The organism is Thermonema sp., assembly GCF_026003375.1.
Classification (GTDB): domain Bacteria; phylum Bacteroidota; class Bacteroidia; order Cytophagales; family Thermonemataceae; genus Thermonema; species Thermonema rossianum.
The window spans coordinates 517,696-633,038 of the sequence record NZ_BPHD01000001.1 but is presented as its reverse complement, the minus strand read 5'-3'; the positions used below and the strand labels follow the sequence as shown (position 1 = coordinate 633,038).

Sequence of the window (115,343 nt, the reverse complement as noted above, 5' to 3'; positions counted from 1 at the left end):
CGTGTGTAAAGAATACTGAAACCGGCAGCTGTGTTGGTACTGTTGCTGATGGAAGTAACCACGCCGTTGCTCAAGTTCTTGTTGTACATTTTCAAACGATAGCGTCCGTCGGGGGTGAGCATGTATTCCACCGTCCATTCGCCTACAATGTTGGCAGTAGCACTTTGATTTTGGGTGTCTATCAAGCCATCGCGGGTGATACGCAAGCGCCCGTCCAGGAAGGTATAACTCAAGCGCACATGAAAGACATTATTGCTTTGCTTGTCCCAGCCTGACAGGTCCACATCTATTTGCAGGTTTTCGTCCACTTGCGACATCCAATGGCTCAGTTGGTTGGAAAGCAGCTCACTCACGGTATTGCCCCCGGCTCCACTGATGCCACTAAAGGAGTTCTCGCCGGAAAACTTTTTAAACAAAATCAAACTGAACACTTGGCGGTTACGCTCTTGCTCGTCGCCTTCTATGCGCCCTTTGAAACTGTAAAGCGCCGAGCGAAGGGCGGGATTGGTGATGCTGCGCTCTACTTCGCTAAAATCGATGTCGAAGCGTATATCGGGGGCAAGCATCGGACCGGTAAGGTGCAACAGCACCTGCACGGGGTAACGTCTTGTGTATTCCGGCGAGTTCAGCTCTGTATTGCTGCTGTTGAGCAGCGGAAGCAGGGAAGTGATGGTTTCGTAATAGGCTTTAATATCCAGCTCGGCACTGTACACATCGCCAATGAAGTAGATGGCACTGCCTTCCCGCACTTTAAACTGTTTGTTTACCAGATTAAGCATGGTGAAGTTATAGCTGCCTTCTTTGATGTAGAAGTCGCCCCACATGGTGAACTCACCGCGGGAGTCAATACTCATTTGTATTCTGCCCTGCCCGTTGCCGCGCATGATGTCGCCCGCCCGCGGGTCAAAGATGATTTCGAAGTAAGCATCGGGCGTTACATCCAGATTAAAGTCCATGCGCAGGTTTTGCAGCTTTACTTCTTTGGTTTCGCTTTGGTTGTTTTTGTCGTTCTCAAAGTCTTTGAAAACAATGTAGTCTTTTTGAGAGACTTTTTCGCTGCCGTAAAGCGGGATATATAGCTTGGTACCGTATTCGGTACGGGCGTTGGCTTGCAAATACAGGTTGTCAGGCGTGCCGCTAATTTGTGCATCGCCACTGACAAGGGCATCGCCATAGTAGAGCTCGCCTTCGCGGGGTGGGGTGTTCAGCACCAAGAACTTTTTAAATTCTCCCCGTATATCCAAATAGAAGTCTTGAAAGTAGTGGTGGTAAATATCACCGGTGAAGACGGCATTGCCTTGGCGGTTGTCCATGATGCGCAAGCGTCGCATGCGGATGGCATCCGGGGTAATATACAACTTGTCGCTGAAGCTGTAAGTAGTGCCCAAGTAGTTGACTTTGAATGTTGCTTGTTTGAAATCAAGGATGCCCGCAAGTAAAGGCTTGTCGAGGCTGCCGCGCAGCGCCAATTTGCCCGAAACCGTACCGCCAATTTCCGACAGATAGTCCTTCAAAAAAGGATTGAGCACTTTTAGCTCTGTTTCCTTCATCTCCGCTATCACCTGTATTTGCCCGGAACTGTGCCGGTAGTGACCGCTCATAAAGAAAACATAATCTACACGATTATAGAGGTCGGCATTGAAAATAATACTGCCGGTTTGGGCATCCCATCCCACAACACTGCTGAGGTAGCCCACATAAATATTTTGAAAAGTGAGGTCTTCCACTTCGGCTTCGCCTTCAATAATGGGCGTGGAGGTGTATAAGTTGCGCAGCGTGAAAGAACCCAAGAGCGTGCCATCCACGGGAATGCTCGCCAAAGCACTGAAAGGACGCAGGTTCACCATGTTGAAATCTACCTGCAACTGATGCGGGAAAGAGGCTTCGGCAATGTTACCGTGGAGCACGATGGATTGCCCTTGGTGCGAAAGCGTAAAGCGGTCAAAAGTTACTTGGCGGCTGCTGTCTGTGCTGAATTGAATATTCCGGAAGGACTCAATATCCCACTGTGCGCCTCCCAGCGTAAGATGGGAGTCATAGAAGTAGAGCGTTTGTTGGCTTTCGCCCAACTCCAAGGCGCCTTGGAGTTTTAGCTCTGACAGAAGTGTATCGTTGTCCACTCGTATATATTGCCGGAATTCAATGGCGTCGTTGTACCAGGAAGCATTCAATAGCAATTGGCGCGTGCGGATGCCGCCTATTTCCTGCCGGGCCGAGAGCAGGTCGAGCTGTGCCAACACATCGGCGCCATAACGGGGCTTATACATTTCTACATCTAAGGCAGATTCGTAAAACCGTTCGGCGCCCCATTGCAGGGTGTCTATGGGGGTTTGAGTTGCTATTCTCAATATAGAAGAGTCGGCCGATTGGATAAACTCGCCACTCAAACGGCTGTTGTGGCTAAGGTAGGCATTGGGGGCAAAGAGCTGCAAAACGGGGTTCAGATTGGTGCATATCACTTCCATTTGAATGTGAAGGCTGTCGTTATGCGCACCACTTGCAGATGCTTTTTGGGCATAGTAGTCTTTTTGCACTTGTTGCTGCTTGCTTACGGCGAGCCATAGCTCATAGGGCACTTCTTGCAAATAACGAATGAGTTGCCCGTTGTCGTAGTGCCCTTCAAGACTTACAGTTACATAATCAGATAAAAGCTGTAGTTTTTCTTCTGCTTGCGATGCACGCCGGTAATAAGTGAGCGTGAGTTGGTGGGTGGTAAGTGTGTGGTTGCCATAAAGAAACTGCACATTTTGAAAATGCAGGCGGGCATCTACACTTTTAAACTCACTGTACTCGCCTTGTATTTGAGTTGAAATCCGCGCCGTTGTGTCTAACCAATGGGTTGCTTGCAGGTCGAGATAGTCTATGCCACCTTGCAATTTGGCAAAGCGTAAACTATCTTTCAGAAAAGCCCCTTTCAACAATAGATGCAGGCGGGCGTTGGGGTCTTCCGAATGAAGTGTTCCATTTAAAAGTGCATTGCTTGAATTGCCCGATAACTGTAATTGCCGGTAGGCATAGCCGTTTACAACAAATTCATCTATGGTGGCAGACAGATTAAAATCATGCCGGTGCAGGTCGGTCCCGTAACCGTCCAGTTCCATGTGTGCCGTGAGTGTGCCCAGCATGCTTTGATCTATGAGGTAGCCTAAACGAAAGTCCGTTAAGTCAAGCCTTATATTGTAATGGGGCAGGGCGGGCGCCTCTTCTTTGTAAAAGACTTCGCCTTCACTGCTTATTTCACCCAAGGCGGTATAAAGTTGTGTGGTGTAGTTGAAATCTTTGGCATAGCCGTCAAGGCGCAGCTCACCGTCTATGAAATCTATCTTTTGCAGCCAAGGATGCAGAGAAGCAGGCAGGTATTGTTTGAGGTCTTCCATTTTAAGAGACAGAGAGGGAATATCGGCTTCTATGACCGCGGCTTCAATATCAGGAAGCCCCTGCGTGCTGATGATGCCCTGCAGGTAGCTGTCGTTACCAAAACGCAGGTAGGCATCTTCCCACACAAACTCCCGTATGGTACCATTGACCTGCCCATTGATTTGCCATTCATCTTGCCATTGGGCAAACACCTCATGAAACGGCGCCAGATCTGCGGGGTGAATGCGGCTTCCTTCGAAATGGATGTCAAGCAGAACCGAGTCCACAAAAGCCCCCATGGCAGACATGCTTTCATAAGAGAAGCGCACCTTGTCGCCCAGGTAGGAGTTGTTTAAATAAAGATGCAGCCTGTCGAAATACATGTGTTGTGCATCCATATGAAAGTCTGTGTCAAGACTTTTGACGTAGAGAGAACTTTGGGGTTCATGGAATTGAAGCTGCCGCGTGCTGAGCGCTATGGTGTCGCCAAAGGCCTTGAAGTCCAATACCGTACCATAAATATTATTCAGGCTGAAGTGTGCGTAGTCGAAGAAGCCCCCGGGCAGGCTGTCTTGCCTTCCGTCATGATAACGAAACTGCATGTTGTTCAGATAGGCTTTTTCGATGATAAAAGGCGCCGGTTGACTGCTGCTGCTTTGGCTTCCGAAACGTTCATTCAGTTCTTCGATAAACAAATTGATATTGAAGCCTTGATGCTGTATATCATAGTGCATGTTGAAGAGTCCGTTTTCCAAACGGGCTTCTTTGATGCGTACTCTGCCTATGAGCAGTTGAGTCAAGCTAAAGGTGACGCGTATTTCCTCTATATCCACCAAATCCACAAAATGCTCATCGTATATGTGAACATTGCGTAAGTGTATGCTCCGGTTGGGCAGGTTGACGAGCAAGCGTTCGATGTCGGCATTGTAATGGCTGTTTTTGAAAACATAGGCCACAGCCTGCCGGGCCAGGAAGCTTTGCACCGCAGGCAGCGCCAACAAGGCGGCAAGAGTCAAAAACAAAAGCAAAACGAAAAAAACAGGGCGGGTTACCCACCTGTGCAGCAGCCTTTTGAAAATCTTCAAAAAAGGCGTACTTTCGTTGCCTAAAATATCTTCTTTTTTATCCTCTTCTTTCCTTTCTAATGCCAAGGCGTATGCAGGTTACGATTTTAGCCATTGAGTCTTCTTGCGACGATACATCGGCAGCCGTGATTCAAGATAGCAAAATTCGTTCAAATATAGTTGCCAATCAAGAGGTTCATAAAGAATATGGGGGCGTGGTGCCCGAGCTGGCTTCGCGTGCCCATCAGCAGCATATTATACCGGTGGTGGACAAAGCGCTGAGAGTAGCCGGCGTGCGTCCCGAAGAGCTGACAGCCATTGCCTGTACGCGTGGACCGGGCTTGCTGGGCTCTTTGTTGGTGGGTGTTTCTTTTGCCAAAGCCATGGCTTTGGCGCTGAACATACCGCTGATAGACGTGCACCACATGAAAGCCCATATTTTGGCACATTTTATTGAACCACCGGTCCCTTCTTTCCCTTTTTTGTGTTTGACGGTAAGCGGTGGGCACACACAGCTGGTGCGTGTAGATGCCCCTTTGCAGATGACCGTTTTGGGCGAAACGCTCGATGATGCGGTGGGTGAGGCCTTCGACAAAACAGCCAAGCTGCTGGGCTTGCCCTATCCGGGTGGTCCTTTGATTGACCGTTATGCCAAAGAAGGCAATCCGTATGCTTTCACCTTTCCAATGCCACAGGTGGAAGGGCTGCATTTCTCTTTTAGCGGACTGAAGACTTCTATTCTCAACTTTCTTCAAAAGCACACGCGTGCAGACAAGCATTTTGTAGAAAAGCACCTGCCTGACATCTGCGCCAGTGTGCAGCATACTTTCGTGCAAGTGTTGCTTCAGAAGTTGGAGCAGGCAGTCGTGCAAACCGGTATTACGGAGGTGGCTATTGCCGGCGGTGTGTCTGCCAACAGCGCTTTGCGGGCTGTTTTGCAACAAAAAGCAGAGCAGGCAGGATGGCGCGTGTTTATTCCGGCCATGCAGTATTGTACCGACAATGCCGCCATGATTGCCATGGCTGCTCATTTCCAATATTTGGAAGGTGACTTTGCTTCTTTGCAAATGCATGCCACGGCGCGCTGGAGCATTTCTTAAAGACAGTACGAACGCCTAAGAAACATCCATATGAACCCGGAGGAGTATTACGAAAAGATAGATCAGCTGTACGAAGAAGTAGGAAAGGTAATCGTAGGGCAGCGTTTGCTGATTAACCGCTTGTTGATTGGTATTTTTACCGGTGGGCACATTTTGCTGGAGGGAAGTCCCGGGCTTGCCAAAACCAAAACGGTCAGTGTGCTGGCAGCCACCTTGCGCTTGCGTTTTCAGCGTATTCAGTTTACGCCCGACCTGCTGCCGGCCGATATCATCGGCACGATGGTGTACAACCAAAAAGAAGCACAATTTTTTGTGCGCAAAGGTCCCATTTTTGCCAATGTGATTCTGGCTGATGAAATCAACCGTGCACCGGCAAAGGTGCAGTCGGCTCTGCTCGAAGCCATGCAAGAGAAGCAAGTGACCATTGGCGAAGAGTCTTTCCCTTTGGAGCGCCCTTTCTTTGTGTTGGCCACACAAAACCCCATAGAGCACGAAGGAACTTATCCCTTGCCCGAAGCGCAGCTTGACCGCTTCATGATGCGTGTGCAGGTAGGCTACTTGTCGAAGGAAGAAGAGTTGGAAGTGATGCGCCGCATGGCCTCTTTCCGCCGCTTGCCTGAGCCGCAAAGTATTTTAACTCCCGACGATATTTTTACCATCCGCGAGTTATTGAATGAAGTGACACTCTCCGAAAGCCTGGAGCGTTATATTATTGAGCTCGTTTTTGCCACGCGCTATCCCAAAGATTACAAGATAGAAGAGGGGCGCTATATAGAATACGGCGCATCGCCACGCGCTACCATTGCACTCAATATGGCGGCACGTGCCTATGCTTTTTTGCAAAAGCGTAATTTTGTGCTGCCCGATGACATTAAGGCGGTGGCACCCGACGTGCTGAATCACCGTTTGATTTTGAACTATGAAGCGGAGGCCGACCGTGTTTCCGCTTATGATGTCATCCGCGCTATCTTAAGCCATGTGCCTATTTCATAACATAAAGAGTAAAGAGGGAAAATATGAGTGTTCTATCGTTGGTTGGGAAGCAGTTTGTAAAGAAGAAAGCACACGAAGAAGTAGCTATCTATGAGTTCGGATTCAGCCTCATTGGACCGCCTTTTCTGACGGTCCATCTGTTTTATGTCGATGGCGTGCTCATAGACACAGCGCAAAGCAACGCAGAGCGTCTGGTATTGCGCACTTTGCGCCCTTACCATATAGAACAAGTATTGCTGACCCATTGGCACGAAGACCACACGGGCAATTTGGTAGCCATTTATAAGCAGCATCGTCCGCAGGCGATATATGCCCATCCGCTCACTGCCCGTATTGTGCGCAAAGGCTTTTCCATTTTGCCTTACGAATATTTGATGCTGGGCAATACCACGCCCTTTAAAAAAGAAATATTGCCCTTGCCTGATAAGATACAATCGCGCCGCTTGACTTTTGTGCCGGTTTATACGCCCGGCCACAGCGAGGACCATACGGCTTACTATGTGCCGGAGCGGGGATGGCTGTTCTCAGGTGACCTGTTTGTGGCGGAACAAATCAAATTTTTTAGACATAGCGAAGACATTGCCCTGCAGATAGAATCTTTACGGAAAGTCGCCCGCCTGGACTTCGATACTTTGTTCTGTGCGCACAACCCCCGCCTCACAGACGGAAAAGAAGCTGTTTTGCACAAGCTGCAATACCTGGAAGATTTCTACGGAAAAGTGGCCGCTTGGTATCATCAGGGGTTGGACGAAAAAGAAATCATGAGACGGTTGCCGCTCGAAGAAAGCATTTTTATCCGCCTCATGACTTTTGGTGATGTAGGGCTGGTTTATATGATTCGTTCGGTGATCCGGAACGAACGACAAAAAAAGAACAGAATTAGCGTGTAGAGAGCTGTGTGGGTATTAGTTCAAAGTCAAGGTTGATAATGTCGCGAAAGTCGTGCCCTGCCTCTTCCATGTCTTCATCTTTTTCATCGTAATACCATTTTACGAAAACTGCTTTGCCGGTATCTTTGTGGATTTTTTCCAGTTTCTTTAAAATATCGAGGATGAACTTGGAAGAACTGGTGTTGAAGTACTCAAGCTTGAGTACCATGTTGAATGTCAGTATTTCAGATTGGGCAGCTTCATCCAGCCAATCCAAAATAGGCTGGTAAAAGTCGGCAGAGTTTTCAGGGATGGAACGTCCGGCTATTTCCAAAACGCCGGTGCGCGCATCGAAATAAACTTTAGGAGTGCGGTTGGTAGGTTCAATATTCAGGTTTTCCATAGGTTGTTTCCATAAATAGGGTTTTGAAACAAGAACAGCAAAATTAGGCAACTTGCTCCAAAACTTTCACTTTTAATGTAAAAAAAACACTTTTCCCGTTTAAAGGTTCAAAGTTGCATTCCAGCTTAGAGCCCGAACGACGCACAATGTCTATAAAGCCTAAGCCTGCCCCTTTGTCGGGCATGAAGCGGGCACGCTGCCACGCCTGCAAATATAGTGCATCCAGGTCATTTTTCGACAAGCTGTTGATTCTTTCTATCTGGTCTTTGATGCGCGCTATTTTCATACGGCTGACGGGGTTGGCCGTCTCAATCAAATAACCGTCATCGGTGCGTGACAGGCTGATTTTATGATGGACTACTTTGCCCCCCTCAAGATGATGCAGACTGTTGCGGTAGGCATGCAAATAAACATTTTGCAAACACTCGACAAAAATAGAAAAGGTGCGTTTCCGTATTTTCTTATTGGGTTCAATTTCTAAAAGCTTGTTTTCAACCGCTTCCAGTATTTGATCGATGGTTTCTTCATTGATTTGTCCCTCAAAATAAAGTAGAGACTGATGGTTCGTAGCTGTCATGGATGCGCCCTTCATAATTCCTGATTCAAAATATTTATGCTGTTTTTTTACGTAACAGCTTGTTTGGTGGTTGGTTGTTTGTAAGCAATTTAAAAAAAAATCTAAAATTCCAAATAAAACTGCTATTTCGGCAGGGAGTAGTGTACATGAGGAAGCCGGCACTCTTTAGGAACGCGTACCTTCAAGCAGCCGTCAAGCAGCCTGCTTTGGCAGGCAAGCCTTTCTTGTGGACGCAGGCGCCCCTGTTCCATAAAACGCAGCTCTTGTGGGCTCGGGGGGGTGAGGTGTTCGCCACCTTCCACTACCTGCATCTTGCAGCCCGTACAGCGTCCTTTGCCGCCGCAAGGGTGCATCCAGTCGATGAAGGCTGCTTGTATGTTTTGCAACAGCGTGCGCTCTTTTTGCGTTTCTATGCTTAAATCATGTAAGTTTTCAATCACCAACTTTGGCATGAAATTGCTATCTTTAAAAAGAACTTTATTTTAGAACCTGAACAAAGTTATGAGTGAGGAGCGTGTAAAACAACTACAGCCCTATTGGGAAGCATGGGCAACGTCTTTCATACAAAACGTTTATAGTCAAAAAGAGTATGTGCGGGGGGAGGACCTGCTGCATCTTACGCCCATAGAAGGGCTCAACAAGCTGCTCATTAAGCAGTTGTTCGACGAATGGCGCCAAGCCATAGAGCAGAGCAAGAGTCCCTATTTTGATTACGAGCATCCGAAAGTAAAAGCTGCGTTGCAAGAATATGCCAACGTTTTGTCTTACCACATAAAGATAGACGCCGAAGCCATGCGGCAGCTGCTGGGGCGCACCTTGAAACTATATGCCATGCTTCTGTTTTCGCCCTATCATTTTTTTGTACATTTCTTTGAACACAACCCCATGCCCATATTGGGCATAGAAGAGCTGAAAAAGCAGCTGAAGTATATTAAACACTATGATTTTTTGCTGCGCACGCTCATTGAACGCATGGAGCAACAACGCATGCAGGCACTGCCGCCTATTGCGCTTTTAGGTTTGTTTAAAGTCGTTTACGAGCAGCTGGGCAGCCAGTTGAGTTTGGACAATGAAGCCATAGAAGCTTTCTTGGCTCTGATTGGCTATGCGGCTGAGCAGCATAGCCGGGAAGGGAAAGAAAAAGCAATGGATTTGCCGGCGGAGGAGGGGGTGTCGCCCCCCGTTTCCACAGAAACCAATGGGCGCCCGCTTGAAGCTGCCACGAAGGTACAGCCGGAAGAAGAAAAGAATGGCACCAAAGAAGTATTACTTCCGGGGACAAACCAGCCTGTGGAACAGGTAGAAGACATAGCGGATGATGATGAGGAGGAATATTATGGGGGCTTGAACGAGCGTTTCAAACAGGCAGTACCGCGTAATATCAGTCTGAAGTTGCCCCAAACAGAAAGCCGCAGCCTGCGCGATGCTATCAGCTTGCACGAGCGTTTTATGTTTGTTGAGCAGCTGTTTGCCGGCAGTCATCATGCCTATCATCAGTTTATTCAAGAGATGGAAAAAGTACACGGTTTGGAGCAGACCATGCAGGTCTTTCAACGCTATTGTAGGGAGCAAAACTGGAAACCATCGGAAGCACTGGATGCCCTCGAAGCGGCAATCAAACGGGTCTTTGGGTGAAAAAGAAATGAGAGGAGTGCTGCTCAAGGGGGAGGTGCCGGGTCAAATTTATATTGATACCGGTTGCCGTTTCTTACGAAGTGCAAGCGTATCATATCATATCATATCAGTTATTTCCTTACTTGTGAAGTAAGAAGCTTTAATTTAATTCTTTTAAAACGACAGAAATAGACCTTTCTTGCACTTGACATAGCAAGATAGAGGCGCTATAGGGATGGGTTCTGACTATTTTTAGCTCATATTTCTGCAAAAAAATGGATACATAGCTGTGAAAAAAAAATAAAAAAGCGCTTGCATGTTTATGTTTTTTTTAATAGCTTCATTTTGTTACACTTGTTCTTTTAACTACTAAAAAAAGAAAACTATGAAAAGACAAAGACTCAGACATCGTTGGTGGCTTGCCATGCTGTTTATGTTTGTATGGCAGCTCGCCGGTGCACAGCAAACACTGAACAGCCGTGCTGTGCAAAAGAGTAGTTCAAGGGCACAAACCTTGAAAGTTGATATGGCAAACCGTTGCTATACGGTTCCTTACATGGAAAAACTGCGTAGCCGTTATTCCGGCATGATGAACGATGAAGAGTTCGAGCGTTGGCTGGCGCCTAAGGTAGAAGCTCTGCGGCGTGCCAAACAAAACGGTACCTACAAAAAAGCTACCTATACTATCCCCGTAGTGGTACACGTCATTCACAAGGGAGAGAGTGTAGGAAGTGGTACCAACATTCCCTTTGCGCAGATAGAATCACAAATTCGCGTACTCAATGAGGATTTTAACCGCCTCAACGCTGATGCGGCAAATACCCCCGCGGATTTTGCGGGCGTAGCCTCCTCTATTGATATAGAATTCAAGCTGGCTACGCGTGACCCAGATGGCAACCCCTTGGTGGCGGAGCCCGGTGTGCATCGTGTAGATGCTACAGCAGAGGGGTGGGGTAGTGGCCCTTTTTCCACAAGCTTTATAGATAATACCATCAAGCCGGCTACTTCGTGGGATCCTACTAAATACCTGAACATATGGGTTTGCGAAATAAGTGGTGGTATTTTAGGCTATGCGCAATTCCCTGAGGGAAGCGGCTTGCCCGGTATGCCTACCGGCACCCAGCCGGCCAATACCGACGGCGTAGTGATTCTTACACAGGCATTTGGAAGCAACTATGATGCTTCGGGCAACCCCATTCCCTCACCTTTCAATTTGGCAACGGGCATAGATAAAGGACGCACGGCTACTCATGAAGTAGGGCACTTCTTTGGCTTGCGCCATATTTGGGGCGATGGGGACTGCTCCCAAGATGATTTTGTATCAGATACGCCTCTGGCAGGAGCAGAAAACTACACACAATTGCCCTGTACTTACCCGGGTCCTAACTCGTGTAATACCGGAAGTGGCGACTTGCCCGATATGTTCCAAAACTATATGGATTATTCCTATGACGCCTGTATGAACCTGTTCACCGCAGGGCAAGTGGACAGAATGGAAACCGTCTTGCAAAACTCACCCCGCCGGTTAGAGCTGACTACCTCCGATGCTGCTGACCCACTGTCTATCTATGCCAATTTCACCGTGGATGTAAGCAGTGGTTGCGCTCCGCTGACCGTAACCTTTACCGATGCTTCGGGGGTTTCTTCCGGGGAACCTCCCATTACTTCTTGGTCCTGGAATTTCGATTTGAACAGTACGGGTGGTACCATTACCCCTTCTGCGACAGCCACGGGGCAAGGACCTCATACCATCACCTTTGACCCCACAAGTCTGGGCGTCGGTGTGTATACCTACACCATAGAATTGACAGTTGACAACGGCAATGGCAACTCTACCATTACCAAAGAGGTGACCGTGGTAGTGCCGCCTGCAGCACAGGCATTGCCGCAAGCCAATGGCTTTGAGGGTGGAACGGTAAGCGGCACGGGCACCATCAACGGATGGACGGTGAGCACCACCGGCTCGGTAGGGTGGGAAACCACCGCGGCAGCTGCCATCGAAGGCACTCAAAGCTTGCGGGTAAGAAACTATGATGAAGACCTTAGCGGGCAAACGGTGGAACTCTCAACCCCGCTTCTTGATTTTACCTCTGTTTCCCTTTCAAAGCTTGAGTTTTATGTAGCCTATGCACCTTATTCCTCTTCTTTTTCTTTCTCCGATGGTTTGCGTGTGGTAGCACGGGATGTATGTACCGGGCAAGAAATAGAACTTTACAATAAGTCAGGCAATGATTTGGCTACTGCTCCGGCTACAACCTCCGCATTTGTACCTACTGCTTCGCAATGGCGCCTTGAGTCAGTAGATTTGTCTGCACTCTCGGGCCTGCAGGTAGAAATTGTATTTCAAAATATCGGAGGATACGGCAACAACATCTATATCGACGATGTGCAAATTAAGGAGCTCATCCTGCAAGCCGACTTCACGGTAGATATAAGCAGTGGTTGCGCTCCGCTGACCGTAACCTTTACCGATGCCTCTGTGGTTGCTACAGGGCAGCCTGCCATTACTTCTTGGTCCTGGAACTTCGATTTGAACAGTACGGGTGGTACCATTACCCCTTCTGCGACAGCCACGGGGCAAGGACCCCATACCATCACCTTTGACCCCACAAGTCTGGGCGTCGGTGTGTATACCTACACCATAGAATTGACAGTTGACAACGGCAATGGCAACTCTACCATTACCAAAGAGGTGACCGTGGTAGTGCCGCCTGCAGCACAGGCATTGCCGCAAGCCAATGGCTTTGAGGGTGGAACGGTAAGCGGCACGGGCACCATCAACGGATGGACGGTGAGCACCACCGCCACGGCAGGTTGGGAAACCACCACGGATGCTGCCATCGAAGGCACTCAAAGCTTGCGGGTAAGAAACTATGATGAAGACCTTAGCGGGCAAACGGTGGAACTGGAGTCCATTCCGCTTGACTTTTCGGGTGTTTCTGCTGCCTCTCTGCGTTTCTATGTGGCGTACAGGGGGTATGGTTCTATTCAAAATGAAGGGCTGCGGATAGTCGTGCGTGACCCATGCACCGGCAGCGAGCAGGAAGTGTATGCCAAGTATGGTTCAGATTTACAGACTTCACCCGGTACCGGTAACTTTACGCCTACCTCTGCTTCGGAGTGGCGTGAAGAGGTGGTTGACTTGTCTTCTTTTGCAGGTCAGAGTGGCTTGGTGCTTGTTTTCCAAAATATTGGGAAATACGGCAATAATCTCTACATCGACGACGTGCGTATAGAAGAGCCGGCAGCCACAGATATGGCAGCTATAGCCGCCCTGCCCAAAGCTTGGGCTTTGAGCTGGAGTGATGTGAGCTTCTTGGCAGAGGTGAAGAACAATGGGGCTACTCCGGTGTCTTCATTTGATATTACAGTGGATGTATTGGATGCAGGAAGCAATTCTGTCTTCTCCACTACCGAAACCGTCAATTTGTCCACTCCACTCAACTTTGGAGAGAGCAGCCGCGTAAGCATAACGACTCCTTGGACGCCTGCTGCCGCCGGCAACTATACGGTCAACATAACAGTAAGTATTACCGGCGATGCCGATGCCTCCAATGATACCTACTCCTACAGCTTATCGGTGGTGGAACCCAACTACCAAGAGGGTAAAGTTTACGCTTACAATGCATACTCCGGATCAGCCGGCTTGCAAGACCACTACGTAACAGTTGATGCTACAACCGGCAGCCAGTCTGATTTGCAACTTTCTGCCGCTCCTGCCAATCTATTTGGTGGCGACTTAGTAGAAAACGTGGTTCTGGGTATTTCCTCTGGCGGAAAGCTCTATATTGTTGATGAGGCAGGAAACGAATATGAAGTGGCAGCACTTACCGGCTCTTCAATCTTTACAGGACTCACTTATGATGGTACTCAGTTGTTTGTTTCTTATGTAGCCTCAGGACTTGATGTGGCTCTGGCAACAGTAGATATGACTACCTTTGAGCTAACTCCGGTTGGAACCATAGGAAGCGGCTTGGGGATAGTAGGTATTGCAGCCAATGCTTCCGGAGACCTTTATGGTATCAGTATCGTAGATGATAAACTATACCAAATCGACAAAACGACAGCTGTACCAACTGAAGTAGGTGCTTTAGGCGTAGATATTAATTATGTACAAGACATTGGTTTTGACCGTGCACAGAATGTATTGTACGGAACGCTATATAGCAGTGCTACAAGCAGCGGAGGGCTCTATACTATAGATCTAAGCAGCGGTGCAGCTACTTTGATAGGTTCCGGATTCGGAGATGAAGAACTGACAATGTGTGCATTTGTTTCTTCGGCTCCAGTGGTGCCTTCTACCTACACAGTCACCTTTACGGTTACTGATGGCAGCAATCCGATTGAGAATGCGTCGATCAGCATCAACAATCAGACTTTGACGACAGATGCATCGGGCATAGCGAGCATTGACTTGCCGGATGGCACCTATAATTACACGGTGTCGGCAGGTCCTGATTATTTGGAGGCTACCGGTAGTGTGACCGTCAATGGAGCAGATGAAAGTGTAACTGTAACCTTGAGTTTGAATCCGCTGGCTAATGAAGACCTGTTAAGAGCCGGTGTTGAGGTGTATCCGAACCCGGTAGAAGGCGTCCTTATCTTAAATGTTTCTCGCGCCTATCGAGTGCGTATCATGGACTTGCAAGGACGTGTGCTTGTTGCATTTGACAGCCTGAATAGCCAGCAAAGAATCGACATGAGTAAATATGATAAAGGGCTGTATATCATAGAGCTTGAAAATGAGCAAGGACGTCATATAGGACGTATCATCAAACACTAATTCCCATTTCCGGGTGAGTGGGCAATTCAAGCCTGCTCACCTGTCTTAGTGATGGTTTATACCAGATATTTAAATTTTAAAAGGACAAAAAAATGAAAAGAGGAGTTTATATTCTATGGATACTTGTCATGCTGTTGTCGGTGACGGCATGCAAGAAGAAGAAGAAAGATTCTGGTCCCAGCGTGCAAGGTAAATGGACAGTTCAGGTAGCCATTCAAAATGGAAGCCTGCCTGCCGATTATGCCGCCGTTGACGGGCAAGCGGCAGAATTTACTGCCAGCAATTACAAAATAGGCACAAAACAAGGGACTTATAACTACACTGTCAACCAGAACAATACCGGCGGGGAAATCAGTTTGTCGCCGGATATATACAGTGGTGGTGAGTCGAAGTACAGCGTTTCGTTTAGCGGCAATAAAATGATTTGGAAAAAAAATGCCGCAGATCCGGATAAATCCTTCACTAATGAGGTAACTCTAACCTTTACCAAACAGTAAGCAAACAGTTTTGCTTTTTAAACAAAAAGACGGACAAAGGAAACCCCTGTCCGTCTTTGCTATTATGAATGAACGTTGGCAGAGTTCATCAAGTGTTTTTAGAGCGATTTTACAACTGCAAGAATGAGGTTGTTCACACGCTGACGGGCAGTGTCAAAGTCTATTTCACCGGCAGTGTATGCTTTCTCTATCTCGAAAAAGTGTTTATATAAGGGCTCTTCTTGATAGGTGGTCGCGATTTCGAAAGCCGTTTGTCCAGCCAGGTATTTATGCCAGCTCTGACGCACCATCTTCCAGTAGTCTTCGTGCTTTTGCCACCACTCTTGCGCAAGGCGGCAGCGCTCATCTGCTACTCTTTTGTATTCGTTCCACCCTTTTTCTTGGGCAATGAGGCGGTCACCGGCTTCGGTGCGCAAAATTTTGTCATTGTCTTGTTCGTGCACCCAGCCGTAGGGGGTGATTTCGTGGCGGTTGCGCCGCAGCATGATGTTGTAATCCTTGCGTTTGGTGAACTCGCGGCGTGGAAGGGGCGAGTAAGCGCTGCTTTCCCAATAGTGGCGCCCGTCGGCGTGCACCCAGCTGGCAATGCCTGCGTAGCGGGGGCTGTCATCTACTTGTGCCACCAGCTGCACCCATTGTCCTTTGAGTGGTTTTATGTTTTGTTTGCGGAATCGCCGTGCCCCCTCATAGGCGATGAGTGAGGAAGGCTCGTAGAGCCAGTCTTGCCGCCAATGCTTGACAATGATGCTGTCGTTGACAATAAGCAGATGCTGAAGTACTATCTTGCCTTTGCTCTCTTCTATGACCTGCACCCATTCCAACCCGCCACTCTGATAGTTGTCGTGGAAGCGGTAGTCTTTGTCGGGCGAGAAGGTCTCGGCAAAGTTGAAACTTACTTCATAACAACCACACATGCTTTTGATAGCTTCGATGTCTTTCTTTGCTTGTGCGTGCACGTGGCTGCCATACAGTATGCCGGCAGCTATCAAGGATGTTTGTAGCCATGATTTTAACATACGCTTTCCGTTTTTTGGTTGGTTTACATCGGCAAATTTATATTTATTTAGACTTAATACAAATAATTTTTAAATTTTATTTGGACTGAATAAAAATAATATTTATGTTTGCAACATCAATCACGACACAAACATCACTCAATTGACTGTATTGCAAGATGAAAGAAAGGTGGTTACTATGGATATTGGGCGTGGCAGTAGTCGCGCATGTTACGCAAGCGCAGCAGCTCGATTCCCTCATGCAAGAATATGAGCTGCAAGAAGTGGTGGTTTCTGCCGGTCGCTTGCAGCGGGAGCTGCACACCGTATCGGTACCCATACATACTATAGATGCAGAAGACATCCGCCGTGCGGGCTATTTGCGCTTGCAAGATGCCCTGCAAGAGCAAACCGGCTTGCAGCTTGTTTATGACCACGGCACGGGGCTGCAAATGCAAGGCTTGGATGCCGACTATACGCTGATTATGATAGACGGCGAGCCTTTGATTGGGCGTACTGCCGGCACCTTTGACCTCTCGCGCTTGAATATCACGGATATCAAACGCATAGAAATCATGCGTGGACCTTCATCGGCGATTTATGGTTCCGAGGCACTGGCGGGTGTCATTAACATTATCACGGAAGAAGATGAAGAGCAGCCTTGGCGATTATCGGGCATGGCTCGTTACGGCAGTCGAAATACAAGCAATTTTCAGCTGAAAGCTACCACTACATCCGGCAAGCTGCACACTTCATGGTCTGCCAACTACTATGGAAGCCAAGGTTACGACTATACGCCGGATACTTATGGGCAAACTGCTTCGCCTTTTGTGAACTACACACTCAGGGGGGGAGTGGCTTATGACCCTTCGCCGGCATGGCGTGTGCACGCGCGGGCACGTCTTTACGAAGATTTTGTAAAAGACGCTTACGAGTCCGCCGGAGAGCGGTTCGATGGCAAAGGATATGTGGCAGATAAAAATGTATATGCAGCCATAGAGTGGATGCCTACCGGGCGTGCCTTCTGGCAATTAAGAAATTATTTTACTACTTACCACACAACCGCCTCTTACTGGCAGAAAGACAGCGGGGAGGAGATAGACCATTCCTTCTTCCGGCAGTTATATTGGCGTCCCGAATTGTTTACCGAACACGACTTAGGGCAAGAGCACACTCTTTCGGGTGGTGTGGGCACCAACCGTGAGCTGGTAAGTGCCACGCGTTATGAGGGAACCCGCCACATGCATAACCTCTACGCCTATGTACAACACGAGTGGAGCCGGGCAGAGCGTTGGCATATGCATACCGGCGCCCGCTTTGACCAACACAGCATTTACGGTGCGCAGCTGTCGCCCAAGTGGGGGATTCGCTACAACCAAGACCGCTGGAGCCTGCGCATGTCTGTAGGGCGGGGCTACAAGGCACCGGACTTCCGGCAATTGTATTTGAACTTTACGAATAATGCCGCGGGCTATACGGTGCTGGGCACCGAAGAGGTGCGCCAAGGAATGGAGCAACTATTGACACAAGGCCTGATTGCTGAAATACTGATACCACCCGCAGAGGTCGCAAGCCTGAAGCCCGAGCGCTCTTGGGCATTGAATATAGGGGGCGAATGGAGACCCCTGCAAAATATGAAAGTGGATGTGAACCTCTTCCGGAACATGCTGCAAGACATGATAGACACGCAGCCTGTGGCAAGAAAAAACAATGGGCAGTTTGTGTACAGCTACCGCAATTTGCACGAGGTAATTACACAAGGCGTGGAACTCAATGTTGAGTATAAACCAAGCCCTTATTGGCGCCTGAGTGCGGGTTATCAATATCTCGATGCCTTTGAGCCTTCGGTAAAGGATCGTATTCGTGCCGGCGAGATATATAAGCGTGATGCCCAAACGCTGGCTTCACGGCGGGTAAAACTTGAAGAGTATGGTGGTTTATTCAATCGTTCGCGACATAGTGCCAACTTCAAAGCGTTCTACACCCATTCCAAGTGGGAGGCTACCATGCGTTTGATTTACCGCGGGCGCTACGGATGGGGCGATGCCAACGGAAATTTGATTTTAGATGACGCATCGGAGTATGTAGATGGCTACTTATTGTGCAATGTAAGCGCCGCCTGCCACCTGCGACACTACACCCTGCAAGCCGGCGTGGACAATCTTACAGATTTTCGCAACGAAACTTTGATTCCGGCTCTACCCCCACGTACCTTGTGGCTTAGCTTTCAATTCAATTTTTCCACCAATAAAAAGTAGTTCACTATGTTGAAACAACGTTTCGATTTGCCCACACTCTTACTGTGGGGCGTGCGGTTTGCCCTCGGTGCCCTGATGATTTGGGGCGGGTTGCATAAGTTTGAGGCTCAGCCTGCTGCGCACGAGGCTTTGCAACGCATCATAGAAGTAAGCCAAAAGCATCCGGAGAAAACTTCTTTGATGCTCTATATCTACGGCATGAAGTCAAGCGGCTTTGCCTGGCAGCTCTTGGGGCTGGCTGAGCTAATAGGAGGCATCCTGCTTTGTTTGCAAGGTACTGCTTTGCTGGGGGCTGCTGTGCTCTTGCCCGTTACCTTGCACATCTTTTTGTTTCACCTGTTCCTGGAGGCAGACGAGCCGGGCGAAGTGGTGATGTCCGGGCTTTATTTCTTGGCAAACTTGCTGCTCATAGGTGTGTATTACAAGCAGTGGAAACACTTGCTATGGATAAAGCCATGGAAATCAAAAGATGAAAAGCAGGAGGTACAAGTTTAGGGTTTTCAATTTCAACAAAAAAATAAACGTAAGCACTATGGTTAAAAACATCACCAAAATTGCATGGATTGTGGCAGTTGTCGCCGTACTAGCTGCCTGCAAAAAAGACGATGACCCGGCACCCGTGAGCAAGCCGGAGGCGAAAACCATCACCAATTTGCATGCCCCCAACGACGTGATAGATTATCAAACAGGGCAGGTGGTAGAGGAGAAGCCCTTTGTGAAGTTCTCTTTTGCCAAAGGGCAAGCCGTTGCCGACGGTGAAGCATGGGACATCGCTTTCAAGGGAACTACCATCATCGTGAATGGTGGCAGCACCACCTTGGACGAAGTGGCAAGAGACGGTCAAGCGGCTGCCGCTGTATTGACCGCCGTCTTTGATGAGGTGGGCACAGTGCCCGCTTCCACAGAATGGAAGCAGGACAGCGACGAAGGCTATGCCATCCCTAAAGGAAGCGGCAATGGCTGGTACAACTACAACCCCCAAACCCATGTGATTAGTCCCATTCCCGGGCGTGTGTTGTTGTTCCGGGATGCCGCAGGTAAAGGATATGCCAAAGTAGAGATTTTGAGCTACTACAAAGACGCACCTGCCAGCCCGGACCCTTACCAAAACGAATCGGCTTACTACACGTTCAGATATGTGTATCAGCCTGAAGGGTTACAGTTTGAATAAGGCTTAATGATGAAGAAGTAAATACAAAAGGGGCAGCTCTTTGGGCTGCTCTTTTTTGTTTTGTTGTTGCTTATACTTTCTGCCGGGTGTTGTTGGTTTCGCTTCCCCGCTTATGTCGTTTATACCACACGAATTCTGAAATATGCGTCTTGTTTGCCATTTTTTTGGAAAGAATATGCAATGTATATTCAACGTTTGATGGTTCCCTTCAAACAAGCAACTTAATAATTATGCGCACACTGTTAATAGGAGTAGTCCGTTTCTATCAAGTGGCTATTTCACCTTGGTTCCCGGCGGCATGCCGCTACACCCCCACCTGCTCACAGTATATGATAGAGGCAATTCAAAAGCACGGCGCATGGCGTGGCATGTGGCTTGGTTTGAAGCGCATCGGGCGCTGCCATCCTTGGGGCGGACACGGCTACGACCCTGTGCCCGAAAAAGAAGAGCTTGAAAAGCCAAAGCCTTAAAAATTTTGAATAGAGCGCCGGCTGTTGTCATCGATATAAAAGAGGATATCGGCGGTGGTGCTGTCGTGCTGACCATTGCCCAGCAAATCCCGGCGCATGGCTACGGTGAGTTTTGCCAATTCGCTGGATAGCTTGTCTGCTTCCGGCGCATCAATATTCCGGTCTGCGAAAACAGAGGCTACATTGCGCAAAAAGTCATTGTAGGCTTTAAGCACCGGCAGCGAAGCCACAATGGCCAGCTTGTGCGTGATAAACTCCAGGTGCTTGAGGTCCTGCGTGGAAAGATCGGCTTTGGTGGAATAGCTTTCCAGTGTATGGATAATGTCTTTATAGACTTCCGACTTCAAGTCGAGATATTTTGCCTGCTGCTCTTTGGACAACTCCAGTTCGGTTTGCTTGTTGAGAAGCAAGGCGGTGATGGCAACCGTCGCCAAGGTGCCTAATACGATGAGTATAAATTCTTTTAAAAAATCACTCTGCAGCTGTTCATAACCATAGCGCAGAAACAAATATCCTGAAACAAAGATGGCGAGGTTCAGCAGGTAGTACCGTACGGAAGAGCCCATAAACAATTTTTTTTTAACAGTAGGACGATGCGGCTACAAAAATAAAAAATGAGAGGCGAGACAGTACACTGCCCGGCGGCTTTGCGTTATGAGGTACATAAGCAAAAATGCGCCGGCTGCCGTTGTTCCGACGCATACGAATGAATTTATTATTGAGCATGGCTTAGAAATCATAGCCAAGTGTGAAGTAGTAGCGTGGCTTTTCCGATACAATGAAGTCTTCTACGCTCCAGGCAGCATCTACCTTCAGATAATAGCCCAACAGATAGGTACGCACACCCCATCCAAAGCCCATGAGGTAGGGATTTTTGTAATTGCGTACAATGACTTCAAATGTCTGCCCGTCGCGGACAACATAGGTGTTGATGTCGTTGTTGCGTTCCCATGGTCCCTTGTCGTTCCATGTGGCGCCGGCGTCGTAGAAGCCTACAAACTGCAGGTTGCGGAAGAACTTGGACTTGACCGTTTCGCGGAATATGTATTTTACCAGCGGCAAGCGCAGCTCGGCATTGAATACGAAGAACTGCCTGCCGGAAGCGGCATTATAATCGAAGCCGCGCAGGTTGGTGGCAAACTCATGAAACAGCAAATCGGAATTACCTATGCCGGGCTCCACACTCAGCGGGTTATCGCCCAAGCTGCCCCCGCCGGTTTGTGCGCCCATCCAGTTATCCATGCCGCCCAGCATGAAACGCTTGGGCGACTTCCCACCAAAACGCCCGTAGGCAAAGCGGGTAGCCAGCACAATCTCACGGTCAAGCGACTGATAATGCCGCAGGTCAACAAACAGCTTGTCGAAGCTCTTGTCTATGTTGCCCCCCATGCCCAGGTTTTGCTCATAGCTAACAATGGCCCGGCTGCCTTGCAGCATGTTCATGCCGGAGGAAACGGTGTTGTCCAGCACGAGCTGCCCCTTCCAGTGCACATACTCATCGCGTACATCCGGATTAGACAACACACCTATGTCGGTGAAGCGGGTATCCATGTAGCCGGCAAATCCTTCAATGCGCAGGGCATTGGTGAAAGGCAGCGCTATACGCCCTACAATTCTGTTGGAAGAATAACGATGAATTAAATCACTGTTCGATATAAAAATGCTTTTGCGGTCGTAGCGGGCGCCTACATCGATGCGCTTGGCTAAGTAATTATATTCGGCAAAGTAGTTGCTGCTTTTCAGGTCGGTGATGCCCAATATACCTGCGTGAAAGTTGTGGTTTTCGAGCATGTCGGCGAGGCGCACTTCAAACAACAATCCAAATCCACGCAAGGGGTCTATGAGGGGGGCCGTTACGGTTTGCTCTGCCGTGAAGCGTGGTTCATAAGGAAACACCCCTTTGATGCTAATGTCTTTTTTGGAAGTTTGCGCCTTTTTTATCAGGCGGCTGATTTGGTTTTGATTGTTTTGCCGGTTATTCTGCTTGAACTCCTTGACAATATCGGGGTCGAACACATAGTTGTCGAATGACCAGTTTTCAGGATCGTAGGGTGGGAGCACTTCTTCTGCCTGCCGGCTGCTGTCGGCTGCTTCCGGTTCTGCCGGCGGCAAAGGACGCTCTTCGGCACGGTACCCCTTGCTGCGCAACAATTGCAGGCGATAAGTGTCGGGACCAACTTGTTTGGGGGTGAGTTCCGCATTGCGGTCCAATACCAGGCGTTCTTTAAGCTTGCGGCTGCCGAAATAGCGGATGGCAAGGTCGCCTTGAGCTACACTGAAAGCCCGCAGGTCGTGCAGGCTGTTGGTCAATACTTCCTGCTTGCCGTTCTGCAGATTGAGGCGATACAGGTTGTTGATGCCGTTTTCGTTGCTCAGATAATAGACCCACTGCAAGTCGTGGCATTCGGGCTGCGTTTCCTGTGCATTGGAAAAGGTGAGTTGGGTGAGCAGTTCTTCCGATATTTTGGGGTTATAGAGATACAGGTTGTAGTCGTCGTGAAGGTCTTTGTAGGTGGCAGGGGGCAGGTTCAGGGTGTCGTTGGGGCGGTTCGATGAAAAAATAATGATGTCGTTGGAATTGCCCACAAATACCGGGTCCTTGTCGTCGTAGAGGTCACTGGGCGTTACTTTTTTCAAAAATTGCTCTTGGGTGTCATAAATATAAACGTCATTGACCCCCGACTCGATGTTGGCCACCCCGCGCCGGTCTGCACTGATGGCAAAGTGGGTGGCATCGGCAGAAATATCGAAACCCACAATTTGATTGAAAAACTCGAACGTTTGTGCATATACCGGCTTCTTTTTTCGGCGCTTGTCCAGATGAAACACTTCCACGCGCGATTTGCCTTTTTTCATGAAGGCAACGCCCAGCTTGTGGTTGTCGGACCAGGCAATGAGCGGTATTTGCTTGTTGAATCGTTGGGTATAGACTTGAAAGCCCCCCCGCATGATGACTTTTTTTCGTTTGCGGCGCAGGTCGCGCACTACTACCTTGTAGCGCCCCCGTTTGTTGAGTGTATAGGCTATGTAGCGCCCGTCGGGGCTGATTTTCACTTGGTGGAAGGTGAATTGGTTATTACGGTTGCCATGAAGCACTTTGTCGTACTTCACGGCTTCGTAGTTCTGTTGCGCTTCCCGGCTGATTTCGGTGTAAAAATCACGCCACTCTTTCACCAGTTGGCGGAAAGGTTTACCCAGCGTATTTTGAAATGCCAGCTCTTCGTCGCGGGTGATGCGTGTCAGGTTCAGGATGCTGGCTACATGGTGGGTACCATATTTCTGTGCCACAAAATTCCAAAACGACTGCCCCACCAAAGTAGCATCTTCACCGATGGTACGATTGGGATGCCGTATTTTGTTACTTCGAATGGCCGTGCGCATGTAATCGTCCATCTCTTGGCTCCAGCCGTAGGCTGCGTAAGCGCTCATGCCACTCAGGTACCATTCGGGCAGGTTGAATATTTGAGCTGCCTGCAGCATTTCGCGGAAGCCGGTGCCGTACATCATCTCGTTGAGCAGCACGTGAGCAATGCCTTTCGATATTTCCAGTTTGAAGTCGTAGAGGCTGCCGGTAAAAGGCACTTCCACTATGGGGCGAATGAAGTTGGTTTGGCCGCCTACTGCCAGCAGTTCGGTGTTGAGCCCTACGTTGCTCTGCATGAGGTCGGTTACCGAGTTGTAGATGAAGAGGCGTATCTTTTGCGAGGGGCTGTAGCCAATGAGGTCGGCAATGCGGTTGAATTCTTCTTCCGCATAGAGGATGGCGAAGTCCGAAAGACGGCTACCGTATTCATAGTAATAAAACTCGAGATTGGGCGAGGTTTTGAAGCGCCATTCGTAGTCTTTGAACTGCACACGGTTTTTGCCAAAAGGGCGCTGTGTCATGCCCTCAATGAACTGTGCCCGGCCAAGCCGTGGTTGGCACAGCAAGAAAAAAGTAAATAAAGTCAATAGTAAATACAGGAGGTTTGTGCGCTTCATTGTTTTTTGAAATATTTAGCTATATCTACTTCTTCGTGCAAAGGTTTTCGATTTTCAATATACTCATAAAATTGTTGAGCAAAAAAGGGCGTAAGCGAAATTCCTTTGCTGCCCATGCCATTGAAGATGCCCAAAGCCGGATACTGCGGATGCAAGCCTACAAAAGGGCGGCGGGGGCGTGTGGCCGGGCGTATGCCTGCTTTTTGCCCTTTTACTTGAAACGGAATACTCAATAAATCTCGTGTTTTTTCAATCAGCTCTTGGCGTGCTTGTTGGGTGGGCACTTCATCGAGGGGCTTCCACTGATAAGTAGCAGCCACTTTGGCACGTGCTTCCCCGCGGAAAGGAATGACCGACACCCCTTGATTGACAATGAACGGCAGGGCTTCGGGCAATTCTATATCCAATATTTCACCCTTTACGCAGTTGAACGGCAGGTCTTTGAAAAAAGGATTGAAGCGCCCGTGTGCCCCTTCGCAAAAGATAAGATAGCGTGCCCGGTATGGTCCGTAGCGCACCCCCTTTTTATCGGGCAGTATTTCCACGCGGTCATAATCAAACACCTCTTCGCGCAGGGCTTCCCTTTGGTGGAGATAGGCGGCATAGCGGTCGAGCAGCAGGTTGGTGTCTATATAGCCGGCATGCAGCGTTTCCAACCCACCATAGGGGGCGGGTGTAAAACGCCGGTAGTGGGCATCGTCGGTGTCGGTACGAAGCCACTCTTTCAACTCACTGCTGCGCGCCATCCAATCGTTTTGTTCCTGCACACTGCGATAAGGGCGGTAAATGACCGTAGGATAGAAGAAGCGTATGCCCAAGGTTTTTTCCATTTCCGGATAAAAGCGGTGCAAAAAAGGAAACAGCTCTTGTGCCAACCATGTTTTTTTGAGCTGTTTGCCGGTGACCGGATTGAACAGCCCCGCTGCCACGCGTGTGGCGGCGCTGTGGTGTGGACTGCTGATGACCAACACACTTTTGCCTTTCCGGAGCAGCGTGTAAGAAAGCACCGTGCCGGCAATGCCCTGACCTACAATCAAAAAATCATATGTATCCTTCATGGCTTCCGTTTTGATTGGTGAAATTACAAATTTATTGTTCGTCTTTTAGTCACTTATTGCTATATTCAAAAACAAAACAAAGAGCATTTGCCATGACTACTACTTCATCTGTTCTAAAAGAAACGTTTATTCACAAGCTTTTGGAGGCAGGGGGAGCCCATGCCGGGCGTGAAGTGGTTTTTCTTTTACCTACCAAACGTGCCGCAAAAGAAATCAAACGCCTGGGAGGCGAAGCCATACAAGCCCATGCCTGGGAAGACTTTATGCTGAAAATAGCCGCCCGGCAGTTGGGCATTCAGACAGGGCATCAATTCAGCACGCCGGAGCCCCAATTGCTCATTTGCCTGTATGAATGCTTGCATAAAGAGCTGAAAGAAAAGGTCACCGAGCTTTGGCATGAAGATGATGCCCAAGAGGTGGACGAAGAGGCAATGGAAGGCGAGGTGCAGCGCATTTTGAATGAGCGCATTGCCTCTTTTCTTGCCCGCCTGTTGCAAGACTTTATTGCTCTTGACGAAGCCCTGGTCGATGTTAGAGACATACTGCGTAATTTGAAAGAGCTTAAAGACCTTGAATATTTATCTATCGCCTGGCAAGACGACGAGCAATTGAGAAAGGCGCCCCCTTCGGTGCGGCGGCAGGTGTTGCTTTATCGCAGCTTGCCGGAAGTGTACGAGCACTTTCAAGAGATGTGTCAAAAGAAACGCATGGCGCACAAAGGGCAGCTGTGGCGCGCATGGGCAAAGCATGCGCCGGAGTGGTTCGAAAAAGCACCCGGCGACTTGTGGATTGTAGCCGGCTTGAATCAGCTGAGCCAAGCAGAAATAGAGGTGCTCAAGAAGCTGCAAAAAGCGCAAAAAGTGCAGCTCTATTGGGAGTCAGACGACTATTATCATGAAGGTTATCAAAAAAACGGCACAGAAGAACAGAAGCTGCCGGGCGGTAAAGATTGGCACCCCGTAGGCAGGCGCCTTAAGCAATTTTGTGAAAAGACGGGCGCCGGACCTGCCGCTTTGATAAAAAGCAACCGTTTGGCGCAGGGAAGCAAGGAATGCTATTTTGTATCTGTGCCCATGGCTTCCATGCAAACCCACGTGGTGCGCGACATCGTGAAGGGCAAGGGCGCATTGGCTGGCAAGCTGAACTTTGAGCCCGGCAGTTCGATAGGCATTGTTTTGGTCGATACTTTTTTACTGCCTGCCTTCATACGCGCCTTGAAAGAAAGCAAAGAAGATGAGTTGGCTGTTTCCATGGGCGTGGCGCTCACCGCTACCCCCGCCTATCAGCTCATGCAGTCTATTTTTCAGTTGCACTTCGACGAGCAATGGCGCGTGCGCGAAAGCAGCTTACAGGAAGAAGAAAGCGACACAGACGCGGAGCAGGTGGCAGAAGAGCCGGAAGAAAGAGTAGATGCGTCTGCTGCGAAAAAAGAGACCAAAGAAAGCCGCGTGCTGTGCTACTATCATGCCCATATCAATGCGGTGCTGACACACCCTTACATATACGTTTTGCTGGGTAGAAGACTCAGAGCGCAAGGCTTGGGCGAGTACGCATTGGCGCAGGCGCTCATTCAATCTTTTTTGAAGGAGATGACCGCCCGCCGCCATGCTTATGTCAGCAAAAAAGAACTGGTGGACTACATAGCAAAGGCAGCGGTGGAAAAAGCAGGTGCATCTGTTGCGGAGGCAGAGCGCGAAGCCCTGATGCAGCTGTTTCAGTCTTTTATTCAAGAGCTGTTCACTTATTGGAAGCAGGGAAAAGACGTATCGACTTCGGCAGTCAGAGCATTGAAAGACCTCACGCAGGAACTAAAGGAAGCCATGGAAGAGAAAGCCGCCGAAAAAGAGAACGCAGCCGGACAAAACGAAGCAGCCCAAAGAGAGAGCGAAGCCAAAAAAGCCATTGCCCGGCTGGACGTGACCTACCTGGAAGAAATGCAAAACCTGTTTGCTGAAATAGAACAGCTGCTTGCCGACGCACAGCGCAATTCAGTCGCTACCACTTTGGGGTTTTTGCGCGGTTTGTTTCAGCAGATGACCCACGACCGTTTCGTTTATCCCGACACTTCTTCCGGAAACAGCCGCATCCATCTGTTGGGCTTGTCGGAATCGCGCCTGCTTGACTTTGACAATCTGATATTTGTAACCGCCAACGAAGGATACCTGCCTGCCGAGGTGGAGTTCCGCTCGCTTTTGCCCTATGCCTTCCATAAAGAGCTGGGCTTGCCTTTGCCCGAAGAGCAAATGATGAAAACCACGCAAGATGTGTATCGTTTGCTGCATCGTGCACGCAAAATAGTGATGATGCAGGTAGAAAACGACGACTACGAACCCAGCCGCTATCTTTATCAAATAGAAGATGAGCTATGCGTCTATAACCGGAACATAAGCCTTCAAAAAATACAGCTGCGTTTGCCACAGGCTAAATCCAAAGCCGAAGAGACGTTTGCAATTAAAAAAGACGGGGAAGTTATCGGTAAAATACGAGAATACCTTGAAAAAAGTGGGCTTTCGCCTTCGGCACTCGATAGCTATCTTTCTTGTCCCTTGCGCTTTTATTTTTCGTATGTGTTGAAATTTAAAAAAGAAGATGAGATAAGCGAAGAGTTGGAAAACAACGAATTCGGAACAGTGTTGCATGCCGTGCTTGAAAAACTGTTCAAAAACTATGAAGGCAAAGAAATTACACAAGAAGAACTGGACAAATGGTTGAGCGATACGGTCTGCGACCAAGCAAGCGGTGTGCCCAAAGGAAAGCCCGTGATAAAACAAATGATAGAGCAGGAGCTCACCAAAAGAGGGCAAACCAACGAAGGTAGCGGTTTGTTGGCAAAGGTGGCACTCGAGACCATAATAGAACGCTTCTTGCACCTGCAAAAAAAAGAAATGGGCAACCAAAAGTGGAGCATCGAAGGGCTTGAGTTGCGCATGGAAGAAGAAAAAAGGATTGTGCTGCCCGTAGAGGTAGAGGGCTTGGGACGCGTGGAAGCGCGCCTGAAGGGAATTATTGACCGCGCCGACAAACGCATGGACCCCCAAACAGGGCAAGAAGTCTATTATGTGATTGACTATAAGTCGGGGAGGGTAAGGCCTAAAGACCTGCAGTTGAGTTTGGATGATTTGGATGCCCTCTTTTCCCATGATCCAAAAAGCAACGGTTTGAAAAGCAGGAATGCAGACTATTCCAAGGTGCGTCAGTTGTTGATTTACACCTTCCTTTATATGGAATACCTGCGTAGCCGGCAGCAACAAAAACCACCCCGGTTGTATGCAGGCATTTACTCATTCCGCAACTTGGCAGATGAACTGATGTTGTTAGAGGAAGAACAAGGGGAAGCGTGGGATATTCGCCAAAAAGAAGAAGAACTGAAAGAAGCCATTCGAAAGGTAATTGCCGAAATGCTGGATAAAGAAAAGGAAATCAGGAAGGTAGAAGATGTGCAACGCTGTACATATTGCGACTACAAAGTGATATGCCAACGGAAGCACGCTTCATAAAACTTACGGTTTTGCGCAATGCTTATATTTTTGCATAAATTACCTTGCCCATAGAGTGGACGGATATGAAAGAAGAAGAAGAAAAGTTGCCTTTTGAAGACGCCCCCGCAAGTGAGGCTTTCGTGGAGGGAAGCAACGAGCCCATGGATTTGCCCGGCGAAGAGGCGAGCCCGGCAGATGATGACCCTTGGCTGGAAAAAGAAGACCTAAGTGCCAATGGACCGGACGGCGAAGAGCAGTCCGCAGACGAACTGCCCGCAACGGGGCTGCCCCCCATGGATGTGGTGGCGCAGTCGCCCTTGCCCGATACGGAAGAATACAAACAAGGCTTCTGGATAGGCTATCTGCGGCTCGACCGCCGCAACTATGAAGGCTGGTTTGCCGAGCAAACACACATCGCGGCATTGGAAAAAGAACAGCAGGCGCTCGAGCAGCGTTTGCAAAGCCTGCAGCAGCTTTTACCCGAAACCAAAGCGGCCTGCTTGCAATTGCAAAATGAAATCAATGCCATCAAGCACCGCCTTGACTATGAACAAAAGCAGTTCGAGCGGCGCAAGCAAGAATATGACCGTGTGTGTGAAGAAGAAAACAGCTATTTGGAAGAACGCGCCGGCTTGCGTCATAAATACTCTTTGCTTGCCGGCATACTTTTCTTTGTGGCAGGCTTTGTATTTATTGCCGGTGACCTTATCATTTCGCACGAAATTGTAGCCTATGCGCTCAATATCAAGAACAACATAGAAGCATGGAGCTTTGCCGTGGGGCTGGCCATGGTGTCGGTTTTGCTCAAACCGGCTTATGACCGCCTGATTGAAATCCCCTACAACCAAAGCAAGAGCCGGCGTGCCAAAGCCATTTATGTGGTGTTTAAGATGCTCATGGTTGGTTTTACCATAGCCACCCTGCTGGTGTTGGGCTTTTTCCGTTATGAAGCGTATAAAACCGACCGCCTTAAACAGAGTCTGGCTCAGCGTATCTTGCAACTGCAGGCATCCGATGAGCTCTCAGGGCAACAACTACAGGAGCTTGAAAGCCTTTCGGCACAGGCCGGCGCACTCGACAACCAACTGGTAGGCAGCCGGATGGGCTTGTTGTCTTTTGTGCTGTCCGGTGTGCTTTTTGCCGTAGCCGGCGCGGTGTGTTTGGGCATTAGCTTTCCCGTGCTGGTAGCCTACACACGCCTGTGGTTTCAAATACCTTGGCGCCTGAAAAAACTGCAAAAGATAAAACAAGAAAAGCAGGCAGTAGTGGAGCAGCTGGAGCAGACCGTCAGCCAAACCCGCTCGCAGCTGGATGCCCTGCAGCAGCAATTACAAATGACCGAGCGCCCCGAACAGTTGATACGGGAAATAAAAGACATAGAAGGGCGCTTGGCACTCATAGAAGAAGAGCTGCATCGTCACCGCCTCGAAGAACGCATCTACCGTCTGAACCATGGCTATGAGCAAGGGCAGGTATCGTTGCAGCATGAACAGGCACGTGTACGGCAGCAGGTCGAGCACCTGCACCACCGCATAGCCGAACTGGAAGAAAAACTAAATCAACGTGAGAAACACCTGCAGCAGAGCCGCGAACAGTTGCGCCGCTGGGAAGAAAAGCAAAGAGAGTGGCAGGCAGCAGACGAGCAGCGGCATGAGCAAATGAAGGCGCTTGAAGCGCGCATGCTCGGTTTGGAAAGCACCCTGCACATACTGGAAGAGGAAAAGGAGGTGCTACAAGCATCTTTACAGATGCGTGAGCAACAAATGACCGAGCTAAAAAGCCGCCTGAAGACAACAGAGCAGGAGTTGCGCTATGCACGGGCTGCCGCCGAAAAAGCCCGGGAAGAGGCCGCCGGGCTGCTTGCCCGTCAAGAGGGCGACGCAACACCCAAAACAACGAAGCGCCGCCGCAAGACCCAAACGCAAACGAACGAACAAGCGGAAGAAACGCCGGCACCTGCTGCCGAAGAAGCACCCGCGAAAACCGCGGAGAAGAAAACACGCAAGCGCCGCACCACCAAAACGGACACGACGGCAGAGAACGCGCCGGAAAACAACAAAGAAACAAACTAAGAGGAAGTACAACCGGACACAGAAGCCTAATCTTCCCGAAAATAAAAAAAACACTTATGAGTGCAAGACCATATACCTATTGCTTTTCTTTGCTTCTTTTGATACTGCTGACGGCTTGTGGTGCAGAGCAACCTCCGCAGACGCCGCCCACGCCGCCACCGGTGAATTACACTTTGATTTTTATAGACAAAACCGTATCCGTAAAGACAGAAGACGACTTCGTGAAAAAGAAATACGAAAAAGCTTTGGAAATGCTGGTGCGCCATGGTATCCGCAAGCAGGGCGATAAAATAGACTTGTACTTCTTGCACGAAAACACGGCACGCGGAAAGGTGTTCTCTTATACTTGCCGCATAGCTATGCCCGACACCATGGGCATGAACCCCACTGATGTAGCCATGGCAAAAAGCAATTACGGTTTGATGCTGCGAAAAGAGCAGCGTAAAGTATTGGAGCGCTGCCTGAAAGCGCTTGATATGCCCAATGAAAACTACAGCAAGCTGTACACCGACCTGTGGGCAAGCTTGCACATCATAGACAAGCGGCGTGCACGTCTGCCGTTCGATGCACACGTGCGTGTGTGTTATCTGAGCGACATGGTGGAAAGCATGCCGGGCAGCGGGCGCCGCGACTTCTTCAAGAAACCGCCTTATTCGCAAAAACAAGCGGTGCAATATGCCGAAGAAGACTTGCAGCAGTTTGCCGACCTGGAACTTGCCGGTGTAGAAGTGTTCTATGTGCTGCCTTTTTCGCCTACTACCCCCGCTTCGCAAAACAACCCATGGATCATCACCTATTGGGAAACCATCTTTCAGAGCTTGGATGTGGCCGACTTTGCCGAACTTGAAGAAGAAAGTCTGCTTCAATAGAACCAAGCCGCCTTTTCCTGAAAAAACTTGCGCCCGGAATGAGACGAAGCGGAGCGGCACGAATAAAATGCCTATTCCCACAACGGATAAAGCGTCAGCTTGGCATGTTCGCCAAAGAAGAGCCCGGTCATCTCTTCAAAAGCGGGCGTGTAGTCCGATACAAAAAACTGCGCATTGCCCTGCCTGTTATCTTCCCGCTTAAGCTCGAACCGGCATAGTTTGCTTTCTACCGCTTGAGCCACTATCTCAGACGAATCGAGGATATCCACCTTACCCCCAAAATAATCATCCACCATGTCTTTGATAAGCGGATAATGCGTGCAGCCCAATATCAGCGCCTGTATGTCATCGAAGGCGGCTTTGTTCAGATAATCGCGAATCACCTGCGCCATGATGGGATGCCCGGCATAGCCTTCTTCAATCATGGGCGCCAACAGGGGCGTGGCCATCGCTTGCAACTGAATGCCCCGGCGCATGTCGTCTATTTTTTTCTTATACACATTTGAGCGCACCGTCTGCTTGGTGCCTATGAGCCCCACTTTTTGCCCCGCATAGCGTTCTGCCACATATTCTACCATGGGATCAATGACATTGACCACCAACGCCCGGTTGCCTACGTATTCGCGTATGAGTTTGTAAGCAGCCGACGAAGCCGAATTGCACGCAATGACGATGGCTTTGCACTGCTGACTCAACAAGAAATTGACAATCTTAATGGAATAGGCTTGAATGGCTTCGGTCGATTTGTCGCCATAGGGCATATGGGCGGTGTCGCCAAAGTAAATGATGTCTTCTTGGGGCAGCAGCCGGCGGATGGCACGCGTTACCGTCAGTCCGCCGATGCCGCTGTCAAAAATGCCGATAGGTGTGTTTGTTTGCATATAACTAATGCTTACCTTTATGGAAAACCATGCGCAAACTAACAAAAATATGATGAGAACAGCAGTTTGTTTTTTACTATTGGCAGTGGGTGTATGTGCCGGGCAAGTGGCTGCCCAAAAAGTGCCCGCCGATACCGTATGGAAAAAACACAGCAAAGACAGCCTAAGTTATGAGCTGTATGCCGGCGAGGCTTTTCGTATTCCGGCACAAGAGTTCTATATGACTTTTGAAGTGGGCGCAACAAGCTGGACGGGCGCTCTGCCCGCCGACTTTGCCATCAAACCTTTCAATTCGGGCTTCTATGCTTTGGCATGGCACAGCCGCTGGCGTCTTGGCGGTGAAGACTCGCACCATATGTTTTCGCTGGGCGTCGAAGCCGCCTGGTACAACCATGTGTTTGAAAAAGACTTGCATTTGGAAGTGCAAAACGAAACCTTAACGATGCAACCGCTGGGGCTGCCGCTCAAGCGAAGCAAATTTACTATGTTTCAGGGAAGCCTGCCTTTTAGCTACCAATGGCACGGTATAGACAGCGACAACAACCGCCGTGGTTGGACCGTGGTGCTGGGGGGCTTCGTGGGCTATGGCTTGGCTGATTATACCAAGGTGGTATATGAAGATGCCAATGGCTATAAGCGCAAAGAAAAGCGCACGGGCGAGTACTTCACCGAGCCTTTCCGCTATGGTGTAACCGCTGCCTTGGGCAAAGGCGATTGGCTGCTGTTTGCACGCTATCATTTGCAGCCTGTGTTTGAGGCAAACCACGGCGCGCCCGAAGTGCAAACGCTGGTGCTTGGTTTGCGTCTGCAGGCACAGCGTTAAAAAAAGCTGCTTTAAATGTATTGAAAAGAGTATTTAAAAAACTTTTAAAAGCATGCTCAATATTGAACTTTCGGGACAAACTGTCTTGGTCACGGGAAGCAGCCGTGGCATTGGCAAGGCAATTGTCGAAGCTTTGCTTGAAGCCGGTGCTTGGGTCATTGCCCACAGAAACCGCACGCCCTTGACAATAAAACACCCGCGCCTGCAAAGCATAGCTTTCGACCTGAACCGCCCGGAAGCCATCCCTGCTTTCTGGCAGGACTGCCTGCACCTGCTTCGGCAGCAGACAATGCCCCCGCTCAAAGGCGTGGTGCTGAACGCTGCCGTTGCATTGCGTGCACCACTCGATATGCCCTTTGAAGACTGGTTCAATGCATGGGAGCAAAGCATGCGGGTGAATGTGGGGGCGGCAGCGGCGTTGGCAAAAGAAGTGCTGCCTTACTTCCGCGCGCAGCAAGAAGGGCGTTTCGTGTGGATAGCCTCGCGCGCCGCCTTCCGGGGCGACACGCCCGAATATTGGGCCTATGCGGCATCGAAGAGTGCCATGTTGGGCGTGAGCCGTTCTATTGCCCGCTTTCACGGAAAAGAGGGCATCCGTTCGTTTGCGTTGGCGCCCGGCTTTACCATGACCGACATGGCAAAGGACTTCATCGATGCCTATGGCGAAGATTATGTGAAAAACGACATAGCTCTGGAACGCATCACGCAACCACGCGACGTGGCGCTATGGGTGCCGTGGCTGCTCAGCGGCTATGCTGACCACGCCACCGGAGCCACCTTCGATGTAAATGCAGGCAGCTATGTGCGTTGAGAGAGAGGGGACAGTAATTTTATTGTACCACAAAAAACATGAGAAAATGAAATATCCGAACATACTGGAAGAAGAGTTAAAAAATAAGGTAGCACAGGACTATTTCTGGTTGTATGACTGCACCAAAATTATTGGTAAAATAGACTTTTGTGTGTGTATGCACCAAAGCCAAACAACAGACGAGGTGGAGTCTCTGTTATGGGCAGAAGCCAAAAGGGGGAGTTCGGAGGTCCATAAATCTTTTGTTCAGTTGATTCTTACTATTGGTAAAGAAAGAACTTTTGACAAGTATCTTCCGCCAGCTTTCCTGGGGGCTTTTGATGCCGAGAAAATAGCCTTTCTTCCCTATAGCGACATTCAAGAATTTTTTTACTTAAATGACTTCAATTGGAATGTTGCCCCGTCTGATCACACTACTAAGGAGTTTCAACTTATTTATGACACAGTAAAAAACATTCTTGACAGCAAGACGCTTCTGTTTTATTTTGACAGAGACGATAGAGACCTTCAACGCTTTATTAGGCTCAACTTTCAAGAAAGCAAACGCGGGCTAACTAAAATTAGAATAGACAAAAACAACTTCATTTCTGTATACAACAAATGGTTGGAAGTAGTAAAACCAACCATTGCCGTTGATTGGGAAAAAGCAAAAGCACGTGGCATCATTGATGGTGATTTTTATCTTGCAGACTTGCTTTCTGCAAATAACGTTACACTCAAAGATAAGCTGTTTGTTTTGCTAAAAAGCGACCATTACGAGCTCGATAGAGAAATTGACGAAAGTGGATTCTTTAAAAAGAAAGAGGCTGATTTTCAAGACAAGCAGCAGGCTCATACTCAATTTTGGAACAGATATGAGCGCCCTCCAAAAGAAGAGTATTGGGACTATATTGTAGAGCGCAGAGACTTGCTCGTGCCACAAGATATCCGTGAACGAAAGGGTAGTTTTTTCACACCACGCAACTGGGTGGCACTCTCGCAGCAATATCTTACCAATGTGCTGGGTGAAGACTGGCAAGACGAATACTTTGTATGGGATTGTGCGGCAGGTACCGGTAACTTGCTCACGGGACTGACCAACAAATACAATATCTATGCCTCTACACTGGATCGTCAAGATGTGGAGGTCATGCACGACCGCATTAGCAATGGTGCGAACTTGCTGCCCGATCACGTCTTTCAGTTTGACTTTCTGAATGACGAGTGGAAGCCCGTTTCTTCAGGTGGCAAAATCCCCGACAGCTTATTTAAAATAATTTCGGATGCCGAAAAACGTAAAAAGTTGATTGTTTACATTAATCCGCCTTATGCCGAAGCTACCACAGCCAGAACCGTAACACGAACAGGTAAAAACAAGGCAGGTGTATCCACAGAACAAAAGGCGAACCACTATTTTAAATCTAAAATTGGCAGTGCAGCCAACGAGCTTTTTGCACTTTTTATGGCACAGGTTTATGAAAAAATGCCGGGCTGTATCTTGGCACAGTTCTCAAAGCTTAAGTTTGTACAAGGCAGCAACTTTGATAAGTTTAAGCAGTATTTTAGAGCAAAATATTTGGGGGGCTTTGTAGTGCCTTCAAATACATTTGACAACGTCAGAGGCCAGTTTCCTATTGGGTTTACTATTTGGGATTTGGGCACCAAAGAAGAAATAAAAAATATCATTTGCCAAGTATATAATGAGAATGAAGAGAAAGTAGGTGTGAAAACTTTCTATGGAGATTTGCCTAAAAGATTGAACGATTGGTTTGTGCAGTTCGAAGATAAAAACGGAGAAGAAATAGGGTTGTTGTCGTTTTATCCGCCTGATTTCCAAAATAATAACAAGTTCTCCATTTTGTCGAAACCACAGGCACGCTATTGCAAGAAAGTTACACCAGGAAATATTATTCAGGTGGCTATTTACTTTGCCGTTCGCCATTGTTTGAAAGCCACTTGGCTGAACGATCGAGATCAATTTTTATATCCGAACGATGGCTGGAAGCACGACAAAGAATTTCAGACCGATTGTTTGATATTTACGCTTTTTCATGACCAGAACCGTATTTCAAGCAAGTATGGTACTAATCACTGGATACCATTCACCGAGCAAGAAGTAGGAGCCCGTGATAGATTTGATAGTCATTTTATGAACGATTATATAAATGGGAAAATAAAAATAGAACAAGCTACTGATCTGTTCCAACAAGAAGGCAATGTACCTATAAAACTGCAGTTTTCTGCTCAGGCAAAGGAAGTTTTTGAAGCAGGCAAAGCCCTTTGGAAATACTATCATCAACAACCACACAATAATATCAATGCTTCTTTTTACGATATTAAAGAGTATTTTCAAGGACGCAACGAAAAAGGCAAGTTAAACAAAAAAAGCAATGATAAAACTTATATGAAGCTCATTACGCAATTGCGTGAAAAGCTTGAAAAATTGGCTGAGAAAATACAGCCTAAGGTGTATTTATATGGGTTTCTAAGGCCTTGAGAATAAACTAAAGCCTTCCCTTTCTCACGAAGCTTCGTGAGAAAGGGAAGAAAAGCAGCTCCTTTATCATGCTAGGTGAAACGAGGCATATCGTCAAGCCAAGCTTCTCTTTTGCAAAAAATAGATTTCTCGCTTGCGCTCGAAATGACAAGGAAGGAGACGAAACAAACGGGGGCGCATAAGCAAGAGCTTTCAACAAAAAAGAGCATCAGCCATAAAAAGAAGGCGAAAAGCATGAAAGGGAAGGTGCATAAAAAAGACAGAAGTCGGGTTGTGTTTTTAGCATAAATGAGCGTACATTGTTATTGCTGCTCATGAATTTTAAACTATACAGTCTATGCATGCTTTCCTGATTTACAAATACTTGCACTTTGTAGCAGTCTTTATGATAGTGGCTGCTTTGGGTATAGAGGCGTTTGCGGTGGCGCCTTCCATGACGCGTGCCCGCCTGCGCCGTCTGGCACGCATCGATGCTCTGTATGGAGCCGGCGCCGTTTTGTTGCTTTTTGCCGGCATGATGCTCTGGTGGAAGGTAGGCAAGCCGGCAGCCTACTACAGCAACAATCATCTCTTTCTTGCCAAGATAGCCCTGTTTGCCTTGATGGGTGTGCTTTCTATTTATCCGACGGTCTTTTTTCTGAAACAGAGCAAGGGGAAGCAAGAGGAGGTAGTACAGGTGCCGGCAGCAGTGCGCCGCTGTATTTATCTGGAGCTGCTCTTGCTGCTTGCCATCCCGCTGCTTGCCGTATTGATGGCACAGGGGATTGGCTACGTTAGCCCGTAAAAAAAAAAACGAAAAAGCCGGACATTTCTGCCCGGCTTTGCTTAGGATGCTTGGCGGAACGGACGGGACTCGAACCCGCGGCCTCCGGCGTGACAGGCCGGCGTTCTAACCAACTGAACTACCGCTCCTCCGTTTTTGGTGATGCAAATATAATGGCTTTTGAATAAAACTGCCAAATGTTTGATGGTGTTTTTTTGTTTTTGTTTTTTTAAAATATTGATTATGAGAGGGCTTGTTCCTCGAACAGCCCGCCCCATTCAGTATCAAAAGCCTATCCGCGCAGGCGCTCGCTAAGTTCCGGATAGCGGATAAAAGCCGTTATCCAGACATATACCAATACCGCAGCCGGTACCAAAAAGGACTCACCGTGAACCATATGCACCATGATGGCGCCACCGAAATAAGAGCTTAACAACAAAGTGCCCACAATGCCTGTGCGTGGAATCAAAAAGAGCAGCACAGACACTATCTCACCGGCAGCAATGATGATACGCCAGTCGCCCAGTCCCCATTTTTGAAAATTTTCAGCCATGGCGGGCATGGTCAGCTTGCCCAAGGCAGTGAATAAGAGGAAAGCGGTAAGTAATCCGGCCATTACCATGCCGGTGGTTTTTCGTTTTTTACTGATTTCCGTACTCATAAGCATCAAATTTTTTTGTTGAACCAAAAATTAAGCGTGAGTAAAAGGTAGCTTTTTTTTCCGCTTTTTAAACGTCAAACAGCTGACAAAGTGTTTTTGAAAAACAAATAAAGCATAAATAAAAAAGCAGCAGGTGGTCTTGCCTGCTGCTCTGCGGTAGTATTTTGGGCGCTTTACTACTTCTTCCTTATAAAGGTCAGGGTGTTACCTCTCGCAAGATAGGTGAGTGACAAGCTGTCTTCGGTTTGCTTCAAGATACTATACTCCATTAGCTCGCCGCTGTCTTTGCCATTCAGCTGAATTTTTATTGGGTAGGTGTGGTCCGCATATGCGAAGTAGTTTGCGTAAAAGCGGTCTGAAGAGGCTTTGGCTTGCCCTCTGTATTCGAACACCCATCCTTGGTCGTCTATTCTTAGAATACTTTTGTCATCGTCGGTGCTTTGCCATGTGCCTTTGAGCTTACGGATAGATTCAATGTATTTGCAAAGAAGGCGGCAACGGCTTTCAAAAGCTTCGGCAGTGCCTTCCGGCGACTCGTCCCGTGCCGTGATGTCTTTTACCGGAGCGTCGTCCATATTGACCTGCTGCCCGTCGCCTTTAAACTCTTTCTGTTTGAGTAAAGCCTTTATGACTTTATGGTTGTGAAGATAAAATCTGTTTTCAGTGATGGTGAAGGGGCCCCTTACAGCACTTTCCTCTGTTTTTTGTTCAAACACAAAGTAAGGAATGCCGTCTTTTAAGTAGTAGTGTGTACCGTTCCATATGTGTCCGACGGCTGTTTCCACGCTAATTTTTACTAACTGCCCATTGTTGAAGTAAGCCGTGATGAGCTGCTCCTTGGGGGCGGCATCGGCAAGCACAAAGCTGAGACTTGATAGCTTGTCTGCGGCAGTTTCTACTGCACGGAACTGCTCGCGTATTTGGGCAATGACTGCTTCGGTGTCTTCCTCTTGGGCAGGAACGGAAGGGGAAGGGGCCGTTTCCGAAGCCGACGATACGCCGGTAGTGTCCGTCTTCTGCGTGTTGTTCTCTGAGCTGTCTTGCTTTTGTTGTTGGCAGGCAGTTGCCAAAAGACACAGGCTGAAACCAAGCATGTAAGCAAGTATTTTCATGGTATTGGGGGTTAAGTTAAAAGTGATGATATGTTTTGAGACCATCAAATATTATGCATATGAAGGCAGTTAAAAACAAAAAAGCCGGACATTTTTGCCCGGCTTTGCTTAGGATGTTTGGCGGAACGGACGGGACTCGAACCCGCGGCCTCCGGCGTGACAGGCCGGCGTTCTAACCAACTGAACTACCGCTCCTCCGTTTTTGGTGATGCAAATATAGCAGCTTTCCTGAAACTGCACAATGTTTTTTTGAGAAAAAAATAAAACAATTATTTAAACGCTTGATTTTTAATGAAAAAAGAACGCGACGGATAATCACCTTTTGCAAGCAGTTGTCAATGGATGTAAAAAAACAATATATTTTTATCTTTGGGGATAGATAGTGTTTTCCTATGGCTGTAAAAGAAATTAAATACAAAAAGAAGCGATTGGGCAGCTTCCCTTTTTTGAACGTGCTGCTGAGCGTCACCGTTGCCTTGTTCGTATTGGGTCTGCTGGGCGCCATCATCTTGCAAGCCAAACGTTTGGCCGAACTGGTGGCACAAAACATAGAAGTGCAGGTCTTTTTGAACAGCAGTGTGGATGAAGCAGAAAGACAAAAAATAGAAAAAATCATTGCGGCAAAAAATTATGTGGATGCCAATAGTATCCGCTTCATTTCCAAGCAAGAAGCGGCAAAAGAGCTTATCAGCGAGCTGGGCAAAGACTTCACGGAGATATTGGGGGAAAATCCCTTGAAAGACTCTTATGTGTTACGCATCAAACCGGGGTTTTATGATGAGCAAAAGCTCAAAAAAATAGCCGGCGACTTGGAAAAGATAAGCGGTGTGTTTGAAGTGTCTTATCCGCAAACCATCACCGGCACCATCAATCGTAATATAGCGACCATCAGTTTTGTATTGTCTTCGTTGGCTTTGTTTTTGACCATCACGGTGGTGATATTGATACACAGCACCATTCGTTTGGCTCTCTTTTCCCAGCGCCTGCTGATTCGAAGCATGCAGCTGGTAGGGGCAACCGACGCTTTTGTGCGCCGTCCTTTTGTGCGCAATGCCATGTTGATAGGGGCTACCGGTGGGGTGTTGGCCGCTGCTTTGGTATATGGGCTTTTGCAATATTTCATAAGCCAGGTACCGGAAATGCAAATGCTCATGGATGAGCGCCTGTTGGCTTTTCTGGGGGGCGGCTTGGTGCTCTTTGGTATGCTTTTGTGCGGCATGAGCTGTTATCATGCGGTGAACAAGTATTTGTATAGCTCGCTGGATGAGCTGTATTGATACATGTTTGCCGTTTCGAGCGCAAGCGAGAAATCTATTGTACAAAAAAGAGACTTGGCTTGACGAGATGTCTCACTTCGTTCGACATGACAAGGGGCGCTACTTTGATGAGATTTCTCACCACGCTTACACTTTGTTCGAAATGGCAGGCTTTACTTCGCTTTATTCGAGATGACAAAAAGCAATCTGCTTGCCATAAAAAAGCAGACGTTAAAGCAAGCGCAAAAGGGCACTTTCGAGCGTCAGTCCCGGACCAAAACCGGCAGCCCAGCAATATCCACGGGCTTGTTTTTGCAACAGCTGTTGCAGTACAAAGAAGATGGTAACCGAAGACATGTTCCCGTAATTACGCAATACTTCGTAGCTGACGGCCAGGGCAGCAGGCGGTAAACCGAGCGCTTTTTCAACTGCCTGCAGAATACGCTTCCCGCCGGGGTGGATAGCCCAATGCTCAATGTTTGCTTGTGAGTGCTTGTCGTACAGCTGCAGCAGGGCAGGGATGCCTGACTCAACCAGTTTGGGCACATAAGTACTCAGGCGCATCAAAAAGCTGTCTTGCCCGATGTGCCAGGCCATGTCGTCTTCGCCCTGTGGCAGATACAAGCTTTGAAAATTGAGCAGCTCGGCTTGCGCATGCCCGGGACAAGCCGATACGACACAGGCAGCTACACCATCGGCAAAAAGGGCATTGGCAAGCAAGTGGTCCGGTTCGGTCGAGGGGGTGAAATGCAAAGAGCAAAACTCGGCATCGACAATGAGCACGCGATGCCGTGGCGATTGCTGTGCAATGGCTTTTGCCAGGCGCCAGGCGTGAAAAGCAGCATAGCAGCCCATAAAGTGCACAGCCGTGCGTTGTGTATGTGCCGGTAAGGCAAGGGTTTTCATCAGTTGCAAATCCAAGCCCGGTGCCGCCATGCCCGTGCAGCTTACGGTGATGAGGTGGGTGATGTCTTGGGTTTCAAGCCCGCTTTGTGCAAGGCTGCGGATGGCGGCTTGCTTGGCAACAGGCAAGACCGCTTCGAAATAGCGCTGCATGCGGGCATCGATGGGCGGACGGGTAGAGAAGAAAGCAGGCTGCAGCATGCCGAAGTCGGGCAGGAAAGAGCCACGCCGGCGGATGCCCGAAGCACGGTAAAGTATTTTCAGATGACGTTGCAGCACTTCGCCGGCCTGCGTTTCGCGCAGCATAAACGTCAAAATGTCTGTTTGGTCAAAAAGATAGGGGGCTTCTTCGCAGCAGAGCCCCGAAAGATAAACGCCGCTTGTTTTCATACTTGTAAATGGTTTTTCAAAAATGGGGCGGTAGGGCTGTTGCTTATTTCCAACAAGCCTTCGGGCTTGCCTTCGTATAAAAGATAACCGCCTTGTTCGCCTCCCTCAGGACCTAATTCTATGAGCCAGTCGGCCGATTTGATGACTTCCATGTTGTGTTCGATAATCAGCACGCTGTTGCCCTGCTCGATGAGTGCCTGCAGTGCTTTCAACAGTTTTTGTATGTCGTGGATATGCAAGCCGGTGGTGGGCTCATCGAAGATGAAGAGCGTATGCCCTTTGTGGCTGCCGCCCCCGTCCAGGAAGGTAGCCAGTTTGAGGCGCTGGGCTTCACCGCCGGAAAGGGTAGAGGCCGGCTGTCCCAAGCGCACGTAGCCTAAGCCTACCTCGTGAAGCAACTCCAGCTTTTGTGCTATCTTTTTCTCTTTGGCGAAAAAGTGCAGGGCTTCTTCCACGGTCATGTCGAGCACCTCGGCAATATTTTTCCCTTGGTATTCTACCTCGAGCACTTCCTGCTTGAAACGCTTGCCACCACATACTTCGCAGGTAATGTGTATGTCAGCCATAAACTGCATTTCAATGCATATTTCGCCTTCGCCCTGACAGTTTTCGCAGCGCCCCCCCTCTATGTTGAAGGAAAAGGTGCCGGCTTTGTAGCCCCGTGCCTTGGCAAGTGCTTGTGATGCATACAGCTCACGAATGGCATCATAGGCTTTGATGTAGGTAACCGGGTTGGAGCGGGAAGAGCGCCCCATGGGGCGTTGATCGATAAACTGCACGTCTTTGATTACAGACAGGTCCCCTTCGAGGGCTTTGAACTTGCCACTCTCTTCTTCCACCTTTAAATCGAGGCGACGCGCCAAGGCAGGGTAAAGAATACGCTTCACCAGGGTGGATTTGCCCGAGCCCGAAACGCCGGCAATGACCGTAAGCACGCCCAGGGGAATGGTCACGTCTATTTTTTTGAGATTGTGTTGGGCAGCCCCTACGATACGCAGGCTTTGGGTCCAGGGGCGCCGCAGGGCAGGAGTGGGGATTTGCATGTGCCCGTTCAAGTAACGCAGGGTATAAGAGCGTTGTATGGCTTGGGCGTCTGCTTCTTCTATTTTTCCTTGAAAGACCACTTCGCCACCACCGCTGCCGGCTTCGGGTCCCATGTCAATGAGGTAGTCGGCAGCGCGAATCACCTCTTCTTCGTGTTCCACCACAATGACTGTGTTGCCTGTGTCGCGCAGCTTTTTCAGTACGCCTACCAGGCGGTGGGTGTCGCGCGGGTGAAGCCCTATGCTTGGCTCGTCAAGGATATACAAAGAGCCCACGAGCGCACTGCCCAACGAAGTAGCCAAGCGCATGCGCTGGTATTCGCCCCCCGAGAGGGTGTTGGCTGCCCGGTTGAGGGTCAAATAGCCCAAGCCTACCTCTTGCATGTAATGCAAGCGGTTCTGTATTTCAATCAGCAGGCGGCGGGCAATTTGCTGCTCGTGCGTGTTGAGCTGCAGGCTGCGGAAAAAGTCCGCCACCTTGTCTATAGGCATCAATACCAGCTCTTGAATGGAAGTGCCTTGTATTTTTACATAGCCGGCTTCCTTGCGAATGCGGGTGCCGCGGCAGTCCGGGCAAATGGTGCGTCCACGATAGCGCGACAAAAATACGCGGTACTGTATCTTGTGTGCTTGGGAAGCTATGTAATCAAAGAAAGCATAAATGCCTTGCAATTCCCCTTTGCCGTACCACAGCAAGTCTTTTTCTTGGGGGGTGAGCTCTTCATACGGTTTGTGTATGGGGAAGCCGTAGCGGTGCGCCTGCTTGATAAACGCCTGTTTCCATTCGCTCATGCGTGGGGTGCGCCAAGGGGCTACCGCATCGCTGTAAACAGAAAGCGCGGGGTCGGGGATAACCAGCTCTTCGGAGATGCCCAAGGTGGTGCCAAAGCCTTCACAGGTAGGGCATGCGCCATAGGGGTTGTTGAAGCTAAACAAAGCCACACTCGGCTCTTCGAAAGTCATGCCGTCCAGCTCGAATTTATCGGAGAAGTGGTGCATATCGTTGGGCAGCAGCAACACATAGCATTCGTCATGCCCTTCAAAGAAGGCGGTCTGCACCGAGTCGCTCAAGCGGTAATAGAGGGTTTCGTCTTCACGATGGCGCAAGGCTATTCGGTCGATGAGCAGATATACCGGGCTGCGTTTCTTGAATTTGATTTCTTTAGGCTTTTGCAGCAGCTCGCTGATGTCTTGTATTTCGTTTTCGTAGAAAATGCGGGAAAATCCTTTTTGCAATATGATACGCAGCTCTTCTTCCCAGCTTCTGTCTTCGGGTTTGCGGATGGGCGCCAGTATGTATAGCTTGGTGCCTTCGGCTTGGCGTAAAATGAAATCCACCACATCTTGCACGGTATCGCGCTTCACTTCGCGCCCCGAGACAGGCGAAAAAGTGCGTCCGATACGGGCAAAAAGCAACTTTAAATAGTCGTAAATTTCGGTGACGGTGCCCACGGTGGAGCGGCTGTTACGGCTGCCTGTTTTCTGTTCGATGGCAATGGCAGGCGACAGCCCGTGAATGGCCTCTACTTGTGGTTTTTCCATGCGCCCCAAAAACTGACGCACATAGGCACTGAGGCTTTCCACGTACATGCGCTGCCCTTCGGCAAAGAGGGTGTCAAAAGCAAGGGAGGACTTTCCCGAGCCCGACAAACCGCTGATGACCGTGAAGCTATTGCGCGGGATGCGCACATCTACTTTCTTTAAATTATGCTCTGCTGCACCTTTTACGATAATGTCTTGTTGCAAGTGTTTTTCTAAAACGTCCATAGTCTCTTTTCTAAGCGGCAGGTATCTTTCGTTTAACTAAACAAAGATATTGAATGTTGAGCGAACACAAAGCCCGCGGCAGACGACGGACGTGTGTCCTTATGTAAACCTGAATGCGTATCTTGCGTACATAATGCATAAAAATAACAGCCATCATGAAACGAACGCTGCTTTTCTTTTCTTTGCTTTTGGTATGCGTGTGCTGCTCAACTGCTTTTGCACAAGACGATTTTTTTGAAGGCGTGGTGCGTTACCGTCATTTTATAGAAATCAAAGACACTTTGGCCAACGAGTGGGAAGTCACCGCCTTGTATGGTGAAGGGGGCAATTTTTACATAAACAAAGAAGGCAGGTATCGCATTGAGCCCCGCGGTACTTCCATCGAATGGCAAATATATGATCCGCAACAAGCGCGTTTGTATTTTAAATTCATCAAGCGCGACACGGTGTATTGGCATGCCGCCACCATGCCCACGGAAGAAGTGGTGGAGGTCTATCCTGTCAAGGAAGAAAAAGATTATTTGTTGGGCTACACCTGCCATCTGTTGATGATGAAGGTGAAAACAGTGGGAAGCAGTCCCGAGGTTTTGGGCAAGATGTATTTTTTTGCACCGGAGCTGAAAGTCAATGCCGCTGCTTTTGCCCGTCACCATACCAATTCACAAGACCGTGTGTTTGCTATTACACAGTCTATCCCTTTACGTATAGTGGTGCTGCAGCGCCATTATAGAGTCATCATAGAAGCCGAAGATGTAGAACCGCGCGCCTTGCCTGCCGATTTGTTCCGTATTCCGGCCGACTTGCCCCAAAAGGAACTGCAATTTAACTAACGCCCCGCCTTGTTCTTTGATGCTCTTCGAGGCGGCTGCCTTTTTGCCAAAGGGCAGCCCTTCGTATTGCATACTATTTTTTTAAACAAAAGTCTTTAACTTTGGGTCATCTTTGCAAAAAAGGTCTCTTTAATCCCAAAGAACATGAAACAAACCTGGTTCCGTCCCACGCCTTTTGTTGAGCGTCACATAGGTTCCGACGCGACAGAACAAAAGGAAATGCTTCATACCATTGGTGTGGCGTCCGTCGATGAACTGATTGCTCAAACCATTCCGCAGTCTATACGCTTGCAGCAGCCCATGCCGTTGCCCGGTGCAGTAGATGAACGCCAATTCTTGGAAGAATTCAAGGCACTGGCGCAAAAAAACAAAGTGCATCGTTCCTATATAGGCATGGGATATTACGGCACGGTGACTCCTTCGGTTATCTTACGAAATATACTTGAAAATCCCGCCTGGTACACGGCTTACACGCCCTATCAGGCGGAAATTGCTCAAGGGCGTTTGGAAGCGCTGCTCAATTTTCAAACCATGGTAGCCGACCTGACCGGCATGGAGCTGGCCAACGCTTCTTTGCTGGACGAGGCTACTGCCGCTGCCGAAGCCATGAACATGCTTTATCAAACACGCCCCAAAGAACAAGAGCACCGCAACCGTTTCTTTGTGTCGAAGCATTGTTTTCCGCACACCATCGATGTGTTGCTGACACGGGCCGAGCCTCTGGGCATTGAGCTGGTCATCGACGATGAAGCGGGCATTGACTGGGAAAACGCCGACTATTTCGGTATGCTGGTGCAATACCCCAATGCCGAAGGCGAAGTGATAGACTATACCTCTCTTTTTGAGAAAGCGCACGCCCATGGTACGCGTTGTGTGGTAGCTGCCGATATTTTGAGTCTGTGTTTGTTGAAATCACCGGCTGCCATGGGGGCGGAAGTGGCCGTAGGCTCTACTCAGCGTTTTGGTGTGCCCATGGGCTTTGGTGGACCGCATGCCGCTTATTTTGCAACTAAAGAAATGTATAAGCGTAACATACCGGGGCGCATCATCGGTGTCTCGAAAGATGCCGACGGCAAGCCTGCTTTGCGTATGGCGCTTCAAACCCGGGAGCAGCATATTCGCCGTGAACGGGCTACTTCGAATATCTGTACGTCGCAGGTGTTGCTGGCAGTCATGGCAAGCATGTATGCCGTGTATCATGGTCCCCAAGGCTTACGCCGCATTGCTGAGCGCGTACACGGTATGACCGCACTCCTTGCAGAAGCTTTGCAAAAAGCCGGCTTCCGTTTGCGCAACAATACCTACTTCGATACCTTGACTATCCTTTGCGACAAGCCCGAAGCCGTGCGTGCGGCGGCCGAGAAGCGCGAAATCAACTTGCATTACGGAGCGGACTTCGTGCGCTTGTCGATAGATGAGACGGTCACCCCGCAAGACCTTGAAGACCTGGTGGCTGTTTTCAATGAAGCAAATGGCGGAGCGGTAGCGTTAAGCTTGCCCGAAGCAGCCCCCTGCGCTTTACCCGCCGCTCTGGTGCGCCCGGTAGATTACTTGCAGCACCCGGTGTTCAATACCCATCACACCGAGCATGAAATGCTGCGTTATATCCGCTCTCTGGAAGAAAAAGACCTTTCGCTGGTGCATTCCATGATTTCGCTGGGCAGCTGCACCATGAAGCTGAATGCCACCACCGAGATGCTGCCTGTTACCTGGCCCGAGTGGGCAAATATGCATCCTTTTGCGCCTGCTTCGCAAGCCGAAGGCTATCGTCTGATGATAGAGCGCTTGTCGCAGTGGTTGTGCACCATTACCGGCTTTGATGCTATTTCCATGCAGCCCAACTCCGGTGCACAAGGCGAATATACCGGTTTGATGGTCATCCGGGCTTATTTGAAGTCGAAAGGCGAAGGACACCGTCATGTAGCACTCATTCCTGCTTCTGCTCATGGTACCAACCCGGCCAGTGCCGTGTTGGCAGGCATGAAAGTGGTGGTGGTCAAAACCGATGCACGTGGCAACATAGATGTGGAAGACCTGAAAGCCAAAGCCCGGCAATATGCCAACGATTTGGCTTGCCTGATGATTACTTATCCTTCCACACACGGCGTATTCGAAGAGTCGGTGCAGGAAGTATGCGATATTATCCACCAATACGGAGGGCAGGTATATATGGACGGTGCCAACATGAATGCCCAAGTAGGGCTGACCAATCCGGCCATTATTGGGGCTGACGTATGCCACCTGAATTTGCATAAAACCTTCTGTATTCCTCATGGTGGCGGTGGACCCGGCATGGGACCCATTGCCGTGAAAAAACACTTGGCACCCTTCTTGCCCAACCATGTGATGGGCGGCGAAAAGCATGCCGAAGGGATCCATGCCGTAGCCGCAGCGCCTTTTGGCAGTGCCAGCATCTTGCCCATCTCTTACGCTTATATTGCCATGATGGGCGCCGAAGGGCTTACCGAAGCTACGAAGGCCGCCATCTTGCATGCCAACTACATCAAGGCACGGCTGGAAAAAGCCTATCCCGTGCTCTATACGAACGAAAAGGGAAGAGTGGCGCACGAGATGATTATAGACTGCCGGGCGTTTAAAAAGGTGGGCATCGAGGTGGAAGATATTGCCAAGCGTTTGATGGATTATGGTTTTCATGCGCCCACGGTATCTTTCCCCGTACCCGGCACGCTTATGATTGAACCTACCGAAAGTGAGAGCAAAGCCGAGCTGGATCGTTTCTGCGACGCTCTCTTGGCTATACGCGAAGAGATTGCCGAAATAGAGCGTGGCGAGTACCCCAAAGACAACAACGTGCTTAAAAACGCACCCCATACTGCCGCCATGCTCACTGCTTCGGAATGGAGCTATCCTTATAGCCGTGAAAAAGCAGCCTATCCTTTGCCGTATTTGCGCCAACGCAAATTCTGGGTGCCGGTGCGCCGTGTCGATAATGCATATGGCGACCGCAACCTGGTGTGCAGCTGCCTGCCTGTGAGTGCCTATGAAGAAACCGCAGATATGAATGCTTAAAAAGCTTTTCTGACCCACAGGAAGCAAAAAAGGGGAGCTTTGGTGCTCCCCTTTCTTTATTTTTTGCCTGATATGGCATCCCCACACAGCCCGGGGCTTGATTATTTCTTTACCAAAATATAGGTCATGTATAACAATTTTTTACCGTCGGTTTCTTCCACGTTAACACTGATGTCTTTTAAATGCCAACCTTCTTTTACCAATGCGGTAATTTCAGAAATATCTAAGGTGGTTTCGGTAAGCAAATTGATGGTTTTCAATATTTCCTTCTTTTCCATAAGAGTAAGCTTTTGGATTTCTTAGTTTATTTCTTCTTTTGGGTCAAGATAGGAAAAAAAGCGCATAAAAAGCAATTTTATTTAGAAAAAACGGCAACATAAAATGGTGCAGTCGTCGTGCGGAAGCGGGTTGCTGCAGAATCTATGTACATCGTCCAAGAGCGCATTGACAAAGTCATCTACCGGCAAATGGTGGTGGCGCTGAATAAATTGCTCCAGCTTTTCTATGCCATACTGCTCCGATTGCGCATTGTGCAACTCTACCAGCCCGTCGGTGTAGGCAAGCAAGAGCGCTTTCTCTACTTTTTCTATGGTGGATACTTCCAAAAAAGGCAGAGGACAAAAGCAGCCCAATACGGTACTGCCACGCGACAGACGCTGCACCGGTCGACCGGCACTATACAAAAAAGGCGGATGATGGCCGGCATTGATGTAGGACATTTGCTTTTTTCCAAAGTGGTAGTGTGCCAGAAAAACGGTAATAAAGTTTTCGCCTTGTATGTTTTCGTAAACCAACTCATTGAGCTGATGAATGATGTCGGGCAGGTGGTAGGTGTTTTTTACAATGGCGCGTAGCGACGCTTGAAAGTTGGCCATCATCAAGGCGGCACCCAGCCCCTTGCCCGATACATCGGCAATGCATAGTAGCATCTCCTCTTCGTTGATGCCTATGATATCGTAAAAATCGCCTCCTACGTTGCGGTGTGGCTGGTAAAAAACGGCCAAGGCGAACTTGTCTTGGTGGGCAATTTTTGAAGGCAAAAGCATGCGTTGCACCTTTTGCGCCAGTGCCAGCTCCCTTTGAAGGGCTTCTTGCTCTATTTGTTTGCGAACCAAGCGCTTGTTTTCAATGGCCACCAGCACAATGTTGCTTAGCGTTTGCACGAATTCCAAATCTATTTCTTCTTCGCCATACGTACCCAGAAATACATGTGCAAGCGCCTTGTTCTGATGTATGACCGGCACTACCCAATCATAGACTTTAAAGATAGAAGGCAGTTGGGTTTGTGCTACCCGCACCGGAGTGTGTATGTCGGCCAACAGCTGCCGGCATGTTTCGTCCATGCTCATGGGCAGTTGGCTGCGTTGGCTTTGTGGTATTTTGCGCAGGCACTGGTCCGGTGCTTCCCATGCATAAAGGGCTGCTTTTGAAAAGTGCAGATAGCCCTGTAAGGTGAATTGATAAATGCGGTATAATTGCTCCTCGTTGAGGTTGGCATTGATTGCCTGTGTTACCTCTAAGAGTGCTTTCAGTGCAATATCTTGTTTGTCTTTCACCTTCGTTTTTACCACTGATATTGAGTGTTGGATTTGGGGTCGATGGCATCGCGCATGGCGTTGCCCAATAGGTTAAAAGCCAGCACAGTAATGAAAATACAGAAGCTGGGCGCCCATAACAGGTGCGAGCCCGTGGAGCTGGCTGAAAGCCCGATGACCTCATATCCTTCATTGACCATCATCCCCCAAGAAGGCGTAGGGGGCTGCACGCCCAAGCCAAGGAAACTAAGCCCCGCCTCTATCAAGATGGCATAGGCGAAGTTGGCACTGGCTTGCACCACGATGGCGCCCAGCACGTTGGGCAGCATGTGGCGCAGTAATATATGACGGCGGGGGGCGCCTATAGCGCGCGCGGCTTCTATGTACGGTGCTTTTTTGAGCGCCATGATTTGCCCGCGCACGACCCTTGCCACTTCTACCCAGTTGGTAAGACCCACTGCCAAAAAGGTAACCCACAGGCTCTTTGACTGCAACGCCAAACTGATGGCAATAACCAGCATGATGCTGGGGATAGACCAAACAACGGTCATAAACCATACGATGACGCGGTCTATCCGACCACCAAAGAAGCCGGCAATTGAACCCAAGCTTACGCCTACCAACAGTGCAATGAGCACGGCGAAGGCACCTACGAAAAGCGAGATGCGGAATCCAATAATGAGCCGGCTCAATACGTCGCGCCCTTGGCGATCGGTTCCCAATAAAAAGAAGCGCTCTTCTACTTGCTTCGCTTCAAATAACTGTTGTACCTCTTGCAGCGTAATTGTTTGTAGCTGCTCGTGGCTATCGAGGTAATAGGCTTGGTTGCCACATATAACAAAATTGCCTTCATCGCTCTTTTGGCAGTTCTTTCCTTCGTCAGATTTGAGAAACGCATCCAATTTGGGACTATCTCCGATAAAAAGGGCTTGAGTAGCGTTCAAAAGATGCATTTTTTCAATGGAGTGCCTGCGCCCGTTACTCGCATGGTAGGGGATGTAATGCACATACCATCCTTCTATGTAAAAGGAATCTACGGGGATGATGGCATACGGCGATTCTTGCCCAAAGAGCATGCGTTTGAACCAGTTCTGCTGCTCTACTTTCACGTGCCGGTGCCGCTTGATAAGGCGCACACTGCTCCCCGGCGGTAAAAGCTTGATTTGTACGCTGCCATCATTGGCATTGGGCGTGGAATCCGGTGCAATAAGGTAGCCCAACAGGGCAATCAGTACCGACAGCCCGATGACCACAAGGCTGCTGACAGCCTTGAAGTCTTTTTTCAGGCGTGAAAAAAACTGAGAGAAAGGACCTTGGGGCGGCGTGGTCGTTGGATATGTATTGTTCTGTGTTTGCGTTGTCATAGAAGCCATTATAGGTTATGAGCCAACAGCCCTTCTTTACTGGCAAGATAACGATACTTCCGGTATTCTTGCCTGAACCGGCTTAGCTCGGTGATGATTTCCTCTTGCGAAGGATGGTAGCAACGTACCCATCCTTTTATTATCATTTGCTCGAGGGCATCGCGTATCTCATGCTCTTGATAAGGCGTTTCGCGCAGCAAGTGCTCGAAATCTACAAGAAAATAAAGCTCGTCGAGCAGGTCAAATTCTATGGTTGTCATACTTTCACTCTTCTGTCTTTCCATGTATAACTGCTTGTGCGACTGCCCACCCACACGAAATAAGCCGCATAGAAAGGGTACACCAAAAATAAGAGCAGTACGTCTAACAAGCGCACCGCTTGGCGGTGTGGTTTTGATAATGCATACAAAAATACAAATTCAAAAGAAAACTTAACAGCGCACTGCGCCGCGAAATGAACAATACCATAGCCATTTAAAATCAAAGCAGCAGTAGCTGCAAGCCAAGCAAGGTAAAGCAAGCCTATGTATGCCCCCAGCAGCTTATGCATGCCGCTTTGATGATACTTCCATTTACTAATCCACCGCTTGCGCTGTTCTATCCAGCCGTACCAGTCATGGCAGGGATGGGTATATACCACCGCTTCCGGGTGGCTCAGAAAACCAACGGGCTTGCCCGGCAGGCGGGCTATCTTTTGCAACAAAAACTCATCGTCGCCGGTGGGTATATGTTCATTGCCTTCGTAACCGCCCACTTGCCAAAAGGCTGCTTGCTCGAAAGCCAGATTGGCACCGTTGCACATGCCCGGAATGCGGCGTTGCAGGAGGGCGGCACCGGTGCCTGTCAGCGCTATCATTTCAAGGCTTTGCAAGCGTTCTACAAGCCGGTTGGCAGGGTGAAGCCGCACAAGCCCGCCTATAAAAGCAAGTTTGTTTTTTTTTCGATGCTTTGTCATCAGTTCCAACCAGCGTGCTGAAGGGCGGCAGTCGGCATCGGTGCAGCAAATAAAAGGGTGCCGGCTGTGTTGAATGCCGTAGGTAATGGCGGCTTTTTTTCCGTGCATGGAGGCGGGCAATGTCAGCACCTTCACAGACAGCCCGGGGTGTCGCCTTGCCCAGTTCTCGGCTATTGTCTTGCTGCCGTCGGTTGAATGATCATCGACCAGGCATAGCTCCCAATAACGTGGGGAGAGGGTCTGCCGTGCCAGACAGTCCAAAAGTGTTTCTATGTTGCTTGATTCATTACGCATGGCTACCACCACCGACACACTGTCCGTTTCATCGAGCGGAAGCGCTTCCATGGCAAGGTCGTTTGAAAGGCGTCTGTTGTGGCGGTATGCTTGTATTATCCATAGCAACAGCGCACAGTAGGGAATCAAAATTCCCCAAAGAACTCCTTCCATCATTGCTTAAAGTTGCAGGTTGTCCAAAAAACGGCTGATGACTCTTTGATAAGTGGCAGCGTGTTGTTCAAGCATGCTTGCTTCGTCGCCCGGGAAACGGTGCAGTTTGTGACCGGGTCCCATGTTTTCTTCATAAAGTTGCAGGCCGTGCCATGCCGGAACATGCAAATGTCCTTCACAAACCAGAAAGAGTTTGGGCGTAGAGCTTCGGTTGAGGTAATGAGCGCTGTTGAACGGCACGCCCCCTTTCCGGAATTTTCCGTACAGCCCTGTGGGCATGAAAGGGTGCAGGTCGTCTATAAGCTGCTTGATCGAATAAATGGGGTTGTCTAAAATAAGGGCACCTGCTGCCATGCCCTGAGCGCTTAACTGCAAAGCTACGCTTGCACCAATTCCTTCGCCATAAAGCACGATTTGAGGTGCTTGGGCGTCGGTGTTGTTCAGCAGAAAATAATAGGCTTGCCTTGCCGCTTCGTAAAAAGCAGCTTCGCTTGGCTCGCCTTCGCTTAGTCCGTAACCGTTATAATCAAAAACCAGCACATTAAACGACAGTTTGCGCCATATCGAAAGGCGCCGGTAGGTCTCGGGATGCATGAACGAATGCCTGCCATCTGCAAAGTAAAGAAGCCAGCGGCGGCTGGGGGCAGGTGCGGGCACTATCCAGCCGTACAGCTTTTCTTTTGGGTTGAGAAATTGTATTTCCTGATACTCTATTCCGGCGGGAGGTGCCACCGGGGCAACGTCTTTCCCGGCAAACAGCAGGTCCTGCAGACGGTAATGCATATACAGCCCCACGAATAGAGCTGCCAAAAAAGTAAGCGACAGAGTAGAAAAGGCGAAGCGAAGCATGATAAAGTGGCTGTTTGTGCAAAGTTAATAAACAGTTGTTGATTTTTATTTATAATATTATCGAAATCAAATTACGTAATTTTTTGTATTGAAGTGTTTTTGTAAAACATTATTAAATAGTATTTTAATTTTTTGATTTGTTTTATTTTTTTTTAAAAAAATATATAAAATTGCATTATAAAATAAAAACAAGTATGCTTATGAGAGTTTTTACCTATCTGTTGAGTTTGTGCATAGTGTTTGCAAGTGCAGGCACAGGGTTTGCACAAAAAGAAGCAAGCCATTGGGCGCCCTTCTTTGAAGAAGCTTACGCAAAATACCCTGATTTGCCGAAGGGTATTTTGGAGAGTATGGCGTATGCCGCAAGTCGTATGGAGAACCTGCAACCCTTAAAGTTGCCGGATGAACATGTACATCAACCACCGCGTTATGGGATTTTTGCCTTGGTGAAAGACGGAAAAGGGTATTTCAGAAACACCCTTTCGATAGTTTGTAGAGAGGTGGGTATTAGCGAAAAGAAGTTTTTGCGGAGCCCACGCTTGCAGATTCTTACGATGGCTGCTTTTTTGTCTAAGCAAGCAGTGCGCTATAAAGCGCATGGTTATGAAGGCTTTGCGCCGGTGTTGAGAGAGTTGTCCGAAATTCCCGCTAATAATACGTTGAACCGTTATGCGCAGGATTTGCAGCTATATGAGGTGTACCGCATCTTGGAGCAAGGCGTGAGTGCCGGGCAGTTGCGTACGCAGGGGGTAAAAATAAATATGGAAAAGATATTTGGGAGTGACAACCTGCGTATCTTGTCTTCACCGGAAGTTTTGATTTATGAAGAGAAGACCGGTAAGTTTGTCATCACTGATGGAGAGGCTTCTTATGTACGCGATGGCGAAGAGGCACGAACAACCGACTATCCTTATGCCCGTTGGGTGCCTGCAAGTTCGTCGAATTATTCGTCGCGCAATGGGACAGCCATTAGCGCCGTAACCATTCATACTACTCAAGGGTCTTATGCCGGTGCTATCTCTTGGTTTCAAAATCCTTCGGCAAGGGTGTCGGCACACTATGTGATTCGTTCTTCTGACGGGCAAATTACGCAGATGGTCCGTGAATACAACAAGGCATGGCACGTAGCCTACCATAATCACTATACCATCGGCATTGAGCATGAAGGTTACATCAGCAATCCGGCTTGGTACACAGATGCCATGTACCGGGCATCTGCCAATTTGGTGAAAAATATTTGTTCGAGACGTGGCATCAGCCCTACCTCTTGTTACCGGGGTCCTTCACACAGTGGCATAGTGGTGCTTTCTTCTGCTTATCGTATCAAGGGGCATCAGCACTTTTCGTCGCAAACGCACACCGATCCGGGCATTCATTGGAACTGGTACAAATATTATGACCTTATCAATGGTGGTAGCGCGCCTGCGTGTAATTTGGCTAAACCCTCTTCTTTGGGCGCAAGCGGTATTTCTACTACTGCTGCGACGCTTTCATGGCAGGCTGTCAGTGGGGCGGCATCTTATGTTGTGCGGTACCGCGTAAAAGGCACAAGCACATGGGTAAGCCGTGGCACCACTGCCACCTCTTTGCGTCTGAGTGGCTTGCAACAGGGGAAAACTTATGAATGGCAGGTTGCTGCCAAGTGTTCCAATGGCAGTGCCGGCAGTTATAGCTACACCGCTTTGCTTTCTACCGCAAGCAGCCATCAAACAACTACGGCTTGCAATGGTACTTTCACCGATACAGGTGGTAGCAGCGGTAATTACGGCAATAACGAGCATTATATTTTTACAATTAATCCGGCAGGAGCAACCGGGCTTGTCATCGATTTTTACAGCTTCAGCTTGGCGTCGGGTGATTATTTGTATGTTTTCGACGGAACAGACATAACAGCCCCCATGATTGGTGCCTATACGGGAACTAACTCGCCGGGGGTGATTCGGAATGATGGTCCTGTTACCTTTAAATTTTTGTCGAATGCATCGGGTGTTTCGTGGGGATGGCGTGCAGCCTGGAGTTGTGAAAGCTGCCAAGTGCCCTCCGGTTTAGCTGCCACGCAAATAGGGACGAACCGGGCGAAGCTCTCATGGAATGGCAGTGGTGATAGCTTCACTGTGCGCTACCGCATTCAAGGGGCAAGTGCTTGGAGCACAGCAACGGCTAATGACAATAATTACATGATATTGACCGGATTGCAGCCGGGCAAGATGTATGAATGGCAAGTGCGTGCCAATTGCGACGCGAGTAGTTCTACTTTTTCAGCGAGCTCTTATTTTGCCACAGCGCAGAGTCATACAGTAGTCACTGCCTGTAGCGGCACTTTCACCGACACAGGCGGTAGTAGTGGTAACTATGGCAACAGCGAGAATTATATCTACACCATCGATCCGCCGGGTAGTACGCCTGTCGTTGTTGACTTTTATAGCTTTGGATTGGCTTCGGGTGATTACCTTTACATTTTAGATGGTGCCGACGTGACCGCCCCCTTAATGGGTGCTTATACAGGCACGAACTCACCGGGCAGAGTGGTTTCTTCGGGCGGTGCCATCACCTTCAAGTTTGTATCGAATGGTTCAGGCGTTTCGTGGGGATGGCGTGCCAATTGGTCTTGTGCTTCGGCAAGAGAGGCAGCCGGACCACAGCAAATGCTTGAACAGCCCTTGACAGTGGAGGTGTACCCGAATCCGGCACGGGGACAATTCATGTTGCGGCACTATGGCGACACGGACGGACAAACAGCCGAAGCAGCCTTATATGAATTAAGCGGAAGAGTGGTGTGGCAACGAAGCCTCAAGACAAAACAAGGATGGCAGGAAGAAGCAGTGGATGTGTCTGCTTTGTCGCCGGGAATTTATATTTTGCGCTACATGCGGGGCGACATAGTGGAAAACAGACGCTTGATCGTCGAATAAAGAAAAACAATGTCCCGGAAGTAAAGCCATAAAACAAGTGGGGTGCTTTTCAGGGCACCCCGCTTGTTTTATCTTGTATGAGTTTTAGTAGTCACCCAGTGTTTCTTCGAGTTGAGCCAAGGCGCGCGCTGCTTCCTCGTCGTTGGGTGCCACGCCATGCCAATGGTGGTCGTTCATCATGAAATCGACGCCGTAGCCCATGATGGTGCTCATGACAATCAAGATGGGTTTTCCCTTGCCGGTAAGTGTCTTGGCATGATAAAGCGTTTCCACTACCTCTTGCATGTCATTGCCGTTCATTTCAAGCACCTGCCAGCCGAAGGCTTCGTACTTGTCACGCAGGCTGCCTACGTTCATCACCTCGTGAACAGGACCGTCGATTTGCTTGTCGTTATAATCTATGATGCCAATGAGGTTGTCTACTTTGTGGTGGGCAGCATACATGGCAGCTTCCCATATTTGCCCTTCTTGCTGTTCGCCATCGCCCATCAGTACAAAGACTGTATGCGGGTCATTGTTTAGTTTTTTGCCTTGCGCAGCACCAATAGCCACCGACAGCCCTTGCCCCAGCGAACCGGAAGCCACCCGTATGCCCGGCAGTCCTTCGTGTGTGGCGGGGTGTCCTTGCAGGCGTGAGTTTATCTTGCGGAAGGTAGCCAGCTCTTTAAGGTCGAAATAGCCGCTACGCGCCAATACGCTGTACCACACCGGCGAGATGTGTCCGTTGGAAAGAAAAAAGAGGTCTTCATTTTTTCCTTCCATATTGAAATCCGGATTGTGCTCCATCACCTCGAAATAAAGGGCAACCAGCAGGTCGGCGCAGCCCAAAGAGCCACCCGGATGCCCCGACTGTGCGCCATGAACCATGCGGATGATGTCGCGCCGTACTTGTGTGGCGATGCGCTCGAGCGTTTTTATATCATTTTTCATAATCAAAGGGTGCGTTTAAGAAGAGGGTTTTGATTTTTATTGTCACAAAAATAGAAAAAGCCCTTCGTATTGAAAGGCTTTTTCCGTTTTAATATGGGGAGCTTACTTGCCGCGTGCGTCCAGGCTGCTATCTGCCGGATATGTGTTGTTGCTGCGGTCTATATCGGCCATGGACTCTTCCGGGTCAATGACTATTTGACGGATGTCGCCGGTAGAGAAAGGGAGCTCAAAAGTATAGGTTGGGTAAACCCACCCCCAGTCGGCTTCTACGTGATAGTTTTTGCCGGTACCTTTTTTAGCCCCGCGCATGATTTGCAGAGGAATATGGAAAATATGCTCTTCGCCGGAGTTGAGCGTTACATGCAAGTCGATGGGCATGGGCATTTCTTTTACTCTGCGCAGGGTGACTTCTGTTTTGTTGCCTTTGCTTATGACCTTATCTATGGCGTAATCTATGTGTTTGGTGGTGTAAATCCAGTACTCTTTGTACCAGTCCAACTCTAAGCCCGAGGCTTTTTCCATGATGCGAATGAAGTCGTTGGGCGTGGGGTGTTTAAATTTCCACGTGTTGAAGTAGTCGAGCATGCCCTTACGGAAAGCTTCTTCGCCAATGATGTAGGACAGCTGACGCAAAAAGATAGAGCCCATCGAATAGCTGGCTATGGAGTAAGCCATGTTGGTGTTATAATGATCGGCGTGGGTGCTTAGCGGTTCTTGCAAGCCAAACTGCACCAAGCGGAAATAGCTGCTGTAGCTGCTTTTAAATGGGTTGGGCGAATTGATACCCATGATTTTGTTAAACACATAGTCTTCGGCAAAGGAAGTGAAGCCTTCGTCCATCCAAGGGTAAAGCGCTTCGTTGGTGCCCAAAATGCCGTAGTACCAATTGTGAATGAACTCATGTGTGGCAACACCTACCAAGCGGTCCAGTGAGCCGTTGCCTACGATGAGCGTAAGCATGGGGTATTCCATGCCGCCGTCGCCACCTTGCACAAAAGAGAACTCGGGGTAGGGGTATTGCCCGAATTCGCGGTTCATGATTTGGAATGCTTCTACCATGTATTGCGGAAGCTTGTCCCAGTTGCCGCTTTGGTTGGCGTCGGCTTGGTAGAAGAAGCGCAAGAGCGGTCCCCCCGGCACTTGTGCTGTGGTGTGTTGGTAGTCGGGGTCGGCTGCCCAAGCAAAATCGTGTACATTTTCAGCTTTGAAATGCCAGTGTAACTTGTCGCCTTGGGGACGCTTTAAAGGCTTGTTTTTGTTTTCGTAGCCGTGCCCCACTTCCTGCGGGTTTTGCAATACGCCGGTAGCCGCTACAACGTAGTTCTTATCGATATGAATGGTTACGTCGAAGCTGCCCCACACGCCATAGAACTCACGTCCTATGTAGGGGTGCGCGTGCCATCCCTGTTCATCGTATTCAGCCATTTTGGGGTACCATTGTGTCATGGAGTAGTCGATGCCTTCGCGGTTGTTGCGTCCGCTGCGGCGGATTTGCACCGGCACCTGGCTTTCAAATTCCATTTCAAAAACAGCCTTTTTGCCGGGGGCAATGGGCTCGGCAAGTTCTACTTCCAGCACGGTGCCCACTACTTCGTATTTGACAGGCTTGCCGTTTTGTTTCAGGCTCAATATCTTATGATAACCTATTTCGTCCTCTTTGAGTTGGGCAATGCGGTCACGCACCCGCGGGTCGGGGTCCATGATGGTGCGTGAGCGTACGTCCATCATGCTGCCCGGCTGAAAGGCATTGAAATAAAGGTGATAAAACACACGGTCGAGCACATCCGGCGAGTTGTTGTAATAAGTGAGCTTTTGTTTGCCTTTGAATTGGTGTTTGTTTACATCAAAATCAATGTCCATTACGTATTCGGCGCGCTGTTGCCAATAGCCGCTGCGCTGCGCAAAGCTTACCGGCAGGTGTAAAACGCTACTGATTAGAAGTAAAAAGAAATACTTTTTCATAGATTTTTGTTTTTTGATAAACAACGAACAATAGTCCGGATTTATTGAATCCGCTAATTTTGCGTGCATGTAGCAATAATACCTACATTTTTTTAAATTAAAGGTAAAGAAAAAAATATGGAAAATCGTCATAATGCCATTCAGCAACCCACCGAGGTGCTCATCAGAGAGTTAGAACTGGAAGAAGCCATCCGGCGTCAGCTGGAAGATGCCCGCATTTATTTTGATTATAGCCTGGTGCAAAATCCGGAGGATACCAAAAATCCTTTGATAAAGCTCGACCTGATTACCATCAACCCGCAGCATAACCAGAAGTTTTTGTTTCACTCGGTGCGCGGACGTAGCAAAACGGAGCTGCTCGAGCAGATGATGGATTATATTCAGAACTACAAGAAAAACCTTGAGAGCTACGAAATAGAGTGGATGGATGCCCGGCTGCCCGAAAAAGTGCAGGTGTCTTGGTTTCGTGGCAGCGATATTTTCGACGTGCTCAATAAATTCTATTACGACAAGGAGAAGAGCCGCTTCCGTATCTTGAAAATCAAGCTGATGCCGGAGGCATGACGAAGCTCAGCATACTCAATTAGATAAAAACAAAGCCCGGACCGTCCGGGCTTCTTGTTTTTGGAATGACCGTTCCTTCTTTTTTTGATGCTTCAGCCTGTTTTTATTTGGAGTTTCAGAAAGGGCAAAAAGTGAAGATGTGCTTTATTGCTTTTGGATTTTCTTTTCAGCAGCATTCAAGCGGTGAATGAGTGGGTCAGTGGTGGGGTCGGGCGGGAGTGTCAGCAGTTCGGGGGCACGCCACAGGCTGTCGGCAAGTTGTATGTAAAGCGTATCGTGATGCACCCAGCGAATCCATCCTTCCTTCGGAGCATCGCCTACGCGTAACCATTGCTTATATACTTCCTTCACACCAAAGGTGCTTTGGCGGGGGGCGTCCCACGCTACCGGCAGCGCGCTGTTTTTAGGAGATACACGCACCGGATTTTTTTCGAAAGAAAGCCGCTCTACTTCACCGGCAACGTTCAGCAAGTCTTTCCATGGAACGAAGCGAAAGCGGGCAGTGTCTAAAGCGATATAAGCTTTTTTCTGCCATTCGTCGTCATTCAGGGCTACCACATAATGATGGCGGTTCCAGCCCAGACATTTCCAATATACCGTTTTTTCCTGCGGCCGGTTGATATAGGGTGAAGCCTGTGACAAGGAGTTGAGGTCACACACAAGCAGTGTGTCTTGCAGGTTTTTGTCTTTGAAAAAAACAAAAGTGGCGGAGTCGGAAAATGCTTCATGTCGTAAAGCAAGTACACCAACGCCGGCGCGCCGGGCATGAGTGCTGCTGCTATGCTCTTGCGTGGTTGAGTGGCAGGCAAACAAGCACATGCTCAAGAGTAGAAAAAAACATTGTACGCTTCTTTTATTCATGTTTTCCATTCTTTTTTAGATGTACTGCGAAGGTACATAGACACTTGTTTTGCCAGGTTAAGTAAGTGTTAAGGAATTGTTGAAATCTTTTGATGATTTCGTGTATTTCCGGCCGGTGCGTAACCTTTTTTTAATACACTTTTAATAATGCCTTGCCCGATAAAGCCCGGCTTGCTGCTACCTTTGCATCAGTCAAAAAAACAAACATTAGCCATGAAGAAATTTTTAATGCTTTCGGCCGTATTGGCATTCGCACTTTCGGCTTGCAAGAAAGACGACAAAAACGAACCGGTACCGGTTGATCCCACCGCCACCACCTTTGAAGTAACGACTGACCCCGTAGGTAATGTAGCTGTGAAAATTACTGACAAGGGGAAAGGCATCGGCACCCGCACTCTGTACAAAGACACTGTGTACATTTTGGACAACAAAGTGTTTGTAAACGAAGGGCAAACCTTGACCATCCAGCCGGGCACGGTGATTAAAGGAGAGCCGGGCACCGGAGAAGCAGCTTCGGCTTTGATTGTAGCCCGTGGAGGGAAAATTATAGCCAAAGGCACTGCCACCGAGCCCATTATCTTCACAACCCTTTCGGATGATGTAAATGATCCCGATGATTTGCAGACAGACGTTCGTGGATTGTGGGGGGGCTTGATTATTTTGGGCAAAGCCCGCATCAATGACCCCACCGGTGAAAGTGCCATTGAAGGGATTCCTACCAGTGAGGTTCGCGGTCTTTACGGTGGCAACGATGATAACGACGACTCGGGAGAATTAAGCTACGTATCTGTGCGCCATGGTGGAGCAGAGATTGGTGCCGGTAACGAAATCAACGGTATCACCTTCGGGGCAGTAGGCTCGGGCACTAAAGTGGACCACCTGGAAGTATTTGCCAACTTTGATGATGGTTATGAGTTCTTTGGCGGAACGGTAAGTGCCAAGTATCTGATTTCGGCTTATTGCAACGATGATGCCTATGACTGGGACCAAGGTTTCCGTGGTAAGTTGCAATATATCGTAACCATTCAGAAGCCCGAAGAAGGTGGGCGTGGTTTTGAGTCAAACGGTGTAGTCAACGACGCTTCTTATAGCTACAACCAAGAGCCGCTTTCCATTCCTGTCATTTCCAACGGTACTTTCATTGGACATGGGCGTAATAGTGGCGACAAGCAGGGGGTTGAACTGCGTCAGAACTCGGGAGGCAAGTTCTATAACTCTATCTTCTACAACTTCGCTTCGGGTATTCGCATCGACGACGTGTCGGCTGACGAGCCCATCGAGAGCGAAGCACGCCTGGATGCCGGCGATATTGTGTTTGCCAACAACTTGTTCTCAAAAATTGGCAGCGCTACGGACCTGAGCGGCGTAGGTGCCGACAGCCCCGGCAACACGGCTGCCAAAATCACCACCCACTTGCAAAACAACAACAATGCTTACAACAATACGCCCGGCTTGAACGGGCTGAACGTTGCAGCCGGCAGCCAAGGCTTGGATTTAAGCTTGACTCCGGGCGGCGCTGCTGACAATGTGTCTGCTTTCGACGTGAGCACCGTGGATAGCTTCTTCGATGCCGTGAACAAGATAGGTGCTTTTGTGAGTGGCACCAACTGGATGAAAGGCTGGACAGCGCTCGATGAATACGGATTCTTGAAATAAAATACACTATCAAATTAATAACACAAGCGGGGGCAAGCCCCCGCTTTCATATAAAGCAAAAGTAACAAGAAGTAGTTTTTAAAAACTAACAACTAAAAAAATGAAACGATTATTTCTTTTGACTCTGACCTTCTGTTTGTCCACCCTAATGGTGTGGGCGCAGCAGACCGGCACCTTGCGTGGCAAAGTGTATGATGCCGAGTCAGGTGAAACACTCATTGGGGCAACCGTATTTGAACCTACCACTTCCATAGGCACGGCCACCGACCTGGACGGTAACTTTGAACTTACCTTACCTGCCGGCGTCTATACCATTGAAATCTCTTATGTGTCTTATCAAACCAAAAAAATTGAAGGAGTAGAAATCAAAGCCGGTGGAGTGGTTACACTCAATGTGCCCATGGCGGCCGAGGTAACCTCTTTGCAGGAGGTTGTTGTCACTGCCAAAATGGAACAAAACAACGAATCGGCTATTCTGCTTCAGCAGAAAAACGCATCGATTGTATTGGATGGTGTTTCTGCCGAAACTTTTGCCAAAACCGGCGACCGTGATGCCGGCGCTGCCTTGCGCCGTATTACAGGTGTATCGGTAGAGGGGGGACGCTATGTGTATGTGCGTGGATTGGGCGACCGCTACTCTAAAGCCACTTTGAACAGTGCAGAAATTCCCAGCTTGGACCCCAGCCGCAATGCCGTGCAGTTCGATATGTTCCCCAGTAACTTGTTGGATAATCTTGTGGTTTACAAAACCTTTTCTGCCGACCTGCCCGGTGATTTTTCCGGTGGTTTGGTGAATGTGAAAACCAAAGAATTCCCCGAATATTTCACACTGCGTGTGAGCTCTTCCTACGGATACAACACGCAGGCTACTTTTAATCAAAACTTTTTAACCTACCAAGGTGGAAAAACCGATTGGCTGGCTTTTGATGACGGCACCCGTGCCATACCCGCGCCGGCTGCCGGCGATATTCCCAGCGTTGCTTTTGCCAGCAATGCCCAAGTGCGTGAGCAGCTGACTACCATCTCACGCAGCTTCAATAAAAACATGGCGCCCATTACACAAGCCCCCTTCTTGAACCAGCGCCACAGCTTCTCTTTGGGCAACCAAACCGACCTGAAAGGGCGTCCTTTGGGATACATCATCGGCTTGAGCTATCAAACAGACAATACCTACTATGAAAATGCACAAATGGGGCGCTACTCTTTTTCCGGTGGCGCACTGCGTGAGTTGCTTTATGCCGACAACCTGCGTTATGGTGAGCAAAATGTGCTCTGGGGCGCTTTGGCCAACTTGTCATACAAAATGAGCGACAACCATAAGTTGAGCCTGAACCTGATGCGTAATCAAAGCGGTACCAAGTCGGCTACTTACTTTGCCGGTCGCAACCCGCAAAACTTCGATGAGTCGGTGGTGTTTGAGTCCCGTGTGTTGAACTACATGCAACGCTCGCTTACCAACGCACAATTGAAAGGCGAACACTACCTGCCCGCTTTGGCAAAAGCCCGCATCGAATGGCACACTGCCTACACCTTGAGCAACCAGGAGCAACCCGATTTGCGCATGTTTGCCAATGACTATACCGAAAATAATGGTGTGCGCGAATACTCTATTTCGCCCTCTGTTTATACCCAGCCCACCCGCTTTTATCGTGATTTGAACGAGACAAACATCGATAATAAACTGAATGTGAGCATTCCTTATAAGGCTTGGGGCAACGAATCCAAATTAAAGGTAGGGGTTTCGGCTTTGATGAAAGACCGCTCTTTCCGCGAACGCCGCCTGACTTATCGCATTCAGAATATCTCAGACTTCAAGGGCGACATAGACATTTTCCTTGCCGATGAAAACTTGGGCATCATTGAAGAAGGCAACGGCTATACCATCAAGACGGTCATTCAAGACGACAGCGAGAAACGCAACCAGTACGATGCCCAACAACAAGTATGGGCTGCCTATGTGATGACAGACCTTCAGCTGAGCCCCAAATGGAAAATCAATGCCGGTTTGCGTATCGAAAAAACCTATATGACTTTGGAGAGCTTGGACCCCTCAAAGGGCAAAGCCGAGCTGGACAACCTGGACCCCTTGCCGGCAGTCAATGTGATTTACAGCTTACGCGACAACATGAATTTGCGTGCAAGCTATAGCCGTACCTTGGCACGTCCCACTTTCCGTGAGTTGGCGCCCTTTGCTTCTTTCGACTTCATCGGGGACTTTGTCTTGACCGGTAACCCCAATTTGCGCCGCACCTTGATTGATAACTTCGACTTGCGTTGGGAGATGTTCCCGCGTGCCGGCGAGCTGATTTCGGTAAGTGCTTTCTATAAGCAATTCGACGGAGCCATTGAGCGCGCTTTGGTGCCGCAGGCTCAAAACACTGAGTTCACCTTCCGCAATGTGGACAATGCCTTCCTTGTTGGCACAGAGCTTGAAATACGCAAAGCCCTTGACTTTATTTTACCCGCTTTGCGCCACTTCCAAGCGGCGGTCAATGCCAGCTACATTTACTCGCAGGTGGATATCCCCGAACAAGAATATGCTTTGATTAAAGCAGTGGACCCTTCGCAGCCTTCTACGCGCCCGTTCTTTGCGCAGTCGCCTTATTTGGTCAATGCTATATTGAACTACAACAATGAAGACAAAGGCTTCGATGCCAGTGCCAGCCTAAATGTGTTCGGACCCCGTTTGATGGTGGTAAGTGCAGGGGCTACCCCCAATGTTTACGAGCAGCCTCGTCCGGTGTTGAACATTACCTTGCGCCAGCGTTTGGGTGCCAACAAGCAGTGGGCTGTTACTGCCCGCGGCAGCAACCTGCTGAATCCCGAATACCGCATGGTCAATACCTATAATGGCAGAGAATACCCCTACCAGTCATATCGTGTAGGGCAGACCTTCACTTTGGGTGTAAGCTACACCATAGAATAAATCAAAACTACTTTTGCCAAAAAACCTGCTGCATATTGTGGCAGGTTTTTTATTTTTGCGCGCTTGGGTAAAACCGGAAACAAAGTTTTGTATGAGAGGATTTTACACTATATGCCTGTTGGTGCTTTCCAACGTATTTATGACCTTGGCTTGGTATGGGCATTTGAAGTTTAAAGATGTGGCCTGGTTGAAAAACTTGCCTTTGTGGGGCGTGATTCTTCTCAGCTGGGGTATAGCTTTGTTTGAATACATGCTTCAGGTGCCTGCCAACCGTTTGGGGCATATCGAACACGGCGGTCCTTTCAATCTATGGCAATTGAAGGTCCTTCAGGAAGTGATTACGCTCTCTGTCTTCACCGTTTTTATGCTTGTCTTTTTCAAACAAGAGCCCTTGCGATGGAACCATATTGCCGGTTTTGTCTGCCTGATATTGGCAGTTTATTTTATCTTTAAAAAGTAACTTCATTGCCACGCCTATGCTTGCAACACCTTACTATGCCGTTATTTTTACTTCCCTGTTAAAAGACGGGGGCATGTCGAATATGAAGCGGTGGCGCAACGCATGGTGGCGCCGGCTGCCTTGCAGGAAGGGTTTTTAGGAGTAGAAAGTGCACGCACTTCTGCCGGTTTGGGCATTACCGCTTCTTACTGGCAGGACAAAGAGAGTATTCGGCGGTGGCGTGAGCATGCGTTACACCAAATAGCCATAGAACGTGGACATAAAGAATGGTACCGGCACTATTGCCTGCGGATATGCAAAGTGGAGTACCAGCGTTGTTTTTGAGGCTATGCCTTGTTTTTTAAGAGTGTAACTTAAAAATAAATGTATTCATCCTTTTTAGTTTTTTTTCTTTGTCATTTCGAGCGTAAGCAAGAAATCTCTTTCACTTCTTACCGTGTGTTGAGATTGAGATTTCTCACTACGCTTCGCTCCGTTCGAAATGACATGCTACGCTTTGCTGCGCGAGAAATAAACTAAGGTAATTGATGTAATTTGGACAAGAAACCTATCCCCGGTAACGCTCCCGTCTTTTAGCTTACCATTTTACGTACGCGCTTCGAAGAAACCATCCACAGCAACAAACCGCTACACACGGTTATTAAGCCGGCGACAGAAAAAATACGCAGCAGCCAGTTATTGATATCGTCACGGCTGCGGTAGTCCATGGTATGGGTCATCCATAGAAAATCGAACCAACGCCATGCGCGGTGCCGTATGGTTTGGAATTCCCCGTCTTTGGCAGAAACATAGGCAATGGGGGCGCCTGCCCCCTCATAGTAAATGGCATAAGCAGGCAAAGGGCGTTCGCGGTACTCATGATGGCTGCCTACTTGGGTAAGGTACTCTACTTGCTTTACTTTTAAATCTGAACTTAGATGTTCGCCGGCAAGCTGAATGGCTTCTTGTGGGGTGAGTGTGTCTTTGGGAGTGCCGTTTTTGGCATGATAAAGCCGCTGATTATTAATAAAATAATAAGGTTGCCCATTGATGACTCTGAAACTTACCTCACGTACCGGCATTACGATTTGAGTGGGCGACAAAAGAGAATCAAAAGCAGGAGGCTCGTAGCTTGTTTTAAGATGCTCGCCATGAATATGGTCTATGTCTGACCAGCTGAAGTACAGGCCGCTGACAGTCCAAAGTAAGAACTGAATGCCGGTAGCCAAGCCTAAATAGCGATGCCAGCGGCGTATGCGTCTTGTTTGTTTGCCTTGAAATAGCTTTTTCATTGGGTAAAAAATGAGTACGTTTTTTTATTCTGCGGCAAGGCAAATATAGGCAATCGCAGGCAATGAGCATGAGTTTTTAAAAAAATTATAAATTTTATCAAAAATTACTTGCGTGCCTTTTTGTTAATTATTAATATTGCACCGTTGGTTGAATGATAACATCACGGCATGGAGTCGAAGTCCTATTCAAAAAGAAGTATACCACCCAAGGAAAGGGAAGAGTGGAAGAAAATGATAACCGGTGAAATAGAGCATCACTACCGGAACTTTGTATTGAAATTGGTGCTGACGCAGTTGCGCCGCGAACTGGCGTTCGGTACGGTTACCATGCAGGAAGCCATAGACAGGCTTTATCAGTTATGTGAAAAATATTCATTGGCAGTGCAAGAAGATTGTAAAGAAATATTCAAATCCTGGTAGTTGAATGGAAGGAAAATTATACGATATTACAGATACGATCGATTTGATTGAACAGGGGCGCTTGCTGGTCATTGCCGGGGACGACAGCCTGTTGCAGCGTCTTCCCAAAGGAAACTGGATTGGTGGCAGCAACCCCTATCTTTTGGATGTTGACGGTGGCAAACACAGCCGGGATTTGTTGTATGTGAAGGACTTTACCGGCTTAGCCGAAGCCTACCGTTTTGAAACCTACGATGCACAAACCATAGAACAAGTGGCCACCGATGCCTATGATAACGGACTTATACTGTTGGTCCTGCCTTTCTTCACCGACGTGCACTTTCAGTTTGCCCTCAAGGCACCGTCTTTGCCCAACCAATACATCAACCCACTGATGGGGTGGGTGGCAGGTGTTGATTTCGACAAGGTAGGACAGCAGGCGCCGGCAGTCTATGTGCAAGGGCTGCGTTATGAAGACAAAGGCGTGGCTTTACACATACAGTTGCCGGCTCATAAAGTGGGGCGGGTGGAAATCATCAATGTGTATGAGCAGGGCGAGGGCGATATCATCACCTTTGAGGAGGATGGCTTTTTTCATACGCACTGCCTGGTCAATGGCGAGCGCCGCGATTTATACGAATATATGCTTACTCAAAACAGTTTTTTACCCTTGGTAGCCGATTATACAGGCGCCAAAATCAATGTAGGTATGATAAAAGACGATCTCAATCGCCGGATGATTTTTGCGGCGCCTACGTTTCGCGGGGTGGAATATCGCTTGGCAAAGCCCGTAGAGGGCGACTATGCGAGTCGTTTTTTTGAAGAACTGCGTAAAGAAAACGGCAAGCCGATAGAATATTCTTACAGCTGTCTTTACAATTACTTCAACTTTCAGCTGGAAGGCAAAGCACTGCCCGGCTTCACCGGCGTGTTTACCTACGGCGAAATAGGGTATCATCTGTTGAATGTGACCTTTGTTTATTTAGTCATAGAAGATATGGTGTAAGAGCGTTTTGCTGATGTGTTAAGCCTAAAAATGAGCAAAATCGATAAGAGGCATTCCCTTTGGGTTTGCCCCTTATTTTTTTATTTTTGCTTTGTTGAAAAGCAAGTTGTAAAAATATTTTCCAAAAAAAGCGGTTTTCTTCCTTGTTTGAGTAAGCGTTTTACGCTGAATTTTGCAATTTTGTAAAACATTTTGCTTTCCTTAAAACCAAATGCAATGGGATATTTAGATTATGCCGTATATGTAGATGAAGCTTTTCGTATTTTGGGAATAGACCCCGAGGATGCTCGTGCCGCTTATCCCGGTTGCTGGAGCTTTGAGCGGGGCAGCATCAAGATGGTGATTATGCTCAACACAACACCTACTGCCGATGAAGATACTGAAAACGGCGACACCATTTCTTTCACTTGTAAAATCATGGATATTCCGCGTCGCCGCAAGCGTCAATTCTTTCAGCGTCTTTTGGAGCTCAATCATTCTTTTGTCAATGAGCGCTTTGAATTATTTGCCGGGGAGGTCTATTTGGCAGCTTGCCGCTTTTTGAAAGGGCTGGACCCCGTAGAAGTGGCTTCCATTATGGATGATATGAGCGCCACCGCCGATCAGGTAAAAGAGATGCTGCTGAAAGAGTTTGAAGATGCCATTGGAAAACGCACTACCCGTAGTTCGTAAATCATGCCCCGGACACACCGTTTATTGAGCGCTGCTTTTCAAATGCGTGTTGGCATTGGGAAAGCAGCGCCATTTTTTCCAGTCATAATATTCCAAAGCCGTAAACTGCTTTTTGTAGTCGTAGTGTGAGGGCACCGGATAGGTATATCCCAGATAATGATACGCCTTTCCTTGTTGGCGGGCATAGTGAGCTTCGGCCAGCAGCGTGTAAATGCCCGGACTGTAGGTGGCATAATCCGAGTCAAACATGGCATAAATGGCGGAAGTCGCCGTCCGGCCTACATCAATAAAGCTGGCAGCGATAAGGTGTTCCCGGTCATACACACAGAACTCAAAAACACGGGTAGGACGTTCGGGGTGTTCCGAAAGAAAATCGAACAGATGTGAGGGGACGTGTTCATGGAACCGCTGCTTGTGCTTTTCAAAGAGCAACTGCTTCTGTATGCTGAAACGGAACGGACGCATAACGCTCACAAAGCGTTGATTCCGGCGCCATATTTTTCGTTGTCGTTTTTTCATGACAAAATCCTTGAGCCGGATGCGCAATGGCATGACCGGCACGTGCATGCCCCGGTAGGCCTCCGTAGTATGACGGAAAAAATAGCAACCGAAGTGGCGCCAGCCGTCTGCCAGCAGCCGGTCGAGCATATCGTCTGAAACATAGTCTGTAAAGAAATATTGTTGACTCATGGTGTTTGCGTTGATGGCACAAATGCGGGGATAGCCCGGCCGTGTGTCTTACGGATAAGAGCAGGCAATAGGCGGCTTTTTCCGATGCTGCGTATCGCTATTTCCGTCAATACAGGCAAGCTTAGCAAAGGTTGAAGCAGACTGCCTGCCCGCATGCGCAAAGCAAATAGCTTTTGCCACTCTTTTTCATAGCGTAGCCCTGCTTCTGTCAACGAGTGCTCGCCACGGAAAAAGCCGTTGAGGGCTTGTGCCAGCAGCAGGGAGGCATGCAATGCCATGCTCATGCCGTTTCCACAAAGTGGGGCAATAACGCCGGCACTGTCGCCAACAGCAAAAAGTCTGTTTTGCCATAGCGTTCTACGCCCCAAGGTTATTTGCGAAATAGTGGTGGCTTTTCCCGGTCCTTTGGCACTCAACAGTTTTTCAATTTGGGGATTTTCTTTCATGATAGCACTTTCCAAAGCTGCCAAAGAGTTGCTTTTCAATCGGCGTTGTGTTACAAGATAGCAAAGACATGCTTTGCCGTCTTCGACGTGTGAACTGCCCAGGTAACCGCCCTTGAAAGTGTGCAATTCAATAGTATGAGGCAGGACCGCCCCGGCCGGAATATGATACTTTATGCCCACATACTGCGCTTTTCCTTCAGACCGCTTGCGCTCTGCACCGGCCGGCGGGTATTTGCCATGTGCCAAAACGGCTACTGTTGACTGCCAGCGCCCGCAAGCCGTATGTACAACCACCTTTTGCGCTTGCTGCTCTATTTGCAACACCCGTTTGCCTTCCATGAGGTACACACCTGCACGCCGGGCTATTTGTGCCAGCTCTGCATCCAGGTAGTAACGGCTGACACCTATGGCACCCAAAGGAAGGGGGCTTTCTATGGCAAAGCCGGAAGGCGCCGTCAGGCGAAGCCGCTGAATGCGTGGAAACCGCCCGGCGGAAAGGGTAACGCCTAAAGAGCATAAAAAATCGTAGGCTTCCAGCGAGAGATATTCGCCGCATACCTTGTGAAAAGGATATTTTTTCTTTTCAAAAACGGCCACCTGTAAGCCGTTCATGGCCAGCTGTATGCCTGTGGCCAAGCCCCCCAAGCCACCCCCCACAATGATGACATCGAAAAAAGTATTCATAAAAACGGCGTGCCTTTGATTGAATATTTTAAATTTAAGAAAAAAGACTTTTAAAGCGGTTTTTATGGATGTAAACATTAAATTTTTAGGTGGGGCACGCAGCGTAACAGGTTCCAAATACCTTTTGGATATTGGCGACTTCCGTTTATTGGTGGACTGCGGGCTCTTTCAGGGCTTAAAGGAGCTGCGCCGGCGCAACTGGCAAGACATAGGGGTAGAGGTCAATACCATCGATGCCGTAATACTGACACATGCGCACATAGACCACTCGGGCTACTTGCCCCGGCTCTGCAAGCAGGGCTATCAAAACCCGGTTTATTGTACCGAATCCACAGCCGCCCTGTTGGAGTTGCTGCTGCCCGATGCCGCCCAGCTGCAAGAAGAAGAAGCACGCTATGCCGCCAAAAAAGGCTATTCCAAGCACAATCCGCCCTTGCCCCTCTATACCACAGAAGATGCACAGGCTGTTTTCCCTTTGATTCAGTCACAGCCTTTCGATGAATGGATAAGCATCCATGAGCGCGTAAAGATACGCTATCGTTATGCCGGCCACATATTGGGCGCTGCTATGGTGGAAATGCTCATACAAGGCGACCACCAGCAAAAGAAATTGGTTTTTTCAGGCGACTTGGGGCGTTATCATGACCCCGTGATGCATCCGCCCGTGCATATCGAACACGCCGACGTTTTGTTGGTGGAATCTACTTATGGCAACCGGCAGGTGGAAAAAGAAGAGGTAACGGAGCGGCTGGCTGCTTTGGTAAACAGAGTGGTGCGTCGTGAAGGCGTGGTACTTATTCCGGCTTTTAGCGTAGGACGCACCCAAACACTGCTTTTTTTACTCACCCGCTTGATGGATGAAGGAAAAATCCCTCGCTTGTTTATTTATGTGGACAGCCCCATGGCCATCAGTGCCACTTACCTTTACAAGAAATATCAAGACTACCACAAGCTGAAAGATGAGGACCTGAGCGATGGGCATGACGTCTTCAATCATCCGCAAATTCGCTACTATCGTACACAGCAGGCTTCCATGAGCCTGAATGAATTGCGCCACCCGGCCATTATTATTTCGGCAAGTGGCATGTGCACCGGGGGGCGTATCCTGCACCATCTTTATCATCGCTTGCCCCGCTATGAAGACATGGTTTTGTTGGTGGGCTATCAGGCAGAAGGCACACGCGGGCGCGATTTATTGGAGGGGAAAGAAATGATAAAAATATTTGGCGAGCATGTGCCGGTGCATGCCGAAGTGGCTATGTTGGCCGGCTTGTCGGCGCATGCCGACCGTGAGGAGCTGCTGCAGTGGTTGAGTGGTTTTAAAGCTGTACCCAAATATACTTTTATCATACATGGAGAGACACCGGCTGCCACAGCCATGAAAGAGCAAATAGAAAACCGCTTTGAATGGCGGCATGTATTTGTTCCGAATTTTATGGAATCGTTCCGCCTGTTTGATGGAATATGATTTTTTGAGTGAAATATTTCACCAATCCAATAACTTGATGCTCGCCTTTTGTTTTTTTAAAAAAAGAATTATATTACTACATGCATACTTTTACCTAATTCCTGCAAACATAAAAACAACAGAAAATTATGAACCTTATACCAAGCATTCTGCTGAAGCAGCTTTACACCCACGGAAGCCTCAAAAATGTAGCCGGAGGCGTGTCTTTGCGCATCAAGAACCGCTTGAAAGATGCCGATTTGGTGGCTATCAAGCGGGTGAAAATCGATGACAAAGTTTTCGATGCCGACCAAATTACGGTGGACCTGCTGGATGGCAGTCCGCTATTTAAGGCATCGCAGATGAAAGACAAAATTCATTTTCCTTTGCGCAAACAAATAGAACTGACAGTGCCTTGTGAGCCGCTGCCCGAAGGCATGCACCACATTGTGGTGGAATTCAAGGCTTCGCCCTTCGGTAACTTGACCATCAAGACCGACGATGCCATTAAAAAGGAACCTCAAGACCTGAAGAAGATACCCCGCGACCCCAACGATGATTACAGCGAAAGCGCCATCAAAGCCCGGCAGAAATTTGTGGAGGAGTTTACCGGCAAAAAGCTGGAGCACGTTCCTCACTACTCTTTCGATCCGCATATTACACAAGGCAACTGCGAGCATTTTATAGGTGTGGCACAGGTACCCATGGGCATTGCCGGTCCGCTAAAAGTAAACGGCGAACACGCACAAGGCGAGTTCCTCATTCCGCTGGCTACTGCCGAAGGTACCCTCGTGGCTTCTTACAACCGCGGCATGAAGGTGCTGAACCTGAGTGGAGGGGTTACCTGCACCGTTATTGGCGATGCCATGCAGCGTGCACCGGTATTTATTTTCGAGAATGCCCGCGAAGCCCGTGACTTCGCCAAATGGGTACAAGACAACTTCGACAACATAGCCCGTGAAGCAGAAGCGACCTCCAGCGTTGCCAAGTTGAAGGAAATAGACACCTACCTTTCAAATAAGTTTGCTTTCATGCGTTTTAACTACTATACCGGCGATGCCGCAGGGCAAAACATGGTGGGGCGCGCTACTTTTGCTGCTTGCGGTTGGATACTGGACAACTATACACCCGGAAAAATCAAGCAGTTCTATCTTGAATCGAACTTTGCCACCGACAAAAAAGCATCACAGGTGAACGTGATGAGAACAAGAGGGAAACGTGTGGTTGCCGAGTGTACCGTAAAGCGGGAGGTTTTACAGCAAATCATGCGTGTTGATACCGAAAAGCTGTTTTATCATTACAATGTTGCCAATGTAGGCTCTATTTTATCAGGTGCCAACAACAACGGCTTGCATTCTGCCAATGCCATTACAGCCATGTTTATCGCCACGGGACAGGACGTAGCCAATGTGTCGGAGTCCTCGGCGGGGGTGCTTTACTGCGAACTTACGCCGGAAAAAGATTTGTATATGAGCATTACCATCCCTTCTTTGATAGTGGCTACTTATGGCGGGGGCACCGGCCTGGCTACCCAACGTGAATGCCTTGAGCTCTTGGGCTGCTATGGCAAAGGCAAAGTGAATAAATTTGCCGAAATTGTAGCCGGAGTGGTGCTTGCCGGCGAAATATCGCTGGCTTCTGCCATCTCCACTTTCGACTGGATCTCGAGTCACGAGGAATACGGGCGCAACCGTTAAGTTGCCAAAAACACTGGTTTATTGAAAAAGTCGCCTTCATGGCGGCTTTTTTTATGGCAATACAAGCTCCAAAGCTGAATTTTTAGTTAATTTTGTATAAAAAATAGGACAAAATTATGACGACATCCACCTCCGCATTGACTGATTTCCAAAAAGCTATTTTGCAAGGCATTCCCGAAGAGTTGCCGCCGCCTAAGCCTTACGACCCCAATGTAAACCATGCGCCCAAACGTAAGGATATACTCACCAAAGAAGAAAAGAAACTGGCAGTGCGCAATGCCTTGCGTTACTTCCCCAAAAAGTGGCACGAAGTGCTGGCAAAAGAGTTTGCCGAAGAGCTGGAACGCTACGGACGTATTTATATGTACCGTTTCCGCCCGGATTATCCCATGTATGCGCGCCCGATTCATGAGTATCCGCACCGTTCCAAGCAGGCGGCAGCCATTATGCTCATGATTCAAAACAACTTGGACCCCGAAGTGGCGCAGCATCCGCACGAGCTCATTACCTATGGCGGTAATGGTGCTGTATTCCAAAACTGGGCGCAATACCTGCTCACCATGCAGTATTTAGCCACCATGACCGACGAGCAAACCCTCGTTATGTATTCGGGGCATCCGCTGGGACTTTTCCCTTCGCACCCCGATGCACCGCGTGTGGTGGTTACCAACGGACTCATGATTCCGAACTATTCCAAGCCTGACGATTGGGAGCGATTCAATGCCTTGGGGGTGACTCAATATGGGCAAATGACAGCCGGCTCTTATATGTACATTGGCCCGCAAGGTATTGTGCATGGCACCACCATCACCGTATTGAATGCCGCCCGCATGGTAAAGCCGGATGGCGACTTTGGCGGTATGTTGTTCGTAAGTGCCGGCTTGGGAGGAATGAGTGGGGCGCAGCCCAAAGCCGCAAAAATTGCCGGTCTTGTGTCGGTAGTTGCCGAGGTGAACCCCAAACCCCTGCATACGCGTCATAAGCAGGGCTGGGTCGATGAAGTCATCGACGACATGGAGACGCTCATTCGCCGGGTGCGCGAAGCCAAAGCAAACAAAGAGGCGGTTTCCATTGCTTATTTGGGCAATGTGGTGGATGTGTGGGAGCAGTTTGCCGAAGCAGGCATACGCATAGAGTTAGGCTCCGACCAAACTTCTTTACACAACCCCTATGCCGGCGGATATTATCCCGTGGGCATCTCTTATGAAGAAGCCAACCGCATGATGGCCGAAGAGCCGGAGCGTTTCAAAGAGCTGGTGCATGCTTCGTTGCGTCGTCATATAGCTGCTGTCAACCGTCATGCAGCCAACGGCATGTATTTCTTCGATTATGGCAATGCTTTCTTGTTGCAGGCATCGCGCGCCGGTGCCGACGTGCTGAACCCCGACGGCACCTTCCGCTATCCTTCTTATGTGCAAGACATTATGGGACCGCTTTGCTTCGATTATGGCTTTGGTCCCTTCCGTTGGGTCTGCACCAGCGGCGACCCGCAAGACCTTGCCACTACCGATGCCATCGCTTTGGAAGTGATGCGCGCCATGTATGAAGAAGCGCCCGGCGAGATTAAGCCTCAGCTCAAAGACAATATTTTGTGGATAGAGCATGCACAAGAAAATCATCTGGTAGTGGGTTCACAAGCCCGCATTTTGTATGCCGATGCCGAAGGGCGTATGCGTATTGCCGCTGCATTCAACCGTGCCATCCGTGAGGGACGCATCAAAGCCCCCATCGTGCTGGGACGTGACCATCACGATGTGTCGGGCACGGATTCGCCCTTCCGTGAAACTTCCAATATCTACGATGGGTCGCAGTTCACTGCCGACATGGCAGTGCACAATTTCGTAGGCGACGCTTTTCGTGGTGCTACCTGGGTAAGTCTGCACAATGGAGGCGGCGTAGGCTGGGGCGAAGTTATCAATGGCGGCTTCGGTTTGGTCATCGATGGCTCGGATGATGCCGACCGTCGCCTGCATCAAATGCTCTTCTGGGATGTGAATAACGGTATTGCCCGCCGCAGCTGGGCACGCAATCCGCATGCCATGAGCACCATACGCCGCGCCATGCAGCAAGAGCCCAAAATGAAAGTGACTATGCCCAACCTGGTGGATGATGAGCTGCTGGAGGGCTTGTTTTAAAATGTAATCAATTGCCCCGCCTGCTTTGAAGGCGGGCGGGGGTTACCACACGACAGCTTGTAGTTCCGATAAAGGGCTTTCTGTGCCGTCAGTGAATACTGCTTTGATTCGATAGTTGTATTTCCGCCCGGAGACAAGCGATTCCCTATCTATGTATTGTTGTTTGTTACTGCCTACTTTGGTAAACTGCTCTAATGGTTTGTCGTTAATAGAGCGGTAAATGATAAAACTTTCCACTTTTAAGAGTGGGTTATTGGAGGTGAATTCATACTCCCATTCAATAATAATGCGCCGATTTTCTCTATCGGCTATTATTTGTACCTCTTTAAACCCGGGGCGCTCTTTGCTGTCTATCTTTTTTCCGGAGATGGGCTGTGCCGGCCTTGATTCCAAATAACTACTATCTACGCTTACCATTGTATACCAGTATTCTATGCCCATTTTGGCGCTGGTGTCTTGATATATGCCAATTTGGGCAGGGAGTTTAGCTATGCTTGTCCACCTGTTGCTGTATCGCTCTTTTCTGTAGAGTACTTGATAAGCTATATCTTTGTCAGTAGCAGGATGCCATTTCAAGACAGGTCCTTTATCAGTGTTTTTACGTTCGTAGAATACAGGTGTAGCAGGAGGTACTTTGTCCGGGCGTTTTAATACCAGTACTTCTGAAAACTCGGAAGGCGTAAATCGCCTGTCTAAAGCTACTACTTTATAGTATACATTTTTGGTAAGCGTTTTCAATACAATTGTATCGGTAAAGAAGGGCTCTTTTAAAGGCTGTTTGGTTACTTGACTAAACTCCTCATGAGGTCCATTGGCACGATAAACCCGGTAGCCGTAAATATCAGATTCTTTGTTTGGTTGCCATTGAATGTGTACGACACCTGTGGAATCGATGAACCCTTGCAGTCCGGTAGGAGGAGCCGGGGGTATGCTATCTATGAGTTGTACCAATACAGGTAGTGAGTGAGAAAATCCTTCTTCTTTGCCAATCGCTTTGACTCGATAATAGGCTGCTTCCGGGCTTTCTTTTATTGTATATTGGCGTGTTTGCGGGCCAAGGGGAGGGGAAATACTTTTAAAAGGCCCTTCTATTTTTTCTGCTTGTTCTACAAGGAAGTGCCCTACGGTTTTCTCGGCTTCCAATGGAAAAGACCACTTTATGTTTACTGACTGATTGTCCGGGGAAAATGCTTGGGTAATGTAAGGGGTGCCGTCCAGGGGCTTGAAACCACTCCCGGAAACCGTTTTTGATGGTGGGCTTAACTCACCGAACGGAGTAATGCCACGTACTCGGTAATAATACTCTTTGTTGTTAGCAGGAATGCTGTCCTGCCAGTAAATAAAGCCGTCTCCTTTGGAGTTACGGGTAGGCATGATGATAGGTAAGGGGGTAATGCGCTCAAAGTGTTGTCCGTCGTCAGAGCGCTCCACTATGTAGGCAGTAAATAGCCCTTCATATGCTCTGTAAGGCCATTTTAGAATAGCACTATGGTCAGAAAAGCTGACAGATATGTCTCTAATACCATTTACTTCAAAAACCTCTTCCAGACCTAAATAAACATAGGCTGTATCAATGTAGTATTGCATTGATGAGGAAGAGGGGAGAGCCGGGTATATTTTATAGAGATATCGCTCGCCTTTTACACCTGTGGGGTCCTCCATAGCTAAGCCGCTTGCCAGTGCTGTTGTCCATGATATGTCGGCGGCAAACAGGGCAAAGCTGTATCGGTTCTCCTGTTCCCGGGAGGCGTTAATAAAGGCTGCAATGCTATTTTGCCGGCTTTCTATTTCAAAGGTTTCTCCATAGATAGCCTGTGCTGCTACCAGTGCAATGGAGTCTTGTGCTACTATTGATTCCCATGCCTCCAGTGGCTTTGGAAGCAATGGGGTCTTGGTCAAAAATATTTTTGTCGGAGGAGAGAGTAACTGTTTGTTTTTTACAATGGTATGCCGTTCTATTATATAACCGTTACGTATGCCTATAACCCAAGCTTGGGGCGAGGTGGGTGCCCATCTTAGCTTTATGACTCCTTCTCGGTTTGCTTTTCCAATAGCTCTATAGGCAAGTGTATCCACTTGGGCAGAAGCGGAAAAACACCAAAAAAGTAAAGCGAAAAGTACACCTAAATTACAATATGTCACTTTCATATCTCTTAGTTTGATTCGTTTTTTCCTTTTAGTAGCGAGAAATTATAGCTGTATCCTAAAGTTGCAGTAAATTCAGTAAATGAGTTAGTGTTTGTTTCTATATTGGTTTTGCCCCGGCGAAGAAGAACTAAAGACAAAGAAAAATTATGTATTTTCTTTAATTGATAACTGCTGTTTAGTCTAATATTAAATACATTGCTGTTCAATACATTATCTGCATAAGATTGATTCCATGAAAAAGCCAAGGTATTACGGACAGTTTCCTTGAACAGAGAGCGGCTGAGACTTAATGTAGGGCCAAATGTTGAAGTTGGAAGACCGGTGGATATCTCATTACGATTGGCATTCAAGGATAAGGAAGCCGTACTTTTTGATGGCGAGTGGGTAAAGTTGTAGTTTATGCTAAGATTGTAGAAACGATTGGCTTGGTTCAATTGCTTGCCTTGTTGATCATTGGCGGTCTGATACACCAAGTTGGTACTTAGGCTATGATTTTGGGTTTTGGTGGTTTTAAGTTGTATGGTAGAGTTGAGGGATATGTTCTGCGAAATTTGTCGGTAGTTGAGGGTGTCTAAGTTGTTAAAAGGAGATGTTTGGTTGATATCTACAAATATGGGACGTACATTCGTATAAGTACGGAAATTAGAGTAAGAAGCCGTTATATTGACGCGTGAACTTATTTGTGAAGACACGTTAAGTGCTCCTACCCAACGATTCATTTGGCTGGTTTTGTTTTGGTTAAGGTTGTCCCGCTGCAAACCCACATTGCTTGACAAAGATAATTTTCCCCGTAATAAAGGGAATGCTGTATTTACCGTGATATTTTCCAAGTCGTTATTAAAATAGTAAGCACCTAAGGTCCGGTATTCCGGGTCTATGCGTTCGTAGTTTACACCAAGCTGAATGCTTTTGATGGAGTAAGACAAACTGCCCTTAAAAGCATGATAGACAGCGGTAGAACTATTGGGATCAAACAAGCCTCTTAGATTGCCATATAATCCTCCACGCTGATAGTCACCTTGGGCATTTTTGTTGTTGGTGACTGCTGAAGAGCCAAACTCAACCGATAGTGATAACTTATTGAACAAACGCTTTTGTGCGGTAAGCCCCAGGCTGAGATTGTCTTCGGGGCGCAAGCCAATACTGTCGGGAAGTGGAAGAATGGAGTTCTCCCGGTCCCATGCACGGAAAGCCACAGCTTCCAATTTGTCGCCTTCTTTTTCGTAAGATAGCTTAATGCCTGTACCGATTCGCTCATAGGAGGGTTGATTGACTGCAATACTACCTGTAGTATCGCTTACAAGTTCAACGGGACGGCGTAGCTGTCCATACATCGCCGATACTTTTACCGGAAACTCTTGCGGTGTTGCTTCTATACCCACTCCGTTGAATGTGTGCCCTGATAAAGTATAAGAAGAAAAGCTCATGCTGTTCCAACCAAGATAAAACTTTAACCATTTATAGGTAGGTGTCAGACTGAATCTATTGAATGGTTGTTGAAAAGAAGTATTTTGGTTGGAGTAGCTGAAGCTAAAAGGAGCTGTCCATCCATATAGCTCAAAAGTTAGAGAGCCGGTGAGAAAGTAGTTGTAAGGCTGTCTGCGGCTTTGAATCCCATCTACTGTATAGAAAACCTGGTTGGCAGAAATGCCACCACTAACACTCAAGGGCATTTTTCGCTTGCCTATCTGGTCCAAACTTTGCGCATGTGATTTATTGGCGGCTATTGTGAGTATGATAAAAAAAAGAACGAGTGTGGTAATTTTTTTCATAAGCGTAGTACTTCTGAATGTATTCGCGAAACCCCGTACAATAACCCGTACAATAATCTGTTTTTGCGCAAATATATTGATTGTTAAGAAATTAATTGCATTGTTTTTTTATTTTTTTTATAATTGCGTCTTATATACTACATGTGTTTTATTTCAAATAAAATAGCCTATGTTGAAGCGCTACTCCTGGCTCTTTTTCCTTTTGTTACTTTATTTTTCCTTCCCTCTCCGGGCATTTCCGCCAACGAAAGACAGTCTTCAAACAAGATTGACGGCTAAAGAGGATGTGCGCCAGGCAGCGACTTCGCTGCATGAAGTGGGGGCGGTGCGCACTTGGGCAGGGGTTGATGAGTATATGATGGATACCAGGGAGTATCTGTTTGACCCGGAGACGGAATATGCTTGGGAGAATGCAGCCGTTGAGCCTCCTTTGACAGATGAAATGAAACGTTATGTTCAACGTGCCCGGGGAGTGCTTCAAACTATTAAGGACAATGCGCTTTATACTTCTTTACTGGACCCTACTTCTCAGATAGAATTGCCGATTGCCATCAAACGGCAGGTAGGAAGCCAAGAGTATGAGGTGGCGATAGACAGTATCGTTGTTACGCCCACGCATACCTACATGGTGGCGTATATGCGTATCGTCAATCCGGCAGACAGTACTGAGTTGTATTTTATAGGGCGTGATATACGGATATCTAAAGAGGGGGGGATTTATAATGCTCACCTGCTGCTGGCGGCTGACTATTCTCTCCCTATCGCAGGGAAGAAGGCAAAGCTGACGCTCAAGGGCGGAACTACTTATGCCACTTTCGACTGTACCGGCTTCCAAGAGTTAAATGTTGACGCAGAAATTGAGTTTTCCCGCACGTGGCTACTGGCTGAAAACCCTGATGGTAGTATTAACCCTGAGCGCCGGGTGAAGGGGTATTTTAAAACTACAATTACCCAGTGGACCGATTTGGTGGCAGCTGTTGATTTTGATGTCCCCTTCCAGTTGACTGAACTGCCTGATTTTACCTTTACGGTTCGCCAGGCTGTTTTTGACTTTAGCGATATTCAGACACCCGGTCAAGTGCAATTTCCACAAGGGTATTTTGCGCAAGAAGCAGACAAGGCATTATGGAGAGGAGTGTACATAAACTTGGCGGAAGTAAAGTTGCCTAAGAAGTTTGAAACAACTGCTTCCTCGTCTGCCGGGGGGCGTATTACTGCCTCCATAGAGGGGTTGATTATTGATAACTACGGCATATCCGGCAAATTTAGAGGTAGAAAATTGATTGCCTTAGAGCAAGGGAAGCTGCACAATTGGCATTACTCTCTTGATTCTTTAGGTGTGCACTTAGAAAAAAGTCAGTTGATTAGTGCCGGGTTTAGCGGACAAGTATTGCTTCCCATAACAAAAGAAGATGAGGTTTTTTCCTATCGTGCACTCATTGAGTCCCGGAGTGCCAATTATACTTTTGTTATAAGTAATGATACTGAGGTGTCTTTCCCGGTGCTTAAAGCAGCTAAGGTCACGCTTGAGCCGAACTCTTATTTGGAGGTTAAAACGGTGAACGGGCGCTTTCGACCCAAGGCAGTGCTTAACGGGCAAATGGATATTGCTTCGCCCGTAGGAACTGCTGATGACAGTTATCAAGAAACTATAATAGAAATCCCCAGTATTCGCTTTTCTGAGCTTACACTTACCTCAACGGCTCCCTACCTGACCGTTGGTGCTTTTGGCTTTGAGGGAGCAGCCGGGGTGAGCCGCCGGGTGGGGGGCTTCGATATGACTATTGAGAATATCGATGTGCAAAACTATGAAGATGGTGTCAGCATTGATTTCGACGTTATATTGAATTTTGTAAAGTCGGCAGATAACGGCTTTGGTGCCTCCTCCAGTTTGTCAATAGTGGGCGGAGTGGATGATAGTGGCAACTTTTTATCTTGGCGATATAAACATACTGAGCTCCGGGAAGCCCACTTGGATATCGACCAAGGTCCGTTTGCTCTAAAAGGGAGCGCTTACTTTTTTAAACATCACGAAGTTTATGGCAAGGGATTTCAAGGCTTATTGAGCTTGAAAATAACGCCCGGAGGGAGTGCCACTGGTGATGGCTTTAGTTTGGAAGTGAATGCTACTGCTCTATTTGGCACTACGCTTGACAATACTCGCTATTGGTATGCAGATGCAGCAGTGCTTTTCTCTCCGGCTTTGAAGACCTTTCCGGGATTTGATGTCGCCGGTTTCTCGGGTGCCCTTTACTATCATATGAAGCCCGACGGAACGGCACCGGCAGGTGCGCAGGAAGTTGGAGTGACCCAAACCGGAAACCGTTATGTGCCGGATGCAAGTATGGGATTAGGTTTGGAAGCCGGTTTGAGCTTTCAAGGACCTAAAAAAGAAGCCTACCATGGCGATGTTATGTTCAGTATCTTGTTTAACCAACGGGGTGGTTTGGCAAGAGTCGCTTTGGATGGCAATTGCTATTTCATGACCCGCTCGGATACTTTGGACCTGAGCCGCCTCAAAGGCTATTCCAATAAGATAGCACAGCATGCCGAGAAACTGCATCAAAAAATAGGGGGCAACAGCTTACTGGCTTCGCAGTATTCAAGCGATGCCCTTACTGATTTGAGCAGCAGTATTTTTGGACTCCCCAATGAGCAGGTGGGCAAATCTGAGGTGTCTGCAAGTGCCCACATCGAATATAACTTCAACACCAGCACACTGGATGCAAACTTTAAAGTTTATATCAACGTAGCCGGAGGAATTGTGAAAGGGGTAGGCCCCGGAGGCCTGGCCGGCTGGGCGCTGATGCACTTCTCACCGGCTAAGTGGTATGTTCTTATAGGCACCCCCGAGCAACGCAATGGCGTGGAGTTTGCCGGTTTGGCAAGAGCTACTGCCTACCTGATGGCCGGACACGACCTGCCCGGAGCGCCACCACCACCGGCTGAGGTGGCTTCCATACTGGGCACTTCGGCAGACGAGCTGGATTACATGCGCGATTTGAATAAGTTGCAGTCCGGTTTGGGCTTTGCCTTGGGGGCTGACATGCGAATAGATACCGGCAACCTTCAATTTTTGATGTTTTATGCGCGCTTTGTAGCAGGTGCCGGCTTTGACATCATGGTGAAAGACTATAAGAATACCCGTTGTGTGGGCGCTTCCTCGCCCATAGGCATCAAAGGATGGTATGCCAACGGACAAATATATGCTTATCTCAAAGGGGATATAGGCATGCAGGTGAGGTTGCGCTTTTACAAAGGGAAGTTTAAAATATTGAGTATCGCGGCAGCTGTATTGCTCCAGGCAAAATTACCCAACCCCACTTGGGTGCATGGTATGGTAGGGGGGCGCTTCTCTATCTTGGGCGGTTTGGTAAAAGGCAACTGCCGCTTTGAAATGACCTTGGGCAAAGAGTGTGAGCTGATAGGCTCGCCACCGCCTCCGGTTGCCGATATAGAGGTGATTGCCGGGCTGACACCCAAAGACAATGAGTCCGAAGTGGATGTGTTTGTCAACCCGCAGGCAATTTTCAATTTGGAAATAGGAAAGCAGTTCTCTCTGACGGACCTGGAAGGTAAGCGCCGTGCTTACAGAGTAAAATTGGATTTTGCCCGTATTAAAACGGAGGAGGGAGAGGTTGTCAATGCTACTCATGAATGGAACGAACCCCATGATGTGCTGGCAGTAAACAGTTTTGAAGTGCTGCCCCCGGAAACAAAACTGGTCTTTGAAGTGCAAGTAAGCTTCGAAGAACAGGTGGGAGGTAACTGGGTAGTAGTAACCTATGAGGGGCAAAAAGTAACCGAGTACCGCACGGTGAGCTTTAAAACCGGCAAAGCACCGGATTATATCCCGAAAAACAATGTCTTGTATGCTTATCCGGTTGACAGACAACTGAACTACTACATTGATGAAACCAAAGAAGGATATATCAAGCTGAACAAAGGGCAGGCGTACCTTTTCCAAGACCCTGCTTGGGAGTATCGCGGAAAATTGTCGCCGGCCGACGGCAGCGCCTCCATTTATTTCGATATCGGCTATGATGTAGAAAACCGGGAAGTATTCTTTGAAATGCCCGATGGCCTGCACACTACTACCGTGTACACTCTTCAACTGGTACGCATACCATTGGTTGTCAGTCAGGAAGTAGATAAGAACGTCGTAACCAAATATAAAGTAGATGAAGAAGCCGGGGTGAAAACACGGGAACGCAGTGCGGAAGGCAGTCTGAAAGTAATGGAGGAAGATGAGTTCTTTACCATGCATTTCCGCACAAGCAGGTTCCGCACCTTTGTGGAGAAAATGGACAACCTGCAACGAAGTGGCGACGACTGGCTGTGGCCCGTGGCAGTGGGTATTCACGAAATCGGGCGCACGTGGATAGATAACGAAAGCTTCGACCGATTCGAAATGCAAGGTGGTGCCCATTTCGAACCTCTGATTTATGCAGAAGCAAGCCCCAATGCCGATTGGCTGCTCTACCACATCAGACCGCTGTTGTATGATGGTTATTTAGAACAGTCTGTCTTGCGCATTACTAATCGAGATATAGATGAGTTAGGCTTGGTGCCTGTGCGGGCGATTCAATGGACAATGCCTGATTTTACTGATGAGTTGCGGGATGAGCATATCACCTCCGGAGCATATACACCGATATCCGGCGTCTTCTCTTTGGTATATGATCTGGCAAGAGTAGCCCACAATGACCGCACGGAATTGAGAAACAAAGCGGCGGCAGCAGAGCATCGAGGGATTTCAAACTCATATATACATAACCTGCTGCTTAAGGATTGGGTACCTATACAGCCGGGCACCTATCCATTGAAACTTCGATATAGACTGCCCGGGACAGGACGGACTACTTCCGAGTGGGTCACTGAAATTAATATTGACTAAAAGACTAAGATACACTATGAAGCGGTTAATACTAATTGTTGCTATTCTCTTGCAAGCAGTCAATGGCAGTTTCGCCCAGCAAGCGAATAAAACATTTGTCCTCATCAATGTGGGAGGATATTGCCCGTTCTATCATTGTAGTGGGAACAATTGCAATGAGGGTATAACACATTATCTTGAGGATAAATACGATATCGATATAATTGACTCTTATCCTCATTATTATTATGACAGCCACAATATTTTTCTTTCGTGGATTCAGTATGATGTAGATATTAACCAACCTACCCTAGGGGCCGTTCGGTATGTTTCTTTTAATCCTAATAATGGAATAGAATCAAAGAGTTATTTCTATTATGGAAGTCCTCCTATGATAAAAGAAGAAGAGTGGATAACTCTTGGCGATAATCGATATTTGATTGATTATCCCGAGGTAACGACTACTCGCACACCGACCTGTTTTAACGATAGCATTAAGATTCACTTTGGTTTTCAGGTGGACAACAGGGCGGACTTACTTGCGTTGGGTGAGGTTGCATGGGAATGCTCTTATACAGTTTATAAGCTTGACGGTGGTGCCTTTAATGAGACGCATGATTTACACGTCTCATATAAAAACCGTCTTCTTTTAGAAGAAGCTTTATCTAACGTAAAACTTGCTAATGGTCGGACTATAAAAGACTTGCTTTTAACTCATGATGCTTATAAAGCAGAGGTGGTGTTCAGGGCTAAGCTTAAGCCGAATGGGCATGCTTCGTATTATTACTCTAAAAACGTGACTGATAAAATGGAGCTTTACAGGGACCTCGCTCCACCTTTACCTAATGGATATGCAGATGGGGATACCATTAATCAAAATACCACTATACAAGAGGAAGCGCAACTGTCAGAAACCATTGACTATGTAACTATCCATCATGTAACCTGGAAGTCGGGCAACGACGGAAAGTTGGAGATAGGCTATCCTACCGGCCATAATGCACCGAAAGTAAGGGTGTCTGTACAAAAAGACGATAGAAGTATTACAAAAAGTGCCACGCTTGAAAGAGGCGCCGGTATTCCGGCTATAATTGATGCTTTACCGGCCGGCAGATACGAGGTGCGATTAGAAAATGTATATGAGGTAGGTAATGGTACCACCCAGACAGGGTGCTATTCCAGCTTTTACTTCTACATCAATGAGCCGGCTCCTTTAAATCTGCAAGCCAATGCTGACAGTGTTTCATGTTATGGGGGCAGCGACGGAAAAATTGAATTTAACATCACCGGAGGGGTGAAGCCCTACTCTCGTGCTGAGCTTTACAGGGAGGGGAGCAAGATATATGAACTCGACCTGAAGAACGGCGAAACTACTGCTTTTGAAGGACTGCAAGCAGGCAATTATATACTTAAAGTGTATGACAGCGGCAGCGGGGTATTTACTTCAAGCAATATATCTGTTACCCAACCTGACTCTTTGCAACTGGGCTTTGAGCCGGAGAATACCTATGCCTCCTGCACGGCAGATACCTTCCAAATTGCAGTGCCCGGTGGCAGTGATACCTTGAAAGCGACCATCTCGGGAGGTACCGCCCCTTATAGCATGAAGATATTTGATGCACTTTCCGGCAGCTTGGTGAACACACTGAGCGGCCTTGGTTCAAATAATATTGTAAACATCACCTTGGGTGAGGGGCAATATCGCTTTGTGGTCACTGACAGCAAGGGATGTGAAAAAACCGGCTATTACGAGATGAAAGCTCCGGAACCTATTGCCTTGCAAAACCTGCAATTGCAGCATGTGCTTTGCAATGGAGGAGTAGATGGAGCACTACGGGCAGAAATCACCGGAGGCATTGCCAAGCTGAACTGTAAATATGAATGGACCTTGCTCAAAGGCACCACCGAGTGGGCATCGGGAGAGGGTGATGCCATAAGTATTGATAATTTGATCAGTGGAAACTATACTCTCAAGGTAATAGGGGCTTATGGCAACGAGTTTAGCACAAGCATTACCATCAATGAGCCGGCAAAGTTGATGGCATCGCTTCACACCAATCCGGTAAGCTGCTTTGGCACGGCTTCCGGCAGTGTTGAATATACACTCACCGGGGGGACCCCGCCTTATACCTTGTACTTAACTGATGAAGAATCAGGCGATACTTTACGCACATTGAATACTAACAGCCCAAGCGGTCGTATCGACTCTCTAACTGCAGGACAATATAAGTTAAGTCTGCTTGATGCGAACGCCTGTCCGGCTGACTCTGCCTATAGCTTTGAAGTCAAAGCCCCCGAGGGCATGCTCTCTTTGAGTGTAAACGAAGTGCAAGATGTGTCTTGCTATGATGGGAACGACGGAAAGTTGTTTTATTCTGCTTCCGGTGGATGGCGTGGATATACATTTACGTTATTGCGTCGACGCCCGGATGCTACTTGGGAGCTTGTGACCTCTACTACCACAGAATATATAGAAGGACTCAAAGCCGGGATTTACAAGCTGCGCGTACGCGACAAAGAAGGGTGTGAGACAGAACAGGAGGTAGAAATTAAACAGCCTGAACCGCTGGGTATCGCTCAATATGAGTTGTGGAATGCCTCTTGCGCCGAGTCTGCTGACGGCAGGGCATTACTGACCATACAGGGCGGAACGCCGCCCTATACTGCCACCCTGACGGAGGGGGAAGGAACCATTGAGCCGGCAGGAGCAAACAATGAGCAATTGACTTTAAGCGGATTGAAGAAAGGAAGCTACCGTATCACAATTACCGATAGCAAAAACTGCCAAATAGAGCATTTTTTGAATATAACGGCACCGGCTCCTTTGCAACTCAATCATGCGGTTGTGCAGCAGGCTACCTGCTCTTTTGCCGATGGCATCTTGTCTTTCTCTATTGAAGGTGGAACCGGACCTTACACTTATACCCTCTACTATGGAGCGGAAGTGGTAAATGAGGGTACTGCCGGAACTGAGCCTTTCAATATAGAAAATCTGCGTGGAGGCATGTATCGCATGGAGGTGAAAGATGCCAACGGCTGTATCCATTCAGAGGCTTCCATTGTATTGACCACTACAGCAGGACCCCAAATCCAGCAGCAAATACTTCGTGAAGTAAGCTGCCCCGGTGGTAAGGATGCCTCCGTTCAACTTGTTGTTACCGGAGGGCAGGCACCATACACGCTGTCTGGAATAGGTACTCAAAGCTATCAATTGGGAGAAGGCGACACCCTGACGCTCAACGGGCTTGAAGCCCGCGCCTATACTGTGTCAGTAGTCGATGCCATAGGTTGTGTGTCGCAGCTTCTTGTGACTGTACCCGGACCCGGGCCTATTGAAATTGACTATACGGCCGGGGCACCTACCTGCCATGCTTATGACGACGGCTTCATTCGTATAGACAACATAACGGGAGGTACCTCTCCTTATACTCTGCTATGGCAAGATGGAGTAGAGGGGGCAGAGCGGCAAGGATTGCCCGCAGGTACTTATACCTTAAAAGTTATTGATAAAAACGCTTGTGAAAAAACTTTTGACATAGAAGTGCCCGAGACCGCACCCGTGAAGCCGGCTTTTGAGGAAGAGCACTTCGTGATATGCCCGGGCACCACGCTGGCGCTCGATGCGGGCAACCCCGGCAGCACCTACCGTTGGTCTTCCGGCAATGGATTTTATGCCGAAAGCCGGACCGTGGAGTTGACAGAAGCCGGCATCTATCACCTGACGATTACAACACCGGCAGGTTGTGTGGGAGAGAAGATTTTTACGCTTGAAATCTCGAATGACCTGCTGCAAACGGAGTTCCTCATTGCCTCAGAAGGCTTTGTAGGCGATACCCTCGTAGCTATTGACGTTACTTATCCGGAGCCGGCCGAAATTGAGTGGATTTATGACGAGTCCAAAGTCTTGCGTCTGGATAACGGCAATCTGCCTCATTATTACGCTTTCTTTGTCTTTAAAGAAGCCGGTGAGTATGCCATAGGCTTGTCCACTCGTTTATCGGGCTGCGCCAATACCAAAATGAAAACGGTTCATATCAAGGAGCGTTCCGACACCTTGGCAAGAAGTGCCTTGGGATACCGCGAAGCTGCTGCATTCAATGTCTTTGAGCTGTATCCCAATCCCAACGAAGGACGCTTTAAGGTGCGTATGGAACTATCGAAGGCGGCAGCTGTCCACGTGCGTATCTTTAACTTAAGTGAAGCTTCGCCCGTGGCTCATTACCAATTGGCAGAAGCCAAAGAGCATGAGCTGGCAGTAGAACTGCCCAAGCTGGCACCCGGCGTGTATGTGTTGGCTGCGGAAACTGCCGATGGTACAGTACAAATGAAGCGATTTGTGATTCGATAAAGATTAAAAACAACCACTGTCAATGAGCCCTTTGTTCAAAACACGTGTTGCCCTCTTGTGGCTTTTGTGTCTACTGTTCTGCGGGCAGCGTGCATCGGCACAGAACTACCCTATACGCACCCAAGTGCTGATGCAGCCGCCTTATTCGCCCTATCTTGCCGACTATACCGAGCCGGCTACCAGTCGTCTGCAGCTGCAAGTGATTGCCGAAGACATCTCGTTGGTGAACTATCCGGTACGCCTGCGCTTGGTCATAGAGGGTGCCAATATCAGCATCTATACACGCCCGGACTATAAACCGGAGCCCATTTATCTGCAGGGAGGCGTGCCCCTCATCTTGAGTGGGGCAGAGCTGGCTCCTTACTTCGATGCGCAAAATCTGATTTTTAAAGGTATTGACCGGAACGAGTTTTTGCGTGAAAAGCGCCTGCCTGACGGCTTCTACACCATACGTTTCGAGGTGAGTGACTACAACCGTGATATATTGCTCTCCAATCCCAATGTGGGACAGCAGGCCGCATGGATTATGCTCAACGACCCGCCCATGCTCAATATGCCTTATAACGGAGATAAAATAAAACCGCTGCCACAGCAAAATGTGGTCTTCTCTTGGACCCCTCGTCATACATCCAACCCCAATGCGGCACGCAATGTGGAGTATGAATTGACACTCGTAGAGTTGATTCCTGCTGATAGAAACCCCAATGATGCTATTCTTAGCAGCATTCCCATATACCGGACTACCACCACTGCCACCCAGTTGGTATATGGCATCACCGAGCCCCCATTGACGTTGGGCAGAAAGTATGCATGGAGGGTACAGGCAAAAGAGCGCTCCGGGCTCAATTTGTTTAAAAACAGAGGCTTTTCCGAAGTCTTCGTTTTTCAATATGGTGATGCCTGCGAGTGCCCCGAAACCATCGGGCATGAGATTATTAACCCGGAAAAGGTCAAAATCAATTGGAGCTACGGAAAAGGTACTGATGAATACAGCGTGCTTTATCGCAAGAAAGGCACTGAAAACTGGATTGCCACGCCTCCTACCGTCTTGGCTTATACGATGCTGCGCCCGCTGCAAGCCGGAACGACCTACGAGTATAAACTAAAAGCATCCTGTGGCGGAGTGGCGGAGGTAGAGTCCCCGGTAAAGACCTTTACCACGCCTGCCCCTATTGAGCTGGAAGCCACAGCTTGCGGGCAATTGCCGCCTGCTTTCAATCCGCAGACCGATTCGGTATATATGAATCTGCACCCCGGCGATACCATCCGGGCATACGATTTCGATGCCGTCGTGAAAACCCTTGAGATATATGGCGATGGCTACTATGGAGGCACTGCCATAGCCGAGCTGCCCTTTGCCAACCGCGCCAAAATCAAATACAAGATGGATATGGTGCGCCTCAATGCTCAAAAACAAATGATTGAAGGACGCCTGATTGCCATGGGTATGGGCATTGAAGTGATGGATACCCAAACCATGGAGCAAATCGAACAACTGCTCGATGATATAGATATGCTGCTCCAGCAAGCAGAGAATACCATAGAGGTAGTGGACCTCGTGCTTGCTAAAATGGAACAGCTGATGCAAACCTTCAAGAAATACCTGCCCGAAGATATACTCCACCAAATAAATGTGGCACAAGAAGAGCTTGTGCACTGGAAAAACGAATATCAAAAAGCCAAAACACAATTGGACGATGAAGAAGTGGACGTGGCTGCTGTCAAAGACAGCCTGCGCCAAGCCCGTGTAGCCGTGCGTCAGGCCTACGCCGATGCCGCCTCCTATTGGGCGCAAGCTCTTGTCGATATGGTCAGTATCGTATGGAAAGCCATCCTGAAAATAAAAGAAGAGGTGGCACAAAATCCGGAAATAGAAGAGAAATATAAAGAGGCGGAAACGGATATCTTCTATAGGGTTTTTGAAAAACAAGGGGTTACTTTTCAAGACAGTGTCACTTCTGCCGGTATGCTTATTCCCCGTGTAACTTCTTTTGGTAAAACCTTGGAAGAGCTTTCGAACGAATCGGAAGAGTTGTATAACAATATTGTAGCCGATATACAGCGAAGAGAGCTTTACGCCCGCTGGGTGATGAAGAAGCTTGCCGAAGCTTTAGTGGCTTATTATGCATCGGAAGAAAAAGTGAATGTTGAATTTCAAGGCGATGCTGCCATGAAAGGAGAGGAAATACTTGATTTTATACTCCTTGAACTGAAAAAAAGAACACCTAAAGAAGAAATTGTGGTTGCCGTGAAAGATAATATGTTAGATTCACTTGCAGAGCTTGCGCAGGAGTTGATTGAGCAAATGGCATATGGTGAAACAGATGTAAACACGAAGCAAAGATAAAGTATTGACTATGAATACTAATAGAATAAAACATGGTTTTACAATGCAACGGAGAGTATTGCCTTTCGCAGTAGGAGTTCTGTTACTACTAACTCTGAACAGCTATGCCATAGGGATAGACTCGCTTTATATAAAGAAGATAGACAGCCTGGCAGAGTTGCATGCCACACACATTGTTGAGCAAATTGTGGCTAACTATTCTGCCATGCAGAGAGGAGAAGAAGACAAATTACGCTTCTTTATTCCGGAACAAGTGGAATCGGAAGACGATACAGCATTTTTCTCGGTAGGAATGAACGGAAGCAGATCCTGGTATCGGGAGAACTGCTACATAAAAAGCATCGAAAACGAACTGAAAGAACAAAATAAAGCTGCGTGGGATACACTTTCCGGTATCTTCGATGAAGCATCCGGAAGAATAAAATGGGAATCAGGTATTAGGGAGGTCTCGGAAACTGCAACTTCTTATTCCTTTAATTTACCTCCTTTGAAGTACATGGTGGCGGTGCATGGGCTTTTTAAGACTTTTCTTTCTAAACCTATGGGGAGCCATCTCTTCCCCTACGATGGACTGGATTATAACACTCAATTCAGTAATCTATCTTTTAACAAAGATGTGCCTTGGTTGAGTGACGATAGGGTGGAATGGGCTGAAGATATTTTATCCATGGAGAGGGCTTGGGAGAGAATAGCCAATGATTATGCAATGAAAGTAAAAGAGAAGGTAAGCAGCAAAATTAGAGCTAAGATAGCTAATTTAAGTGAACTAAGTGAGCGGATACTATTTACTAATACCAAAATCATCCTCATTTTAGAGTCTTATTATTTAGAGGGCTCACTTGAAGATGGAAATCAAACCGTTAATTACGATATCTACCTTTCAGACTTCTATGCCGAAATTCCCGGATATGAGGGGGCGGCGGGATCTGTAATGGTGTCCGACTCTTATCATGGCATGCTCATCTCATCTATGCAATTAGAAATGCTATGTAATATGGCAGATGTGCCGGCAGATGAAGAATGGAACAATTGTGATTATAATTATATTAGTGAGGACGAAAGAAGAGAGATATATTTGTTGCTGTGGGACTATATTAAGAAAAGTAAAGAGGATAAAAATACAATTACAATCCAAGCATTTTATCGTAATTATAAATATGAGTACGTTCCTATAACTGAATATCCTGATAAAGACCTCCTAGAAGTCCCTCTTGGCTATTTATGGTGGGAGGCGTGGTTTTGTAAGAATGGATTCTCCTCCTTAGGTTTTCCAACTGAGCTATCACGGCATTTTCTTGACCTTTCTGCTGATAGACAATCTTTACTAAGGGACTGGGGGTTTATTATAAACTTAATGAGTTTGGGGGAATACCAGATTAAAAGAGAGAAATTATACAGCGAAATACAAAAGGCGTCTGAAGCAAGAGATAAGCCCTCGCATTTATTGAATAGAGTAAGCAATTTTGCAGCTCTACTTAGAGCTATGTCTAAAGAGAAGGTAGAAAAGATGAATTATAATGGTCCGTTCGGCTATATGAATTTCGATTTTTTTAAACAAAAAGTATTTGAATATCATGATCTTTTAGATGCGTGTTTGAACGGCTATGAAGAGTGGGAGAGATTTTATGATGGTGCATTTGATGGATGGTTCGAATCTATGAGTGATGATGATGTTAGGGCTATAAAGAATAGTAAGGATGCATTTTTCTCAGAAGTGCTCGATGAGCTGGATATTGATTCTTCTCTGTATGCTATCATAAATGAGCGATATATATCCTTTTTAGATATGCTTCGCGGCGGTTTATATAATGTGATTGACGACTTGCCGTGGAAGTCAGAGGGCTTGCGTGACTTGAATGAATTTTTTCTAAAAAGAGAGACTATCCAAGTCACTGAGTCAGGAACTTTTTACAGTCATACTTCTTCTTATGATGCTCCGGTTGCTACCGAAAAGCTTGTAGAGGTTTATTCAAGAACAATGCCCTCCGATATAGTAAAACGTATATGGAATGCCTCTTCTTCGGAGCAATTGTTTAATAATGCCCTGGTTTCTTGGTCCAAGGAAGTGTCGCTTGTTACCCCTCCTAATCAGGAGGTAGTCGATGCATTTGGAAAGGAAGCAGCAGCCATTCTCGACTATTTGAAGGTGTGGTATGACCTGGGCGAAGTTTTGCCGCATCAAAGCTTTTTTACAAGCATAAGGGCTTACTCTAAACTGTCACTGAAAGACCGCTTGCACCTGCTGGTTGTTTTGGAGGAGCGACAAGAGGATTTTGACGAAGATTGGAATGACGCAAAGAATAATCTACTGGCTTCCCTTCCCGCCAGAGGTTGGTTTTCTTTCGGCAATACCAGGCAAGCAGAGAGAGCTGTTGAGTATCAAAGAGAGTATCTGGGGGCTTTTTCTGCCTACATAGAGGAAGCAGCCGAGGGTAAAGCCATCATATATACAGTGCCTTTGGGGATTCCTGACAGAGAGGAAATAATGATGTTGATCAATAGGGAATTTGAAGCAGCAAAGGCATTAAAGGACGAAATCAGAAGGGTGTTGATAGTGGAGGACCCCGGTAAACCGCATGGCTTCACCATCGTAAGAGACGAAATCTTTGTTTCTGAGGGCATCTTGGATATGCTATTTAATAATAAGTTAGTGGCATTTTTGACTGATGGGCCCACCGCTTTGTATCCGGGATGTGAAGAGCAAGGTTGGAATTCGGACATCCCTGTTATTTTTACATTAGGAGTAGCGCATGGAGCACTGACAGAAGCAATTGGAGATTTTGTTTCTTTTGAGGCCAAAAACCCAAAAGGAACCATAGATAAATTCAAAATACTATTCAAAGCAGATACTTGGTCCAATCTAAGTTTTAAAAAAAATTTCAAAGATGCATATAAGAAATTAATAACCGATGTTAGAAGGCTAAGAGAAGAAGAACTTTCAGCAAAAAAGGTAATATCAATGATTTCTGATGCTTTGTCAGAGGTTGCTAAAGAGGGACAAAAAGAACTTTTGGGAAAGATAGCTTTGGGGTATGATGGCGAAAATGTGAATCTTATAAAATCTATAGGTGAGCTCAAAAAACTTACTGATCCAAACGGGCAGTATTTTGGATTTAATTATATTAATTATGATTACTATGCTGCTACTCTTGCCAGTCATCCAATAGAGCTTGTGGGACTTAAGGAAAATACTCTTTCTGAGTTCGGCAATGAATTGAGCCCGTGTAAGCTTATGGCATCCTTAGGAGGGCTTTTAGGTACTTCTATGGTATCGATTATAAAGAAAGGCGGTATATTTGGTTTAGGGGAAGCTATCACTGGCTGGCTTGCTGGTTATTTAGGTAATTTTATTGAATATGGTATAAACAATTTAGGGCATTCTTATCAAATTTTCTCGGAGAGGCGCAGTCTTTCTGAAAACACCTTAAATATACTTAATTATCCTTTACACATAGATTATCGTTATGATAATGGAAGTGATATATTCACCATAAGTATTGGGGTAAATAATAAGTACAAGGTTAAACTGGAACGCAAGGAGCCTTTTAAATGGAACTCAAGAGCTGTTAATGGCTTGCAAGCTCACGATGTTTCAAAGAACACCTTTCTTATAAACCTCCAAAACCCCATCACGGGCGTGGCTTTAAAAACAGTAAAGATTGATATTGGAGGAGATATTTCTAAATTATTTTTACCTGAAGATGCCCCTGCTGAGATAAATAATCTTGATAATTTATATGTAGATGCAGGGCCTTCTGATTCTAATAAAGGACCATCTTATGTCTTTATCCCGCTTACTTCTGAAAACAAGGGAAACAAAAATAGAGTGGATTATGTGATTATCGGTGCCAAATCTGTGCTTTCAGACAATGGGGCTGTTCATATTTACCCGGTAGTTATCTTTTTAGACGATGCTATATTAACAATTAATGAGTAAAAGAGCCTTAAGATATGCTTAATGCTAATAGCAAAGCGTGAAACAATGAATAGGAATCTTGGTAAAAGCAAATGATTAGAAATAATGATGATTAAGAACTTATTACTTAAACTGATTTTGATTCTACTCACTTTCCAAACCCATGCCCAAACCCTTGTGCCTTACAACTGTGGCGACAAGTGGGGCTATGCCGATGAAACAGGCAAGCTGGTGCTGCCCTGCCGTTATGATGCCATCAGTCGTTTCATCAATGGTAGAACAGTGGTGGAGAAAAATGGTAAAGATATGTTGATTGATGCCAAGGGCAAGGTGATTTTGGAGGAAGGAAGTGGTTATGAAGAAATTGTTTGGGGAGATGAAAATTATTTGATAGCCAGAACAGTAGGGGAAGGGGTACCGGTTTTTATTCATGTGAAGACTCTTAAAACCTATCCTGCACCACAACTCAAAGATTTGTTGATTTTTCATGCTGCTAATGGGCGCGTTTGGTGTGTTCGGGCAAATCAGAAGAATACTGACCAAGACTTTAGGATAGTATCTTCGAATACATGGATACCGCAAGAAGGCGTTGATTTGATTGCATGGGATATAGAAAAAAAACAGGTGCTGGTAGAGGCTCGCCTAAAGGTGTTGCCTCCCAAAGGGAATAGAGAAAAAAGGCTATGGAGGCATTTACTGTCTCATGACTGGTGGATACTTGAAAAAGAAGGAAAGAAAGGCATATGGAGTTCAACAGATATAGAAGAAGTGATACCCATTGAATATGACGAAATACAATTTACACTCTTCACACAACCGGACGCCAAGTACTTTGACTCTTTTGCCGTTCTAAGAAAAAATGGGAAGTATGGTATTTATGCTATAAAGGAAAAAAAAGAAATTTATCCTTGTCTCTACGATAGACTTTTTGTCTTAGAAAGCAAGTACTTCCCCAATCACTTTGTGTTTACCAATACACAAACGCAAGAGTCCCGTCTGGTATATGTCTCTCCGGATAATCAAGTGCATGTAGGCAATGCCACCTTTAACACTTTGAAAGAGAATGATGCTATCTTACCGAAGCTGAATTATTATGATGTTGTGTCTTATGTTTTGGTTAGAGCAAGATATAAGGGGAAGGTTGGTTGTATAGACTTAAAGGGTAACTGGGTGGTGCCCCCCATGTTTGAAGACATAAACGTCGGACGCCTGGTTTTTAAGAAACCTTTACTGCTGCCGGTAAAGAAAGAAGGGAAATGGGGGTTGTTTAGTGTGGCACAACAACGCCTATTGATTTCTCCTACCTATAGCTACATGTCGCCGTTTGCAGAAGGATATGGTGTCGGATACAAAAAGGGTACTCGCAAAAATCCTGCCGCCGGGGTAGTTATTGACAGTGTGGGACATGAATTAAAAACACTGTCTGATACATTAATGGCGGTGCCTATGTCTGCCGACTTATTTTGGGTAAGTACCAACAGGCCCAAGAGCCAGGGGGAACGCTGGTTCCTAATGGACTGGCGCAAGGGGAAAATACGCGATGAGGTTATCAAGAGGGCATATCATGTGGATGATTTTTCGCGTTATTTACATCAAGATATTCTCTCAGATCAATTTGACATGTTGAATATGAGTGTCTTTAAGGAAGGTGCGAAGTATTCAGAAGAAGCAGTTATATCTACCAAGGATGGTTCCATAGTTTTCCCGGATATAGACGAGTCAGTGCGTGTGCTCACACCACCTTTTGCCAAGCATTCCTCTTCGATGGATTATAGCATAAACCTGCAAACAAAAGAAGTAGTGAATGTAAGGCAAAAAATCAATCATTGGATAAGCAATATACTGAATCATCGTTTATATGTAATTGAATCATATGAAAAAGGGGTTAATATATATGACTTAAAAACAGATACTTATTGCTTTGATCCGGAGGATGCAAAAAAGTACACAGAGGTTTATATGGTACAAGATGGGCTGATAAAAGCCATCATCGAAGGTGAAGAGAAGTATAGGTATGATTTATACATGTTTACCGAGGCACATGGCGTGAAAAAATTAGGAGGCTTTCTCTCTCACACGTCAGGTTATGAGCTAACAGACAATCTTTATTATAAAGGCGCCAAAGTAGTCATTGATAATGAAAATAACAGACTGATTGGGTGTACCGGGGAGATCCTCCTTGCCATTGAACCGCAGACTGCACATATAAATTGGCTTGATATAGAGTCCAGCTTAAAAGGAAGAAGAATTAACTGGGGAGAGGATGAAGCAGGCATTATACTGGATAGTCAGCCTATGAACTATACCGCCCATGTTTTTAATGCTTTTTATAGTACTCCTGATTATCCGGCTTTGGCCTACCACCTCATCAACACCCGTACGGGCAAGGTGGTATATTCAAGTGAATACCCCATTTACCCTACGCCCTACGAAAAGATTTACCGCGTTACGTATAAGGGTAAAGACGGCAGAGACCACACCGGCTACATTCATCTGAACGGTACCCGTTACTGGAAGGAATAAAGACAAAATGAACAGAAAAAAGCGGCAGGCATCACTCGGGTGCTTGCCGCTTTGTCCTTTTAGTCAATGGTAGTCTTTCTTAAAGACTCTAAGAAGCAGTATCAAAAATCTTGCGTTTAAACTCATACAGCTCGCCCAGGTAATACTTGCGCACGTCCGGGTCGTTTACGAGCTCTTCGGGTACGCCCGAACGGAACACCTTCCCCTGTGACATCACATAAGCCCGGTCGGTGATGGAAAGCGTTTCATCTACGTTGTGGTCCGTAATGAGGATGCCCAAATTCTTGGCTTTCAGCTTGTACACTATCTTTTGTATCTCCTCCACGGCAATGGGGTCAACACCGGCAAAAGGCTCATCCAGCAACAAAAACTTAGGGTCGGAAGCCAAAGCACGCGCTATCTCGGTGCGGCGGCGTTCGCCCCCGGACAACACCTTGCCCAGGCTCTTGCGTACATGCGTGAGGCTGAACTCTTCGAGCAGCTGCTCGGCACGCTCTTTTTGCTCTTTTTTGGAAATGCCTGTCATCTCGAGCACTGCCAACAGGTTTTCTTCCACACTCAAATTGCGGAAAACCGAAGCCTCTTGTGGCAGGTAGCCGATGCCGCGCCGTGCCCGCCTGTACATGGGCAGGGGGGTAATGTCTTCGTCGCCCAGATATATCTTTCCTTCATTGGGCTTAATCAGCCCCACAATCATGTAAAAAGAGGTGGTTTTGCCCGCACCGTTGGGTCCCAATAGCCCCACAATACTGCCTTGCTCCACTTCTACCGACACATGATTCACTACTTTGCGCTTGCCGTATTGTTTGAGTAGGTTCTCTGCACGTAAAATCATACGGAATAGTTTGGTTGCTGCTCTTGGAAATACAAATATACAACAAAGCCCCGGAAACAAAGCAGGCTATGGCAGCCGGCGGTAAGCAACAAGGCGGTCGGGGCGCTCCGGGGCCACACGGTAATACAAAAAGCCTTCATACACATTGCGGCTTTCCTGAAAGTTGCCTTCCCAGGGGGCGATATGGCACTGCCCGCTGCTGTCGGGGGTGGCATAGGCATAATCATAAATACCTTGTTTGAGCAAGAGGGTAGCGGTCAGTGCATGGCGGCTGCTGTCGTAATGCATACGGGCAGCCTCTTGGCAACGCCGGCGGTTGAAAGCCCCCACCACATACACGCCTTGCGCCGGTATGCTGTCTGTTTCCAAATAAAAATGCACCTTCACGTAATCACTGCCCGTATGGGGGTAATCGTTGTCATAGGTCTTTATTACAAACAAACCGTTCATGTCGTTCCGGGTGAAGTAAGGCGACAAGCGGCGGCTTTTATCTCTGCCCAAATGCAGCCGGGCAAGCGAATCACCGCTTTCGGGATAGTGCACCTCTGCTACATGAAAGCCCAGAAAACGCAAGCTGCTCGCATCGAAGCGGCGGTATTCATTGCCCCCATTCCATGATTGGGTGCCCGTGAAATCGCGGTATTCGATGCGGTGTTGCAGTTCATCGAAGCGCGAGGGCACATAAAGGCGCCGTTGGTTGGCGTCATAGTTTTGCTGCACATACAGGCGCAGCTGTTCCTGTGGATAGTTGATGCTCAGCCCTTCGGGGCTGTAGTCCACTGTCCAGCTGACCTGCTGGTGGCTGTTGCGTTCCGAAGGGAGGGCGCTGCTTTGTATTTCCCCCCGGAGGGTGGCAGCCTTTGTTTCATACACCATAAAACGGCGGCTCAGCACCGGGCGCCCGTCGGGGCGGCTATATACGGTCAGCAGGTAGTTGCCCGAGTGTTTTACCGGCGGCACATCGAAACGGTAGTGCACATAGGGCTGCCGGGTTTGAAATGAAAAGCTGTAGTCGGTAATGTTGAACTCGTTGTAACTGTCGAGATATTCATTTTCGGGCAGTGTCGAAGGAGTCCAGTCATGTTGGCAGTGCTGTATTTTTACATAGAAATCGCGCACGTCTTCGCCCAGGTCATCGAAGCGCAGGCGCAGGTGCTCATCGCCGCCCAAAGCAATGACCGGCGGTTCGGTGAGTAGCTCTTGTTCGCCGCGTACCGGATACAACAAGTCGGTGTATATGTCGGCATGGTAGCGGTGGTCGTCATATACGAGCGGCACTTCGTCTTTTTGTACCGGGTAGTTTACCGGCATGCAGGCGGCTGCTATCAGACTCAATGCGAGCGCGAAACCATAGGCTGTTTTTCTTTCCATGATTGTTGAAACTTTTCAAAAATATGGGCATTCAGTTGCCTGTCAATCATCACTTCTATGACTGCCATGCCCTCCCGGGAAACGAAAGCTTCCCATTGGCTTTCAAAATCAGCGGTGCTGTGCACCTCAAAGCACGGAATGCCGTAGTGTGCCATCAAAGAGGCAGCCCGGCGCTGATGGGGCGTTTCAAAGAAAGCAGGTCCTTCGTCTTGCCGGCGTGGTCCGTCGATTAAACGGAAAATACCGCCCCCTTGGTTGTTTATTAAAATAACTTTGAAGTTCAATGTGTGTGGCGCTTCCCAAAAAGCATTGCTGTCATAGAAGAAGGCGATGTCGCCGGTGAGCAGGAACACCGGGCGGTCATCGACACGTGCGGCGCCCAAGGCGGTGCTGGTGCAGCCGTCGATACCACTGGTGCCGCGGTTGGCGCGTACGACCACATCGCGGCGGCTGCGCAACATCTCTACATAACGTACGGGGCTGCTGTTGGCTACGTAGAGCAGGGCGTGGGCGGGCAGCTGCTGCAACAGTTGTTGGGTGAGCCACAACTCGTGCAGTTCATTTGTTTTTGCAGGGAATGCGTCTTGCAGAAAGGCATCGTAGGCAGTTGCCAGCTCTTCTATGTGGTTTCGGTAGTCTTTTGCTTTAGGTGAAAAGCGGCGCGCGGCTTCCCGGAAGAAAGCGGCTTCATTGCAGCGCAGAATATGGGTAAGTGCACGGAAAGGGTCTGCTACCTTGCCTGCCGGACGTATGTGCCAATGCTGCGCGGGTGGGCACGCCCGCAACAGCAGTTTGAGGGGCTTCGACAGCACACTGCCGCCCACGCTAATCAGCAAGTCGGGGGCAAGGTCTTGCGGCAGGATATTGGGATAGGGAAGGCCCGAGTGGTAGGGGTAGTTTGCCAGACGCCCATGTACCACGGGCACATGCAGTTGGTTGCAAAACTGCTCAATATGTTCGTAGAAAGGCATAGGGGAGTGGCTTTGCCCCGCCAAGATTAGGGGGCGGCGGGCTGCTTCCCACAGCTTTTCCAATTGTTGCCAACTGTTTTCGCTCAGTGTTTGTGTTTCGGCGGGCAGCTCTTCAATGCAGCGGGGAGCGTCGTCGAAAGTGAGGGGCTCATGTGGGGCAGGGTAAAGAGGTTCCCGGAAAGGGCAATTGACATGCACCGGCCCGTATGGGAAACGCATGGCTTCGTTGTAGGCTTCGTTTATCGAGCGCAGCAGATGCCAGCGTGCGTCTTGGTGTTCATAAGAGACGGGCAGCTGATAGGCGGCTTTTACGTGCGGAGCAAACAATTGTCCTTGATGGATGGCCTGTCCGTCTTGTTGGTCTATCCATTCCGGCGGGCGGTCGGCAGTCAATACCAGCAGGGGCACTTCCAAGTAAAAAGCTTCTACCACTGCCGGGGCAAAATTGACGGCTGCCGTGCCGGAGGTACAAACCAAAGCCACTGCCTGACGGAGGGTTTGTGCCATGCCCAAGGCTTGGTAGGCAGCACTGCGTTCGTCGTGCACCACATAGGTTTTGATTTGGGGGTGGCGCGCAAAAGCCAGGGTCAGAGGTGCCGAACGTGAGCCGGGGCTGACAACCACGTGGCGCAAGCCCCGTGCGGCCAACAATCCCACTATTTGATATGCTGCGTGATAGGCTTTCACTACTCTTTCTTCTTCGATTTACTGCTTGTTTTCTTTCCTTTGCCTTTGCTTTTTTTCTTTTCTTGATATTCGGCAATCAATTGTTCGCACTCTTCCACACTCAGACTTTCGGGGTCTTTGCCTTTGGGCAACGACACATTGAGCTTGCCTTTTTTGATATAAGGTCCGAAACGCCCCTTCAGTATCTGAATGCCGGCTTCGTCAAATACTTTGATGGTACGCTTGCGGTCGGCTTGCCGTTTGTTCTCTATGATTTCGATGGCGCGGGCTTCGTCTATGGTGAGTGGGTCATCTTCTTTTCCGAGACTGTAAAATTTGCCGTCGTGCAGCAAATAAGGTCCGAAACGCCCTATGTTGGCAACGATGGGCTTGCCTTCGAAGCTGCCCACTTCGCGCGGGAGCTTAAACAGTTCCAACGCTTCTTCGAGGGTGATGGTTTCCATCAGCTGCCCTTTGCGCAGGCTGGCAGACTTGGGTTTTTCGTCATCGCTACCGTCCCCTATTTGCACATAGGCACCGTAGCGCCCGAGCTTCACATACACCGGCTCGCCCGTTTCGGGGTGGGTGCCCAGCAGGCGTTGGTTGGGCACATCCTTGCGGTCAATGAGGGTGGTGGCTTCCACCTTGGGATGGAAGTGGTCGTAAAACTCGCGCAGCATCTTTACCCAGTTGAGCTTGCCTTGTGCTATTTCGTCGAAGGCAGCTTCTATTTTGGCAGTAAAGGAATAGTCCATCACATCGGCAAAGTGCTGCATGAGAAAGTCGGTAACCACCATGCCGGTATTGGTAGGGAACAGCTTGTTTTTTTCTGCTCCGTAGATTTCAGTCTTTTCTTCTTCTTTGATGGATTGCCCTTGCAATACCAACTCATGATAAGTACGCTCTTTGCCGGGGCGGCTTTCTTTCACCACATAACCACGCTTTTGTATGGTAGAAATCGTAGGCGCATAAGTAGAAGGACGCCCGATGCCCAACTCTTCGAGCTTGCGTACCAGGCTGGCTTCGGTGTAGCGTGCCGGCGGGCGGCTGAACCGTTCGGTGGCTTTCATGCTTGCCAGCGTTAAACGCTGCCCTTCTTTAAGCGGGGGCAGGGCTTTGTTTCCGCCCTTGTTGCTTTCTTCGTCTTCCTCGTCGCTTGATTCCATATACACCGTAAGGAAGCCGTCGAACAAGATGACCTCACCTTCGGCGGTGAGTTGCTCGGGGCGGGTCGATATGTCGATGGTAGCGATGGTGCGCTCTATTTGCGCATCGCTCATTTGAGAGGCGATGGCACGGCGCCAAATGAGTTCATACAGGCGCTGTTCGGCGCTGTCGCTGCTTACCTCCAGGCGGCTGAAGTCGGTAGGGCGAATGGCTTCGTGTGCTTCTTGGGCACCGCTCGCTTTGGTTTTATATTGGCGTGGCTGACTGTAGCGGCTGCCAAAACGTTCAATAACGACCTCTTTTGCCATGTTGATGGCTTCTTGCGACAGGTTGGTGGAGTCGGTACGCATGTAGGTAATATGCCCCGACTCATAGAGCCGTTGTGCCAAGGTCATGGTTTGCGCTACCGAAAAGCCCAGCTTGCGCGAAGCTTCCTGCTGCAGGGTAGAAGTGGTGAACGGAGGGGCAGGCGAGCGCTTCGAAGGTTTTTTTACCAGTGCCGAAATGTGGAAAGCCGCCTGCCGGCAGTCTTCCAGAAAACGGCGCGCTTCTTCGAGCGAAGGCAGGTTTTTTTTCAGTTCTGCCTGCAGCTGCTTTCCGTTGCCCAAGTCAAAGAGGGCTACTATCTTGTAGGAGGCGGTGGGTTGGAAAGCCTCGATTTCTCTTTCACGCTCTACAATGAGGCGCAGGGCCACCGACTGCACGCGCCCTGCCGATAAGCCCCATTTGATTTTCTTCCACAAAATAGGCGACAGCTCGAAGCCCACCAGGCGGTCCAAAATGCGGCGTGCCTGTTGGGCATTGACCAAATCTATGTCTATTTGACGGGGGTTTTTTATTGCATTCAAGATGGCATTTTTGGTGATTTCCCGGAATACGATACGCTTGGCTTTCTGCTCGTCCAGTCCAAGGGTTTCTTTCAGGTGCCAGGAGATGGCTTCCCCTTCGCGGTCGTCGTCAGTGGCCAGCCACACGGTCTCGGCTTGCTTGGCCAGGGTTTCCAGTTTCTTGATAATATCTTTCTTCTCTTTGTCTACTTCGTAGGTGGGGCGAAAGTCATTTTCTATATCTACGGCCAGCTCGCCTTTGGGTAGGTCGCGAATATGACCATAGCTTGATTGCACTACAAAATCTTGGTCTTTTAAATATTTTTCAATGGTTTTGGCTTTAGCGGGTGATTCTACTATCATTAAATTCTTGGGCATTGCTCTTGGGTTTTGTTTTGGTAAGACCGGTACTTAGAGACTGCAAAAAAAGAATAAATCTTTCAATTCAGTAGAAAGCCTTTTTTCTTTTTTGCGTGTAAGGTATTTTACAAAAAGAATTGCAAATATATAAAGCTTGTTTTTCAATAGGCTCAAAAACACCTGATTATTTTATCTTTACGAAGGTAATTTTTTATTTAAAACTACAAAGATGGAGAAAAAGTTGATTTTGATTCGTCATGCGGAAGCGGAAGAAGGCGCCCTGTCCGACAAAGAGCGGGCGCTTACGCAAAGAGGTATCCGGCAGGCCTATTTGCTGAGTGAATGGATGCAACAGCAGCATTTTTTACCGGCACTTATTGTGCACAGCAGTGCCCGGCGCTGCCGCGAAACCGCGCAGCTGTTGGCTGAGCGGTTGAATATAGCAGTCCTTCAAGAAGAAGAGCGCCTCTACAATGCTTCCATGCGGCAGATAGTGGAAGTGCTGGAGCAGACGCCCGGGGCGGTCGAGAGCCTGGCTTTGGTTGGGCACAATCCTTATTTAAGCTACTTTGCCGAGTGGGTAACGGGTGAGCCGCTGGGTAGCTTGTCGCCTGCTTCGGCAGTGGTTTTGAGCCTGCCCGTTGACGACTGGACAATGCTTAGCGGACAGATGGCTACACTGCTGGGGCGCTTCGACGCCGTATATTGAAAATGATAAAAATCAGCAAACAAAATGAGTTGAATCATTGGAAAAGCAAGAGGGGCTATGTAATTTTAAGATAAGTCAAAGCTATATGTTCAACCCTTTACTACCCCCCCTCTTGCCATGATTCCAACACATGAACTTTCCGGAACCACACAGCTCTTTCAGCCGGGGCAGCCAAGCATAGAAGCAGGCTTATTGCCGGGCGGTAAGCCTGCCGCCTCGCTGCGCCTTTTGTCTTTTGACAAAGAAACGGTGGCAATGCTTTATTTGCCGCAAAATCCCGATTCTTGGGAGGTATCGAGTGCCAACGAAGTGATTTTATATTTAGACAAAGGGGCTGTTTTGAAGGTTGTCCTTAGAGGACGCCATTTACTGGTGGAACTGTCCGGTGTATTGCCACATGAACAATGCTCGTTTAGACATGATTTTGAGCATCCGCCAAAGCGCATACGGGAGGTGGTATGGCAGGAGCATGTTTTGTATCTGTCCATGTGGTAATTCATACACAAGCGATTTTGTCATTTACTAAAAAATGCACACAAACAAAACTCAACAATATGCATAAGAACACTATTGACCATGTAGTGATAGCTACCGATTTCTCTGACAATGCCGATCGTGCTTTGTTGTATGCCATAGAACTTTGCAGCAGGTTAGGGGCTAACCTCTCACTTTTTCACGTGCTTACCTTTGATAAATTGGACAAGGGCGAAGAAGCAGTGACTGTCATAGAAGACAAAATGGAAAGGCTGCGCAAGAATTATCTCTATGACAACAAAAAAGTACGCTACCGTACTACTTACATCAAAATAGGTAAGAATAAGGAGGAGGAGTTGCTTTCCATTTTTAAAGAAGCGCCGGTAGATTTACTGCTGATGGGGACCAGTGGGGCAGGAAAAACCGCCCGCCTGCTGGGAAGCACGGCTTCTTTTATGCTGCATGCAGCCCCGGCTCCCGTTTTGCTGATACCACCCCATGCTACTTTTGAGCCCATCCGCCACATCACCTTTGCCTGCGATTATGAGCAAATCCAAACATTGGAAGAGCTCAAACCGCTGGCTGTCTTTGCCAAACTTTTACAAGCCGATGTGCGTATTTTACATGTGCACCCGCAACCGGCCAATATGCCCTTGGGCACTGCCATGAAGAGCTTGGCGGTAGACAGCCTGTTTGAGGAAGTAGAACATGAGCTGGACTTTGTCCGGGGCAGCAACCCGGAAGCCGGCATAAAGCAATACTTGGAAACAACGCCTACCGACTGTCTGGCGATTAAGCCACGAAAGCATGAGCGTGGTTTTTGGCAAAAACTATTGACCCAATCGGTCAGCGATTCTCTTATAGGGTTCTTGCCCATTCCGGTATATGCTCTGTAATAGAATTGTGTTTTATTCTGTAATGTATAACCCAAAATAGTTTTGTTTATGAAGCGTATCCTCGTACCTGTCGATTTTTCACAAGAATCTTTATATGCACTTGATTTTGCGTATCAGCTGGCGAAAGCCAAGGGGGCTGTTATTGACCTTTTCCATGTAGTAGAAAGTCATTTGCATGTATATGCCGACATAGACGGCGTGCGTATCGTGCAAACCGATGAAGAAAAGGCCTATGAGCTATTTATGACTAAAATAGCCCAGCAAAAACTACAGGCTTTGGCTGCTCAGTACAGTGATGTGGAATTGGAAGTGTTTTTGCAAATTGGCAACTTCATGCAAAGCATCGCTGAAAAAATTACTGACAAGCCGGTAGATTCCATTATTATGGGGTCACATGGCATCAGCAACCATGATTATGAATATGTAGGTAGTAATACAGAAAAGGTGATTCGTTATGCCAAGGTGCCTGTATTGGTAATTAAAGACAAAGTATCACCCGAAGATATTAATGATATCGCGCTTTTCAACTCGCTTTACGAAGAAGACATGAGCGATGCGCTCATTCAGCATTTAGCCCATTTGCAAGAAGCCCTCAACGCCCGCTTGCATGTGGTACGGGTCAATGTGCCCGGGGATGTGATGCCCTATCGTGAAGCCAAGCGGCGCGCCGAGGAATGGCTCGACAAGCATGGCATCAGAAATTACAATATTGCCGAATATGCCGACATAGATGAAGAGGAAGGGTGTTTGCACTATGCCGAAGATTTTGGGATGGACATGATAGCCATTGGTACGCATGGGCGCCGTGGTTTGCGTCGTCTGTTGAGCCCCCGCCCCAGCATTGCAGAAGAAGTGGCTATGCACGCCAAGCTGCCGGTATGGACCTTCAATGTGGAAAAAGGAAAATGATGCCCCCATGTCCAAGCATGACTTTGCAGTGGTGGAATACTGGAAAAGCCTCTTAGAGGCATTCCGGCAAGGCGATGAGGCTTCGTTGAAAATACTCGACGAAGCCTTGCAGTCAGCTTGGACCAACCCCTGGGCTCTGGATTTCTTTATCACTCAGCAACAGATTTACATGCATCGCCTGCGCCGGCGAACGAAAGACCGTCGTTTACGCGAGCATTGCCTGCACATATGCCGGCAGTGGGAGGGCACATTTTACACACTCACCCTGCCCGATGAAGAACTGCTGCGGCAGGTCTATTGTCACCCCGACGCGCGCCTAAGCTGAAGGTGTTTCTTTGATTTCCCACCCCAACAGGCGGTAAATATCATTGACATATTGACGGTGGTTGGCAAGGCGTGGCACTTTGTGTTGCCCGCCGAGCTTGCCCCGCTTTTTCATCCATGCTTGAAAGGTACCTTGGGGCAGTACACGTATCAGCGGTGCAGTTAGTGCGAGGTCATGCTGCCGTTTGGCATCATAATCCGAGTTGATTTCCCGCAAACGCCGGTCAAGTGCTTCGCCAAAGGCATGGAGGTCATGGGGCATGGAGGCAAACTCAATCAACCACTCGTGGGCGCCTTTGTTGCCGTCGCCCAAATACACCGGGGCTACGGTGTAGTCTGTAATGGCAGCCCCCGTTTTTTCACAAGCGAAGGCGATGGCACGTTCTGCGTTTTCGACCATTACTTCTTCGCCAAAAGCATTGATGAACTGCTTGGTGCGGCCCGTGATTTTGATTCTATGAGGATACAAAGAAGTAAACTGCACGGTATCACCAATGAGGTAGCGCCATAAGCCGCCATTGGTACTGATGACCATGGCATAGTTTTTTCCCATTTCTACTTCATCAATCCAATAAGCTTTAGGGTGGTCTTTGCCCAGTTCATCCATGGGGATGAATTCATAAAAGACACCATAATCGAGCATGAGCAGCATGTCGTCGCGGCTCAGGTCATCTTGCAGGGCAAAAAAGCCTTCCGAAGCATTATAGACTTCCATGAAACGCAAACCGGGCGCTATGCGCTCAAACAGGGGGCGGTAGGGCGCAAAAGCCACTGCACCATGAAAGAATACTTCAAACTGTTGCCATATTTCTTGTACATATTGCTTGCCTTCGCTTTTGAGCAGCTCTTCGAGCAGCACCACTGTCCAGGTGGGCACCCCCATGATGGCAGTAATGTTGCTGTTGCGCAACTCGCGTATCATGGCCTGTATTTTTTCTTCCCAGTCGGCAAGCAGAGCCACCTGAAGGGAAGGCGCGCGGAACCATTGCGCCCAAGCCGGAAGGTTCTGCATGATTACTGCCGACACGTCGCCGACACGCACTCTTGAGTTGCCCTCGTGTGGGTGGTGTGTTCCGCCAATGGAGAGGGCTTTCCCGTTAAATACACGGGTATCGGGGGTGTTTTCCAGATAAAGAGTGAGCAGGTCTTTGCCTCCCTGAAAATGACAGTAGTGCAAAGACTCCTTGGGTACGGGTATGTATTTGCTCCGGTCATTGGTAGTGCCCGACGATTTGGCAAACCAGCGCACTTGCCCGGGCCACAGCACATCCCGCTCACCTTGCATCATGCGTTCTATGAAAGGGTAAAGCTGCTCATAGGAGGAAACGGGGATTCGCTCCCGGAAAGTGTCGTAATGTTTAATTTCTTTAAAGCCGTAGCGTTTTCCCCATTCGGTTTTTTGCGCACGATGCAGCAAATGGCGCAGTTGAAAATCCTGTGCCAGAGCCGGCTTCTCCATAAAGAAGCGAATGCGCCGCATAGCGGGCCGAAACCACCAGCTTGCCAATCGGTTAATGTTGAGCATGAAGCTAAAAGCAGTTTGTTGATATATCTGCAAAATTAAAGATTTTTGCTTGTCTTGCTAACTATTTTCATATCTTTACCTTGCCGCTTGCAAATGAGCCTCTTGGCGGGGAGTTTAGGACTCCCACAAGAAAACATGGTATTTTGGATTTGATTTTGTCCGAATAAATACATTTATTTGCAGCGTGTTTGACTAAAAATTAAACGACGATGTCAGAGATTGCAGAAAAAGTAAAGAACATTATCGTTGAAAAGCTGGGAGTAGATGCTTCAGAAGTAACTCCCGAAGCAAGCTTTACCAACGACTTAGGAGCTGACTCCTTGGACACTGTTGAGCTCATCATGGAATTTGAAAAAGAATTCAACGTTTCTATTCCTGATGAGGATGCAGAAAAAATCTCAACAGTAGGTGAAGCAATCGCCTACATCGAAAAGCAGTTGGCTTCCTAATCTCATCGCAAAGCGATTGCCAATGAAGGTAAGAAGAGTAGTAGTTACAGGAATAGGCGCGCTGACCCCCATCGGCAACACCGCTCCCGCTTATTGGGAGAACCTTGTCAAGGGGGTGAGCGGCGCCGCTCCTATTACCCGCTTCGATGCGTCGAAATTTAAAACGCGCTTCGCTTGCGAGGTAAAAGGATTTGACCCGATGGATTTTATTGAGAAACGGGAGGTGCGCCGTATGGACGCCTTCTCGCATTATGCTATAGCTTCGGCCGAAGAAGCCATCAAAGACGCCGGGCTCGTGCCTGAAAAGCTGGACGTGGACCGTGTGGGCGTCATCTGGGGCTCCGGCATAGGCGGCCTTCTCTCTTTCCAGGAAGAAGTGCGCAATTATGTGGAAGGTGGTTGTGAGCCTCGTTTCAGCCCCTTCTTTATTCCCAAGATGATCTCCGACATTGCCGCCGGCCATATCTCTATCCGTTATGGCTTCCGCGGTCCCAACTATTGCACGGTGTCTGCTTGTGCTTCATCCACGAACGCCCTCATCGATGCCTTCAATTATATCCGCTACGGAAAGGCCGATGTGATTGTGGCGGGTGGCTCGGAAGCAGCCATCACCGAGGCCGGAGTGGGTGGCTTTAATGCTCTGAAGGCACTTTCAGAGCGTAATGACTCGCCCGAAACCGCTTCACGTCCGTTTGACAAGGACCGCGACGGTTTTGTATTGGGTGAAGGTGCCGGTGCCATTATCTTGGAAGACTATGAGCACGCTGTGAAGCGTGGCGCCAAGATCTATTGTGAGATGGTAGGTGGCGGTTTATCGGCAGATGCTTACCATATCACTGCGCCTCATCCGGAAGGCTTGGGAGCAGCAGCGGTGATGAAGAATGCTTTGGAAGACGCCCAAATACCGCTCGATGCCATTGATTATATCAATGTGCATGGTACTTCTACGCCTTTGGGCGATATAGCGGAAATCAAAGCCATTCAAAAGGTTTTTGGTGAGCATGCCTACAAGATGAATATCAGCTCGACCAAGTCGATGACCGGTCACTTGTTAGGGGCAGCAGGGGCAATAGAAGCCATCGCCTGCATCCTTTCGATTGTGCATCAAACCGTGCCGCCCACCATCAACCATTTCACCGATGACGAGGAGATCGATCCCAAGTTGAACCTCACCTTTAACAAAGCTCAGAAGCGTGAAATCAATTACGCATTGAGCAACACATTTGGTTTTGGAGGACACAACTGCTCTGTAATATTCAAAAAATTTGAAGAATAAGTGTGGCGTAACTTATTAGCCTATTTTTTTGGAATATATCGTAATGAAAAGGAAAAAAGGCTTGCTTCCTTCGTAAAAAGACTTACAGGACGCAAGCCTTTTCATATTGAGTTTTACGATTTGGCATTCCGGCATACCTCGGCGGCTGTTCGCCTGCCCAACCGTTCGTTTGTGCTTTCCAATGAACGTTTGGAGTACTTGGGCGACGCCGTACTGGGGGCTATCATTGCCGACTATCTGTATCGTAAATATCCTTTCAAAAACGAAGGTTTTTTAACAGAGATGCGTTCGCGCATGGTGAGCCGCGATACACTGAACGACCTGGGCGAGCGTCTCGGCTTTATGGATTACATACAGTACGAAGGCAACCGTCATACCGGCTCTTTTCGCTCGATGGTAGGTGATGCTTTTGAGGCTTTTGTAGGGGCTTTGTATCTGGATAAAGGCTTTTCTGCTACGCGTCACATTATTATTCATAAAATCATCAAGCCGCATGTCGATGTAGAACACTTGGCGCAGACGCCGCGCAACTTCAAATCTATGCTTATAGAATGGGGGCAGCGCAATGGCAAGAACATACGTTTTGAAGTGATCGACGTAAAAACAAGTGGCAGCAGGCGTCAATTTTTGGTGCATGCCCTCGATGGCGAGCAGATATTGGGCAAAGGACAGGGGCTCACCAAAAAGGAGGCAGAGCAGGATGCTGCCAAAGAAGCCTGTGAAAGCCTGAATTTGGTATGATAGATTGAACTGAGTGGAGGAGGTGTTTTGCTCCCGTGTTACTCAAATAAGTTTTCTTCCAAGTCCATTTCTTTCAAAATGCGTGCGGCTGCCTCGCGTGCGGTAGCCTCGTCGGCATTCATTGGCATGTCGGGATGATAAAGTAAGCGTATGAGTATTTTATCGATGGGGGCGTAGTCGGTGTAGGTAGTCCATCCTTGATAAAATATACTTTTTTTGTATCGGTAACTGTCGCGCATGAGTCCCAATAATTGGGTGAGCTCTTCTCTTATCAGATGCTTTACTTGATTGCCTTTGGCTCTGAACACATCTACATACATGGTAGCATAATAAATTTCGCCCAATCCATTCCATCGCGTAAAGAAAAGTCCCCAATTTTTGTCGGTGTATTTTTTTGCCTGTGGCTCTATTTTTACATAGGTATCTGCCGAGCCGAAAACAATCAATAGGTTGGCATCCCGTTTTCGTTTTGCCTCCGTAAAGGTGAGTCCGGTGAGCGCATGTAACTCATCGATGACGCGCCTAAGCTCCGCTTCATATTCCGGATGGGGCTTGCCAATGACATAATAGTGGATATCTTTTCTCCATTTCTTGATTCGTTGATGGCTGTTGTTGAATTCGCTGCCTAAGGCTGCTTCTATAAAATAGTCGATGATTTTTTTAGCATTTGCTTGAGCAAAGCCGGAAGGGAGAAATACGCCTGCCAACAACAAGACAAGACAAAACCGAAAAAGAAACGTTTTCATAAAGCAAAACTGGTGAACGACCTTTACCATTGCATGAGCTTTTCTATTTCCTGCTGCAAAGCTTGTGCCGCTTTACCGGCAGCGCTTGCAAAATCATGCTTGTTCGATGCATAAATAATCCCGCGCGATGAATTGATAAGCAGTCCGCCGGCCGCATTGCTGCCATATTGAAGCACACTGCGCAGGTCGCCCCCTTGGGCGCCTATGCCGGGTACCAAGAAGAAATGGCGGGGAGCCAATTGGCGAATATGGCGCATGGCTTCCGGTTGAGTAGCGCCGACTACATACATCATACGCTCATGAGATGCCCAGGTGCTGCTTTTTTGAATCACCGCTTCGTAGAGCTTACGCCCATCGTCAAGTGGAAGCTCTTGGAAATCTGCACCGCCTGCATTGGAAGTGCGTGCCAAGACAATCACCCACTTGCCGGGATAGTCGAGAAAGGGAGTAATGCTGTCTTTGCCCATGTAAGGCGAGAGGGTGACGGCATCGAACTGAAGTGTTTCGAAGAAGGTGCGTGCATATAGGGCTGCCGTATTGCCTATGTCGCCACGTTTGGCATCGGCAATGCGAAAAACATCTTTGGGCATATATTCCATGGTGCGGGCCAGGCTGTCCCACCCACGGGCACCTAAAGCCTCATAGAAAGCCAAGTTGGGCTTGTAGGCTACCGCATAGGGATAGGTGGCATCAATAATCTGCTTATTGAATTCGAAAATGGGGTCGGGGCTGCTGTGTAAGTGGGCCGGTATCTTACGAATGTCAGTATCTAAGCCCACACAAAGCATGCTTTTCTTTTGTTGAATGAGCGCACTTAGTTCGGTATATAGCATAAAAACTGGCTTGATTAGAGAAAAGGACTGAAAAAGATGAAGCAAAAATCTGAAATAATCTAAACGGAAACAAGTAAATAGCAGAAGGCAGGAAGCAAAAAGACTATTTTAAGCGGCTTCAACATTTGTTTTAGTCTTTTAATTTGTAAATTTGTTATAAAATAAATACAAAAAACAGAAAAGCGTTATGACTTACTATTATAAGTTAGGGGAAATACCTCCGAAGCGCCACATACAATTCCGTCAGCCCGATGGCAGCCTTTATCAAGAAGAGCTCGTAAGCTCGAAAGGGTTTAGTGGCATCTATTCCAACCTTTACCACATTTACCCGCCTACAAGGGTAGAAAAGGTGCTTGAGTCAGTACCTTATGGGGTAAAGCCTTTAAAAGATCGTCCGCTGTTACAAACCCACTTGAAAACTTCGCAGATAGGCACCACAGGCGAAGATTACCTCGAGGCACGCAAGATGCTTATGATCAACAACGATGTGCACATAGGGATTTGCAATCCTTCCGGCAAGCAAATGGACTACTACTACAAAAACGGCGAAGCCGACGAGCTTATTTATGTGCATGATGGCAGCGGGTGGCTGTATTCCCAGTTTGGCAAGCTGCGCTTTCAAAAAGGCGACTATATTGTGATTCCGCGCACTACCATTTATAAAATGGCTTTTGATGAGGGCGAGGTGCGCCTGTTGGTATGTGAAATATTCTCACCCATAGAAACCCCGCGCCGCTATCGCAACGAGCTGGGGCAGCTGTTAGAACACTCGCCTTTCTGTGAGCGTGACATCCATCCACCTTCAGAGCTCATTACCGAGCGTGAGCAAGGCGAGTATTTAGTGAAGATAAAGAAAAATGGCTTTTTGCATCACTATGTGTATAAACACAGCCCCTTCGACTTGGTAGGGTGGGACGGCTTCCTGTACCCCTACACCTTCTCTATCTACGACTTTGAGCCCATCACCGGGCGCATCCATCAGCCGCCGCCGGTACACCAGACCTTCCAAGCGCATAACCTGGTGGTTTGCTCGTTTGTGCCCCGTTTGTTTGATTATCACCCCTTGGCTATTCCGGCACCTTACAACCACTCCAACATAGACTCTGACGAGGTGTTGTTTTATGCCGAAGGTGAGTTTATGAGCCGCAAAGGCATTGATCGGGGCTCCTTTACCTTGCATCCGGGCGGGTTGCCACATGGACCGCATCCGGGGATGATAGAAAAAAGTATAGGCAAGAAAGAAACCCACGAATATGCCGTGATGATTGACACTTTCCGGCCGTTGTACATTACCGAAGAGGCGCTGCCCTATGTGGATGAAAATTATCCGATGAGCTGGAAAGAGTAGTTGCCGGTTAGGAGGTCAGGCGAATGCGCCGGGTGCAGAAGTCATACTCGGCCGCTTCGTTTGAGCTGATGATGACAATGCGTTCTTGTATGCACTCCAATACATGCCGCTTATACCAAGCGGCATTTTCTTTATCTAAGTTCATCGTGGGTTCGTCCAGCAGCAGCAGGGGGGTATTGCTAAACAGCGCTAAGCTGAGTTGTACTTTTTGACGCATGCCCGAAGAAAAAAAGCGCAGGGCTTTGTGGCGGTGGGGGCGCAGATTCAAGACATCGAGCCACTCTTCATGGGAAAAGCGCAGGGGCTTGAATTGATGATGAAAATGATAGACTTCATCGAGGGTGAAGTCGGGCGGGATGCGCAAATAAGGCGCCGCCCAGCTCAATAACTGAGGGTATTGGTCTATGTCGATGGCTTTGCCTTGCGGGTCACGATAAATCACCTTCCCTTCATTCGAGGGCAGCGCAGCAGCTATTATTTTCATAAGGGTAGATTTCCCACTGCCGTTGGCGCCTACGATGGCAGTGGGTTGCCCCGGTTCAAAAACAAAAGAAAAGTGGCGAAAAAGCCACTCTCTTTCAAATTTTTTTCCTATGTCAACAAGCTCTACCTTGCTTAATTGCATACCTTATTCTATTCTTCGGTGGCATGATTGGCTGTATGATGCCCGGTGCGGATGATGCCACGTTCTGATTTGCGGATAAAGTCAAGGATGGCGTCCCGTTCGGGAGTAGGCTCAAAGGTGCTTTCAATGATATTCAG

82 protein-coding genes and 2 tRNA genes (2 of these 84 only partly in view) are annotated in these 115,343 nt (G+C 48.2%); 46 read left to right on the top strand and 38 right to left on the bottom strand.

The window, feature by feature from the left end; all coding sequences use genetic code 11:
• A protein-coding gene (locus QVE43_RS02740) for a translocation/assembly module TamB domain-containing protein (RefSeq protein WP_288004172.1) crosses the window boundary here: on the bottom strand, positions 1-4,508 show its 5' portion. The gene continues 142 nt to the left of window position 1, outside the view; the window shows 4,508 of its 4,650 coding nt (coding positions 1-4,508); its start codon is at positions 4,506-4,508; its stop codon lies off the left edge, out of view.
• A gap of 5 nt (positions 4,509-4,513) precedes the next feature.
• Between QVE43_RS02740 and tsaD the strand changes: the two genes are divergently transcribed.
• The 3 genes from tsaD to QVE43_RS02725 are packed head-to-tail and all read left to right on the top strand — an operon-like array spanning position 4,514 to position 7,404.
• On the top strand, positions 4,514-5,521 hold the full coding sequence (gene tsaD / locus QVE43_RS02735; RefSeq protein WP_288004171.1) for a tRNA (adenosine(37)-N6)-threonylcarbamoyltransferase complex transferase subunit TsaD: 1,008 nt from the start codon (positions 4,514-4,516) through the stop codon (positions 5,519-5,521).
• Between the two features lie 30 nt (positions 5,522-5,551).
• Positions 5,552-6,514 carry a MoxR family ATPase gene (locus QVE43_RS02730; protein WP_288004170.1) on the top strand — a complete coding sequence of 321 codons (963 nt, stop codon included), beginning with the start codon at positions 5,552-5,554 and terminating at the stop codon, positions 6,512-6,514.
• 23 nt (positions 6,515-6,537) lie between these two features.
• Positions 6,538-7,404 carry an MBL fold metallo-hydrolase gene (locus QVE43_RS02725; RefSeq protein WP_288004169.1) on the top strand — a complete coding sequence of 289 codons (867 nt, stop codon included), beginning with the start codon at positions 6,538-6,540 and terminating at the stop codon, positions 7,402-7,404.
• Here QVE43_RS02725 and QVE43_RS02720 read toward each other — a convergent pair.
• The 3 genes from QVE43_RS02720 to QVE43_RS02710 form a co-directional block, all read right to left on the bottom strand.
• The gene (locus tag QVE43_RS02720) at positions 7,394-7,786 is read right to left on the bottom strand and encodes a DUF1987 domain-containing protein (RefSeq protein WP_038029228.1); all 393 of its coding nucleotides are present in this window, start codon (positions 7,784-7,786) and stop codon (positions 7,394-7,396) included. The two genes, QVE43_RS02725 and QVE43_RS02720, sit on opposite strands and share 11 nt — an antisense overlap.
• A 43-nt stretch (positions 7,787-7,829) precedes the next feature.
• A complete protein-coding gene (locus QVE43_RS02715; protein ID WP_157630031.1) occupies positions 7,830-8,363 on the bottom strand; it encodes a SiaB family protein kinase in 534 nt (177 codons plus the stop codon).
• Positions 8,364-8,485: 122 nt separating this feature from the next.
• On the bottom strand, positions 8,486-8,815 hold the full coding sequence (locus QVE43_RS02710; protein WP_038029231.1) for a 2Fe-2S iron-sulfur cluster-binding protein: 330 nt from the start codon (positions 8,813-8,815) through the stop codon (positions 8,486-8,488).
• Between the two features lie 49 nt (positions 8,816-8,864).
• On the opposite strand from QVE43_RS02710, the gene QVE43_RS02705 reads away from it, so the two are divergent.
• The 3 genes from QVE43_RS02705 (at position 8,865) to QVE43_RS02695 (ending at position 15,257) form a co-directional block, all read left to right on the top strand.
• Positions 8,865-9,998 carry a hypothetical protein gene (locus tag QVE43_RS02705; protein ID WP_288004168.1) on the top strand — a complete coding sequence of 378 codons (1,134 nt, stop codon included), beginning with the start codon at positions 8,865-8,867 and terminating at the stop codon, positions 9,996-9,998.
• A gap of 364 nt (positions 9,999-10,362) precedes the next feature.
• The gene (locus QVE43_RS02700; RefSeq protein ID WP_288004167.1) at positions 10,363-14,760 is read left to right on the top strand and encodes a M43 family zinc metalloprotease; all 4,398 of its coding nucleotides are present in this window, start codon (positions 10,363-10,365) and stop codon (positions 14,758-14,760) included.
• A 92-nt stretch (positions 14,761-14,852) separates the two neighbouring features.
• Positions 14,853-15,257: a hypothetical protein gene (locus QVE43_RS02695; protein ID WP_288004166.1), complete on the top strand. Its 405-nt coding sequence runs from the start codon at positions 14,853-14,855 to the stop codon at positions 15,255-15,257.
• Positions 15,258-15,355: 98 nt separating this feature from the next.
• On the opposite strand, the gene QVE43_RS02690 is transcribed toward QVE43_RS02695, so the two are convergent.
• On the bottom strand, positions 15,356-16,273 hold the full coding sequence (locus QVE43_RS02690) for a DUF6607 family protein (RefSeq protein ID WP_288004165.1): 918 nt from the start codon (positions 16,271-16,273) through the stop codon (positions 15,356-15,358).
• Positions 16,274-16,431: 158 nt separating this feature from the next.
• On the opposite strand from QVE43_RS02690, the gene QVE43_RS02685 reads away from it, so the two are divergent.
• The 4 genes from QVE43_RS02685 to yidD all read left to right on the top strand — a co-directional run bounded on the left by QVE43_RS02685 (position 16,432) and on the right by yidD (position 20,151).
• Positions 16,432-18,510 carry a TonB-dependent siderophore receptor gene (locus QVE43_RS02685; protein ID WP_288004164.1) on the top strand — a complete coding sequence of 693 codons (2,079 nt, stop codon included), beginning with the start codon at positions 16,432-16,434 and terminating at the stop codon, positions 18,508-18,510.
• Positions 18,511-18,516: 6 nt separating this feature from the next.
• The gene (locus tag QVE43_RS02680) at positions 18,517-19,005 is read left to right on the top strand and encodes a DoxX family membrane protein (protein WP_288004163.1); all 489 of its coding nucleotides are present in this window, start codon (positions 18,517-18,519) and stop codon (positions 19,003-19,005) included.
• Between the two features lie 37 nt (positions 19,006-19,042).
• Positions 19,043-19,681 carry an HmuY family protein gene (locus QVE43_RS02675; protein ID WP_288004162.1) on the top strand — a complete coding sequence of 213 codons (639 nt, stop codon included), beginning with the start codon at positions 19,043-19,045 and terminating at the stop codon, positions 19,679-19,681.
• A 230-nt stretch (positions 19,682-19,911) separates the two neighbouring features.
• Positions 19,912-20,151 carry a membrane protein insertion efficiency factor YidD gene (yidD, locus tag QVE43_RS02670; RefSeq protein WP_038029235.1) on the top strand — a complete coding sequence of 80 codons (240 nt, stop codon included), beginning with the start codon at positions 19,912-19,914 and terminating at the stop codon, positions 20,149-20,151.
• Here the strand turns inward: yidD and QVE43_RS02665 are convergent.
• The 3 genes from QVE43_RS02665 to QVE43_RS02655 form a co-directional block, all read right to left on the bottom strand.
• Positions 20,148-20,717, bottom strand: a complete 570-nt coding sequence (locus QVE43_RS02665) for a hypothetical protein (protein WP_288004161.1) — start codon at positions 20,715-20,717, stop codon at positions 20,148-20,150. The two genes, yidD and QVE43_RS02665, sit on opposite strands and share 4 nt — an antisense overlap.
• 163 nt (positions 20,718-20,880) lie before the next feature.
• Positions 20,881-24,132: a hypothetical protein gene (locus QVE43_RS02660; RefSeq protein WP_288004160.1), complete on the bottom strand. Its 3,252-nt coding sequence runs from the start codon at positions 24,130-24,132 to the stop codon at positions 20,881-20,883.
• Positions 24,129-25,190 carry an FAD-binding oxidoreductase gene (locus QVE43_RS02655; RefSeq protein ID WP_288004159.1) on the bottom strand — a complete coding sequence of 354 codons (1,062 nt, stop codon included), beginning with the start codon at positions 25,188-25,190 and terminating at the stop codon, positions 24,129-24,131. Before QVE43_RS02655 ends, QVE43_RS02660 begins: the two co-directional genes overlap by 4 nt.
• Before the next feature lie 92 nt (positions 25,191-25,282).
• On the opposite strand from QVE43_RS02655, the gene QVE43_RS02650 reads away from it, so the two are divergent.
• The 3 genes from QVE43_RS02650 to QVE43_RS02640 all read left to right on the top strand — a co-directional run bounded on the left by QVE43_RS02650 (position 25,283) and on the right by QVE43_RS02640 (position 31,610).
• On the top strand, positions 25,283-28,687 hold the full coding sequence (locus tag QVE43_RS02650) for a PD-(D/E)XK nuclease family protein (protein ID WP_288004158.1): 3,405 nt from the start codon (positions 25,283-25,285) through the stop codon (positions 28,685-28,687).
• A 65-nt stretch (positions 28,688-28,752) separates the two neighbouring features.
• Complete coding sequence (locus QVE43_RS02645; protein WP_288004157.1) at positions 28,753-30,741, top strand: hypothetical protein; 1,989 nt, start codon at positions 28,753-28,755, stop codon at positions 30,739-30,741.
• A gap of 56 nt (positions 30,742-30,797) precedes the next feature.
• Positions 30,798-31,610 (top strand): hypothetical protein, encoded by an 813-nt coding sequence (locus QVE43_RS02640; protein WP_288004156.1) that lies wholly within the window; start codon positions 30,798-30,800, stop codon positions 31,608-31,610.
• 71 nt (positions 31,611-31,681) lie between these two features.
• On the opposite strand, the gene murI is transcribed toward QVE43_RS02640, so the two are convergent.
• Positions 31,682-32,491 (bottom strand): glutamate racemase, encoded by an 810-nt coding sequence (gene murI, locus QVE43_RS02635; protein WP_288004155.1) that lies wholly within the window; start codon positions 32,489-32,491, stop codon positions 31,682-31,684.
• Between the two features lie 49 nt (positions 32,492-32,540).
• Between murI and QVE43_RS02630 the strand changes: the two genes are divergently transcribed.
• From QVE43_RS02630 to QVE43_RS02615, 4 genes are all read left to right on the top strand, one after another.
• Complete coding sequence (locus tag QVE43_RS02630; RefSeq protein WP_288004154.1) at positions 32,541-33,314, top strand: hypothetical protein; 774 nt, start codon at positions 32,541-32,543, stop codon at positions 33,312-33,314.
• 52 nt (positions 33,315-33,366) lie between these two features.
• A complete protein-coding gene (locus QVE43_RS02625) occupies positions 33,367-34,125 on the top strand; it encodes an SDR family NAD(P)-dependent oxidoreductase (protein ID WP_288004153.1) in 759 nt (252 codons plus the stop codon).
• A 46-nt stretch (positions 34,126-34,171) separates the two neighbouring features.
• Positions 34,172-36,601: a hypothetical protein gene (locus tag QVE43_RS02620; RefSeq protein WP_288004152.1), complete on the top strand. Its 2,430-nt coding sequence runs from the start codon at positions 34,172-34,174 to the stop codon at positions 36,599-36,601.
• A gap of 337 nt (positions 36,602-36,938) precedes the next feature.
• Positions 36,939-37,385 (top strand): DUF2214 family protein, encoded by a 447-nt coding sequence (locus tag QVE43_RS02615; protein WP_288004151.1) that lies wholly within the window; start codon positions 36,939-36,941, stop codon positions 37,383-37,385.
• A 51-nt stretch (positions 37,386-37,436) separates the two neighbouring features.
• Here QVE43_RS02615 and QVE43_RS02610 read toward each other — a convergent pair.
• From QVE43_RS02610 to QVE43_RS02595, 4 genes are all read right to left on the bottom strand, one after another.
• Positions 37,437-37,513 (bottom strand) — tRNA-Asp (locus QVE43_RS02610).
• Positions 37,514-37,656: 143 nt separating this feature from the next.
• A complete protein-coding gene (locus QVE43_RS02605; protein ID WP_288004150.1) occupies positions 37,657-38,025 on the bottom strand; it encodes a DoxX family protein in 369 nt (122 codons plus the stop codon).
• Between the two features lie 176 nt (positions 38,026-38,201).
• Positions 38,202-39,137 (bottom strand): hypothetical protein, encoded by a 936-nt coding sequence (locus QVE43_RS02600; RefSeq protein ID WP_288004149.1) that lies wholly within the window; start codon positions 39,135-39,137, stop codon positions 38,202-38,204.
• A 118-nt stretch (positions 39,138-39,255) separates the two neighbouring features.
• Positions 39,256-39,332 (bottom strand) — tRNA-Asp (locus QVE43_RS02595).
• Positions 39,333-39,529: 197 nt separating this feature from the next.
• Here QVE43_RS02595 and QVE43_RS02590 point away from each other — a divergent pair.
• The gene (locus QVE43_RS02590) at positions 39,530-40,414 is read left to right on the top strand and encodes an ABC transporter permease (RefSeq protein WP_288004148.1); all 885 of its coding nucleotides are present in this window, start codon (positions 39,530-39,532) and stop codon (positions 40,412-40,414) included.
• 210 nt (positions 40,415-40,624) lie between these two features.
• Here the strand turns inward: QVE43_RS02590 and QVE43_RS02585 are convergent, their stop codons facing one another.
• Positions 40,625-41,686 carry a type III polyketide synthase gene (locus tag QVE43_RS02585; RefSeq protein ID WP_288004147.1) on the bottom strand — a complete coding sequence of 354 codons (1,062 nt, stop codon included), beginning with the start codon at positions 41,684-41,686 and terminating at the stop codon, positions 40,625-40,627.
• Entirely contained in the window at positions 41,683-44,496 is a 2,814-nt protein-coding gene (gene uvrA, locus QVE43_RS02580) for an excinuclease ABC subunit UvrA (RefSeq protein ID WP_288004146.1), read from the bottom strand. The genes QVE43_RS02585 and uvrA overlap by 4 nt, the downstream gene beginning before the upstream one ends.
• A 155-nt stretch (positions 44,497-44,651) precedes the next feature.
• Between uvrA and QVE43_RS02575 the strand changes: the two genes are divergently transcribed.
• Both QVE43_RS02575 and gcvP read left to right on the top strand, forming a co-directional pair.
• The gene (locus tag QVE43_RS02575) at positions 44,652-45,326 is read left to right on the top strand and encodes a hypothetical protein (RefSeq protein ID WP_038029265.1); all 675 of its coding nucleotides are present in this window, start codon (positions 44,652-44,654) and stop codon (positions 45,324-45,326) included.
• Between the two features lie 144 nt (positions 45,327-45,470).
• Positions 45,471-48,356: an aminomethyl-transferring glycine dehydrogenase gene (gene gcvP / locus QVE43_RS02570; protein WP_288004145.1), complete on the top strand. Its 2,886-nt coding sequence runs from the start codon at positions 45,471-45,473 to the stop codon at positions 48,354-48,356.
• A gap of 101 nt (positions 48,357-48,457) precedes the next feature.
• Here gcvP and QVE43_RS02565 read toward each other — a convergent pair whose 3' ends face one another.
• The 6 genes from QVE43_RS02565 to QVE43_RS02540 all read right to left on the bottom strand — a co-directional run bounded on the left by QVE43_RS02565 (position 48,458) and on the right by QVE43_RS02540 (position 53,506).
• Positions 48,458-48,634, bottom strand: coding sequence for a hypothetical protein (locus QVE43_RS02565; RefSeq protein ID WP_288004144.1), 177 nt, complete (start codon positions 48,632-48,634; stop codon positions 48,458-48,460).
• An 81-nt stretch (positions 48,635-48,715) separates the two neighbouring features.
• Positions 48,716-49,912 (bottom strand): GAF domain-containing SpoIIE family protein phosphatase, encoded by a 1,197-nt coding sequence (locus tag QVE43_RS02560; RefSeq protein WP_288004143.1) that lies wholly within the window; start codon positions 49,910-49,912, stop codon positions 48,716-48,718.
• Between the two features lie 8 nt (positions 49,913-49,920).
• Entirely contained in the window at positions 49,921-51,255 is a 1,335-nt protein-coding gene (locus tag QVE43_RS02555; RefSeq protein ID WP_288004142.1) for an ABC transporter permease, read from the bottom strand.
• 8 nt (positions 51,256-51,263) lie between these two features.
• Positions 51,264-51,515 carry a hypothetical protein gene (locus QVE43_RS02550; protein WP_038029272.1) on the bottom strand — a complete coding sequence of 84 codons (252 nt, stop codon included), beginning with the start codon at positions 51,513-51,515 and terminating at the stop codon, positions 51,264-51,266.
• Entirely contained in the window at positions 51,512-52,660 is a 1,149-nt protein-coding gene (locus tag QVE43_RS02545) for a glycosyltransferase (RefSeq protein ID WP_288004141.1), read from the bottom strand. The genes QVE43_RS02550 and QVE43_RS02545 overlap by 4 nt, the downstream gene beginning before the upstream one ends.
• A 3-nt stretch (positions 52,661-52,663) precedes the next feature.
• A complete protein-coding gene (locus QVE43_RS02540) occupies positions 52,664-53,506 on the bottom strand; it encodes an alpha/beta hydrolase (RefSeq protein ID WP_288004140.1) in 843 nt (280 codons plus the stop codon).
• Between the two features lie 194 nt (positions 53,507-53,700).
• On the opposite strand from QVE43_RS02540, the gene QVE43_RS02535 reads away from it, so the two are divergent.
• Entirely contained in the window at positions 53,701-56,418 is a 2,718-nt protein-coding gene (locus QVE43_RS02535) for an N-acetylmuramoyl-L-alanine amidase (RefSeq protein ID WP_288004139.1), read from the top strand.
• An 84-nt stretch (positions 56,419-56,502) separates the two neighbouring features.
• Here QVE43_RS02535 and QVE43_RS02530 read toward each other — a convergent pair whose 3' ends face one another.
• Both QVE43_RS02530 and QVE43_RS02525 read right to left on the bottom strand, forming a co-directional pair.
• Positions 56,503-57,348, bottom strand: a complete 846-nt coding sequence (locus tag QVE43_RS02530) for a transketolase (protein WP_038029280.1) — start codon at positions 57,346-57,348, stop codon at positions 56,503-56,505.
• 102 nt (positions 57,349-57,450) lie between these two features.
• Entirely contained in the window at positions 57,451-59,310 is a 1,860-nt protein-coding gene (locus QVE43_RS02525; RefSeq protein ID WP_288004138.1) for a M1 family metallopeptidase, read from the bottom strand.
• Between the two features lie 117 nt (positions 59,311-59,427).
• Between QVE43_RS02525 and QVE43_RS02520 the strand changes: the two genes are divergently transcribed.
• The gene (locus tag QVE43_RS02520; protein ID WP_288004137.1) at positions 59,428-59,874 is read left to right on the top strand and encodes a hypothetical protein; all 447 of its coding nucleotides are present in this window, start codon (positions 59,428-59,430) and stop codon (positions 59,872-59,874) included.
• A 144-nt stretch (positions 59,875-60,018) separates the two neighbouring features.
• Here QVE43_RS02520 and QVE43_RS02515 read toward each other — a convergent pair whose 3' ends face one another.
• Complete coding sequence (locus QVE43_RS02515) at positions 60,019-60,735, bottom strand: hypothetical protein (protein WP_288004136.1); 717 nt, start codon at positions 60,733-60,735, stop codon at positions 60,019-60,021.
• 213 nt (positions 60,736-60,948) lie between these two features.
• Here QVE43_RS02515 and QVE43_RS02510 point away from each other — a divergent pair, with 213 nt between their 5' ends.
• From QVE43_RS02510 to QVE43_RS02495, 4 genes are all read left to right on the top strand, one after another.
• Positions 60,949-62,391: a hypothetical protein gene (locus QVE43_RS02510; protein ID WP_288004135.1), complete on the top strand. Its 1,443-nt coding sequence runs from the start codon at positions 60,949-60,951 to the stop codon at positions 62,389-62,391.
• A gap of 100 nt (positions 62,392-62,491) precedes the next feature.
• Positions 62,492-65,317 carry a TonB-dependent receptor gene (locus QVE43_RS02505; RefSeq protein WP_288004134.1) on the top strand — a complete coding sequence of 942 codons (2,826 nt, stop codon included), beginning with the start codon at positions 62,492-62,494 and terminating at the stop codon, positions 65,315-65,317.
• 91 nt (positions 65,318-65,408) lie between these two features.
• The gene (locus QVE43_RS02500) at positions 65,409-65,777 is read left to right on the top strand and encodes a DMT family protein (RefSeq protein ID WP_038029501.1); all 369 of its coding nucleotides are present in this window, start codon (positions 65,409-65,411) and stop codon (positions 65,775-65,777) included.
• Positions 65,778-65,867: 90 nt separating this feature from the next.
• Positions 65,868-66,101, top strand: coding sequence for an antibiotic biosynthesis monooxygenase (locus QVE43_RS02495; RefSeq protein WP_288004133.1), 234 nt, complete (start codon positions 65,868-65,870; stop codon positions 66,099-66,101).
• Positions 66,102-66,349: 248 nt separating this feature from the next.
• On the opposite strand, the gene QVE43_RS02490 is transcribed toward QVE43_RS02495, so the two are convergent.
• A complete protein-coding gene (locus tag QVE43_RS02490; protein ID WP_288004132.1) occupies positions 66,350-67,048 on the bottom strand; it encodes a PepSY domain-containing protein in 699 nt (232 codons plus the stop codon).
• A gap of 231 nt (positions 67,049-67,279) precedes the next feature.
• Here QVE43_RS02490 and QVE43_RS02485 point away from each other — a divergent pair, with 231 nt between their 5' ends.
• The 3 genes from QVE43_RS02485 (at position 67,280) to QVE43_RS02475 (ending at position 69,125) form a co-directional block, all read left to right on the top strand.
• The gene (locus QVE43_RS02485) at positions 67,280-67,468 is read left to right on the top strand and encodes a hypothetical protein (protein ID WP_288004131.1); all 189 of its coding nucleotides are present in this window, start codon (positions 67,280-67,282) and stop codon (positions 67,466-67,468) included.
• A 4-nt stretch (positions 67,469-67,472) separates the two neighbouring features.
• Complete coding sequence (locus QVE43_RS02480; protein ID WP_288004130.1) at positions 67,473-68,453, top strand: DUF6976 family protein; 981 nt, start codon at positions 67,473-67,475, stop codon at positions 68,451-68,453.
• 216 nt (positions 68,454-68,669) lie between these two features.
• The gene (locus tag QVE43_RS02475; RefSeq protein ID WP_288004129.1) at positions 68,670-69,125 is read left to right on the top strand and encodes a YbjN domain-containing protein; all 456 of its coding nucleotides are present in this window, start codon (positions 68,670-68,672) and stop codon (positions 69,123-69,125) included.
• Between the two features lie 21 nt (positions 69,126-69,146).
• Here QVE43_RS02475 and QVE43_RS02470 read toward each other — a convergent pair whose 3' ends face one another.
• Positions 69,147-69,815 carry a GNAT family N-acetyltransferase gene (locus tag QVE43_RS02470; RefSeq protein ID WP_288004128.1) on the bottom strand — a complete coding sequence of 223 codons (669 nt, stop codon included), beginning with the start codon at positions 69,813-69,815 and terminating at the stop codon, positions 69,147-69,149.
• On the bottom strand, positions 69,812-70,945 hold the full coding sequence (locus tag QVE43_RS02465) for an NAD(P)/FAD-dependent oxidoreductase (protein ID WP_288004127.1): 1,134 nt from the start codon (positions 70,943-70,945) through the stop codon (positions 69,812-69,814). Before QVE43_RS02465 ends, QVE43_RS02470 begins: the two co-directional genes overlap by 4 nt.
• 64 nt (positions 70,946-71,009) lie before the next feature.
• Between QVE43_RS02465 and QVE43_RS02460 the strand changes: the two genes are divergently transcribed.
• The 3 genes from QVE43_RS02460 (at position 71,010) to QVE43_RS02450 (ending at position 76,224) form a co-directional block, all read left to right on the top strand.
• Complete coding sequence (locus QVE43_RS02460; protein WP_288004126.1) at positions 71,010-72,413, top strand: MBL fold metallo-hydrolase RNA specificity domain-containing protein; 1,404 nt, start codon at positions 71,010-71,012, stop codon at positions 72,411-72,413.
• A gap of 128 nt (positions 72,414-72,541) precedes the next feature.
• The gene (locus QVE43_RS02455; RefSeq protein WP_288004125.1) at positions 72,542-74,089 is read left to right on the top strand and encodes a hydroxymethylglutaryl-CoA reductase; all 1,548 of its coding nucleotides are present in this window, start codon (positions 72,542-72,544) and stop codon (positions 74,087-74,089) included.
• A gap of 116 nt (positions 74,090-74,205) precedes the next feature.
• Complete coding sequence (locus QVE43_RS02450) at positions 74,206-76,224, top strand: urocanate hydratase (RefSeq protein ID WP_288004124.1); 2,019 nt, start codon at positions 74,206-74,208, stop codon at positions 76,222-76,224.
• Between the two features lie 42 nt (positions 76,225-76,266).
• Here the strand turns inward: QVE43_RS02450 and QVE43_RS02445 are convergent, their stop codons facing one another.
• Together QVE43_RS02445 and QVE43_RS02440 are read right to left on the bottom strand one after the other, a co-directional pair.
• Positions 76,267-78,123 carry a fibronectin type III domain-containing protein gene (locus QVE43_RS02445; RefSeq protein ID WP_288004123.1) on the bottom strand — a complete coding sequence of 619 codons (1,857 nt, stop codon included), beginning with the start codon at positions 78,121-78,123 and terminating at the stop codon, positions 76,267-76,269.
• A 254-nt stretch (positions 78,124-78,377) separates the two neighbouring features.
• Positions 78,378-80,144, bottom strand: a complete 1,767-nt coding sequence (locus QVE43_RS02440) for a hypothetical protein (protein WP_288004122.1) — start codon at positions 80,142-80,144, stop codon at positions 78,378-78,380.
• A gap of 169 nt (positions 80,145-80,313) precedes the next feature.
• On the opposite strand from QVE43_RS02440, the gene QVE43_RS02435 reads away from it, so the two are divergent.
• The 5 genes from QVE43_RS02435 (at position 80,314) to QVE43_RS02415 (ending at position 98,154) form a co-directional block, all read left to right on the top strand.
• A complete protein-coding gene (locus tag QVE43_RS02435) occupies positions 80,314-85,041 on the top strand; it encodes a hypothetical protein (protein WP_288004121.1) in 4,728 nt (1,575 codons plus the stop codon).
• Positions 85,042-85,828: 787 nt separating this feature from the next.
• Positions 85,829-89,368: a T9SS type A sorting domain-containing protein gene (locus QVE43_RS02430; protein ID WP_288004120.1), complete on the top strand. Its 3,540-nt coding sequence runs from the start codon at positions 85,829-85,831 to the stop codon at positions 89,366-89,368.
• A gap of 22 nt (positions 89,369-89,390) precedes the next feature.
• Positions 89,391-91,715 carry a fibronectin type III domain-containing protein gene (locus QVE43_RS02425; protein ID WP_288004119.1) on the top strand — a complete coding sequence of 775 codons (2,325 nt, stop codon included), beginning with the start codon at positions 89,391-89,393 and terminating at the stop codon, positions 91,713-91,715.
• Positions 91,716-91,758: 43 nt separating this feature from the next.
• On the top strand, positions 91,759-95,652 hold the full coding sequence (locus tag QVE43_RS02420; protein WP_288004118.1) for a hypothetical protein: 3,894 nt from the start codon (positions 91,759-91,761) through the stop codon (positions 95,650-95,652).
• 84 nt (positions 95,653-95,736) lie between these two features.
• Positions 95,737-98,154 (top strand): WG repeat-containing protein, encoded by a 2,418-nt coding sequence (locus tag QVE43_RS02415; protein ID WP_288004117.1) that lies wholly within the window; start codon positions 95,737-95,739, stop codon positions 98,152-98,154.
• Positions 98,155-98,242: 88 nt separating this feature from the next.
• On the opposite strand, the gene lptB is transcribed toward QVE43_RS02415, so the two are convergent.
• The 4 genes from lptB to topA form a co-directional block, all read right to left on the bottom strand.
• Positions 98,243-98,989 (bottom strand): LPS export ABC transporter ATP-binding protein, encoded by a 747-nt coding sequence (gene lptB, locus QVE43_RS02410; protein ID WP_288004116.1) that lies wholly within the window; start codon positions 98,987-98,989, stop codon positions 98,243-98,245.
• A gap of 66 nt (positions 98,990-99,055) precedes the next feature.
• On the bottom strand, positions 99,056-100,360 hold the full coding sequence (locus QVE43_RS02405) for a DUF5103 domain-containing protein (protein WP_288004115.1): 1,305 nt from the start codon (positions 100,358-100,360) through the stop codon (positions 99,056-99,058).
• Positions 100,321-102,018 carry a 2-succinyl-5-enolpyruvyl-6-hydroxy-3-cyclohexene-1-carboxylic-acid synthase gene (gene menD / locus QVE43_RS02400; protein WP_288004114.1) on the bottom strand — a complete coding sequence of 566 codons (1,698 nt, stop codon included), beginning with the start codon at positions 102,016-102,018 and terminating at the stop codon, positions 100,321-100,323. The genes QVE43_RS02405 and menD overlap by 40 nt, the downstream gene beginning before the upstream one ends.
• On the bottom strand, positions 102,018-104,369 hold the full coding sequence (gene topA, locus QVE43_RS02395) for a type I DNA topoisomerase (protein WP_288004113.1): 2,352 nt from the start codon (positions 104,367-104,369) through the stop codon (positions 102,018-102,020). Before topA ends, menD begins: the two co-directional genes overlap by 1 nt.
• A 211-nt stretch (positions 104,370-104,580) precedes the next feature.
• Here topA and QVE43_RS02390 point away from each other — a divergent pair, with 211 nt between their 5' ends.
• From QVE43_RS02390 to QVE43_RS02370, 5 genes are all read left to right on the top strand, one after another.
• Positions 104,581-105,060 (top strand): histidine phosphatase family protein, encoded by a 480-nt coding sequence (locus QVE43_RS02390; protein ID WP_288004112.1) that lies wholly within the window; start codon positions 104,581-104,583, stop codon positions 105,058-105,060.
• Between the two features lie 117 nt (positions 105,061-105,177).
• Positions 105,178-105,555, top strand: coding sequence for a hypothetical protein (locus QVE43_RS02385; protein WP_288004111.1), 378 nt, complete (start codon positions 105,178-105,180; stop codon positions 105,553-105,555).
• A gap of 59 nt (positions 105,556-105,614) precedes the next feature.
• Positions 105,615-106,430, top strand: coding sequence for a universal stress protein (locus QVE43_RS02380; protein ID WP_288004110.1), 816 nt, complete (start codon positions 105,615-105,617; stop codon positions 106,428-106,430).
• Positions 106,431-106,478: 48 nt separating this feature from the next.
• Positions 106,479-107,339 (top strand): universal stress protein, encoded by an 861-nt coding sequence (locus tag QVE43_RS02375; protein WP_288004109.1) that lies wholly within the window; start codon positions 106,479-106,481, stop codon positions 107,337-107,339.
• A 7-nt stretch (positions 107,340-107,346) separates the two neighbouring features.
• Positions 107,347-107,664 (top strand): hypothetical protein, encoded by a 318-nt coding sequence (locus QVE43_RS02370; protein ID WP_157630035.1) that lies wholly within the window; start codon positions 107,347-107,349, stop codon positions 107,662-107,664.
• On the opposite strand, the gene QVE43_RS02365 is transcribed toward QVE43_RS02370, so the two are convergent.
• Positions 107,656-109,188 carry a GH3 auxin-responsive promoter family protein gene (locus tag QVE43_RS02365; RefSeq protein WP_288004108.1) on the bottom strand — a complete coding sequence of 511 codons (1,533 nt, stop codon included), beginning with the start codon at positions 109,186-109,188 and terminating at the stop codon, positions 107,656-107,658. The genes QVE43_RS02370 and QVE43_RS02365 overlap by 9 nt on opposite strands.
• A gap of 209 nt (positions 109,189-109,397) precedes the next feature.
• On the opposite strand from QVE43_RS02365, the gene QVE43_RS02360 reads away from it, so the two are divergent.
• Genes QVE43_RS02360 through rnc form a run of 3 tightly spaced genes read left to right on the top strand, consistent with a single transcriptional unit; the run spans position 109,398 to position 111,654 of the window.
• Positions 109,398-109,637, top strand: a complete 240-nt coding sequence (locus tag QVE43_RS02360; protein WP_038029320.1) for an acyl carrier protein — start codon at positions 109,398-109,400, stop codon at positions 109,635-109,637.
• A gap of 22 nt (positions 109,638-109,659) precedes the next feature.
• A complete protein-coding gene (gene fabF, locus QVE43_RS02355; RefSeq protein ID WP_288004107.1) occupies positions 109,660-110,913 on the top strand; it encodes a beta-ketoacyl-ACP synthase II in 1,254 nt (417 codons plus the stop codon).
• On the top strand, positions 110,914-111,654 hold the full coding sequence (rnc, locus tag QVE43_RS02350) for a ribonuclease III (RefSeq protein ID WP_038029324.1): 741 nt from the start codon (positions 110,914-110,916) through the stop codon (positions 111,652-111,654).
• Between the two features lie 38 nt (positions 111,655-111,692).
• Here the strand turns inward: rnc and QVE43_RS02345 are convergent, their stop codons facing one another.
• Both QVE43_RS02345 and pyrF read right to left on the bottom strand, forming a co-directional pair.
• On the bottom strand, positions 111,693-112,400 hold the full coding sequence (locus QVE43_RS02345) for a DUF2927 domain-containing protein (protein WP_288004106.1): 708 nt from the start codon (positions 112,398-112,400) through the stop codon (positions 111,693-111,695).
• A gap of 23 nt (positions 112,401-112,423) precedes the next feature.
• Complete coding sequence (gene pyrF, locus QVE43_RS02340; protein WP_288004105.1) at positions 112,424-113,233, bottom strand: orotidine-5'-phosphate decarboxylase; 810 nt, start codon at positions 113,231-113,233, stop codon at positions 112,424-112,426.
• Between the two features lie 187 nt (positions 113,234-113,420).
• On the opposite strand from pyrF, the gene QVE43_RS02335 reads away from it, so the two are divergent.
• Entirely contained in the window at positions 113,421-114,581 is a 1,161-nt protein-coding gene (locus QVE43_RS02335) for a homogentisate 1,2-dioxygenase (protein WP_288004104.1), read from the top strand.
• A 7-nt stretch (positions 114,582-114,588) separates the two neighbouring features.
• Here QVE43_RS02335 and QVE43_RS02330 read toward each other — a convergent pair whose 3' ends face one another.
• Together QVE43_RS02330 and lpxA are read right to left on the bottom strand one after the other, a co-directional pair.
• On the bottom strand, positions 114,589-115,206 hold the full coding sequence (locus QVE43_RS02330; RefSeq protein WP_288004103.1) for an ATP-binding cassette domain-containing protein: 618 nt from the start codon (positions 115,204-115,206) through the stop codon (positions 114,589-114,591).
• An 8-nt stretch (positions 115,207-115,214) separates the two neighbouring features.
• On the bottom strand, positions 115,215-115,343 hold the 3' end of the coding sequence (gene lpxA / locus QVE43_RS02325) for an acyl-ACP--UDP-N-acetylglucosamine O-acyltransferase (RefSeq protein WP_288004805.1). It continues 675 nt past the right edge of the window; 129 of the gene's 804 nt are visible here — the last part of the coding sequence; its start codon lies off the right edge, out of view; the stop codon is at positions 115,215-115,217.

Coding starts and splice junctions, on each gene's coding strand:
- QVE43_RS02425 (WP_288004119.1), top strand. CDS start 89,391: ATGAGCCCTTTGTTCAAAACACGTGTTGCCCTCTTGTGGCTTTTGTGT.
- QVE43_RS02420 (WP_288004118.1), top strand. CDS start 91,759: ATGCAACGGAGAGTATTGCCTTTCGCAGTAGGAGTTCTGTTACTACTA.
- QVE43_RS02625 (WP_288004153.1), top strand. CDS start 33,367: ATGCTCAATATTGAACTTTCGGGACAAACTGTCTTGGTCACGGGAAGC.
- QVE43_RS02715 (WP_157630031.1), bottom strand. CDS start 8,363: ATGACAGCTACGAACCATCAGTCTCTACTTTATTTTGAGGGACAAATC.
- QVE43_RS02470 (WP_288004128.1), bottom strand. CDS start 69,815: ATGAGTCAACAATATTTCTTTACAGACTATGTTTCAGACGATATGCTC.
- lptB (WP_288004116.1), bottom strand. CDS start 98,989: ATGATTTTACGTGCAGAGAACCTACTCAAACAATACGGCAAGCGCAAA.
- QVE43_RS02485 (WP_288004131.1), top strand. CDS start 67,280: ATGATAACCGGTGAAATAGAGCATCACTACCGGAACTTTGTATTGAAA.
- QVE43_RS02660 (WP_288004160.1), bottom strand. CDS start 24,132: ATGAAGCGCACAAACCTCCTGTATTTACTATTGACTTTATTTACTTTT.
- QVE43_RS02535 (WP_288004139.1), top strand. CDS start 53,701: ATGCTTATGAGAGTTTTTACCTATCTGTTGAGTTTGTGCATAGTGTTT.
- QVE43_RS02575 (WP_038029265.1), top strand. CDS start 44,652: ATGAAACGAACGCTGCTTTTCTTTTCTTTGCTTTTGGTATGCGTGTGC.
- QVE43_RS02475 (WP_288004129.1), top strand. CDS start 68,670: ATGGGATATTTAGATTATGCCGTATATGTAGATGAAGCTTTTCGTATT.
- QVE43_RS02360 (WP_038029320.1), top strand. CDS start 109,398: ATGTCAGAGATTGCAGAAAAAGTAAAGAACATTATCGTTGAAAAGCTG.
- QVE43_RS02655 (WP_288004159.1), bottom strand. CDS start 25,190: ATGAAGGATACATATGATTTTTTGATTGTAGGTCAGGGCATTGCCGGC.
- QVE43_RS02405 (WP_288004115.1), bottom strand. CDS start 100,360: ATGGAAAGAAAAACAGCCTATGGTTTCGCGCTCGCATTGAGTCTGATA.
- QVE43_RS02590 (WP_288004148.1), top strand. CDS start 39,530: ATGGCTGTAAAAGAAATTAAATACAAAAAGAAGCGATTGGGCAGCTTC.
- QVE43_RS02725 (WP_288004169.1), top strand. CDS start 6,538: ATGAGTGTTCTATCGTTGGTTGGGAAGCAGTTTGTAAAGAAGAAAGCA.
- QVE43_RS02550 (WP_038029272.1), bottom strand. CDS start 51,515: ATGACAACCATAGAATTTGACCTGCTCGACGAGCTTTATTTTCTTGTA.
- QVE43_RS02665 (WP_288004161.1), bottom strand. CDS start 20,717: ATGGGCTCTTCCGTACGGTACTACCTGCTGAACCTCGCCATCTTTGTT.
- QVE43_RS02630 (WP_288004154.1), top strand. CDS start 32,541: ATGATGAGAACAGCAGTTTGTTTTTTACTATTGGCAGTGGGTGTATGT.
- QVE43_RS02585 (WP_288004147.1), bottom strand. CDS start 41,686: ATGAAAACAAGCGGCGTTTATCTTTCGGGGCTCTGCTGCGAAGAAGCC.
- QVE43_RS02455 (WP_288004125.1), top strand. CDS start 72,542: ATGAACCTTATACCAAGCATTCTGCTGAAGCAGCTTTACACCCACGGA.
- QVE43_RS02510 (WP_288004135.1), top strand. CDS start 60,949: ATGAAGAAATTTTTAATGCTTTCGGCCGTATTGGCATTCGCACTTTCG.
- QVE43_RS02530 (WP_038029280.1), bottom strand. CDS start 57,348: ATGAAAAATGATATAAAAACGCTCGAGCGCATCGCCACACAAGTACGG.
- QVE43_RS02430 (WP_288004120.1), top strand. CDS start 85,829: ATGGAGCTTTACAGGGACCTCGCTCCACCTTTACCTAATGGATATGCA.
- QVE43_RS02605 (WP_288004150.1), bottom strand. CDS start 38,025: ATGAGTACGGAAATCAGTAAAAAACGAAAAACCACCGGCATGGTAATG.
- QVE43_RS02415 (WP_288004117.1), top strand. CDS start 95,737: ATGATGATTAAGAACTTATTACTTAAACTGATTTTGATTCTACTCACT.
- QVE43_RS02555 (WP_288004142.1), bottom strand. CDS start 51,255: ATGACAACGCAAACACAGAACAATACATATCCAACGACCACGCCGCCC.
- yidD (WP_038029235.1), top strand. CDS start 19,912: ATGCGCACACTGTTAATAGGAGTAGTCCGTTTCTATCAAGTGGCTATT.
- QVE43_RS02620 (WP_288004152.1), top strand. CDS start 34,172: ATGAAATATCCGAACATACTGGAAGAAGAGTTAAAAAATAAGGTAGCA.
- uvrA (WP_288004146.1), bottom strand. CDS start 44,496: ATGGACGTTTTAGAAAAACACTTGCAACAAGACATTATCGTAAAAGGT.
- QVE43_RS02680 (WP_288004163.1), top strand. CDS start 18,517: ATGTTGAAACAACGTTTCGATTTGCCCACACTCTTACTGTGGGGCGTG.
- QVE43_RS02520 (WP_288004137.1), top strand. CDS start 59,428: ATGGAAAATCGTCATAATGCCATTCAGCAACCCACCGAGGTGCTCATC.
- QVE43_RS02700 (WP_288004167.1), top strand. CDS start 10,363: ATGAAAAGACAAAGACTCAGACATCGTTGGTGGCTTGCCATGCTGTTT.
- QVE43_RS02365 (WP_288004108.1), bottom strand. CDS start 109,188: ATGCTCAACATTAACCGATTGGCAAGCTGGTGGTTTCGGCCCGCTATG.
- QVE43_RS02460 (WP_288004126.1), top strand. CDS start 71,010: ATGGATGTAAACATTAAATTTTTAGGTGGGGCACGCAGCGTAACAGGT.
- QVE43_RS02330 (WP_288004103.1), bottom strand. CDS start 115,206: ATGCAATTAAGCAAGGTAGAGCTTGTTGACATAGGAAAAAAATTTGAA.
- QVE43_RS02390 (WP_288004112.1), top strand. CDS start 104,581: ATGGAGAAAAAGTTGATTTTGATTCGTCATGCGGAAGCGGAAGAAGGC.
- QVE43_RS02525 (WP_288004138.1), bottom strand. CDS start 59,310: ATGAAAAAGTATTTCTTTTTACTTCTAATCAGTAGCGTTTTACACCTG.
- QVE43_RS02440 (WP_288004122.1), bottom strand. CDS start 80,144: ATGAAAAAAATTACCACACTCGTTCTTTTTTTTATCATACTCACAATA.
- QVE43_RS02600 (WP_288004149.1), bottom strand. CDS start 39,137: ATGAAAATACTTGCTTACATGCTTGGTTTCAGCCTGTGTCTTTTGGCA.
- QVE43_RS02505 (WP_288004134.1), top strand. CDS start 62,492: ATGAAACGATTATTTCTTTTGACTCTGACCTTCTGTTTGTCCACCCTA.
- gcvP (WP_288004145.1), top strand. CDS start 45,471: ATGAAACAAACCTGGTTCCGTCCCACGCCTTTTGTTGAGCGTCACATA.
- QVE43_RS02565 (WP_288004144.1), bottom strand. CDS start 48,634: ATGGAAAAGAAGGAAATATTGAAAACCATCAATTTGCTTACCGAAACC.
- QVE43_RS02690 (WP_288004165.1), bottom strand. CDS start 16,273: ATGTTAAAATCATGGCTACAAACATCCTTGATAGCTGCCGGCATACTG.
- fabF (WP_288004107.1), top strand. CDS start 109,660: ATGAAGGTAAGAAGAGTAGTAGTTACAGGAATAGGCGCGCTGACCCCC.
- QVE43_RS02695 (WP_288004166.1), top strand. CDS start 14,853: ATGAAAAGAGGAGTTTATATTCTATGGATACTTGTCATGCTGTTGTCG.
- QVE43_RS02385 (WP_288004111.1), top strand. CDS start 105,178: ATGATTCCAACACATGAACTTTCCGGAACCACACAGCTCTTTCAGCCG.
- QVE43_RS02720 (WP_038029228.1), bottom strand. CDS start 7,786: ATGGAAAACCTGAATATTGAACCTACCAACCGCACTCCTAAAGTTTAT.
- QVE43_RS02675 (WP_288004162.1), top strand. CDS start 19,043: ATGGTTAAAAACATCACCAAAATTGCATGGATTGTGGCAGTTGTCGCC.
- QVE43_RS02645 (WP_288004157.1), top strand. CDS start 28,753: ATGAAAGAAGAAGAAGAAAAGTTGCCTTTTGAAGACGCCCCCGCAAGT.
- QVE43_RS02465 (WP_288004127.1), bottom strand. CDS start 70,945: ATGAATACTTTTTTCGATGTCATCATTGTGGGGGGTGGCTTGGGGGGC.
- QVE43_RS02380 (WP_288004110.1), top strand. CDS start 105,615: ATGCATAAGAACACTATTGACCATGTAGTGATAGCTACCGATTTCTCT.
- tsaD (WP_288004171.1), top strand. CDS start 4,514: ATGCAGGTTACGATTTTAGCCATTGAGTCTTCTTGCGACGATACATCG.
- QVE43_RS02705 (WP_288004168.1), top strand. CDS start 8,865: ATGAGTGAGGAGCGTGTAAAACAACTACAGCCCTATTGGGAAGCATGG.
- QVE43_RS02710 (WP_038029231.1), bottom strand. CDS start 8,815: ATGCCAAAGTTGGTGATTGAAAACTTACATGATTTAAGCATAGAAACG.
- QVE43_RS02650 (WP_288004158.1), top strand. CDS start 25,283: ATGACTACTACTTCATCTGTTCTAAAAGAAACGTTTATTCACAAGCTT.
- pyrF (WP_288004105.1), bottom strand. CDS start 113,233: ATGCTATATACCGAACTAAGTGCGCTCATTCAACAAAAGAAAAGCATG.
- QVE43_RS02615 (WP_288004151.1), top strand. CDS start 36,939: ATGCATGCTTTCCTGATTTACAAATACTTGCACTTTGTAGCAGTCTTT.
- QVE43_RS02345 (WP_288004106.1), bottom strand. CDS start 112,400: ATGAAAACGTTTCTTTTTCGGTTTTGTCTTGTCTTGTTGTTGGCAGGC.
- QVE43_RS02730 (WP_288004170.1), top strand. CDS start 5,552: ATGAACCCGGAGGAGTATTACGAAAAGATAGATCAGCTGTACGAAGAA.
- QVE43_RS02335 (WP_288004104.1), top strand. CDS start 113,421: ATGACTTACTATTATAAGTTAGGGGAAATACCTCCGAAGCGCCACATA.
- topA (WP_288004113.1), bottom strand. CDS start 104,369: ATGCCCAAGAATTTAATGATAGTAGAATCACCCGCTAAAGCCAAAACC.
- QVE43_RS02640 (WP_288004156.1), top strand. CDS start 30,798: ATGAGTGCAAGACCATATACCTATTGCTTTTCTTTGCTTCTTTTGATA.
- QVE43_RS02540 (WP_288004140.1), bottom strand. CDS start 53,506: ATGCTTCGCTTCGCCTTTTCTACTCTGTCGCTTACTTTTTTGGCAGCT.
- QVE43_RS02450 (WP_288004124.1), top strand. CDS start 74,206: ATGACGACATCCACCTCCGCATTGACTGATTTCCAAAAAGCTATTTTG.
- QVE43_RS02375 (WP_288004109.1), top strand. CDS start 106,479: ATGAAGCGTATCCTCGTACCTGTCGATTTTTCACAAGAATCTTTATAT.
- QVE43_RS02480 (WP_288004130.1), top strand. CDS start 67,473: ATGGAAGGAAAATTATACGATATTACAGATACGATCGATTTGATTGAA.
- QVE43_RS02500 (WP_038029501.1), top strand. CDS start 65,409: ATGAGAGGATTTTACACTATATGCCTGTTGGTGCTTTCCAACGTATTT.
- QVE43_RS02545 (WP_288004141.1), bottom strand. CDS start 52,660: ATGATGGAAGGAGTTCTTTGGGGAATTTTGATTCCCTACTGTGCGCTG.
- QVE43_RS02435 (WP_288004121.1), top strand. CDS start 80,314: ATGTTGAAGCGCTACTCCTGGCTCTTTTTCCTTTTGTTACTTTATTTT.
- murI (WP_288004155.1), bottom strand. CDS start 32,491: ATGCAAACAAACACACCTATCGGCATTTTTGACAGCGGCATCGGCGGA.
- QVE43_RS02515 (WP_288004136.1), bottom strand. CDS start 60,735: ATGAATAAAAGAAGCGTACAATGTTTTTTTCTACTCTTGAGCATGTGC.
- QVE43_RS02370 (WP_157630035.1), top strand. CDS start 107,347: ATGTCCAAGCATGACTTTGCAGTGGTGGAATACTGGAAAAGCCTCTTA.
- QVE43_RS02490 (WP_288004132.1), bottom strand. CDS start 67,048: ATGAAAAAGCTATTTCAAGGCAAACAAACAAGACGCATACGCCGCTGG.
- QVE43_RS02685 (WP_288004164.1), top strand. CDS start 16,432: ATGAAAGAAAGGTGGTTACTATGGATATTGGGCGTGGCAGTAGTCGCG.